This is a genomic window from Acinetobacter lactucae, from assembly GCF_001605885.1.
In the GTDB taxonomy this organism is placed as follows: Bacteria; Pseudomonadota; Gammaproteobacteria; order Pseudomonadales; family Moraxellaceae; genus Acinetobacter; species Acinetobacter lactucae.
This window is the reverse complement of the sequence record NZ_LRPE01000001.1, coordinates 1-115,343: the sequence shown is the minus strand read 5'-3', so window position 1 is coordinate 115,343 and position 115,343 is coordinate 1. Positions and strand designations below refer to the sequence as shown.

Here is a 115,343-nt window from a genome sequence, read left to right as displayed (position 1 = left end):
GAAACTTGGATAAGGCCGCAATCTGGCTCAATCGGTCAACATCTAGCTCTTCATCTAAATGTCGTTGAATATAATCGCAAACCAGTTGCAGCTTTTGTGTATATACAGCCATACATTTATGTCTGTTCATTCGATAGCACTACTTTTACATAGCGCTCATCTCTATTCTTGATCGAAATTGCGCTTTTTTAGTGTTATACAACTTGCTTAAAATAATCTTCTCTTAGCATATCGATAAGCTCAACGCACAATTGAATTACTTTATTAAAATCTGATTGTAGATATTTTTTGTTGCTGAGTGCCGCTAATAACTGCTCACCCATAAGTTGTTTTTGTTCGGCTGTTCTTCCTGACAAAATGTAGGCTTTTACATGAATATAGGCTTGATCAGCCCCTAAGCCAATGAGGAAAACCTCGTCTTTACGCGCACGGCTTTTAATATCTTCTGGGCTAAATAGCTCTGTTTCAATGAGCGTAGTATTAATTTCTTCAAGTAATTGTTTTGCGTTTAATCCAGTTAAATTTTCTGAATAATCAACTACAACGTGCGGCATAGCCACCTCAATTTATATAATAAGTCATTAAGCGAATTAAACTTTACTCAATAAATAATAAAGCTAATCGGACCTGATCATATCCCATTCGAGGGCTGGTTGCTTCAACAATTGGTCTTAGTTTGATCGAACCATCATCAGAAAAATGATCTGGATTTTGGCGCTTTTTCAGCTTCTTATAAATTTTACGAATTTCTTCGACCACTTCTTCACCCGGATGGGCAACCGAAATATCTAGCTTTTGCTCTTTATGCAGTCGAGCCAAGTGATTAATGATGGTTGCTGGTGTCAGACCACGTTCATGTGCGATGTCTTCAATTTCATACCCTTCTTCAAACAAGACACGTGTCTCATCTAGCGTTGCCGTAGCATAATTTTGCTTGCCACCTTTTGCGAGTTTCTTCTCATTACGAGAGATCTCGGTTTCATTCAAGGTACCGCCGCAATGACGAATAAACGCTTTATGCTGAGCCGTTAAATCTACATCTGCAAAGTTGTCTTCAGCTTCTTTAGACAGCTCTTGGAAACGGCGATCGGCTTTGACAGCTAAACTGTCTAATTCTAAAGCTTGCTCATTAATGCCTAATAGCTTTAACCCCGTTAAAGATTTCAAGCGCGAAAGTGCAACATAACCCTGACCTTTCTCAAAGGTATTCATGAGGTTAATTTCAGCGGCTTCTAAAGTCATCCCTTGGCTTTTATGAATAGTAATCGCCCACGCTAAACGAAGCGGAATTTGCTGAAAACTTGCAATCACTTTGCCTGCTTCATTTTCAACTGACCATGTTTCAGGAGCAACCAGCAAAGTCGTGCCATCAGTTAATTTGACCTTTGGCAGTAAGCCATTTTCGTCATCTTCTTCAAAGCCGATGACTTCACCCAAACTTCCGTTGATATAGCCCATATCAAAGTTATTTTTTACAAACATGACTTTTGCATGTTTTTTAAGTGTGAGTTCTTCTGGAGCACGAACCGAAGATTTTAAAGTTTCTAATAACTTTTCATTACCATCTAAAACAGCATTGAATTGATGCCCTTCATTATCAATTTCGTTTAAGTGCTGATAGTTGATATTGTCGACATCCATATTGTGCGTATAAAGACGAGTAAAGGTCTCACCAATATCATGGGCACGTGATTGACGCAGTGCTTGCAAATGATCGGCTTGAATATTTTGCGCGCGAATAGCGTTTAGAATCTGGTTCAGAATTTCGTCGTCTTGACGGTGTTGTTCCGTTAAATAACATACACGGAATTTAGCTTCGACCCATGAATCTGACATAAAGCAGAACTTGTCACGGTTGGCTTCACCATTACGACCTACAGGCGGCAACTGGAAGAAATCTCCAGCCACGATGACTTGAATACCACCAAAAGCTTCATCGCTTTCTTTAAAATATTTTAGAACTTGATTGACCAGATTAAGCTGCTTTGCATGCAGCATCGAAATTTCATCAATTACGAGAACTTGCGCATTTTCAAGATGTTCCTTGAGATATTTACGCTCTTTCATGCGTTTTAGATCATCGTCAGTTAACAGATCTTTAATACCAATGCCAGCCCATGTATGAATGGTCATACCGTTCATATGCGTTGCAGCAATACCTGTAGATGCCGTAATCGCCACAGGCACTTTACGTGCTTTTAGGTATTGGATGTACTGATTAAGTGTATAGGTTTTCCCTGCACCAGCCGAACCGGTTAAAAAGACATTTTCACCTGCTTTAAGCAGTTTAAGCGCAGTTTCCTGTTTCATAATCTCATATGTACATCTTCAACAGCCCATAGCTTAACGATTTTCCCGAAAAAATTAAATGAATGTGCCAAACTTTCTAAAAAGTGCTTATAAATCAAAAATTAAAAACAAAATAATATTTGGTAGGTTTTTGGTAGGTAGGAAAATAATCTTCACATCACAATACTAAGGCCATGGTGAGGCTCACCTGTAATAACAAACAATGGATTTATGGAAGAAGGAATCACTCCATGGCTTTTAAAAATATTGCAGATCAAACAAACGGTTTTTATATTCCTTGTGTATCACTCTTTGGACCAGGATGTGCTAAAGAAATTGGGACCAAGGCTCAAAACCTCGGCGCAAAAAAAGCATTAATTGTGACCGATGAAGGCTTATTTAAATTTGGTGTTGCAGACCTTATCGCAAACTATTTAACCGAAGCAGGCGTTGCAAGCCATATCTTCCCAGGCGCAGAACCCAACCCAACCGATATTAACGTTCATAACGGGGTAAATGCCTATAACGAAAATGGCTGTGACTTTATTGTCTCACTAGGTGGCGGTTCATCTCACGACTGTGCGAAAGGAATTGGTTTAGTCACTGCGGGTGGTGGTCATATTCGTGACTACGAAGGCATCGATAAAAGTAAAGTCCCGATGACGCCATTGATTGCAGTGAATACAACGGCTGGTACTGCATCTGAAATGACTCGTTTCTGTATTATCACCAATACCGATACTCACGTAAAAATGGCGATTGTTGACTGGCGTTGTACCCCACTTATTGCGATTGATGACCCGAAACTCATGATTGCAAAACCAGCTGGTTTAACCGCTGCAACAGGTATGGATGCATTAACCCATGCAGTTGAAGCATATGTTTCTACGGCAGCAAACCCAATTACCGATGCCTGTGCAGAAAAAGCGATTACAATGATTAGTCAGTGGTTACAACCTGCTGTTGCAAATGGTGAAAACATCGAAGCACGTGATGCGATGAGCTATGCACAATATTTGGCTGGCATGGCATTTAACAATGCATCTTTAGGTTATGTTCACGCAATGGCTCACCAGTTGGGCGGTTTTTATAATCTACCTCACGGCGTGTGTAATGCAATTTTATTACCACACGTATGCGAATTTAACTTAATTGCTTGCCCAGATCGTTATGCAAAAATCGCTGAGTTAATGGGTGTAAATACTCAAGGGCTGACCGTAACAGAAGCTGCGTATGCTGCAATTGATGCCATTCGCAAACTGTCTTCATCAATTGGTATTCCATCTGGTTTAACCGCGCTTGGTGTAAAAACTGAAGACCTTGCTGTCATGGCCGATAATGCTCAAAAAGATGCATGTATGCTCACCAACCCTCGCAAAGCAAATCATGCACAAGTTGTGGAGATTTTCAAAGCGGCACTGTAATACTGATTTAATGGCATATCCCTCTAGTAAGTCAAATCCCTCCGACCGTTGACTTACTTTTTTGGGGAATACTTAGCTCCAGCGGTATTCCCTTTTTTTAGAACCTTTACTCCAACCTTTTCCAAACCTGATTGACAATTCGCCCATTTCATTGAAGGATACTCTGCATGTCTTAATTACAATAGCTCGATAAAAATGAATACATCTTTAGCTAATCAAACTTATGTTCCAGATATTTTAGGCACGGGTTACGAACAGCTCACACTCAACTTTCCTAGTGATTATGAAGGTAAAGTTGTAGCCACTTTAGTGCGTAAAAAAGCCTCTCAACCGTCTCAAAAAGCCGTACTTTATATTCATGGTTTTTTAGATTATTTCTTTCAAACCGAAATGGCTGAGCAATTCAATGCTCATGGTTATGACTTCTATGCACTTGATTTAAGAAAATATGGGCGTTCAAAGCTGCCTCATCAAATTTTCTATAATGTGCTTGATTTGAATGAATACGATGCTGAAATTACTCAAGCATTAGAAATTATTGGCGCAGAGCAACACACTCAGGTTTTACTCGCAGGGCATTCAACTGGTGGTTTGACAGCAACGCTTTATGCTGCCCATCATCCAGATCATTCTCTTATTAAAGCGCTCTGGGCAAATAGTCCATTTTACGACTTTAATTTAAGTTTAGTTGAAAAGAAGTTTGGTATTCCAATGCTCAGTCGAGTAGGAAAATATCTACCAAAAGTTAAATTCCCAAGCCAATTAAACAAATGGTACACCACCAGTCTTCACAAGCAGCTCAAAGGTGAATGGGACTTTAATCTTGACTGGAAACCGACCTCTGCCCCTACAGTTCAACTCAGCTTTGTACATGCAATTCATACGGCACAAAAAGAGATTCACCGCGGGCTTAAACTGAACGTTCCTGCACTCATTATGCATTCTCATCAGACTAAAAACCCACGCAAATGGGGGCCAGATGCGACTCAAAGTGACGTGATTTTAGATGTTAAAGACATTGAGAAACATGGTAAGAAAATTAAAGGCGATGTCTCAGTTGTCTCTATTCACAATGGATTGCATGACTTAGTCCTTTCGGCCCAGCCAGTACGAGAACAAGTCTATCAACAATTGTTCCAGTGGCTGGATCAAAAAATTACTTAACTAAGCTTAGGTGAGTCAAGGTATTTCACCAGCAGTTGATGCGCAGGATGTTCACTTGGTAAGAGCTCCATAAGGCGTTCTACCGCATCAATTGCTTCAGGGAAATGAGCTAGATGCTTTAACAGTAAATCTGTTTCTTGGGTTTTAAAAATTGCATCGCTCAAGCGTGATTCAAGGCAGTCGCGCCATGCACATAAAAACGGACTTTCAGTTTTTGCCAGAAATACACCTGTGTAAAGCTGCAAAGCCGAGGCTGCATATCCCGCATCGAGCGCTTGTTCAGCTTGTAAAAAATCGGCCTCAACATGCACCAGCAAACGATATGGGCGTGAACCAAGTAAACCTCCCAAAATATCTCGTAGTTGAGACATTTCAGCTTTAAGCGTACCCATACTAACTTTACGTTCGCCATAGAGTGCCTGATAAAGATGCTCTAAAGTTAAACCATGTGGACATAAAGCCAATATGGTTAAAATTTCAATTTGACGCGGCGTTAATAACAAGCTTTTGCCATTAAATTTGACTTGCGGTGTCGAAAATGCACGAATATGTAACTGTTGACGCTGCTGCTCTAGCAAAGCGGATTGAATAATGGATGCACATCGTTCAGCAGCCAATATTCCTAAACTATTATGGTTCTTCCATGTGGTTGATAAATCAACAACGCCTAGCGTTTGTTTCGAGTATGGATCGATAATTGGTGCCGCATAACACACCCAATCATGAATCGATTCCATATAATGTTCATTTGAAAAAACACAGCTTGATTGTTGAGTTTTTAAAGATAAAGCCAAGGCATTGGTACCCACAAATTCTTCACGCCACTGTCCACCTTGTACAAAATGCACACGTTCAGCAGCACTTTGCATTTGAGCACTTGGTGCAGTCCAAATAATGGTACTGCCGATATCACCGACGGCAATCACCATTGAAGATTGCTCTGCAATATGACGCAAGTCATCGGCACATTGGCTTAAAGCCATATCTAAAGCATTCTGTGAAGCAGTATTTTTTTCGACTAATGGAGCCGCAAAACGCTCCTTAGGAATCGCAGCAGAGGCTGATCGTTCCCACGAGCTTGCAATACTTTGGCCGAGTTTGGCAGCATTCTGAGGAGAGAGACTATTTTGCGTGCGCAGTTGATCAATCAACGTCCGTTGCTGCAATAAATCCTTTTTTGTGAACATTTGTAAATTCCTTATATATCCACATTTCTATTCCAACCTTTCTCCAACCTTCTTCTTTATATCCTAATTATACAAAGTACGAAAGTACCTACTGACAGGGTTCTTGTTAGTCTTTAGTCCTAAAAAGCAAAGGAATATTTATATGCGCTATATCGATCCAAATCAACCAGGCTCAAAAGTTCAATTCAAATCACAATACGAAAATTTTATTGGCGGTGAATGGGTGGCACCTTTAAAGGGTGCATATTTTGACAATGTATCTCCTGTTGATGGAAAAGCTTTCACACGTATTCCACGCTCTAGTGCCGAAGATATCGAACTCGCTCTAGATGCAGCGCACAAAGCGAAAGCAACATGGAATAAAGCCTCTCCAACGGTACGCTCAAATATACTTTTAAAAATTGCTGATCGTTTAGAAGCAAATCTTGAAATGCTTGCTGTTGCAGAAACTTGGGATAATGGTAAAGCAGTCCGTGAAACTTTAGCAGCAGACCTTCCACTTGCGATTGACCATTTCCGTTATTTCGCTGGATGTATTCGTGCTCAAGAAGGTGGCATCTCTGAAATTGATGAAGATACCATCGCTTACCATTTCCATGAACCACTAGGTGTGGTTGGTCAAATCATTCCATGGAACTTCCCGATTTTGATGGCAGCATGGAAACTTGCACCTGCTTTAGCAGCTGGTAACTGTGTGGTAATTAAACCAGCTGAACAAACTCCAGTGGGTATTTTGCTGGTTGCTGAACTGATCCAAGACATTTTACCACCGGGTGTCCTTAATATCGTCAATGGTTTCGGTGCAGAAGTCGGCCGTCCATTAGCGACAAATCCACGTATTGCAAAAATCGCGTTCACAGGTTCAACTCAAACTGGACAAATGGTGATGCAATATGCGACCGAAAATATTATTCCAGTAACGTTAGAACTTGGCGGTAAGTCACCAAACCTTTTCTTTGAAGATATTTTGGATAAAGAAGATGACTTCTTGGAAAAAACGCTTGAAGGTTTTGCCATGTTTGCCTTAAACCAAGGTGAAGTATGTACTTGCCCTTCTCGTGCTTTAGTACAAGAAAGTATTGCTGATCAGTTCTTGGAGATGGCTGTCGAACGCGTAAAGCGTATTAAAACTGGTCACCCACTTGATACTGAAACCATGATTGGTGCTCAAGCATCTCTACAACAACAAGAGAAAATCTTACGTTGTATTAACACGGGTCGTGAAGAAGGTGCAGAACTCTTACTAGGCGGTAGTGGCCGTAAAGAAGTAGGCGATGGTTATTATGTTGATCCGACTATTTTTAAAGGTCACAATGGCATGCAAGTTTTCCAAGAAGAAATTTTTGGACCTGTACTTGCTGTGACAACATTTAAAGACTTTGATGATGCAATTAAAATTGCCAATGACACCATGTACGGCTTAGGTGCAGGTGTTTGGTCACGTTCAGCTCATATTTCTTACCGTGCTGGTCGTGCTATTGAAGCGGGCCGTGTTTGGACAAACTGCTACAACATCTACCCTGCACATGCTGCATTTGGTGGTTATAAGAAGTCAGGTATTGGGCGCGAAAACCATAAAATGATGCTAGATCATTATCAACAAACTAAAAACTTGTTGGTGAGTTATTCAACTAAACCAATGGGCTTCTTCTAAGTTTTGCACCAAGTTGATGCCACACTATCAACACTAGAAAGAAGTAAAATGACTAATTATATGAGAAGCCAGTAATTTAGATTGCTGGCTTCTTTATTTTATATTGTTAATTCTTAAGTTTTTACTATTTGGAATAAAAAAGTGCCATCTATTAACTAAAGTTTTTCATTTAGGCACTGCTTTTGCATTGATAAATACAAACCAACTCGCAGGAGTATTGTATGAATCAACCAGAAACAGCTTCCGTCATTTCTTCAGATACAGAAATCTCATCAGCAGAATATTTTGCTCAGCGTCAACTTAAACAAGGTACGGTTGGTTGGTTACTCCTGATTGGTTTAGGCGTAGCTTATGTAATATCGGGTGATTTTGCCGGTTGGAACTTTGGCATAGCTCAAGGTGGATGGGGCGGAATGTTTATTGCCACGGCACTCGCTGCGCTTATGTACCTATGTCTATGTCTTTCTATGTCAGAAATGTCCACCATGATGCCGACAGCAGGTGGCGGTTATAGTTTTGCACGTGCGGCCTTTGGTCCTTTTGGGGGCTATTTAACAGGCACAGCCATTTTAATTGAATACGCAATTGCACCTGCGGCAATTGCTGTATTTATTGGCGGTTATTGTGAATCTCTATTTGGCATTAATGGCTGGATGATTTATCTCGCCTGCTACGCCATTTTTATGGGCATACATCTTAAAGGTGCTGGAGAAGCCTTAAAAATTATGTTTGCGATTACACTTGTCGCAGCAGTTGCTCTGGTTGTGTTTATTGTCGCAATGATTCCACATTTTAATACGCAAAATTTGTTAGATATTCCTGTTGGAACAGCAGCTGGCGCAAGTCGTTTTCTACCTCATGGCTATTTAGGCATCTGGGCCGCTGTTCCTTTTGCAATCTGGTTTTTCCTCGCAGTTGAAGGTGTTCCATTAGCCGCCGAAGAAGCAAAAAATCCAGCCAAATCTCTCCCACGAGGTTTAATCGGAGCAATGCTTATATTAACGGCGTTTGCCATGCTCATTTTATTCTTAGGTGCGGGCGCAGCAGGTGCAAGTACTTTACAAAACTCAGGCGCTCCTCTCGTCGATGCTCTGGTTAAAGTTTATGGTACCAACACTTGGCTTGCGACTTTTGTTAACTTTGTCGGTTTAGCAGGTTTAATCGCAAGTTTCTTTTCAATTATCTATGCCTATTCACGTCAAATCTTTGCACTCTCTCGTGCTGGCTATTTACCAACTTCACTCTCTTTAACTAATAAAAATAAAGCGCCTTATTTGGCAATTATTATTCCGGGCATTATTGGGTTCTTACTTTCACTGACCAAAGAAGGCGATTCACTGATTTTAATTGCGGTTTTTGGTGCAACCATTTCTTATGTGTTGATTCTTTTATCCCACATCAAACTACGCCTATCTAAACCCGACATGCCTCGTCCTTATAAAACTCCCGGAGGAATTTTCACTTCAAGCATTGCACTGGTTTTAGCAGTCGCTGCTGTAGTTGCGGGCTTTGTTGTTAATCCTAAAGTTTGGTTTATTGCTGCCGCCATTTATATCGTATTTATTGCTTACTTTTTATTCTATAGCCGCTATCATTTAGTTAAAGGTACACCAGAAGAAGAGTTTGCAAATATTAAAGCCGCAGAACAAGAACTATAAATAAAAGGAAGCAACTATGAGTTATCGCAATATTATCGCCAATCAACAATATCACTTTGCTGACTTGAAGACCTTGATGGCAAAAGCAACACCGTTACGTTCAGGCGATGAATTAGCAGGTGTAGCGGCCAGCGATGCAACCGAACATGTTGCGGCACAAATGACTTTGGCCGATGTACCGCTTAAAACCTTTTTAAACGAAGTTGTGGTCGATTATGAAACCGATGAAATTACACGACTGATTATTGATGAACATGATCTGGCAGCCTTTGCCCCTATTTCACACTTTACAGTAGGTGATTTCCGAAATTGGTTACTGGGAGAAGAAGCCAATGCCCAAACCTTAAAAGCATTAGCATCAGGTTTAACTCCAGAAATGGTGGCTGCCGTCAGCAAAATTATGCGCAATCAGGATTTAATTTATGTCGCCAGTAAATGCGAAGTAATTACCCAATTTCGCAACACCATTGGTTTAAAAGGTCATCTTTCTACCCGTTTACAACCGAACCATCCTACCGACGATGTGCTTGGTATTTCTGCCAGTATTTTAGACGGTTTGATGTATGGCAACGGCGATGCCGTGATTGGCATTAACCCAGCGACGGATAACCTGCATAATTTGTCAGAGCTACTAAAATTACTTGATCATGTCATTCAGGAATATCAAATTCCAACGCAATCTTGTGTACTTACCCATATCAGCTCAGGCATTCAACTGGCTGAAAAAAACGTACCAATTGATTTAATGTTTCAATCAATCGCTGGCACCCAACTGGCTAATGAAGGCTTTGGAATTTCACTCGACTTACTACAAGAAGGATATGAAGCCACGCTCGCACTTAAGCGCGGAACTATTGGACAAAACGTCATGTATTTTGAAACGGGTCAAGGGAGTGCCCTATCAAGTAATGCTCATCACGGCGTGGACCAACAAACCTTAGAAACTCGTGCCTATGCAGTCGCCCGTAAATATAATCCGCTTTTGGTGAATACTGTCGTTGGTTTTATTGGCCCCGAATATCTCTTTAACGGTAAACAAATTATACGTGCAGGACTAGAAGATCACTTCTGCGGTAAGTTACTTGGCGTGCCAATGGGCTGCGATATTTGTTACACCAATCATGCCGATGCAGACCAGAATGATATGGATGTTCTCCTCACTTTATTTGGCGCCGCGGGCATTAACTTTATTATGGGAATTCCGGGTTCAGACGATGTCATGCTCAACTATCAAACGACTTCATTCCATGATGCTCTCTATTTAAGACAACTTTTAGGTTTAAAACCCGCTCCTGAGTTTTCTGCTTGGCTTGAACAACAAGGTATTTTCAAACAACAAAACTCTCAAATTTGCTGGGCAGACCACATGCCGGATCAATTCTCTCGTCTGCTGATGAATTAGGGAAAACACCATGAAACTTAATCGTGATATTCAATACCCATCAAGCACGCATCAAGATCAGTGGGAAAAACTCAAACAGTTTACAGATGCCCGTATTGCATTAGGTCGTGCTGGTTGTAGTATCCCAACACACGCTTTACTTGAGTTCCAGTTGTCGCATGCCCAAGCAAAAGATGCGGTTTATCAAACTCTGGATGTTTCCTATTTATCAGAGCAATTAGCACAACGGCAGCTGCAAAGTGTTCATGTTCAAAGCAATGCTCCTAATAAGGAAATTTACCTCAAACGTCCAGATTTGGGGCGCCAGCTTTCAACCCCATCAAAAGATGCCTTAAGTAAGAAATATGCAGAAAATCCGCAACAATATGACGTTTGTATTGTTGTAGGTGATGGTCTCTCTGCAAGAGCGATTGAAGCGAATGCTATCCCATTCATTACAGAGCTAAATGAACAAATTCAGCAAGAAAACTGGAACCTCGCACCAATTGTACTTGCCACAGGTAGCCGAGTTGCTTTGGGTGATGAAGTCGCAGAAATCTTTAAAGCATCTATGCTTGTTATGCTCATTGGTGAGCGCCCTGGTTTAAGCTCTCCGGATAGTATGGGAATTTACTACACATGGAATGCATATTCGGGTTGCCTCGATGCCAAGCGCAACTGTATTTCAAATGTTCGCTCAGCAGGTTTAAGTATTCCAGTTGCGGCACAACGTTTAATGGCATTAATGAAAAAATCAAAACAACTTGGTTTTTCAGGAGTTAATTTAAAAGATGAACATCAACTTTCAGATATAGGCTTTGAACCAACCCAAAAGCTATTATTTTAAGCAGTGGAATATGCAAAGAGATTTATTGAAAAATAGATAAACCTTTGCATAACAATATTATCTTAACGAAAAATATCAATTTTCAGGTATTGACGATTTATACAGATATTTTCTTCTTTATATTTATCGCTATACTCCAACTATTGATCTTCTATGAATCATTTGTATGAACACAACAAACGCCTTCCCTAAAACTATTTATGCCATTCAGCATCTTGCTTTCGAAGACTTAGGTTCATTAGAAGATGTGTTTTATCAACATGGATTTCGCGTGCGTTATTTTGAAGCAGGCGTAGATGATTTAACTCCTGCTTTCTCACACGATGGATTAACTATTATTTTAGGTGGCCCAATCGGGGTTTACGAAACTGAAGATTATCCATTTTTAAAAGATGAAATTGCTCTACTTAAACAACGTTTAGCAGCAGATAAACCTACACTTGGTATTTGTTTGGGTGCACAGCTTATTGCTCATGCGCTTGGTGCAAAAGTATATGCAGGACATCAAAAAGAAATTGGCTGGGGCCCACTAAGCTTAAGTTTACGTGCCAATCAGGTGTTATCTCCTTTGCTTAATAATGTACATGTTTTACATTGGCATGGCGATACTTTCGACCTTCCCGAAAATGCTGTGTTATTAGCTAGCTCAGAGATTTATACCAATCAAGCATTTGAAGTTGGAAATAATATTCTCGCATTGCAGTTTCATATTGAAACGACAGAAGAGAATTTTGAGAAATGGTTAATTGGCCATACATGCGAACTTCGTAATGCCAATATTTCAATTCCGAAACTTCGAGAACAAAACTTACAATATGCCCAAGCACTCGAACATGCTGCATTTGAGGTTATTCAAAAATTTTTAAAAAGAATTGGTTATAGTGGTTAAACTATAAAAATTCTAATGCGTGCAAATACTAAATTTTACCATTTGGTATTATTATTTGCTTATTTTTCAAACAAAGGGAATACGATATTCGGCTTTAACAAACATTTAATAAAATTTTCAGTGTATTATTAATTTGTAACACAAAATATACGTTGATTTACTATGGATATCTGGAAATTTATTAAAAGCTTTAATACGGTCAATACTTATTTATTGCTTTCATGTATTCTCCTTATAATCTTGGTTCTTTATTTTTATGTGATTAATCCAGCCTAAGCTAATTTGCCAAGGATATTAATCATAAAGAAAAAGAAATATGAGAAGACATCTAAATAAAAAAGCCCAACTGAGTTGGGCTTTTTTATTTCTGTTATTTACTCACAACATGTTGTTCGTCTTGCGAAAAAGTAAGAGATAATCAATCTCTTACTTTTTCTCAGGTTTAAAGCTGTCTTTTAAGTCAAGAATACGGTTGAAAACTGGTTTCTCTGGTGAATGATCATATTGATCAGCGACAAAATAGCCTTCGCGCTCAAATTGGAAACGATCTTCAGGAGTTGCTTGTGCTAAAGCTGGCTCAATGACAGCTTGTACGATTTTTAATGATTCAGGATTAAGATTTGCCAAGTAGTCATCACCAGTTTCAGGGTCAGCTTCTGTAAATAATCGATCATAAATACGTACTTCAGCAGGAATACCTTTAGTTGCAGATACCCAGTGAATCACACCTTTAACTTTACGACCTTCAGGATTCTTACCTAAAGTTTCAGGGTCAATTGAACATTTCAGCTCAATCACTTCACCATTTGCATCTTTAATGACTTCATCACATTTAATGACGTAAGCATGGCGTAAACGCACTTCACCGTCAGGAACTAAACGTTTAAAGCCTTTTGGCGGTACTTCTTCAAAGTCTTTACGGTCAATATAGATTTCCTTGGTTAAAGGAATCACACGATCACCCATATCTACATTAGGATGGCGAGCATGCGTCAGATCCATATCTTCTGGTAAATTAGTTAAAGTTACTTTAAGTGGGCTTAAAACAGCCATACCACGCGCAGCAGTATTTTCTAAAGATTGACGAATACAGAACTCAAGCATTGCAACATCTACAATACCATCAGTTTTTGACACGCCTACACGCTTACAGAAATCACGTAAACCTTCAGGAGTAAAACCACGACGGCGCATCCCTACCACAGTCGGCATACGTGGGTCATCCCAACCATTTACATAGCCACCTTCCACCAATTTACGTAATTTACGTTTTGATGTAATGGTGTAGTCCACGTTTAAACGTGAAGATTCATACTGATGCGGAACAGCTTTAGATTTTACTTTTTCTACAATCCAGTCATAAAACGGACGGTGATCTTGGAATTCTAATGTACAAAGCGAATGGGTAATCCCTTCAATGGCATCAGACAATGGATGAGCATAGTCATACATCGGGTAGATTTTCCATTTATCGCCAGTTTGGTGATGCTCTGAATGCAATACACGATATAAAATCGGATCACGCATATGTACATTTGTACTTGCCATATCAATCTTGGCACGTAAAACTGCTTCACCTTCTTTAAACTCACCACTACGCATTTTTTCAAAGCGAGTAAGATTCTCTTCAATAGATGCATCACGGTATGGAGAGTTTTTACCTGGCTCAACAAAACTACCGCGGTTTAACTTAATTTCTTCTGGAGATTGCAAATCTACATATGCATCACCTTGTTCAATAAGTTGAACTGCCCATGCATATAATTGATCAAAATAACCTGATGCATAGCGTGGTTCACCATTCCAGTTAAAACCAAGCCATTTCACATCATTCGCAATACCATCAACATACTCTTGTTCTTCAGCATCAGGATTTGTATCGTCAAAACGCAAATTACACAAACCATCAAACTCTTCAGCCACACCAAAGTTCAAGCAAATTGCTTTTACATGGCCAATATGTAAATAGCCATTTGGTTCTGGTGGAAAACGCGTTACGATCTGCTTTGCACGTCCTGTAGCCAAATCATCAGTAATGACTTGGCGAACAAAATCTAAGCCAGCCTGTTGTTCTTGCTGCGCAGAATCGACAGAGGCATGAGTATTCGGTGTCGGGTTATTTGGCAGGTTCGAGACAACATCATTAGGCTTCATAGTGTATCAATCACTTCTTTGTAGATAAATTTCGAAAAATTTAAACGCTATCTTCATTTTTCACAAAGATTTTAACGTTTTTTACTTGCCTTGTAGTTTACAGTTTGCTTATGCTTCTCTCAACCAAAAACCCATGGTCATAAGCCCATGTTTAGGAGATTAATGTAATGAGTTTTCCTCAAGTCGAATTAAACACCAATAAAGGTCGTATTGTTCTTGAACTAAATACTGAAAAAGCACCAAAAACAGTAGCAAACTTTTTAGAATATGTACGTGACGGTTTTTATGACGGCGTTATTTTCCACCGTGTCATTGATGGTTTCATGATCCAAGGTGGCGGGATGGACGAAAACTTCAAAGAAAAAGCGACTCGTGATTCTATCGAAAACGAAGCTGACAACGGTTTAAGCAATGATGTTGGTACGATTGCTATGGCACGTACTCAAGCACCTCACTCTGCTTCTGCACAGTTCTTCATTAACGTAAAAAACAACTCTTTCTTAAACCATACCTCTAAAACTGCTCAAGGTTGGGGTTATGCCGTATTTGGTAAAGTTGTTGAAGGTATGGATGTTGTTGATGCGATCAAAGGTGTTCGTACTGGCAACCGTGGTTACCACGCTGACGTTCCTTTAGAAAACGTTGTAATCGAATCTGCTAAAATTATTTCTGAATAATTTTAGGAATAAGCTGTGACTTATCTGTTTATTTCAGATCTACACTTGTCACCTGAACACCCTCGACTCGTTCGAGGGTTTTTAGATTTATTGGTTCATTATCAAGATAAACAAACACAGCTCTATATTTTAGGTGACTGGTTTAACGCTTGGATTGGTGATGATTACTCAGCACCATGGCTCGATGAAATTGTTGAAGCATTAAAAGACTTCAACCAAAAAGGAAATCGGGTTTACTTTCAAGTGGGCAACCGTGATTTTGCTTTGAATCAGGTTTTCCTCAATAAATTTAACGGTGTATTACTACCCGACATTTATTATCTCAACATTGCTGGACATCAGTACCGCCTAGAACACGGTGATGCCTTATGTACAGATGATATTTCTTATCAAAGATTTAAAAAAATTATTCGAAACCCGATCTTAGTTGCTCTTTTACGCCGTACACCACTGGGTTTTCGTACCAAACTGGTGAATGGTTTTCGTAAAAGAAGCTCCGCTGATAAACAGCAAAAAAGCTATGAAATTATGGATGTAAATGAACAAGCTGTACTCTCTGCTTTAACAGATGTAGACAAACTTATTCATGGGCATACTCATCGCCCTTCAATTCATCAATTACAACATAAACAGCGTATCGTCCTTGGCGATTGGCGAGAGCATCAAGCTCAGATTTTGGAAATTGATCCTACTGATAATGCACCGCAGCTAAAGTTAATTGAATGGAAATACTAATTTAGAATTATATATTTATAAAAAATATTATTTAATTGCGACATTACTGCTATAAATTTTTATCAAATCAAAGAGCAAATATCTTTGAATAAAATAGCGTATGATTCAAACTATTAAATTCTCTCAATTGCAATAAGATTGATATGGAGTACAGAATGGATTTATTAAATACAGTTAAAAGCCGCTACACAACAAAAGCCTATGATCCAGATAAGAAAATTCCTCAAGACAAACTTAATAAATTATTAGAAATTTTACGTTTTACTCCCTCTTCAGTAAATATTCAGCCTTGGCATTTCGTAGTTGCAGACAATCTTGCAGCTAAAGAACGAATCGCAAAAGCATTAACAGGGAAATATGCTTACAATGCACCCAAAGTGCTTGAGTCATCACATACAATTGTATTCTGCACAAAAACAGATATTTCCTCTGAATATTTAAATCAACTACTTGAACAAGATGATTTAAGTGGCCGTTTTAAAGATGAAAAAGCTAAACTAGGCCAAAAAGATACTCGCCATGGCTATGTTGAATTCTATCGAAATGAACAGAAAAATTTATATGGATGGATGGAAAACCAAACATTCATTGCTTTAGGACAGTTACTGTTTGCTGCCGGTTTAGAGGGTATTGATGCGACTCCGATGGGTGGCTTTGATGAAGAAGTTTTAAATGCCGAGCTCGGTTTAACAGAAAAAGGCTTACGAAGCTCTGTGATTGTTTCTCTAGGCTATCGCAGTGAAAATGACTTTAATGCTAAGCTTCCTAAATCACGCCTGCCAGATGAAGTGATTTTCACATATTTATAAAAATCTCTATCGTTCAAGAGACTCGCCTCTCTTGAACTATCAAGCCATTGCGCTACCTAAACAAACCACCCCACTTATTCCTAAAAGAATCCCCAAAATAGTAGGCCATTTTAATTTTTCTTTATATAAAATCACTCCGCTCACAATTCCCAATAACACCACAAGAATATTCATGCTTGCAAAAACAATTGCAGGTGAATCTTTTAAAAGAATATGAGCCTTTACATATAAAGCAATATTCAAAAAATTAAGTAAGCCTAATACTAACCCAGCTATCGTACTTTTAAACTGCCACTTTTGTGTCTTTTGTAGTAATAAATATGAAATCGACAATATAAAAGCAGTAATAAAAATAAGATTTAAAGTAAGAGTAAACTGAAGTCCTAAACTACTTGTATATTTTAAAAGAATGTCTACTGCTGCATAACCACACCATACACTTAACAGAGCAAAGATCGCTTTTCGAGATTGGTGATTTGAGAAAGAATTTATTTGTCCAAATAAGACAAGTAAGACTGCAAAAATTCCTAGACCTATTCCCCACAGTTTTAATGCATTAAATTGCTCATGAAAAAAGAAATATGCTGCAAGCAAAGAAAGAACAACCGAAAGTCTTTGGGCAAGTTCCGTCTTAACAATACCTGCATATTCCAATGATTTAGCAAGGCATAAAAAAATACTAGGTAAAATTACGCCCAATGCAATAATTAGCCACCAAGGTGTATGTTGTATTGAAACATGTTGAATATCAGGCTGAAACCATAAAAAACAAAGCAGACTTGCGCTTGCATAGTTCCATGCAATCATTTGTAGCGGTTGATAACCTTTTCTCTTTAAAGTTTTTAATAGGATAGACACCAAGACACTGCTTAAAGCAGCAGCTAATATCAATATCATTTGTTAAAGCCCTAATTATTTAAATATATTAGTCACCATGGTCAAATCATATCCACAGCCAATTAAATATTTAGAATTAACTTTTAAATACACATAAAAAAACCAGCCATTATCTGACTGGTTTCTTTTTGAGATTTCAATTAACGATTATTTTCGTCGTCTTGTCCATCTTCAAATTTAGTGTCGTTATCAAAACCACCTTGATGACCGCCGAAACCGCCTTGACCACCGAAGCCGCCTTGACCACCGAAGCCACCTTGACCACCGAAGCCGCCACCTTGACCACCGAAGCCGCCTTGACCACCGAAGCCGCCTTGAGCGCCACCGAAGCCGCCTTGAGCACCACCGAAGCCACCGCCTTGACCGCCGCCAAAGCCGCTACCTTGACCACCAAAACCGCCTTGAGTGCCGCCTTGTGCTGGGAAGCCTGTACCTTGAGCGCCTGCTGGACGTGGGTTACGTGCTGGAACAACAGTTGAAATTGCGTGTTTGTAAACCATTTGACTTACAGTATTTTTTAATAAAACAACATATTGGTCAAAAGATTCAATATGACCCTGTAATTTAATACCGTTCACAAGGAAAATAGAAACAGGGATACGTTCTTTACGGAGAGAATTTAAGAACGGATCTTGTAAAGTTTGACCTTTAGACATTTTTAACTCCAAAAAAAATTTTTAAATCAGCGCAAAAAAACTATCTTTATTTTTCAACTAAAAATTATAAAAAGACAGTGTGCAAATTTTGCTTTATCCATAAGAGTTTCGCAAGTCTTCTTTCGCCTGCTTTATCGTCAAGTAAGTTTTAAAATCGTGTATTTCTTGCAAAGAACGTAACCACGTATATTGACGTTTGGCAAGTTGTCGTGTTGCAAATAAAGCTTTATCCTCCATTTCACGTTTACTTTTGAGACTTAAGTCACTTTTTAATAGAAATTCTAGTGCTTGTCGATAACCCACCGAACGCATTGAGGGCAAATTTTCATCTAAATCGTATTTTTCAATTAGAGCTTCAACTTCACTCAAAAAACCGATATCCCACATTTTGCTTAATCTTTGCTCAATGCGTTGATGTAATTCTACCCGATCTGGAAGCAAAGCATAGTTATGAAATATGTATCGATATGGTACGTTTTTTGGTTGTTCTGCCTGTAATTTAGTAATTGGTTGGCCTGTAATTTTATAAACTTCTAAAGCCCGAATAATCCGTTGCTTATCAGTCACATTAAACTTTATAGCTGCGGCTGGGTCTACAGAAACCAACTCATCATAAACTGCTTGCCATCCTTCATTTAGGGCTTTTTCTTCAATTGCGGCCCGAACTTCAGCATCTGCACTTGGTAAATTACCAGACAGCCCTTCCAATAATGCTTTGAAATACAACATTGTTCCTCCTACTAAAATAGGAGTTTTCCCACGTGAATGCATCTCATCAATCAATTTACAAGCATCTTCAACAAACTGAGCAGCGGAATAGACTTCCAGAGGAGTAATAATATCAATGAGCTGATGGGGATAGAGCGCTTGCTCTTCACGCGTTGGTTTAGCAGTACCGATATCCATATCTTTATAGACAAGTGCAGAATCAACAGAAATTAGCTCAAAATTTCCACGCTCATATAATTCACATGCCAAAGCGGTTTTCCCGCTCGCAGTTGGTCCCATTAAATTGATGACGGGCAATTGATTTGACATGTAAAACTACTCTCCTCGAGCAAATAATTTATCTAATTGAGATAATGGGAATGCACGCCAAGTTGGACGCCCATGGTTACATTGGCTCGCGAATTCGGTTTGTTCCATTTGACGAAGTAAAGCATTCATTTCTGAAAGGCTGAGTTGCCGATGTGCACGCACTGCCCCATGACATGCCATTCCAGCGAGTAATTCATCTCTTTTTTGAAGTAATCCTTGTGCTTCATCATTTGGATCTAAATCATTTAAAAGCTCTGGAATGAGATTTTCAAAATCAGCTTTTTGTAAAATGGCTGGCACGCCGCGAACAATAACTTGCTCATCACCATATAAGTCAATTTCCAAACCTAAGCGCTCAAGCTGAGGTTTTAGCTCTTCGACCCTAACGGCTTGCATACGACTAATAGAGATGACTTTAGGTATAAGTAACTGCTGAGATGTCCAAAATTCCGGTTTATCCCAAGCATTTTTCATTTGCTGTAATAAAATACGTTCATGTGCTGCATGCATATCAACAATAATAAGCCCTTCGGTATTTTGGGCTAAAATATAAATTCCATGAAGTTGAGCTATTGCGATCCCTAATGGAAATTCATCTACTTTAGCAACTGGCTCAACATCTTCATTTACCGAGAAACTCGCAGGTTGGTCACGCAGAGGCGCTAAATAAGTTTTTAAAGCATTATTTAATTGAGCAGAACCATTATATTTGGGTGTTTGATCTGCATACTGAACTGCTTGCGGACGACTAGCGTTAAAATCAGTTAATAATTCTGTCGGTGCATGCTGAGTTTGTGCTTCACTGTTTGAATTTAAAGTTTCATTTGCGCGGTGCAACGAAAATTGTTCTTGATATTTGGGCTGAGGTTGTACTGAATAATCTGAGCTTTCATCCGCTTTCATCGCTTGAGCTAGATCAGCACTCGCTGTCTGAAATTGCGCTAGAGTTTCTTTTGCATAATGCCTTACAAACTCATGTACTTCTCTTTGATTTAAAAATCGAATCTCATGTTTGGTCGGATGAACATTGACATCGATATTTTCAGGATCAACTTCTAAAAAAAGTAAATAAGATGAATGTTGATGGCCATGCAAAATACCATCATAGGCCATGCGTAACGCATGTGAAATTGTTTTATCTTTGACAATACGGCCATTCACATAGACATATTGCATGTCGGCCTGTGCACGTGCATCTGAAGGATGACCAAGCCAACCTGATAAACGCATGCTAATACTTTCAGCATCCATCCAATATGCGTTTTGTACAAATTGCGAACCTAATAACTGCTGAACTCGCTGAAAACGCAGTTCTCCGCTATCTGCTATAGGTAAATTAATTCTAATATTATCATTATGTTCAAGCACAAAACGTATATCGAAATGTGTTAGGGCTAGACGGCGAACGATTTCTTCAATATGACCGAATTCAGTGGTTGGTTTTTTCAAGAATTTACGGCGAGCAGGAACATTAAAAAATAAGTCCTGAACTCGAATATGAGTACCTTTTTGCGCTGCAACAGCTTGTACCTCTTGATGATCAAATGCTGTACCGTTTACTTCAACCTGGTGGCCAATACCACTTTCATCTTGGCTACTGGTCAAAGTCAATCTTGAGACAGCAGCAATCGAAGCTAGAGCTTCCCCACGAAAACCCAAACTCACAATCGCATGTAAATCTTCAGCGGTTTTAATCTTACTTGTAGCATGACGCATGACAGCAAGTGCCAAATCATCCGGATGAATACCATGCCCGTTATCAATAATTTCTATTAGGGTCGAACCACCTTGAGCAATCCGCACAATCAGTTCAGTCGCACCGGCATCGATAGAGTTTTCTAATAATTCTTTGACCACAGAAGAAGGTCGCTCAATCACCTCACCCGCTGCAATCTGGTTCGCTAACGCTGCGTCTAATGTATGGATACGACGTTGTGTTAGCTTTTCATCAGTCATGAAGCTGTTCCTGCAAAGTCTGGTACAAATTTTCTGTTGGTAAAGTTAAAGTTACGAACCTGCTCAACTCATCGTCTGACTTTTGAATGTCAATGATGATATCCGCTTGTGGAATTTCATCGCCACCTTTAGACGGCCACTCAAATAAAAATAACGCATCTGTGATATCTAAATAGTCACGAATTCCCATTAATTCAAGTTCGTATGGATCATTCAGACGATATAAGTCAAAATGAAAAATTTCTTTATCATTAATTTTATATGGCTCAACGAGTGTATAAGTTGGACTTTTAACAGAGCCTTTGTGACCTAAAGCCTGTAAGAAATAGCGCGTAAGTGTTGTTTTACCCGCACCTAAGTCCCCAATTAAATAAATTACACCCGATTGAACATGCTGCGCCAAAGCTTGAGCTAAACGCTCAGTATCTTCTTCATGATTTAAGACCAATTTCAACGAATACGACATAGCATACATAACATGATTCGAAATAATCGATATGATAACATTGCCCTGCCTTAAAAGCCTACTTAAGCCCTAGAAGTTGGCTTTTTTTATATCAATTTTCTTAAATATTCATACTTTCTTATGTCTAGTCCGAACGAATTTCTTCCCCCCATGATTGATGGAGTAAGTGCGAGTCAAGTCTATCTGCCTCCGCAAAAAGATACTCAAACGATTTATGAGTATCTATGTGGTCACTTTGCACATATTAGAACAGATGAATGGAAACAAAGGTTTCAAGACGGGCTTATATATGCAGCAAATGGGGATAAATTAACTTTGACTAGTCCCTATGTAGGCAACACCCATATTTTTTATTATCGCTTTCTTGCATATGAACCGCATGTTCCTTTTGAGCATCAAATTTTATTTGAGAATGATGATTTACTGGTGGTCGATAAACCCCATTATCTAACGATTAGCCCGACTGGACAATATGTTCAAGAAACGCTTTTAGTCCGACTAAAAAAACAAACAGGCAATGAATTTTTAACTCCTATCCATCGCCTAGACCGTGAAACTGCTGGCGTGGTTTTATTTTGCAAGCGAGTTGAATCGCGAGGTATTTATCAACAATTATTTGCAGAGCGCCAAGTTAATAAAATTTATCACGCTGTGGCACCTTATAAAAAAGATTTAAATTTTCCTCAAACCTTACATTTGCATTTAGATAAAGGTCATCCTTTTTATACCATGCGGGTTATAGAAAATGCAAAAACAAATACCGAGACTTATATTGAGCTGATCGAGCATAACCAGAATTGGGCAAAATATCGCTTAACACCGACAACGGGCAAACAACACCAACTTCGGGTGCATCTTAATTACTTAGAAATTCCGATTAAAAATGATCCATTTTATCCAATAGTTCAACACAAGGCTGAAGATGATTTCTCGGAACCATTACAGTTGCTAGCTAAGTACATTTCATTTATAGATCCCCTTACAAAAGAGGGAATGTCTTTTAATTCTAAGTTTGAATTGACATTGTAATGTAACCGTAATGACAAAAAGATTATTTTTTATGCCAAAAAACATTGAAATTACATTGCGATGGTTTAAAATGAATTCCTAAAAATTAAAAATCATTTGGTTTTGTTATTCATGCGAAAAACAGAAGTTTATCAGGTTCGACTTGACTCCCAAGAAAAAAAGCAGGCTTTTGCTGTTTTTAAACAACTTGGAATTACCCCTGCTCAAGCAGTACGACTTTTTTTTAAACAGGTCGTACTCACTAAATCGATTCCTTTTGCGATCGAAAATCAGAATATTAATATGGAGCAATTATTAAAGCTGAGAAAAGCAAAAGCATCTTCATTGAACCAAAATTCATCAACTTTAGCTGAAGATGATGACCATGAAGATTTATTTGAAGAACTTAATGCACTTCTTGGCGAAAGCGACAAAACTTAACACTGTTGCATTTATAAACAAGTTTTAACGTCAAAAAGCTTTTTTTTTCGTTATTCTCTCTTTGTAAAAACATAATGATAAGTTACAAGGAGTGCCAAATGATCGTTAGACGAGCGACTTTTGAAGATTTAGAGCAACTCGCCGTTTTATTTGATGAATACCGCCAGTTTTATGGGGCCTCTTCTAATTTTAATGAATCACTTCACTTCCTTAAACAACGTTTTGAGAATAGAGAAAGTGTTTTCTTCATTCATATTAAAGATGATAAAATTACGGGTTTTATTTTACTCTATTTAGGTTTTTCTTCAGTTGCTTGTTCAACGTACTATATCCTAGATGATGTCTATGTTACGCCTGTTTTCCGTCGGCAAGGTTCGGCTAAACAACTAATCGACACAGCAATCTTATTTGCAAAACAAGAGAATGCTTTACGGATTAGTTTGGAAACTCAAAGTAACAACCATGAATCTCATCGTTTATATGAACAAATGGGATTTATTCGAGATAGTGAGTTCCAAACGTTCCATTGCTTTCTTAAATAATATTTTGAGCAAGCTGTTTTTGTTGCTCAGATAAATAAACCCATTCTCCATCTTCAAGTTCTGGTAAAACCAATTGCCCTACTTGATGGCGATGCAATGCTTCTACTTTGTTTCCTACAGCTGCAATCATTCTTTTTACTTGATGATAAACGCCTTGATGAATCGTCATAGTTAATTGATGAGTTTCTAATATCTCTACATCCGTTGCTGCAAAAACACCTTTTTCTTGATGTAAGCTCACACCCTGGCCCAGCATTTCAATTTGCTCAGATGTAACTGGATCTATAGTCGTAACATGATAAACCTTTGGAACATGTTTACGCGGATGAGTTAAAGCTTGAAGATATTTACCATCATCAGTCAGTAAAAGTAAGCCTGTGGTATCTTGATCTAGACGACCAATGGCTTGCACGCCACGTTGAATCAGGATTTCCGGTAAAAGACTAAATACGCTTTGATGATGGTGAGGCTGGTGGGAACATTCAAAACCTTTTGGTTTTCTTAAAGCAAGGTAAACTTTTTCTCGATATTGATAAGTTTCCCCAAAAAGGGAAAATTCTAAATTTTCTGAAGAGAATTGCTTTTTAAGATCACTTACAACCTCTCCATCAATACTTACAGATCCATTTTTTATTAACTGCTGACAATATTTACGTGAACCAAACCCTTGTGATTGTAAAATTTTTTCCAGCAGCATGAAGTTTTCTCATTAGAACTAAGCTGTTATTTTAACGTAATTTCCATTTTTTTCTAAATACTACTCGCCACTGTTTTCATCTACTTGAACTAGCTCACACCTTACTCTTCAATGACACGATAAATATTTTCGTTCTGTTCGCTTTCAAATAATAATTCGGTAGTAGGCAAAATAATTTCATTATCAACAATAATATGCTCAATACGTTGGCTCAGCTTTAAAGGCTCATTTTCATGTTCCACTAAATTTTTCTTTAGTTGTGCTTTTGCATCATGAATCTTATCAAACTGATCTTTGATCTTGATATCTATAATGTCCATAAAATATCCTGCTCTCATGAGTAATGACTATTTTTATATCACAATTTTAAAAAACTAAATTTTTTAACTTGTTAATTTATATAACATTGTTTCCAAGCGTAAATAGAAATTAAAAATCTTTATCATTTATAGATATACAATGATTTTTTATCAAAAATAAGATTTAAAATCAGCTATATCTTTTAAAGCGTTCACATCAACACTCTTAAATATTATACAATTCCACTTATTTACTTTCTCTGCACTCCCCATGCTTGCCCAATTTGATGTGAATTTAGTTGTTTTACTCGTCCTGCTGATTTGCGGCTTATTAAGTCAAAATGCAGCTGTAACGATTGCAGCAGGTGTGCTCATTGTCGTTAAAATTACGCCATTAAATGAGTTTTTTCCCTATATTCAAGCTCACGGTCTTAATTTAGGAATTCTTATTTTAACAATTGGTGTACTTACTCCAATTGCCAGTGACAAGCTCAGCGGCGAGAGTATTTTAAAATCATTTATTAGTGCTAAATCACTGGTGGCTATCGCAATTGGCTTATTAGTCGCTTGGTTAGGTGGTCGTGGCGTAAAACTAATGTCGAGCCAACCTGATGTGGTTGCAGGTTTACTCATTGGTACGGTCGCTGGTGTTGCTTTACTCCGAGGTGTACCAGTCGGTCCTTTGATTGCAGCAGGTTTACTCTCTTTATTCATTGGTAAATAAGAAGTCGAAATAAAAAGGTGCAATTAAGCACCTTTTTAAATACTTAGGCTAAATTAACTGTTTTAGCCGGAATAATAGGCGTTTCGTTTTAAAGAAAACTTTTCCAACTGCTTTAAAAAGCCTTCAAAATAACTTTTCTCTTTTTCTTCAGTTCGATAACCTGCATATAAAGTTCTTCTTAAACCTGTAGGAGAAACACAATCTAAACGACGACTTGTGACCCATCCCTTTTGTTCATATTCATTTACGACCCAATCTGGTAAAGCGGCAATACCTCGTCCACTTGCAACAAGTTGAATAAGCATTTGGGTTAAATCTGTAGTTCGTATTTGCTTAGGCTGAATATTCGCAGGAATGAAAAGTTTAGACATAATATCTAAACGGTGCTTATCAACAGGATAAGTAATTAAAACTTCTTCGGCCAGGTCTTGAACTGTAATATTTTCAGCCCGCACCAGAGGATGAGTATTTGATAGGACTAAACGTGATTCATATTCAAAAATTGGGAAATACTCAATTCCTTTTAAAGCAATTGGGTCAGCTGTAATCAATAAATCAAATTCTGCATTTTGTAAAAGTTCATGCGGATTAGCCTCAAAACCTGAGGCAAAATCTAAATCAACATCTGGATATTGCTGGCGGTACTGATTTAACAAAGGCATTAACCAGTCAAAACAACTATGACATTCCGATGAAAAAATAATTCTACCTGTCTGCCCATGCACAATACGTGTGATATCACTGTGAGTAATCTGAATTTGTGGCAAAACATCATCAGCTAACTTGAGTAACCGTTGTCCAACATTAGAAAAGCTAACAGGCCTGCTTCGACGATTAACCACCTCTACCCCATACCAATGATCTAATTCTTTTAATTGATGGGAAATTGCAGATGGTGTTAAACAAAGATCGTTAGCTGCCGAAACTAATGAACCATGCTCACGTAAAGCAACTAAAGTTTTAAGGTGACGAATTTCTAACATGGGCTAAGCCTGAACAATAGATTTATCTATGAATGTCTTAATCTGATCTTTGCCTTTCAACAAATAGGAAAGCTCTAGATAAATCTTCATTAATGAACAAGATTCATCTTAACATAAAATTAATTAGTTTTCCTCAACATAAAATGTTCTTCAAAATTATTCTGGCAAATGATTTTTTAATTTAGAGCGGTAGATACAATTATGTAGGCTTTAGAAAAGTTTGTAATTGTAATTCTCACTTAATTGAAGATGAAAAGAATCTTATAAAAACAAAAAATAGACCTGATCTAGGTCTATTTCTTATGAAAAGTAATAATTACTGTGCTAACACATTTAAGCTAATAATCGTATAGCTTTGATTTTTAGGTTTTACCTTTAAATTTAAAGGAGCTGTTACTTCTACAAGATACTCTCCAGCTTTTGGAAAGCTAAGCACAACCTGACCATTGCTTTCTGCTTTAAACTGCTGGACTTGTTTGTCAGTTGCGCCTTTTTCTCTTAAATTAACTTCAGCATAAGCTAAAGGTTGTCCTTTTTCAGTTATGGTTAATTTAACAGGTTGAGCAACTTTAATCTGGTTTGGATGCACAGAGAAATCAACTTTAATCGGTGTATTTGGAAGTTGAATATCTGAAACTTTCCCTTTAGAAAGATAGCTCTGCAATATCCACTCACGTGTTACTTGCTCTGTTTTTATTGTTTTTGTTTTAAGATCAGCTGGAATCAAATATTCACGTTCTGCTTTAGGTGGAGCTTTGTCAGCTGGCATATCAAAAAATAGATGCCATGCTTTTTGGTCATATACATATTTTAAAGGATAACTTGCTTGAGTTTGAACAATGTAGGTCCCTTCTTCAGGTAGAACTACATCAAACACAGTTACAGATTTATGCAATGCGTCTGAGTTGACGGTTTTAAGCTCTTTTTTTGGTGTGATTACAGTAAGTTTGGCATCCTTTAAAGCATATTCACTATTTAATGCTTCTTCCGCATAACCAGCAATTACAGGCACTTGAGTTTGTTCAGTTTTATAAGCCACAGGTGCCACATAAGGTTCATGAGCAAAAGCTGTTGTACATATCAATGCAAGTGACGTCATTAGAAATCTATTCATTATTACAAAATCCTGTTGTATGCAAAGTTAAAAAATTTCAGACAAAATATAAGCGCATACAGTATACACAAATAAAAATAATTCTTATTATCGTTAATGAATTTAATTTTTATAATAGAAAAAATACGTAATCATTTTCTCAATATTTTAGTTTTTTATTATTCTGTTCTCTTTTCCCTTATACTTCTCTTTTTTGTGTCTTCCCTTAACTTATTATGGCGTCCCCGCAATCTCCCCTATCTACCCCTCAACACTATTCTCTCTTTTTAGCAATTTTCTCACTCGCTGTAGGTGGTTTTTGTATTGGAACCACTGAATTTGTCGCAATGGGCCTGATTCAGGAAATTGCAAATAATTTAAGTATTACAGTACCTGAAGCTGGCCATTTTATTAGTGCCTATGCATTAGGTGTAGTTATTGGTGCTCCTATCATCGCTATTCTTGGAGCCAAAGTACCTAGAAAAACTTTATTGCTCGGTTTAATGCTTTTTTATGGAGTTGCGAATGCATGTACTGCTTTAGCTCATACTCCCGAAACTGTTTTAATTTCACGTTTCATTGCAGGTTTACCACACGGAGCATATTTTGGAGTAGGTGCCTTAGTTGCCGCTGAACTAGCAGGTCCCTCGCGAAGAGCCTCTGCCGTTGCTCAAATGATGATGGGACTTACTGTTGCAACTGTGATTGGTGTTCCTCTAGCAACTTGGTTAGGTCAAAACTTTGGTTGGAGAGCAGGTTTTGAGTTTTCAGCAACTATTGCTTTCGTCACTTTAATTGCTGTTGGCTTCTTTGTACCCAATATCCCAGTTCAAGCTACTGCCAGTATAAAAACTGAGTTAGCTGGCCTTAAAAATATCAATATGTGGTTAACACTAGCGGTAGGCGCCATCGGTTTTGGAGGCATGTTTTCAGTTTATAGCTATGTCTCACCAATTTTGACTGAATACACACAAGTTAACATCCAAATCGTTCCTATCGCCTTGGCTATTTGGGGTATTGGTATGGTTATTGGTGGTTTAGCAGCAGGATGGCTTGCAGATAAAAACCTTAACAAAACGATTGTAGGTGTATTAATTAGTTCAGCGATCGCTTTTGTGGTTGCTAGCTTCTTAATGAATAATATTTATACTGCTATTGCCTCTTTATTCTTAATTGGTCTCACAGTAATGGGTTTAGGCGGAGCATTACAAACTCGTCTAATGGATGTCGCTGGTAATGCACAAACATTAGCTGCCTCACTCAATCACTCTGCCTTTAATATGGCCAATGCATTAGGTGCATTTTTAGGAGGCTGGGTACTCAGTCACCAAATGGGTTGGATCGCACCAATCTGGGTAGGTTTTGTTTTAAGCCTCGGTGGTCTAATCATTTTACTTATTGCATTTGCAGTAGAAAAAGCTAGCAAAAAAGCTTAATCAAGAGTGACGCTAACTTATTACTTCTAATCAGTTAGCTTTCCACCACAATGCGGGCAATAACATTTTTTCTCTCGAGCTGATTCTTCTTCCTCTAATACTTTTTCACGCATAATTTGAATAATCAGGTTATGCGCCTGCTCTTTTGGCAATCCGACTTTTTGGCGTACCCGCTCTATTTCAATTTCATCATGTAGAATATCAATACCTCGTGCTTGAAGTAACTCACGAAACTCTTGCTCTAGTCTCTGATTACGTTGATTAAGCTCATTTGCAAGTCCTGACGCCAAAATACCAGCTGGCAATGCTGCAATACCCACACCCAAAATAGTAATAAGCGCCCCTAATAACTTTCCTAGGCTAGTTACCGGAGTGACATCGCCATAGCCTACTGTAGTTAAGGTAACCACTGCCCACCACATAGATTTAGGTATTGAACTAAAAGCTTCTGGCTGAGCCTTGTTTTCAACCACATAAATTCCGGAAGCAGTCATAATAATCATGATAATTAAAATAAAGATAACGGCTTGAAAAGATCCTTTCTCACGTTTAATCACGCATAACAGTATTTGTAGCGAGATAAAATAGCGTGTTAATTTTAATAAACGAAGTAAACGCAAAATCCGAAGCATACGAAGATCGATTCGTACAAAGAAATTCAGGTAAGCTGGCAAAATTGCCATCAAATCAATTATAGCTTCACCGCTTTTCATCCAATTCAAGCGGATTTTCCATGAGGGCTGTGTCGTATCCCGATCAGCAATACTCCACAATCTTAATAAATATTCGATACTAAAAATTGCGATTGAAATATTTTCAAAGTAGTCAAACCAAATACGATAACTTGTGTACAGATCATTTACTGTTTCCAATAAGACCGCAGCGACATTACCAATAATTAAAACAACTAAAAAATAGTTAATGCATTTACTTACCGTAGTTTCATAGTCATGGTTATGGAGATTATTATAAAAAAATTTACGCAATCCTTTCCAAGCTGAATTTTGCATATTGCTCTGACCACTTGATATTGAAGATATAGTAAGCTCATCGCCTCTATTCACCAATATAGTCTCTAACAATTTTGTTTTACTTATGCCAAAATTTAAGTCTTAAACTTTACTTCTTGCATCAATCCGCGGCTACACATCGGAATTCATTTTCTTCCCACCACATCACATCATAGATGCCGGGATGGGATTTTAAAATAATATTTATATAGTTTTGCAGCACCATAATATGATGAGTAATATCAAGTTTTCTAAATAGAAACTTTCTTAAAATCGGCGTATTTGGGGAAATAAAAATTGCGAATCCATTGCTATATTCTTCATAAACGCTGATTCCAAGATACATTGTTATTTCAGGTAGTGGAATCTCAATTTGCCATCCCCATTTCTCGCTATATAGCTCTACATTCAAATGATATCTATTCTTTAATATACTAAAAATATACTGCGCAATATCTTCAGTTTTTTGAACTAATATACCGCCTTCATCAGCATACGTTTTTTGACCATATAATTGATAATCATCAAATTTAAATTCAACAATTGTCTTTAGCATTCTTAAGTTCCCTATATAAAATACTCATATTTTTTTTAATTATTATTAAGTTCGTTCAATTATTTTAAAGCAAAAAACGCTTTAATATCTAGCGTAATATTTATTTTTACATTTTCATTAAATAAAATTTGATCTATTTATTATTTTTAAAACTAATTATCTATAAAGTCTCATTTAAATAAAAAAGGAGCTGAATAATCAGCTCCTTTTTTGTACTAAATCGAAATATTAAGTCAATTGAGCAGCTTGGATTTTCTTAGTATCAACTTGATCAGCTTCTTTAGTATATTCGCTCATCTTGTCGAAGTTTAAGTATTTGTAGATGTCAGCAGAAGCGCTGTCGATTTGCGACGCGTACTGTTGATATTCTTCTGGGCTTGGTAATTTACCAAGAACCGCAGCTACAGATGCAAGCTCAGCAGACGCTAAGTAAACGTTTGCACCTTGACCTAAACGGTTCGGGAAGTTACGAGTAGAAGTCGATACACATGTTGTGTTCGGCGCTACACGTGCTTGGTTACCCATACATAATGAACAACCAGGCATCTCTGTACGTGCACCAGCACGGCCATAGATGTTATACAAGCCTTCTTCCATTAATTGGTGCTCGTCCATACGAGTTGGTGGAGCCAACCATAAACGAGTAGACAATGAACCACCAGGTACTTTGTCAAGTAACTGACCAGCTGCACGGAAGTGACCGATGTTAGTCATACAAGAACCGATGAATACTTCATCAATCTTGTCGCCTTGAACGTCAGAAAGAAGTTTCGCGTCATCTGGATCGTTCGGGCAGCAAAGAATTGGTTCTTTGATGTCAGCTAGATCGATTTCGTAAACTTTTAAGTATTCAGCATCAGCATCAGCTTTTAACAAGCTTGGGTTATCTAACCACTTCTGCATGTTTTCAGCACGACGAGCAAGTGTACGTGCATCGCCATAACCTTCTGCAATCATCCACTTCAACATAGTGATGTTAGAACGTAGGTATTCAGCAACTTTCTCTTCAGAAAGTGTGATTGAACAGCCTGCAGCAGAACGTTCAGCTGACGCATCAGAAAGTTCGAATGCTTGTTCAACAGTCAAGTCATTTTCCATTTCTGATAAATCGATCTCAAGGATACGACCAGAGAAGATGTTTTTCTTACCTTTCTTCTCTACAGTTAAATCACCCGCTTGAATTGCATAGTAAGGAATTGCATGTACAAGGTCACGTAAAGTGATACCAGGTTGCATTTTACCTTTGAACTTAACAAGTACAGACTCAGGCATATCAAGTGGCATAACACCAGTTGCTGCTGCGAACGCAACAAGACCTGAACCCGCTGGGAATGAAATACCGATTGGGAAACGAGTATGTGAGTCACCACCAGTACCTACTGTATCTGGAAGTAACATACGGTTTAACCAAGAGTGGATAATACCGTCACCTGGACGTAAAGATACACCACCACGGTTCATGATGAAGTCAGGTAATGTATGGTGAGTTGTTACGTCAACTGGTTTTGGATACGCAGCAGTGTGACAGAAAGACTGCATCACTAAGTCAGCTGAGAAGCCCAAGCACGCTAAGTCTTTTAACTCGTCACGAGTCATTGGACCTGTTGTATCTTGAGAACCAACAGTTGTCATCTTAGGTTCACAGTAAGTTCCTGGACGGATACCTTGACCTTCCGGTAAACCACATGCGCGGCCAACCATTTTTTGAGCTTGTGTGAAGCCTTTGCCAGTGTCAGCAGGTTGTACTGGAGTACGGAACAATGTAGAAGGTTCAAGACCTAATTCTTCACGTGCTTTAGCAGTTAAACCACGACCAATGATCAAGTTAATACGACCACCAGCACGTACTTCGTCTAAAAGTACAGGAGTTTTAAGTTCTGCTTCAGAAATTTGTACGCCATCTTTAAAAGCAGTTACTTTTGCAGCAGCATGGTCAATTTTCAATACTACTTCGTCGCCCATGTTCATGTTTGCAACGTCGATTTCTACAGGTAATGCACCTGCATCTTCCATAGTGTTGAAGAAAATTGGAGCGATCTTAGAACCTAAGCACACACCACCGTCTTTTTTGTTTGGAATGTGTGGAAGTTCATCACCAAAGAACCAAAGAACAGAGTTAGTTGCAGACTTACGGCTTGAACCCGTACCAACAACGTCACCAACGTAAGCAACTTGATTGCCTTTCGCGATAAGTTCTTTAATTTGGCTTAATGGACCAACTTCACCTGGTTTTTCAGGGTTGATACCATCACGCTCGTTTTTCAACATTGCATTTGCGTGTAATGGAATGTCTGGACGGCTCCAAGCATCTTGAGCTGGAGACAAGTCATCAGTGTTTGTTTCACCAGTTACTTTGAACACAGTGATTTTGATTTCTTCTGGAACGTCAGGACGGCTAGTGAACCATTCTGCTTCAGCCCAAGATTTTAAAACAGCTTTAGCAGCTTCATTACCAGCTTTTGCTTTATCTGCTACGTCATGGAATGCATCAAATACAAGAAGAGTTTTCTTTAATGCTTCAGCAGCTAAGCCTGCAAGTTCAGCATTGTCAAGAAGCTCAACAAGTGGTGCTATGTTATAACCACCTAACATAGTACCAAGTAAGTAAACTGCACGCTCTTTAGAAACGAGTGGTGAAGTTGCTTCGCCTTTTGCAATCGCTGCCAAGAACGCTGCCTTTACGTAAGCTGCTTGGTCAACACCTGCAGGAACACGGTTTTCAAGCAAATCTACCAAGAACGCTTCTTCGCCTGCTGGTGGATTTTTTAATAGTTCAACAAGCTGAGCTGTTTGAGCGTCATCAAGTGGCTTCGGTGGGACTCCGAGTGCGGCACGTTCTTCAACGTGTTGGCGGTAAGCTTCTAGCACGGTGTTCATTCCTCTTTTTTTGAAAAATTACTTGCAAATTCCAGCTTTCTTAAAAGCTTCACAAGTAATGTGGACTACAAAAGTTTACTAGAGTTCAAGGTAAAAGTTAATGAGCGCGGGGTGTTTCTCCGTGATGCCCATTATTTTGTATCTAAATACCTGTGTCCAAATAATGAGCATATTGGGCTAAATTGAGTTTTTTTCGAACAAATTAAGCTTTATTGGATAGAAATTCGATAACTTCATCCACAATTAGAACGATTTATATTTTGGCATTTTGTCATGAGGGGTTGCCAAACATTCATCCATCATTTGCTTTCTAACTTTTTCTTGGATTGCTTGAGGATCTTTGGTCAATTCTTCTTTTGGAATTGCATAAACTTTTTCAATAACATTAAGAATGAATTTTTTAGTTATCTCATCTTCAATCTTATTTGCATGTTCAACTGCCTGCGTTTTTTCAATAGCTTGTTGACGATCAAAAACAATACTTCTTGCAGCATTTCCTACGCTAGTACAAAAGCCATGCCACTGTTCTTCTGGTGTTAATGGTTTCTTTTCTGAACAACCAACAAAGAATAAACTCATTGCAATCAATAAAATCTTTTTCATCATTTCACTACACTAATTATTGCTGTCCATATCATACGGAAAATCATCGTTTTTGCCAAAACTGCCATAAAAAAACCGAGACAACAAAATCTCGGTTTTTTATATGAAATATTAAAAATACCAGTTTAGTGATTTAAATTAATTAAAGAATTTGATATCCGTAGGTGTTGATATTTTTGCTGCATCGCCAGCTGATTTTAACGTGCCATTTTTTTCATCAAAACGGAATAAACTAATGTTATTACTGTAAACATTGGTTACATATAGATATTTACCAGATGCATCGAATGAGAAAGCACGTGGTTCAATACCATTCGCTTTATAAACAACTGGCTTAGCTAGCAATCCATTCTGTTGGATTTTAAATACTAAAAGTTTGTTGTCTGCACCTCGATTGGCAGCAATCACATATTTACCTTTTGGGCTAAGGATAATTCCACTCGCGCTCTTAAATTCAGGTGTTTTGTCCTCGTGTACCAGTTTTAGCTCAGCTACTTTTTTCAAATGACCATCTTGCACGTTAAATGTCACAATTTCACTGCGCATTTCTGCGGTAACATACGCATGTTTGCCATTTGGTGAAAAGACCATATGACGTGGACCAGAACCATGCGTAAAAGTCACATCTCTGCTGCTATCCGCCTCGAGTGGTTGAGGCTTGTTTGGGTTATAACGAAAGGCATAGACTTTGTCATTGCCAAGATCACTAGCATACAAATACTTACCGTCTGGGCTGAAAGTTGTCGAATGAGCATGACCACTATCTTGGCGGCCTTTGACATGGCCCGAACCTTCTTCAAAAACAATATTTTGTACTTTTTCGCCCAAATGACCGTTTGGCAAAATTGGTAAAACAGCCACACCACCACGACCTTTATCAAATGCCGAATAGTTCGATACAAACAGGAATTTACCATCTAAACTAATCGATGCGTGCGTTGGATGCCCGCCATGGCTATCCACTGTGTTCAATACTTCAACCTTTCCATTCTGAATTGATAAGGCAGTCACCGCTCCTTCATTTTCTTCATTCGTGGTATATGCAAAACGGCCATCTTTCGATTTCACAATCCAAGAAGGACTTTTCATTTTCAATACATTAACTGGTGTTAAAGTTCCATCGCTATTTACTTGAAGCTGGTATAAACCTTCACTAGCTTGTTTTGGTTTTTGCACAAGTGGTGCATTTGGAATCGATGTCCATGTTCCCACTAAAGCGATTTGTTGTTGTGCGGCATTTACGGTGGAGCCCCATCCAAATGACAAAAGCGTCAATGACAATGTTACTGTTAACTTTTGAATTAGCCCACGATATTTAATATTCGTATCGTTTTCCTTGCCATATTTAATTTCAACACAAGTATTTATTTTCACTGCTATATCCTTGAAAGAACCACCTTATTTGCACTTATCAACAAGGTCTTATCAATTTAATTTCATTTAATGCTTCTGAAAGCTAATTTATAAAAGAGCAATTTTCAAGTGAATTTTCTTTAATCAGAACCTACTCAGGGTTTGATTACTTTTAAGAAACTGATGTTTATTTAATAAATATCCAACTTTTTTAAATTTTGTGACGGTGTTAATAAATTAAAAGCCCACTTGGAGTGAGCTTTTTAATTCATTCATTATTGGTTTCAATCAACTAAAAGCGCCAGTTGTAGAAAAGGTCGATCGCTCTTTCTAAAGATTGACTTGCTTCAAGGTATAAACGGCGATTCATTTGATAACGTAGTGTGAGTTTATTTACAGGAGTAAACACCCCAACACCATAACGAATAAACAGATCCGGTGTGATATAACCCGTTAAACTCACTTGCGTATCATCACCTGTACCTTGTGCATCTAAAGCTAGGCCACTCAAACCAAACGTACGTCCAATCTGATTAGTTAAAGCTCGTGTACCACCCAAGCCCATACTAATACCAGCAGCAGCAATGGTGTTGTTTACATCAGATTTAAAACCTTCTGCATTACTCAAACCACTCGAACCTTCATTAATACGACCAGTAACAAGCGCATTTAATGCTTCTTGCTCAGATAGACCTGCATCGTTATAGACCTGAATGTTTGGCGATGTCGCAGTACCAGTAACACGTACCCCAACCATACTACCTTGAACATTTTTATTTGCATCAATGTCTAAAGTCGGGTTAGCGAGTGGTCCATTAAAACGGGCAATTGCTCGGTTCAAGTCTAGACTTTGTCCATAGGCTTCGATTTTCACTTTTTGACTAACACCAATTGCCCCATTAGCTCTCATTGCAGTCTCATAGCCACGTTGGCTTAAGTTTAGACGACCAACTAATGGAATATTACTGTTAAAACCTTGGAAGATAACTTGTTTTCCAATATTAACAGCAATGTCAGCTCGAATATCCCAAGGTTTAGCGGCCCGTAAAATTGCAAGTGGATCTTGGCCTTGGCGCACAATACGAACATCTGATGAGGTATTAATCACTGGAGCAGATGTTTCTGGCATTGAAATACGTGCGCGAGGAACATCTACAGATCCTTTTAAGCTTAAGCGCTTATCGAAAGGATACATATCAAGTGTCAAGTTCGGATTGGCAATTGCGGTAATTAATGGAGCTTGGCGCACTAATAAATTATCACCTTTAAGATTTAATTGAAGGCGTGGCGCATCTTTCCATTCAAAACTACCCTTAAGTAACCCTACACCTTGTCCACTATTAAATGCTCCATCAATGGTTGCCATATCTTGACGAATTGATGAATACACCTGAACGTTGGTTAAATTTACCGGTAGAGAAATCATACTGATGGCACCATTTTTCAGACGCATTTCACCAGTAAACTGAGGCTGGGTTAATGTACCGTTGATTTTACCTGCCAAGGCTAAAGTACCACTCATTGAACGAACATCTTGAATAAATGGTTTTAAGACTTTTAATTGAACATCATTAAAGGCCACCTCGCCATGCATTGGCATTGATGACTGGAATGGGTTGATAATAACGTTCGCATAACCCGTACCAATATCTGGTGTTTTAACATCAACACGGAATAGCAGACCCTCTGATACACTTTTTGCAATCACCCCTAACTCATCATAAGCCAAAGTCGTTGCAGGGTCTTGTGGATCTTCAGCAGCTAAACCGATTTCCCCTTTACGCGTAATTAAACGTGCGTCAATTTTTGGATTACTTCCATTTACCCATGATGCCTTAGCGTAACCATTTAATTGTCCAGTCATTGCTAAGCCTTCTGGCATAAATGCAGCGAAGTCGCTTAAGTCCATGTTCTGAGTTACAAAGGAAACATTACCTCGTGCTTTACTCACCCGTACAGGCTGATCAAAACAAAGCTGACTATTGGTGCTTTGCCAACAATGTTGACCTACATATAACTCAGATCGTGCAGAAGTAAAAATTATTGGCGCATTTTGATTTTGTGCCAAACGAATTCGTCGTGAATCAAAGCTTCCTTTTTGAATCTGTCCTAACCAGTCATTGTTTTGGTTAAACCCGCCTGCCAACTGAACATAGAACTTCGAAATTTTATTATTACCGAGTACTTTCAATAAATGTGCTTTTCTTGTACCCGTCAAATTCACTTCTGCAGACTGGATTTCTCTATTTCCGCTTCGTAAATTATCTAATTTTGCGGTTAATTGAGTCGGTGTTGTTTCTGATGTTGGAAGCTCACCCTGAATACTTAATCTCTTCACACTGACAAGTGTATTAAAAGCAAAATTATCTACTGCAATATTTGCTGTTGCTTTTAAACGTGGCTGTGATTGAACATTAAGATTACCATAAGCTCGACCACGTAACCCTGGATATAATTCGTAGAGTGCTGATGCATTGAGCTTAATTTTTAGATTTTGTGCATTACCTGTAGCTTGTAGCTGGTTCTGCCCATACACTAAAAATAAGTTATTTGCTTCAAACTGCTGAGGTAAAAAGCCATTTTGGTTGGAATCCATCAATAAAGATAAATTCCCCTTACCTCGAACAGGTTTATTATTCAAAAAGCCAGCAAGATTCAATTGTTGAATATTAATTCGCTTCAAGTGATCAGACCAAACCCCTTGGGTTTTCAGATTCCCTGAAATTTCACCTTTAACAGTTGAGGCAAAATATTGAGGTTTAAAGCGTACTAATGAGCTATTAATATCCCATGCAATACGGTCTTTTAAATTTACAGAACCTGTCGCATAGATTTTTCCTGCCACACCATCATGTTGTAATTGGCTAATTCGAATATAATCTGGTGTACCGGCTATAGCAAATTTCAACAAACCATTCGCCTGTTTTAAGGCTTTTAAAGACCCATCATAATTAACTGCAAAGCCTTTAAAGCCCCCACCAGCTTTTACATCATGAAATAAAAGGGCTGCTGTACTTTTTCCGCCTAAACTTACCGTTTCTTGACCAGCTTGAGCCAATCGACCCGTTAAATCAATTTTCTCAAATTGGATAATTTGCTGGTTTGGTTTAGCAAAACCATTTGCCTTAATCGAACCGTTTAATAGGTTTACTGGTGCTGCTGCATGAATACTTTGTGGATTAAAATCTTTCGCATTTAATAATGCATTCCAAGCCAGCTGACGTTTTTCAGTAGGTAATAAAACTTTAGCCTGTCCTGTTAAGCTGCCTTTTTCAGCAGCAAAACTAAAATTAGGAACATTTAAGATATTATCTTTAACATTCAGGTTGGCTAGATATTGTCCTGCTGGCAATAAAGTTTTTTCATGCTGATATACTTTTGTTGCAACTTTAATATCTTGTTGACCATCACGTAATGTTAAATCAACTTGACCATTGTCACTACTTAACCAGCCAATATAAGGCATTGCACGATCTATATTTGCCCAAGCCACATTCATGAGCATCGGCTGAGGTTTATTATTCTTTTCAGGTGCCTGATTAAGTTTGAGTTTCCAAGACTCATAACGATCAAAGTTAATATGAGCAAATACTTCTGTGCCTTTTTCTAATGAGCCAGTTGAGGCAACAGCTGCATCTAAACTTGGTGGCAAAAAGTCTTGAACCACCTGAGGAATCGCTTTGTCTTTAGGATTAATGTGATCTAAACGACCTTTGATATCCCAAGTGACATGATCTTTCCAACTTACCAAACCTTTAAGGTTAACAGCACCTTTCATAACTTGGCCATTAAAATCAGTGATATTCAACTGATTAACCAAATCAGTATTCATTAAAGCGTTGTATTGACCTTCAGGTAAATTCTCACCTTTTAAATCTGTATCAAGTGCTAAATTAAGTTGTTTAATATCACCTTGAAACTTGATCACACCATTTTTTGCAAAGAGTTTTTGTTCTTGTAATAAAGGCAAGTGGTAGTTTCTTAGCAATAATTCACCCTGCATCGGAACTTCATCGCGAACAGGATGTAAGATTACCCAACCCGTTAATAAATCTGGAGTTGTTGTAGCCACGCCAGCTTTTAAAGTATCTAAACTTCCGCGAGCTGCAACTTTAATATTCTGAATATTTAGACTTTTTAAAGACGGAATTCTTAAATCTGCTGTGGCATTTAATGGATATTTACCACTAAAGTCCATTTTACCTGTCGCGTTATGGACTGAAAGATACCCCATATCCATACTAGATTTTTCAAACTCTAGTTTGGTCTCTGACCAGAGCGCATCTTGTAAATGGACATTATAGAAACTTACATCTGAGCTCGACAATTTAAGTTCTAAATGGTCAACATCTCCCTCATCTACGCGTAAAACAAATGGCAATTTAATGGGTTTAAATTCAAACGGTTTACCAGAAGGCGGAGTTTTATTAATAATACGTAAGTTACGCACATCTGCATGGCTCAAATGCACTTCTTTTTCTAATAATAAAGAGCGCCATCCCAAGCCTACATCAGCTCGATCTAATGAAACATCAACGTCTTTTAATTGCACCAACACATTTTTAAGAATGATGCCCCGCAGTAAGTTGCCGCCTTCATATTCATATTTAATTATTTTCTGAGCTTCTAAAACCCGATCTAATAAAAAACGACTTCCGCGATCTGTTGACATCATAATGACCAACGAAGAAGCCAATAATAACAATATGATCAATATCGTCAGCAAGAAGCTACGCAAAATGCGACGCTTCTTCTTAGGAGAGCTAGGTGCCGAAGTGGGCTGCTGTTCTACTTCCGCCATAAAATAAACCTAATAAAATTTTATTTTTAAAGTTGTGGGCCTATAAAGAAATGTAAACGAATCGGATGGTTTTCATCTGAAATACCCGAAGCGACATCTAAACGGATTGGACCGATTGGAGACTTCCAGCGAATTCCGACCCCAACGCTATAAGCTGCTGGATTGCTGAAGTCTTTATCGTAAGCATTACCAAAGTCAGAGAAAATAGCTGCGCGCCATCCATCTTTGAACTGATAGTTATATTCTAAAGAACCTACAGCTAAAGCCTGGCCTCCAATTTTATATCCATCTACTTCTGGAGAAAGACTTTTATAGTCAAATCCGCGAATAGTTTGATCACCACCCGTAAAGAATCTAAGATTGTATGGCACTTTGTCAAAGTCATCGGTAAAAATGTAGCTAAGGTCAGATCTTCCAACGAATTGATGATCATCATTTTCACCTAGAGAATAAATAAATCTCCAACCCGCACTTGCAATTGCCATATTGGCATCAGATAGTAAACTTTCACTACCTAATTCTAATTTATAAGTTTGTTTAAAAGCTTTGGTTGGGTTTAAACGTGTATTACTTGAAGTTTTAGATGTTTCATAACTAAATAATAATGCTTCCTGCTCAGATGCCGCAGTTTTAAACGCATCCGGTAACTCAGAAATATCAACATCACCTTGTTGTGTAAGACGGTCTAAACGATAGCGGACACCAATTGTATGTTGCCAGTTTCCTAGTGGACGCTTGATTACCCGTTCACCACCAAAAACAGCCGATTCAGTTAATAAACTTACATCTGGACCAATATCATCACGTGTTTCACGTTCATATCCACCCACAATATTAAAATAGTCATTTAATGGGTGTTTATAAGGAATACTATATCGCCCATCAATAGATTGACGAATTTCTGAAACCTCTAAGTTAGAATCAAAAGAATGACCGTATTTATTTACAATAGCGCGGCGATACTGGGTACGTAAACGCGCACCTGTATCGGTTCCATAACCAATACCTGTTTCCAAACTATTTAGCTTATCTGCATTTAAAGTCACAATAACTGGAATTCTTTTTGTTTCTCTTGCTTGAGCTTGCAAACGGTCCTGTTCAGTTTCTTGTTCATTTTGTTGAACTGAGGCGCTTTTCAACATTGCAGTTTGAGGCTCTGCCTCTTTTGCACTTTGTGTCCCAGCAAACTGCTTTTCATCTACTACGTTTTGCGTAACTTCTTTATTAGAGGTCGCTAGTTGACGCGCTTTCGCAAGTTGTCGTTGTTCAGGTGAAAGTAAATCAGACTCATCAACATCAATGTTTTGCTCATCGACCAAAGCTTGTAAATCTGGTGGTAGCTCAAGTGGTTTTTCAATTGGATCTGGTTTAATGCTATCAACCAAAGTGTAATTAAAATAACGTGAGTTAGTTAGGTTATTTGCTAACACATTTACACGCCAGAAGGCATAGTCATCACCCTCTTTCCAAGGCGCCATACTTTCTAATATATTTTGATTTAATGGCAAAGGTTTCGATGGATCACTCATACGAAACTCAACTTTATCTAATTTATAACGCTCACCTGTTTCATAGCGTAAATTGATATCGGCCTTATTTTCCGGTTGACTCACTTTCACATCGTGCAGTCGCCAATAAGCATCAAAATAACCGTTATCAGATGCTGCATCCACAATACGGTCTTTGGTCGTTTCATATAAACCGTGGTTAAAGATATCACCCACATCTTGATCAGGGACTAAACGAATAACCTGAAATTGTGGCTGCTTTTCACCAGGACCTGTAAATTCAATATTTTGCTCATTAATCCGTACTGGCTCATTTGGTGTTACTCGGACACGTACCCGACTCGGACTTAATTTTTCAAATCGAAACTCAGCATTATAATAACCAACCGCTTGAGCAGCTTGATTACTCAATGTTCTAAGCTGAGGTAAAGCAGCATTGAAGTCTTCAAATGATTCTTGAGTAAATGTTGATAATTTACCTTTAATATTTTTAGCCAACTCATCTGAAGCGCCTTCTACCTCTGCGCTAATACGCGGCACTTGCTCCATCGGAATTGCACGCGGTGGACGTACTTTATTTAAAATACGCTTAAAGAAGCCAGCTTGCTCAGGTGGTTCTTCGACCTCTGGTGTTAATTCAGGCAGTGTTTTCCCAGTCTCATTGGCTTCGACAACAATCTTACTATCAGATTTAATCTCTTGCATGAGCTGATCAATATTCACAGGCGCCTGATTAATCTGATTCAACTCAGATTGAGTTGCATCGCTTACACTAACTTCAGACTGCTTCTGTGTCCCATTTTGAAAGTTCTGCGCTTCACTTTTAGCTTCTTCTGCTACCCTATAAATTTCATTTGCCATGCTTTGATCAACAGGCATCTCAGGTAAATCTTCAAGATTATCAAGAGCAATTGGCTTAAATTCATCAATTTGATTTGGAAATTGTTCTTGTTGTTGCAATATAGCCAAGCTATCTTGTTGTTGCTGAGCTTGAGTCACAAGTGTAGCCACATCTGTCACTGGAGCAGTGTATTGCTGATTAACTTGAGCTGATTGTTCAGTTGACTCATCAGATACAGTTTGATTTAAACTTGATGAATCAGCTACTGCAGAAGAAGTTTGAGCAAAACTTGGCGTTACACAAACACTTAACAACAAGCTGCTACAAATAAGTTTAGGAATCCCCTGCATTTTTAAAATTAAATGCATAGAATGAGAGAGAGTTGACTGTTTAAACTTAATTTTAGAAGGCATAGAAAACTCTAGACTTATTTTTTAATAAAACGCACCAATGTGAGTGTAAAACTCACTCAAAACCATTGATTTTTCATTTAATCAAGCGTTAAAAATATCATACATGGTTTTCGATGCAAATTAACACTCGGTCACATTTTTTTATAAAACACAATGAAGTTTGCACATGATGAAACAAGATGAGCACCTGATGACCTCACGTCGGTTTGTACCGATGTTTTTTACCCAGTTTTTTGGCGCATTAAATGATAACGTTTTTAAGCAAGCTTTATTATTGGTGATTACTTATGGATGGATTCAGCAACAATCTGCTCCGGTAAGCACGCTTAATAATTTGGCAGCCCTCTTGTTTATACTGCCATATTTCTTTTTTTCAGCCACAGCTGGACAAATCGCCGACAAATACGAACGATCTCAACTCGTCCGTGGTATTAAAATTTTAGAAATCATTATTATGCTCATCGGTACTGCGGGTTTACTGTTAGGAAACTTATGGCTACTTCTTCTTGCTTTATTTTTGATGGGTACACATTCGACGTTCTTCGGACCGATTAAATATGCAATTTTGCCTGAAATCTTAAAACCGAACGAGTTAATGTCGGGTAATGCGCTATTTCAATCCGGCACATCCATGGCGATCTTGTTCGGAATGATCTTAGGTGGTGCCGTTATTGCCTCATCAGATGGTAATTTATTGTGGATTAGTATCACCGTCGTGGCTATTGCTTGCATAGGCTATTTATTTAGTCGTTTCATTCTGCCACAAAAAGTTGCTGCACCTGACTTAAAAATTGACTGGAATTTTATCCGTACCAGTTTCCAAACCATTAAATATGCCAAAAGCTTACCGCTAGTATTCACAATTTTGCTAGGCAACTCATGGTACTGGTTTTATGGCGCGACTTATTTAACTCAAATTCCGCAGCTGACCCAACAAAATCTGCATGCATCAGAAAATGTGGTTAGTCTGTTACTGACTTTCTTTTCAGTCGGTATTGGTGTGGGTTCTCTTCTTTGCCGTAAAATTGGTGGTTCAGAAATTAATATTAAAATGGTGCCGATTGGTGCAGTTGGCCTTACTGTTTTTGCGCTCTACCTTGCTGCCAGTTTAGCTTTTGTACCCGAAAGAACTGGGGCATTACTTACCTTAAAAGATGTTTTTACTCAGGGCTGGGTTTACTACCATGTCATGATTGCTGTGACTTTACTGGGTATTAGTGGCGGTTTTTATATAGTTCCTTTGTATGCCATGATGCAGGCTTACTCACCACGCTCACATCGTGCTCGAGTTGTTGCAGCGAATAACATCTTAAATGCCGTTTTTATGGTTTCTTCTGCAATTTTTTCAATCTTAATCTTAAGTGTTTTAAAAATTGATATTAAAATACTATTTATTATTACAGCTGTACTTAGTGCAATCTTTAGTATCTGGCTTCTTGCCCGACTAAAACCAATGCTTGCCACAGCCCACCTTTCTTTAGAGGACTAATTTATGCGCCACTATACTGGAATTGATCAACTTATTAACTCATTTGATCAGGCATTGCGTAGTCTTGTTCCGGGTGCAACAGCAGCACAGCGTCAAAATCCAGCTGAAACAGTAGAAACAAAACTTGGCGTAGAAGATGCTCGCCATGTCGCAGGCTTAATGCGTGTTAATCATAGTGGTGAAGTGTGTGCTCAAGCACTTTACCATGGGCAAGCATTAACAGCGAAATTGCCAAATGTACGTCAGGAAATGCAACAAGCAGCGATTGAAGAACAAGATCATTTAGCTTGGTGCGAAGATCGTTTAAAAGAATTAAATAGTCATACAAGTTTGTTAAACCCAATCTGGTATGGGTTGTCATATGGCATGGGTGCTCTTGCAGGTATTGCTGGTGATAAATATAGCTTAGGTTTTGTTGCTGAAACTGAGCGTCAGGTTAGTCTGCATTTACAAGATCACTTAAACCAATTACCAGCTCAAGATGAGCGCTCTCGTAAAATTTTAGAGCAAATGAATGAGGATGAATTGCACCACCGTCATACTGCGCTTGAAGCAGGCGGTGTTGAGTTACCATATGCAGTAAAAATCACGATGACTGCGATTTCAAAGTTAATGACAAAAACTAGTTATTATCTTTAAAAAAACAAAGGATTGATCTCATTCCGATCAATCCTTTTTTAAAATATTATTTTAACCCGTGATCATATTTGAAACGTTCGATATCTCGAATTGAGTTCCAATAGTTTCTGTTAATGCGGTCACGATCAATTTGTAATTCTCTTAAAAGCTTACGATAACGTTCACGCTCTTCTGGCTTTAATTTTTCGTTGTAGGCATTATCAGAATATTGCTTAAACTTTTCGTCATAACGATCGTATTCAGCTTTTGCATTATAGTAATCGGAAGCTGCTTGATAATAAGGTCTTAAACGATTGCGCTGCTCAACTGGGCACACATTAATATTGCCATTGCCCTCTAAAGCGTTATAAAAAATATTTGCAGGCTGACAATAATATCCTAGCCCCTCTTTGTACCCGCGCTCATATGACTTTTGATCTGGAACAATATTGGCTTTTCCACACGCTTTATAATATTGATCTAAACGTGGCGAAGATCCCTTTGAACCATCTTTCTCACCCACTAATGACCAATTCGCAGTCTTACATTCTTCTACGCTCATTGCAGCACAACCTGAAAGGCTGATTGCTAAAATGGCTAAACCGATATTTTTCATATTAAGAAAACTCAAAAATAAAATTAAAAAACGCAAAAAATAAAATTCCAGTACATGTGCTATATAAGCCTTGCTCAATTCAAGATTTATAAATAAATGTTTAACTGGATAAGCATTTAAGTTTAAAGCAGTTTGACCATCTCACCAAATGAGAAGCTTAAATTTTTAGCTTTGTTTAATTTTAAAAAGAGAAATCAGTAGAATTTTATAATGCGCTGACTGCTCTTATACGCTAATTTTACTTTAAAAATTGATTATCAAATTAAGCATCAAAATATTGATTATTAAAATAAAAAAATCAAAATTATTTATAATTGAATCTTTCATCATTTTACTCTTTTTTTACGAGATTAACGTCAAAGGCTACGGTAGGATTTTAGCTAAATAACCACCAAGGTTTTTATAATGAGTACGCTTATTTATCCTAATTTAAACTTACAAAATCCTCTTTTTAAGGCATTTAAAATATCAGATGATTTTAATCCTCCAGTACAACCTAGCACTTTCAACTCAGAGCTTTTTCTGAAAGAAGTTGATGAATATTTAAATTTATATCCTCACACTCAGCACATTGATATTTGTTTGCATGACTTAAACGGGCACATTCGTGGTAAACGTATTGACGTCAAGAGTCTGAAAAATCTATCTAATGGATGTTATTTTCCACTTTCTGTTTACGCCATGAGCCTTGATGGAAAAGTGATTGAAGAGACAGGTCTAGGAAAATACATTGGTGAGCCAGATAGACTTTGTCTGCCCATTTTAGGCAGCTTGCAACCAAGTGCCTTATCCCCTGAATTCAATGCTCAACTTTTCCTCACAATGCAAGAAGAAGATGGTTCAGACTGTCATTATGAACCACGCAACATATTAAAAAAATTATTAAATCAGTTACATACTAATAATTATTTCCCTGTCATGGCTGCCGAGCTAGAGTTTTACCTTTTCTCACCTCAGCATCAGTCTGAGACATGTTCAGAAAACCAATGTTTTGATATAGATGCGCCAAATAACTACCAACAAGTTCTAGAAGAAGTTGAAAAAGCCGCTCTATTACAGTCTATTGAAATTACCGCTATTGTTGCAGAGTCATCCCCTGGACAATATGAATTAAATCTTCAACACAGTCATGATATTTTAAAGCTTTGCGATCAAATTAATGCCTTAAAAAGAATTGTAAAACAAGTCGCAAAAAAACATGACTTAACTGCTTGTTTCATGGCAAAGCCAAACTTGGCAAAAGCTGGTAGTGGTATGCATTTTCATATGAGCTTGCTCAATCAGTACCATGAAAATATATTTAGTTCAGAAGTAGAAAAAGATAAGCTTTCCATCAAATTACTCAGCGCAATTAGCGGACTTATTGAATTAATGCCTGCATCTATGGCTATTTTATCGCCTAATATTAATTCTTATAGACGTTTTAAAATTGGACATCATGTGCCATTAGAAGCCAATTGGGACACCAATAACCGTAACGTAGCAATCCGGATTCCATGCTCAGATGTACAAAATCAACGCTTAGAATATCGCGTTGCTGGAGCCGACTGTAATCCCTATCTCGTTACAGCAACAATTTTAGCGGGTGTATCTTATGGCTTATCTCATAAATTACCGCTACCAAAACCTGCACATCTTTTAAAGTTTCCAGACGAGCACATTTTATTAGCCAACAATCAACCGGAAGCCTTAAAAATATTTAAAGGAAGTCTTATTTTAAAAGGATATTTAGGAGCAGACTTTGTAGAGCATTGGTACACGGTTAAACAGGCTGAATATCAAAATATTTACAGTCAAATGACCGAAGCAGAACAACATTGGGATATATAACTCAAAAAACACTATGACATAAAAATAAAGAAACACTGTATTCAGCGAACCCTTAGGGAGAAATACCCTAAGGTTTTTTTATATCTATTAATGATTTTTCTGCTTAGCTAAAAAACGTAATCCAACACCTGGCTCAGTTGCAATATAACGTGGCTGAATCGCGTTATCCCCCAGTTTACTGCGTAGCTTGCCCACTAAAATACGTAAATAGTGCGTATCTTCCTGATGGGTTGGGCCCCACAGTTCTTTTAAGAGCTGAGGCTGTGTTAAAAGCTGCCCTTGATAGCGCATTAATAGCGTCAAAAGTTGAAACTCTTTTCGAGTTAAAGTAATTGGCTGTTGCTCGATCCAAACTAATCGTTGCATGACATCGACCTTGAGATAGCCATCGTCATACCCATGAGCTTCTTGCTGAATCGGTTGATTTCTTAGAATGACACGTATACGCGCCAAAAGCTCTTGCACACTAAAAGGCTTGGTCATGTAGTCATTTGCACCTGCATCTAGCAAGGCAACTTTTTCATATTCATCAGCACGGACAGATAACACAATAACGGGAACATTCGACCAGCTACGTAATTCTTGAAGCACTTCTTTTCCATCTAAATCGGGTAAGCCTAAGTCTAAAATAACCAAATCAGCCCCTTGGGTTGCCAATGCCTCTAGGCCTTTGTAACCCGTTTCACAGAGCGTGGTTTTGTATTTTTGAGTTCTTAAAGCAATGTCTAGAAATTTACGGATTTGAGGCTCATCATCAATAATCACAATACGTGTTTCTACAGGTGATGTTTCTGGACTTATCATGAATTTACAACTTATTCTTTTACTGGACGAATGGGTAATTTGATTTGAATTAAAGTACCTTTATTTTGGCGCCCTGAAAATGCTTCTATTGTACCCATATGAGCACCAATAATCGCTTTTACAATTGTTAGCCCTAAACCTGTACCGAATTTTCCACGGTCTCCACGCTCCATCGTATAAAACATATCGAAAATGCGGTGTCTTTCGTCTTCAGGGATTCCTGCACCTTTATCTTCAATTTCTATTTTTACTTCATCGTCTGACAAAAGATGAGTACGAATCATAACTGGTTCATCTGGAGGTGAAAAGTTTGCGGCATTTTCTAAAACATTAAAAATAGCTTGCTCTACTAGTGCTGGGTGGACATACAAACTAATAGTTTGTTCAGGCAACTGAACGATCACTTGAATATCAGGTTTGTAGCGCTTTAAACGGCGGGTTGCCGAACCAATTAATTCATCTATACCAATCCAATCCCTTTTTAAAGATAGGCCCTCATGTCCCAAACGGGTCATATCAAGTAGATTTTGAATATAACGATCTAAGCGCTCACCTTCTAAATGAATTGTTTCAAGCAGATCTTGCTGGTCTTGTTCTGACATATCAGCTTTAAAATTCGCAAGCGTGTCTGCCGCCCCAATAATAGAAGCAAGTGGCGAGCGTAAATCATGCGATACCGACGATAATAAAGCTGAACGTAAGCGCTCTGTTTCGCTGGTGACTTTTGCTTGTTCAAGCTCATTGACCAATTGGGTTCGAAGTACTGCCTGAGCAATATACTCGACCACACTTTCCGTTAGTTTCTTCTGCTCAAAATTTAAGGAAACTACATCATCCCTAAAGTAAATTCCCACAATACCTAGGCTATTTTTCTGTTCTAAAAGAGGTAAAAACCACCAGTTTGACTGACTGAGTGTATCTGTAAAACGCCCACACGGCTGCCTGTGTTTCAAACACCATTCTGCAGCTACTTTTTCTTTATCATTTAGCTCAACATCAGACGAAATTACCCTATCTTGAATAGAAATCCATACCTTTGTTTGAAGCTGTGTTTCTAAAGTCATTCGACCTGTTTGCATGACTTCTTCAAGGTTGACGGCACTAGAAAGCTTACGTGCCAAATCTTGCATTACCGTAGTGTAGGCATTTGCTGCTTTTAAAGACAAAACTTGCTGGCGTAACTGAGAGGCCAAACGTCCAGCGATTAACGCTGCTGCAAAAAAAGCAACAACAGTAACGACCCCTTGGTGTGCTGAAATCTGAAAAGTAAAACGTGGTGCGATAAAGAAAAAATTATAAGCTAAGAAGCAGATTAAGGCTGCCACTACGGCAGCAAGCATTCGGGTTTTAGTTGCAACAATTAAAACTGAAATAATGAAAATGACAGAGAAGTCTTCAATACCAAATAGAACTTCCGCGAAATGAGCTAGAAAAATGCTGCCACACGTCACAGCTAAAACAAAAATACTTTCTTTTAATGATAAAAATGAAGGCTTTTCAATTTGATTGATCTTTTTGGTACCCTGTTCTGGGTGCAAAATGGTTAAAGCAATTGAGTTTTCTTGATTTAATAATTGCTGAGCTAAATTTTTCTTAAATAACTTTAACCACCACGGCGAAATACTTTTGCCAATGACCAAATTTGAAATTCCTCGATCAACCGCGGCATCCATTAACGCTGAAGCAACTCGCGGCCCATATAAAACTTCTGTTCGACCACCTAATTGTCGAGCTAACTCAAACGCACGGTCAATCTCGATATATTCTTTTTTATAAGAAGTCCCTGAACTCTGCCCAAAGTCCAAGCTTTTAGCAACATTCACTACAGTCCATGTAGCGCCATTACGTTCTGCTAAACGGCAGCCTGCTCGCACTAAATACTCAGAAGAGCCTTGCCCATCTATCGCAATCATCAATTCATTTTGCAGCGAGATAGACTTCAAACCTTTAGAGGCATAGCTCTCTTTTAAGTCTGAATCGACATGCTCAGCAACGCATTGCATTGCCAGTTCACGTAATGCAGTTAAATTTGAAATGCTAAAAAAGCCTTGTAATGCCAGATTCGCTTGCTCTGGCACATAGACTTTTCCTTGATGGAGCCTTTCAATAAGCTCACTGACAGGTAAATCAATTAAGCGAATGTCTCGTATACGATCAAATACCCGATCTGGTACGGTTTCATTTACTCGAATGCCCGTAATTTGATAGACCACATCATTTAGGCTTTCTAAATGTTGAATATTTATGGTGGTGAATACATCAATACCTGCGTCTAGCAACTCATTAACATCTTGCCACCGTCGTTCATGACGACTATTTGGTACATTGCGATGAGCCAATTCATCAACCAAAACGATTTGCGGATGCCTAAGTAAAATAGCATCCAAGTCCATTTCTTCTAAAGTATGCCCCTGATATTGCATTTCCTTTCTAGCAATTTGAGGCAACCCTTCCAAAATTTTTAGAGTTTCTATTCTTCCATGGGTTTCAACAATACCAACAACAACATCTGTGCCCTGTTGAAATAATTCTTTGGCGCGGGCGAGCATGGCATAGGTTTTTCCTACACCAGGCGCCGCACCTAAAAAGACTGTTAGTCGACCAGCTTGATATCTGTTGACATGATTTAATAAGGCCTCAGCCTGATTTTCGCGATTGCTTTGCACTTGATATCATCCGGTAAACTAACAACTTTATTTTTAAGTTAATATGTAGATTGTAATTGATCTAAAGCAATATTGAGCTGTAATACATTAACACGAGCTTGCCCCAATACACCAAACTGCTTCGGTTCAACATACTTTTGCAAAAGCTCTTTCACAATCTTAGGGTCCAAATGACGAGCTTCAGCCACTCGGGCAACCTGTAACTGAGCAGATTCAGGACTAATATGCGGATCAATACCACTACCAGATTTAGTCACCAAATCACTTGGTATAGGTGTATTACTGGTGTGATCTTGTTTTTTCACAGCAAGAATCTGAGCATCAATTTGTTGCTGTAGCTCAGGATTAGTACGCGCTAAGTTTGTACCTGCCATAGCCATCGGGTCATAAGCAACCGCTGAAGGACGTGGATGAAAATAAGCCTCTCCAACAAATGGCTGAGCAACTAATTTTGCCCCTAAAACTTTATGATCTATTTCAATCAAACTACCATTCGCTTGATTGTTAAATAACACCTGTCCCGCACCTGTAGCGATAGCACTATAAGCAGCGCCACAGCCAACTAAGGTAAAAATTAATAATCCCAAAGAGGCTCTTAAGGTCTGACCCAAATTTGCTTCTGAATTTTGTACATAAGTTTTCATTTCAAACTCCAGATTACAAACCAAATAATTGAACAATCACTACATCAATCGCTTTAATGGCAAGGAATGGCAGAACCACACCGCCCACACCATAAATCAACATATTTCGACGTAATAACTGAGTTGCAGTTGAAGGTTTAAATTTGACGCCTCGAAGTGCGATTGGAATTAATAGCGGAATAATAATCGCGTTAAAAATTAATGCAGATAAAATCGCGCTGTTTGGGCTTGCTAAGTGCATCACATTCAACACTTGCATTTGTGGAATCGCAGCAGCGAACAATGCAGGCAAGATGGCAAAGTATTTAGAGACGTCGTTTGCTAACGAAAATGTTGTTAAAGCACCACGGGTAATCAGCTGTTGTTTCCCAATCTCAACCACAGCGAGTAGTTTGGTCGGGTCTGAGTCTAAATCGACCATATTGCCGGCTTCTTTTGCAGCTTGTGTACCCGAGTTCATGGCTAAACCAATATCAGCTTGCGCTAATGCTGGCGCGTCATTGGTTCCATCACCGACCATCGCAACTAAACGACCTTGTTGTTGTTCGGTGCGAATACAAGCCAATTTGTCTTCTGGTTTTGCTTCGGCAATATAATCATCTACACCGGCTTCAGCAGCAATCGCAGCAGCAGTTAATGGGTTATCGCCTGTGACCATGACAGTTTTAATACCCATTTCTCTTAAACGAGCAAAACGTTCTTTAATGCCGTGTTTAATCACATCTGAGAGTTCAATCACACCCAACACATGATGTTGATTAGCGACGACTAAAGGTGTTGCTCCTTTTTTGGCAACTTGTTCAACACGCGCTTTTAATTCTAAATCTTGAGAATAATCTTCATCTACAAATTTCAAGATTGCATCTAATGCACCTTTACGAATTTGCTCACCATTCGGTAAATTCACACCAGAAATTCGAGTCGAAGCACTAAAAGAGATAAATTCGGCTTGCTCAGGTTCTTGCTGTTTTAAGCCTTGCTCCTTTGCTAACTTAACAATCGATTTTCCTTCTGGTGTTGGGTCAGCAAGTGAACTTACCCAAGCAGCAGCTCTCAACTCAGACTCAGTTACCGAAGTTAAAGGATAGAAAGAGGTCGCTTGACGGTCACCATAAGTAATAGTTCCTGTTTTATCGAGTAAAAGCACATCAATGTCACCCGCAACTTCTACAGCTTTACCCGATTTTGCCAAAACATTGGCTTTGAGTGCACGGTTCATCCCCGCAATACCAATCGCAGGTAACAAGCCACCAATGGTTGTAGGAATCAAGCAGACCAATAACGCCACGAGCACAACTGGATCAAGTTCAATATGCAAATACTTGGCAATAAATGGCAAGCTAATCACGACAATTAAAAACGTGATTGTCATCACCATTAATAAGAAGCCAAGTGCAATCTCATTTGGTGTTTTTTGACGATTTGAGCCTTCAACCAAAGCAATCATACGGTCTAAGAAACTTTGACCAGATTCAGCAGTCACTTGCACAACAATACGATCTGTAAGAACTTTGGTTCCGCCAATAACACCTGAACGGTCTGTTCCAGCTTCACGTAGCACAGGTGCTGACTCACCTGTAACAGCCGATTCATTAATGGTGGCAAACCCTTCTACAATTTCACCGTCGGCTGGAACAAGCTCACCTGCATGTACTTCAATAAAATCATTTAAATGAAGTTCAGTAGCTGCAACTTGAGTCGCTTGACGGTCTGTCAAAGAGTTGAGTCTTCGAGCCGTTAAATTTTCTCTTGCTGCACGTAATGAAGATGCCTGACCACGACCTCTAGCCTCTGCAACAGCTTCGGCATAGTTAGCAAATAAAATCGTAATGAACAAGATAGCTGTGACCACAAAACCAAATAACAGCGTGGTATAACCCAAAACTGTACTAATTGCAGTAACCACTGTTCCCAGCCATACGATTGCCATTACTGGATTTTTAATTGCATGCTGCGGTAGCAGTTTCACAAATGCATTTTTCCAAACTTCAAAATTTGGTACTGCCATGGTTTTTTTATGGCTATTTACATGAGTTTGTGTATTCATTTTCACTCGCCTCCTTAGCCTTTAACCAACAAAAGTTGATCGGCAATTGGCCCAAGGACAAGAACTGGCATAAATTGTAATAAGGTAAGCAACACCACAATCGTAATTAGCGTTAAAGCAAAGGTTGGCGTTTCAACTTGAAGACTACCTGCTGTTTCGGGCGCTTTTCTTTTTGCTGCTAAACGTGTCGCAATCATTAATGGTAAAATTAAGGTTGGAAAACGTCCTAACAGTAGCGCAATACTACAAGTAACATTCCACCATACAGTGTTGTCTCCAAGACCTTCAAAACCTGAACCATTGTTGGCAAAGGCAGAAACATATTCATAGAACACTTGGCTAATGCCATGTGGTCCCGGATTACTAATTCCAGATATGCCTGAAATGCTGAGGCTTAATGCGGTAAATGCAAGAATAACGAGAGGTTGAATCAAGATAATAATCGCGAGTAACTTAATTTCTGCAGCTTCAATCTTGCGCCCAAACAATTCAGGGGTACGACCTGTCATTAAACCTGCAATAAATACTGCGAGTAACAGATAAATCATAAACTGTTGCAGACCACAGCCCACACCACCCCAAATCGCATTAATCAACATATTGATAAGTTCGACTAAACCAGTAAGCGGTGCAGAAGAATCATGCATCATATTGACCGAGCCGTTATTCACCTGTGTAGTAAGGGCTGCCCAAACTGCTGATGCTGCTGGTCCAAATCGTTGTTCTTTACCTTCCATTACAGCAAGCTGAGATGCTGTCGATGACATACTCTCAGACCAGACAGCCGCTGCACCTGAAATAATCGACATGAAAAGCATGCTACCAAAGACAAAGTAAGCAAACTTTTTACGCTGAGTGAAATGCCCGACCATAAAAATGACTGTGATTGGAATAAGTAATATCGCAATCATTTCTAGTAAATTAGAAAATGGTGTTGGATTTTCTAAAGGTACAGAACTATTTGGACCATACCAGCCGCCACCGTTACTACCCAATTGCTTGATCGCTACCATTGGCGCAACTGGCCCTAAAGGAATTTTTTGAGTTTCAACGCTATTGGCTTTATCAATAAGCTGTACTTCTGGTCCACCTTGGAAAGTTGCTGGTACGCCTTGGCTGTTAAGCAACAACGACCAGACAAAACACAGTGGAAGCAAAAAGCGTACTGTAGGGCGAATTACATCTGCCCAATAGTTACCAATTAAAATTTGGTCTGGTTGCTCGGCCACATCGGCTGCAATATGGCTTGGACGCTGATAAAAAAAAGCTCTTAAGGTCGCGACAACTAAAGCCAGCCCCATCATTGGAGTAATAACTTGCAACCCCACAATACCTGTCATTTGCGACAAATAAGATAATTGAGCTTGGCCAGAATAATGCTGTTGATTGGTATTAGTTAAAAATGAAATAACTGTGTGTAACGCTAAATCCCAACTCATATTTGGTGCATGGTTAGGATTTAATGGTAGCCATGCTTGCGTCATAAAAATAGCTAGAATAGCCACTGCAAGAAAAATACAGCTCACAACAAATGCTAGAGAATAGTGTTTCCAGTTCATTTGTTGCTGTGGAGATACACCTAATAAGCGGTAAACAGGATTTTCAATCCAACCAAATAATCCATCACCCAACATCGGCTGATTTGCCATCACTTTGGATAGATATTTACTGAGGCACCATGCTAGAAAAATAGCAATAAATAAAACAAGTATAAGTTCTAACATAGCTATTCTCCTCTATACCCCTTGGCTTGATTTGCCAAACTGGAAATGAGGAGAGATGGAGAAATATCATTTGTTTTAAGTCCGCATAAGACAATGCCAGACTGATGCAAGATGCGCATTTGAGAATTTATAAGCATCTTTATTGTCCTGAAATAACACTAATTTAGTGAATTTCAGTATCGATAAAATGCCCGTAAATTCTCTATTGAGGAAGTTAAAGCCCGCGTAAAGTTTGCGTAAAATTTAGTTTGAAGGGTATTAAACTTTAAAATTAACGACTGGATAAATCATGCTATCAGCCTTTAAGATTTCACAATGCCAAAGTTCATATAAAGGAATTTTTACATCGAGTGCTAAGGGCAATTTTTTAGAATTAAATTGCATATGGTCCAGATCACTTCCCCATGCAATCAAATCTACATCTAAAGAAATATGATGCGACGGACGAACGCGCCCCGAATCTGACTCAAGTTGCTTTAGAAAGGATTCAATTTGGTCACACGATAAAGTGCTTTTTAATAGACATGCCGAATTCCAATAATCATCTCCAATACCATCACGGCATGGAATTTGATAAACAGATGAAAACTGCACTTTCCCCAAAGTTGCTAATTGCGTATAAGCAAAAGTAAAGTGCTGATCTGCGTCTAAATTACTCGCTAGGGCGAGCGCAAAAATTGTTTCTGGTGCGTTCAAGACGAATTCCTACAGCATTTGCTTCTGCAATGATGGCTGGCTTACGGATGGTTATGGTAATTTTTTCAATTGTTGGAAAGGTTTCAAATAAACATTGCAAAACCAACTGCGCTGCATGTTCGATTAATTCAGGTTTGGCTTGCTGAATGGTTTGAGCCGATAACTCACAAATCTGGGCATAGTTGAGTGTGTCCTCAAGCCTGTCAGACTCTGCTGCTCGGCTCAAATCATTATGGATGGTTAAATCCAACATTAAAGGTTGAATAATTTGTCTTTCCCAGTTGAAACAGCCAATCACTGTCTCAACCTTCAAGCCTTCAATAATAATGGCATCCATAAATTTAAACTGACCTTAGTGCTTTAACAACGAAGCAGGTTCCATATTTTGAACCATTTTCAAACGTTGGTCTGCATAAATATCAGTATATGGTGCGAGTACGCGCATAAAACGATCGAAATAAAGCATTTGCTTAAATAATAAAGCAAAATCACGAGGGAATTTAATCCCGTGGCGTTCGCCTACACCCACCATATCCATCATGATGTCATTTAAATCGGCTGGATTTGAAGACAAGATCTGTTGCGGATCGGCCATTAATACGCCATTAAACAAACGCTCTAAATCTTGTGCCAATACATCAACATCGACCTTGTTATGGGTCATACCCATTTTTAGCATATTTTCAGCCATTGCCTGATACTCAGTCTTTTGTAAGGCATCCATAAACGCAATACATGCTGTCCAAACTTCTGGCTTTAACTGACCCACGATACCAAAATCGATAAAACCAATTCGGCCATCTTCAAGCAACATTAGGTTCCCAGCATGTAAGTCCGCATGGAAACTCTTACACAGCATAAGACTACCAAACCATGTATTCATGGCGGTAATCAGTACTTGTGATGGATCTTTAGCATATTGTTTTACGACACTAAAGTCAGTCAAAGACACACCGTATAGGCGTTGCATGGTCAAAACACGGCGTGTAGAAAACTGATGATAAACTTTAGGCGCTGTCGCTGCTTTATTTTGTGAAATATTAAGATACTCCACAAAATCATCTAAGTTTTGTGCTTCTTCAATGAAATCGACTTCACGAACCATACGGCTTTTAATTTCATCTACAATTTCAGAAAGAGCAGCAAATTTAATCTTTGGTACTGCACGCTCAAGCAGCTTAGCAGCCCAATGCACTACACTTAAGTCAGTATATAAAATGGTTTCAACACCAGGCTTTTGTACTTTAATAACCACATCTTCACCTGTGGTCAACTTAGCGGCATGAACCTGAGCAATTGATGCAGAAGCTAATGGCTTTTCATCGATATAGCTAAAAATCTGACTTAAATCGCGTCCTTCAAATTCAGACGCAAGCACACCTTGAATATAACTAAATGGGAGTGTTGGTGTCTGGTCTAGACAACCTTGAAATTCTTCTACGTATTCTCGTGGAAAAAGCGATGGAGTACTCGCAATAAACTGACCAAGCTTAATATAAGTTGAACCAAGCGACTCAAAAGTCTCTCGCATGAGTTTGGCATTACTTGGTTTTTCAGTTGCGTATTTAATTCCAGCTTTGGCGGCAACCACTGCTGTTTCACCAATACGGGCGACTGAACGTAGCCCATCAAACAAAATATTTTTTTTCATATTTCTTCAAAACCAAATCATTCAGGTTGAGTGTAGCAAATTTTGTTTCATTTACTGATTAGCTTGCCTGACAAAGTGGGCAATTTACATCTTTATCAAAACTAACAATACGTTGTGTCATATTTAAACCATCCCACAATAATAGTTTCTGCTTTAAAGGTACACGATTTAAACCTAAATACAGCAAAGTGTGATGTGCTTGTAATGACGCTATCATTACAGGAGTAGTTGCAAGTACCCCTGACTCTGCACAGCGCAGCCCTTCATTACTATGTTGTTCTTTCGGAAAAAGGCATTCATAGCAAGCTGAATCTCCTTCAACCATAAACATTTGTGCCTGAAAACCAATTGCTGAAGCACTAATTAGGGCGACCTGATGCTTCTTACAAGCTGCATTTACCAGATAGCGAGTTGTAAAATTATCACATCCATCTAAAACCACATCTTGGTGTTCAACAAGTCTATCAATGTTATGTTCGTCTAAACGTTCGTTATAGTATTCAACACAGATATAAGGGTTAATTTTCTGTAAACGTTTAGCTAGAATTTCTGCTTTATAACGTCCGATATCTTCATGACCAAATGCAATTTGACGCTGTAAATTACTTATCTCAATAGTATCTGCATCAATTAGTGTAATTTTACCAACCCCTGCTCTTGCAAGTAGCTCTGCACTGCTACAACCTATTCCACCAGCACCGATAATCAGCACATTAGCAAGTTTAAGTTTTTCCTGAGCTTCAATATCCCATCCATCAAGTAAAATCTGACGGCTATAGAGATGCATTTCTTCATCACTTAACTCTACAAAATCGATATCTTGAAGCTCGGTCACGCGTTAATCCTTTCACTTAGAAGCCCAGTGATTTTATGACTAAGTTTGTCATTATGAAAGCTATAAAATGGAAACTACTTTTTTATTCGGTTAATACCCTATCACATTACTTCTCTCATACTTTCTGCAACAATAAGGCTATCTGTTTTCTGTGTTACTTAGGCTAAATATGTCCCAATCATATATTGCACCTGTAGAGTTAGAAAAAGCTTATCGTTTGTTAAATCATGGCCCTACTGTCCTTGTTTCCGCGCAACATGGTGACGACCGTAATGTAATGGCTGCCGCATGGGCATGTGCCTTAGAATTCAAGCCAGCCAAAGTATCCGTTGTTCTCGACAAAAGCACTAAAACACGACAGCTCGTTGAGCAAAGTGGCTATTTCACTTTACAAGTCCCTTGCTATGCACAGCTCGATCTGACTCATCAACTTGGAACCATTAGTAAGTTGGATGATCCAGAAAAACTTGAACATTGCGGGGTTGAGTTATTCTATCAAGAAGAACTTCCTAGCCCACTTGTATCAGGTTGCGTCGCATGGCTGGTATGTAAACTTATTCCTGAACCGCATAATCAATCAGCTCATGATTTATTTATTGGTTCTGTTGTAGGTGCATGGGCAGATAGCCGCATTTTTAGAGATGGGCACTGGCATTTTCAAGATGCGCCGAAAGAACTTCGCAGCCTGCACTATATTGCAGGTGGAACTTTTTATTTGATTGGTGAGGAAGTCAAAGCTCAGATTTAATCATCAAAAAGCGAGTTTCATTTAATTGCAAAAAACCGCATAACAATTGCGGTTTTTTGCATTCAGTGACTATTTTTAAAATCTAATACTTAAACTTGAGTCACTTCACGAGCAATCACCAAGCGTTGAATATCAGAAGCACCTTCATAAATCTGGCTTACACGAACATCACGATAAATTCTCTCTACGGGGAAGTCACTCACATAGCCATAACCACCATGAATCTGAATCGCATCCGAACATACTCGCTCAGCCATAGTAGACGCAAATAGCTTTGCCATTGAAGCTTCTTTTAAACAAGGCAATCCTGCATCTTTTAAAGATGCAGCATGTAAAACGAGCTGATGTGCTGCTTCAATCTGGGTTGCCATATCGGCTAAACGGAAACTCACTGCCTGATGTTGAACTAATTCCACCCCAAATGCTTTACGTTCATTTGCATATTGCACCGCTGCATCAAAAGCAGCTCTTGCCATTCCAACAGATTGAGCAGCAATACCAATACGTCCAGCTGCTAAATTAGATAACGCAATTTTATAACCTTCACCTTCTTGCCCCACCAAATTTTCTAAGGGAATTCGACAGTTTTCGAGAGTAATGGTCGCTGTGTCGGAAGCATGTTGGCCCATTTTGTCTTCAATACGAGTAACCAAATAACCTTGAGTATTCGTCGGTACAAGAAAACACGAAATCCCTTTTTTACCCGCTTGTTTATCTGTAACCGCAAACACCAAAGCCACTCGGGCATTTTTACCGCTGGTAATAAATTGCTTTACGCCATTCAAAACCCAGTGATCGCCATCGCGCTCAGCTTTACATAAAATCGCACTTGCATCAGAACCTACATGTGGCTCAGTTAAACAAAAACACCCTAGCCATTCACCAGAAGCAAATTTTGGTAAATAGGTTTGTTTTTGCTGCTCCGAACCGTACGCCAGTGTAATACCGCAAATTAAGGAATTTTGTACACTGACAATAGTCGAAATAGCACCATCACCCGCAGCAATTTCTTCAATTGCAAGCACTAAAGATACATAGTCCATTCCCGCACCACCCCATTCATCGGGCACGGTCATACCCATAGCACCTAGTGCACCTAAATCTTTTAATTCCTGAGCAGGAAATTCATGGGTTTTATCGCGATGTGCGGCTGTTGGTTTTAACTGATTTTGCGCATAGTTACGCATCATCTCCTGAACCATACTTTGTTCAGCATTTAAGATCATTTCAGCATCCTTATTTTTATTATTTTGCTGCCATACGAATTGCACCATCTAGACGGATGACTTCACCATTTAAGTAAGAGTTTTCAGCAATATGTGCCACCAAACGGGCGAATTCTTCTGGTTTTCCTAAACGAGATGGATATGGCACCATTTGTCCCAAAGCATCCTGTACATTCTGTGGCATACCTTTAAGCATTGGGGTTTCCATAATTCCTGGGGCAATGGTCATAATACGAATGGCATGTCGCGCAAGCTCACGAGCAATTGGCAATGTCATCGCAACAATAGCGCCTTTTGATGCAGAATACGCAGCCTGACCAATTTGACCATCAAATGCCGCCACAGACGCAGTGTTTACAATCACACCACGATCTTCTTCACCTTCTTCAACCGTGTTTTTACTCATTGCATCTGCCGCAAAACGCAGCATGTTAAATGTACCTGTGACATTAATATTTAAAGTATTTGAAAATAGCGCCAAATCATGTACGCCTTCACGACCAACCACTTTTGCAGAAGGGCCAATACCGGCACAGTTCACCAAACCATGTAAATGACCATGTTTGACCAACACATCTTTAAAGAACTGTTCAGCAGCAACTTCATCGGTCACATCAAGTTTTACAAAGTCAGCTTTTGGCCCTAACTGTTTTGCTTGTTGCTCGCCTGCTTCTACATTCATGTCTACCAAGGTAACTGAAGCACCTTGCTGGATTAAATACTCAGCTGTAGCAGCACCCAAGCCAGAGCTACCACCAGTAATCACGAAATGTTTTCCTTGAATTTTCATTATGTAATGTCCTATAGAAATGTTCTTTAAACTTAGTAATGAGAGTAAAAGTTGTTGTTTTCCGATACAATTTCAAAAAGCCTCAAAATGTTTGCAGCTTTTGATCAATCCAAATTTTAAATATATGAAGAAAATATGAGTCTTTGACATGGTTGTCCAATCTTCTTTAAGTAAAGGCACAATTTCGATTGCACTAGTCCATGAAGCACTGAGTGCTGCTTATGCCAAAGGCCTAAATACGCAAATAATTCTAAATAAAGCAGGCATTCCCACTGAATTACTGATGTCTCCAAAGGCTCGTGTACCTGTTACAACGTATGCCCAACTGTGGATAGAGCTTGCTAATGCCATGAACGACGAGTTTTTTGGTATGGATAGTCATCCCATGCGTCGTGGCAGCTATAAGTTATTGACTAAACTTGTCAGTACGGCTGAAACTTTAGAAAAAGCACTCTACGATATTTTAAAATTTTTTAACTTCGTGCTTGATGATATGCACGGAGAACTCATTCGAGAACAAGACAAAGCTTATTTAGTGATTCATGATCGTGAACAACCTAAACGCATGTTTACCTATGCAACCTTTTTAATATTAGTACATGGGCTGATGTGTTGGTTAGTAGACCAACGAATTAGCTTAAATAATATTATGGTACGCTGCTCTAAACCTCAGGATATTCAGGACTATCTCGTACGTTTTGGTGAAGACATTCAATTTAATGCCGAGATAAATCGAGTTGAGTTCGATGCCCACTATTTAGATATTAGAATTAAGAAAGATAAAAAAGCGCTTTATGATTTTTTAGAGCAAACTCCGCAAAATCTTTTAGTTCGCTTTAAAAATGAAAATGCCTTGAGTGTACTTATTCGTCGCCATTTATTGAAACTCCACCCTGCACAATGGCCCGAACTCAAAGATGTGGCACAACAACTCAATATTTCAGAAGCAACAGTTCAGCGCCGACTGAAACATGAAGGTGTAAGCTACCAGCAAATTAAAAATGAAATCCGCTGTGATATTGCTGTTGAACGCTTAAGCAAAACGAATGACTCGATTCAAGATATTAGTGAAGATTTAAGCTTCCAAGATCCAAGCGCGTTTCACCGTGCCTTTAAAAAATGGACAGGTGTCAGCCCAGGTGCATATCGAGATAATTTAACTGCCCATAAGCAATAACATATATATCGAATAAAGCTTAAGGCATTAGAGCTTAAGCTTATGATATTTATGTCTTTTAAATTCAGTATTTCAGATAAACGCTTTATTTAAAACTTAATAATAGTCATAAAAACAGTGTTTTATAGTTTTATTCAAACTTTTATCTTTCAAACTGATTTATAAATCAAAATAACTAAGTTCATAAGCCTCTAAACACGTGAAAGGATGATCTCCTATTTCATTTCGGTTTTATTTTTATCATGTCTTTAAAATCAAAATTTTCTCTACCAAAGACTTTGTTGGCATCAACATTGGGGTTTGTATTTACTTCATCTGCTTTTGCAGCAATTCCGACTACGCTTAAGCTTGATTATGCTTACTATGCACCAACTAGTTTAGTCGTTAAAGATCAAAAACTTCTCGAAAAAGCACTGCCAAATACCCAAATTAAATGGGTTTTTAGTCAAGGCAGCAATCGCTCATTAGAATATCTCAACAGTAATAGTATCGATTTTGCTTCTACCGCTGGATTAGCGGCTGTATTAAGCCGAGCGAATGGTAGTCCAATTAAAACGGTTTATGTACAAAGCCAACCAGAGTGGACCGCACTTGTTGTCGCAAAAAATTCACCAATTAAAAACCTAAAAGATTTAAAAGGTAAGAAAATTGCAGCTACTAAAGGAACAGATCCTTTCTTATTTACACTACAAGCACTAGACACTGTCGGTTTGAGTAAACGTGATGTACAACTGGTTCATTTACAACATCCAGACGGCAAGACTGCATTAGAGCGTGGTCAAGTAGATGCTTGGGCTGGACTTGATCCATTAATGGCTTCTGCTCAAATTCAATCGGGTGCCAAATTGCTTTATCGTAATGTTGGATTTAATAGCTATAGCGTACTGAGCGTTAAAGAAGATTTTGCAAAGCAGAGTCCTGAAGCGGTTGAGGCTGTTATTAAAGCCTACGAACAAGCCCGAAAATGGGCAAAAGCCAATCCAGATAAAGTGGCAGCACTTTTAGCTCAAGAATCAAAACTTCCTCTACCTGTGGCTAAACTACAACTGAGCCGAACCAACTTCGATCAAAGCATTCCATCAGCAACTCAAGCACAAGCGCTAAAACGTTCTGGGAAAATTTTGACAGAAGAAGACTTGGTTAGAAAAGGTACTAACGTCAATCAAGTGGTTGATCAGTTGTTAGACCCACGTTTTGCTCAAAAAGTCGTGAAATAGTATATGAGTGATTCACTTAACAAAGCTGAGCTAAATCACTTCTTAACTCAGCAGGCTTTAAAATCTCAGAAAAAGCATCTAAACCACAAATTTACACGTTGGTTTAAAGCGCTACTCATTCCACTCATCTTTTTAGCGGCTTGTGAGTTTTTAGTCAGAAATGGCTATATCGATGCTTATCTACTCCCTGCACCGTCGAGTTTATGGCAATCTTTTTTAGATTTAGCTCATAGCGACCTATTTGCCCATATTTATATTAGTACATGGCGTGTTCTATTCGGCTTTATTATAGGAAGCGGTTTAGGTTTAATTTTTGCGATTTGGGTTGGCTTAAGTAAAGAGGCAGAAGCATATTTAGAACCAACTTTTTCAGCAATTAAGTCGATCCCAAGTCTTGCTTGGATTCCTCTGCTATTACTTTGGTTAGGAATTGACGAAGGTTCTAAAATTACATTGATTGCAATCGGAGCATTCTTTCCAACTTACACTAATACAGTTGCAGCAATTCATAATGTAGATAAAAAGCTCATTGAAGTTGGAAAAGTTTATCGGCTTAATGCTTTTCAGCGGATTATATCTATTATTTTACCGGCAGCCTCTCCGGGAATTTTAACGGGTTTACGCAACAGCTTAAGCTTATCTTGGATGTTTATGATTGCAGCTGAACTGATTGCAGCCACACAAGGGATTGGCTATTTACTTAGCGATGGCCGAGAAACGTCTCGACCTGATATTGTTATCATTGCAATTATTTTATTGGCGCTATTGGGTAAATTAACCGATACCTTAATGAAACTGATAGAAAACTGGTTGTTACGTTGGCGGGATACACTACAAAAGTAATTTTAAATCCAGCATGCCAAAGTGACTCGATCATTTTGGCCATAATCTTGAATGGTTCTTATCTCACTAAAACCATGCTCAGCAAATATAGTTCGAACAGCTTGCCCCTGATCATAACCATGTTCCAGAGCAATCCAGCCTTTTGGGTTTAACCAGCTCTTACCTTGAGCAATAATAATTTCAATATCAGCCAGTCCCTGATGATCTGCAACCAATGCACGGCGCGGTTCTGTTGCCAAAGCTTGCATGTGCTCATCTTCAGGGTCGATATACGGCGGATTAGAAACAATTAAATCAAATTGTTGTGGGTGCAGTGCCTCAAACCAAGCGCCGCAGGCAAATTTCACACGTTGTAAATCATGTGTTTGTGCGTTTTCTTTCGCAACTTCCAATGTAGGCGCATAGATATCAGTTGCTGTGACGAACCAATCTGGGCGTTCACTCGCTAATGCAAGCGCAATTGCACCTGTTCCCGTTCCCAAATCAACAATATTTGCAGTATTTGGTAAATTTAGATTTAAAACGGTTTCAACTAAAACTTCAGTATCAGGTCGTGGCACTAAAGTATCAGATGTTACTTTTAAATCGAGCGTCCAAAATGGCTGTGAACCCGTTACATAAGCTAAAGGTTCACCTTTTTGAATACGTTCAAGACCAGCTAGATAGTCTTGCTCTTGTTGGGCTGTTAATTCTTGCTCAAGTCTAAACTTTAATTCAAGCGAATTAATTTTTAGAAAATGCTCAAGTAACCAAGCATTTTCTTGTCGTTCATAACTATCAGGCTCACCACGAATTGCAAGCGCTTGAGCAATATTCATTAGCCGCCATTTTCCTGTGCAAGCATCGCCAACTGATCTGCCTGATATTCACGATGTAAGCTATCAAGCAATTCAGTTAAATCACCTTCCATAATCGCGTCTAACTTATATAAAGTTAGGTTAATACGATGGTCCGTCATACGACCTTGTGGGTAGTTATAAGTACGGATACGTTCAGAACGGTCACCAGAACCAACCAAATCACGGCGCATTTCAGAAGTTGCTGCATCTGCTGCTGCACGTTTAGCATTTTCTAAACGCGATACTAACAATGCCATCGCCTTAGCTTTGTTTTTATGCTGTGAACGCTCTTCTTGACACTCAACCACTGTACCTGTTGGGATGTGAGTAATACGCACTGCCGAGTCTGTTTTGTTAATGTGCTGACCACCCGCACCCGAAGCACGGTAAGTATCAATACGCAAATCTGCCGGATTAATTTCAACATTGGTATCGACATCAATTTCAGGCAAGATCGCAACTGTACATGCTGAAGTGTGAACGCGCCCTTGTGATTCAGTGGCTGGCACACGTTGCACTCGGTGAGCACCACTTTCAAATTTTAAGCGACCGTAAACACCATCACCATCTACGCGGCAAATGACTTCTTTAAAGCCACCATGCTCGCCTTCATTTTCAGAAAGAACTTCAATACGCCAGCCTTGTGTCTCGGCATATTTGCTATACATGCGAAATAAATCACCAGAGAAAATTGCAGCCTCATCACCACCTGTTCCAGCGCGAATTTCTAAATAAGCCGCATTAGAATCATTCGGATCTTTTGGAATCATCAAAATGTTGAGCTGGCTTTCTAATTCTTCAAGCAAGGTTTTATTGGCTTGAATTTCTTCTTCTGCCATATCTTTAAAGTCTGGGTCAGACTTCATCATCTCAGCGGTTTCAATATCTTCTTCTGCTTGACGGTATTTACTCCAAACTTCGGTAATTTCAGATAAATCACTATGTTCACGAGACAATTTACGGAAACGTTTGTTATCGGAGATCACTTCAGCATCTGCAAGCAATGCAGTAAGTTCTTCATGTCGATCACAGAGTTGATCAAGTCGTAAACGGAGTGACGCTTTCATAAGAGGAAATATCTCAAAAGTCCAAAAAGCTTATCGAACGCTATGTAAGTATAGAAGATAAGCAAAATCGTAAAAATAGCGCATAGTTTACAGATTATGGCGCTTAAATGACATATATAATCAGCCAATTCATCAACTTTCCCAATAAGTAGAGGTGTATAAATATAATGATTTCGAATAAGATTTATTTACTTACCTATAATTTGGCTTTTCTGTAGGAAATAATAAGTTATATTTCCTCTTTATATGACAAGAGAGACTTTATTTCTAAAGCCTCTCTATCACGGTTATCTTATTTTAATTTCCCTAACAAAGTTTTACCGACAAGAACAGCCGAGGCTGGATTTTGTCCTGTAATAAGCTCACGGTCGACCACCACATTTGGAGTCCACGCAGTTGTATTACTTTGATATTTACCTCCTATAGACTGTAGAGCCGTTTGCGGATAGAACTTCATTTCTCCACCTTTTAACAAAGCTTTTGCTAGCTCTTCTTCTTGATTACTAATCACCGTCATCCGATAATTTTTATAAATCCATTCGCCAGTTTTGACTGTTTTACCTTGTTCTAGTTGATCAACTACTTCCAAGGCATTAGGTAAAGTTGACATTAAAGCGATAGGACCATGGCAAACCAATGCAGTAGGTTTTCCAGCTTTATGAAAAGCCGTGAGAACTTTGCCAAGTTGTTTATCTTTTAATAAGTCTTGCATGGGCGCATGTCCACCCGGAATATAAATAGCATCAAACTTATCAAATCCAATTTGCTCAATACGAGATAGGCTCACAACCGGAGAATCTTGAGCAGATGTTAATTTTAGATCACGCAATAAACCTGCATATTTCTTTAATGCTTTTTCATCTTGATTAAAGTACATCGCACTGTTCGATGACTCATCTAAGGTTGGAGCTTTCCCTTTTGGAGTGGCAAATGTTACGGTATGCCCCGCATCTAACAGCATTTTGGTAGGCTGCATTAACTCATTTAAATAAAAGCCTGTTTTAAAAATCTGATTATTTTTTAGCTCTAACAGCCCTTCATCAGACAATACAACCAAAACATGAGCAGCATTTGCACTGAATGCTGCTGAAGCGGTAACTACTGCAAGCATTATTTTATTTAGAGATTTCATCATTAGACCTTCATTCCAACCATTTGCTGGATTTATATTTTGGATGGATATATTCTATTTTTGCCAATGAGGTAGATAAACAATCACCTTTGCAAATCTTTTTTGCGTTTGAGGACTAAATGTCACGTCAATTTGACCATCTTGCCGATATTGAAGTGTTTTTAATTGTGGCTGAGAAGCTTTCTATTAGTGCAACTGCAATTTATTTAGCAACCACTCCTTCAGTCATTAGTAGAACAATTACGCGGCTAGAGAAAAAACTTGGTATTCAGTTTTTTAGAAGAACAACTCGTCATTTGAGCCTGACTGAAGCTGGTCAACTTTATTATGAAAAGATGCAACATGCATTTCAGTTAATTGAACATGCAGAGCGTACTATTCAAGGTGAACAACTACAAATTTCTGGGAAAATTAAATTAAGTGTACCCACAACTTATGGGCATTATCGCCTTCCAGAATTACTACAAAAATTTCTTTTTCAATATCCGGACATTCAAATTGAAATCAGTATTTCTAATCGAAACGTCGATTTAATTGCTGAAGGATTTGATTTAGCTATTCGTCAAGGTCAGCTTCCCAATAGTACTCTCGTTGCCAGACCTTTGGAGCTTGCCCCTCTTCAACTTGTTGCCTCACCCGATTATTTAAAACGTATGGGTGTTCCTAAAACCGCGGAAGACTTAAACCATCACCAATGTATTGCCTTTGAATTACCAAGCACGGGTAAGGTCACGCCATGGTTTTTAAAAAATGGTGATAATGAAATTCAGTGGATACCAACAAATCGGATTTTAGTAAAAGAAGATATTTTAGGAGTCGTATCTCTTGCTGAAAATGGGTTAGGGATATGCCAGAGTTACGAATTTATTGTTAATGAAAAGATTCGGCAAGGAAAATTACAGCCTTTACTTGAGACTTATGCAGGTCACACCCGCCCTTTCTCTTTATTATATGCACAACATAAACATATGTCTTCTGCCACACGAGCCTTTATTGATTTCTTATGCTCAACTGACCATAAAGAAACTCACGAACATTAAGTGAGAATCAGTTCTTTCTATATGAGTATTAAATATTCTATTTTAATAGAAAGCATACAAATCAGACACTAAACTGCAATAATCAAAAGATGGTTCTCCATATTTGGAGAGAAGTGTTTTGTTACATTTGCCGTAACAAAAGATATAGGGTCCTGCGACTTGGGACACGGAGTCAAAATGAAATTAAATGCTTGGTTATGTAGCGCTGTTTTAGCAACTTCTATGGTTACTGTGGCACACGCTGACAATACAACACATGTTGCAGCTGCTTCTGCTTTAGGTAGTGTCGCTGGTACTGCAATTGGTAAAAGCATGGGCGGTACATCTGGTGCGACAATTGGCGCTGCTTTAGGGGGTGCTGGTGGTGCAGCTGTTGCAAGCGATCGTCGTCACCGTACTGAATCTGCTATTGGCGGTGCTTTAGGTGGTGGTGCTGGTTATACCGTTGGTAAAAGCATGGGTGGTACAAACGGTGGTTATGTAGGCGCTGCTTTAGGTGCTGCGGGTGGTTCGGCTTTAGGTAATAAAATTTCTAAAGACCGTTATACAGAAAAATCTTCTAAACACTGGAAGAAAAAACACCGTCGTCATCACTAATCAAATTTGACGCACAGATATTTAAGCACCTTCGGGTGCTTTTTTATTTTGATAAATCTACAAGCTATTATGTCGTATGCTCATGATTTATTCACATATTAATATAAACCATACAATCCGACACAAAACACTCGTATCTCCTTTTGGCTTCTCCATAATTATCACGAAATTTTTTATTACATTTACCTCAAGACAAAAATACCGTCCTTTCAGTAAAAAGGACATGGAGTTCCAAGATGAAAATGAATATTTGGTTGGCTGGTGCAGTACTTGCAACATCTTCTATGGTAACAGTTGCACATGCTGACAATGGTACACGTGTTGCTGCAACCTCTGCTTTAGGTAGTGTAGTGGGTACTGCAATTGGTAAAAGTATTGGTGGTACCTCAGGTGCAACAATCGGCGCTGCTCTAGGTGGAGCTGGTGGTGCAGCGGCAGCAAGTGATCGTCGTAATCGTACAGAAGCTGCAATTGGTGGTGCTTTAGGTGGTGGTGCTGGTTATACAGTCGGCAAAAATATGGGCGGTACCAACGGTGGTTACATCGGTGCAGCAGTAGGTGCAGCTGGTGGTTCAGCACTTGGTCGTAAAGTTGCTGAAGACCGTAACTACGATGATCGTTATGACCGTGGCCGTTATGATCGTGATGACCGTAGATATTACGATGGTGATCGTCGTTATTATAAAGGTGGTAGCCGTCGCCATGACAATGGCTTACACCGCGGTTGGTATAAAAACCGCTAATTTATATATGAATCAAAAGAGCACCTTCGGGTGCTTTTTTATTGATAGATAAAATTTAATATCGAAAAAAAACGATATACATCAAACTTTATATATCGTATTATTTCGATATACCCTTATTCGAGAATATCGCATGCGATCACTTCAAGATACCAAGTTCTCTATTTTGGAACTTGCTCCCATTCGTAATGATAAAACCATCGAATTCTCATTACGTCACGCATTAGAATTGGCACAACATGCAGAAAAGCTTGGTTATGAACGTTTCTGGCTTGCAGAACATCACAACATGGATGGTATCGCAAGTTCAGCTACGGCCGTCTTACTCGGTTTTATTGCAGCACATACACAGCATATTCGCTTAGGTTCAGGCGGAATTATGCTTCCTAACCATGCCCCTTTAGTTGTCGCAGAACAATTCGGGACGCTTGCTACTTTATATCCAAATCGTATTGAACTTGGTTTAGGTCGTGCTCCTGGTACAGATCAACTCACCATGCGAGCTTTACGTCGTGGTCATCAAGAAACAGAAGATCAGTTTCCTAGAGATGTTGTCGAAATCCTAAAATATTTCGATGTACCTCAAGCAGGGCAAAAGATTATTGCAACGCCAGGGCAAAGTACACATGTTCCTGTTTGGCTACTTGGATCTAGCCTATTTAGTGCACAACTTGCGGCAAAACTTGGACTCCCTTACTCATTTGCGTCACATTTCGCACCACGTATGTTAGGTCAAGCGATTCAACTCTATCGAGAGAACTTTGAACCTTCTGAATACCTAGATAAGCCGTATGTTTCAATGGGTGTTCCTGTTGTTGTAGCAGACACAGATGAAGAAGCACAATATTTAGCAACAAGTGCTTACCAACGTGTATTAGGCTTAATCCGCGGAGAAAGCTTAAAGCTTAAGCCTCCAGTTGAATCAATGCAGGGATTATGGAATACAGCAGAACAACTGTCTGTCGAAAACTTCTATGCAATGGCACAAATTGGTTCTGTCGATACAGTTCGCAATGGTTTACAAAAGCTTTTAGCAACATACGATGTTGATGAGTTTATTTTTACATGTGATGTATACGATACAGCTAAACGTTTAGAAAGCTTTACCCAGCTCATGAATGTAAAAACAGAACATTAAAACTCCGCTTCACCCTCCCATACTTGAATTGATTTTGAGTATGGGACGACCATCTATCTGAAAAGACTTTACCCCGACTTGCTGCTTGGTTATTTATATTAAAACGATAAAAACATCATGATTTAAAAACCAAAAGGACTTTTGGAAAATGAGTATTAATATTAAAAATAACACTTCAAAATCAGTAATTTTTCAGAATACTTCTCAAGATTTTGAAGGTTTTACTGGACAAGTGATTTCATCAAGTTCAATTAAAGAATTTGACTTTTCACATTCAACTGTCGCAATTATTGGAACTAATCAAGATAGCGTGACCCATCTTGAAAAAATCTGTCAACAAGCAAAATCTGTGACTGTATTTCAAATCGCCCCTCATTTTATTTTGCCCCTCAGTCAAATGGGCACAAATAAGTTAATTACCCATCCCCTCATTATCAAAAACCGGAGATTATTTAATAATCGAGTAAAAAGTCTTTTGGCCTTACGTTTTCTTGACACGCAAGTGAGTGAAACGTGGCTTAAACGCCTTTTAACCCCCAATATTGCAACCACCAAAAAAGTGTTTTTTAAATCTGATAGCTATTATGCTGCACTTCAAAAACCTAACTGTAAATTACAAACTTGGCCCATTGTTAAGATTACCCCTACTTCTATTCATAGTATGGACGGTATAGAACACCCTATTGACATCATTATTAGAACCACTGCATAAAAATAAAAAAGCATGGTTTTTAGACCATGCTTTTTTATTTATTCATATTTTTGCAAATTACCGTGATCATCGTAATGCAAAATGATGCGTTGTTTTTTTTGCAAATCATTTAGCATGTCGGAAGTAACTGAAAATTGGGCCGCTAACAACTCAACAGAACTATTAGGTGCCTTAGCTCTTCGGTCCTCACCACTAAACCTAATCCAGTTATAACTTGCCCATAAAATTAAAATGAGCGCGCTAATTCCGATCAATAACGCTAAATGTAATAAGGTCTTAACTTCTGATATATGGTCAACCCAGACGTAATCATAAATTAAGTGACCTTCAAAGACCCATAAAAACAGTGAGACTAATGGAAAAAGCAACCACATTAAGCAAAACCAACCGATGGTTTGTAATGTATAGTTTGCCGTTTTATTTTTGACATATTCCGGCTGATCAATATATTCAGGGATATCTAAGGTCTCTATATCCTTATTTTCCTCAGGTTTCATGGGTTATCTCCACGGAAGCCACGGTCTGGGCTTACCCAGCGAGCACGTTTTTTAGTGTTAAATAAAGTTTTTGGTACCGCCACAACACTTGTAAACAAAGTCAATAACCAGAAAAACAACGGATACCAAATCACCCAGAAGTAATTTCTAAAGAAACGCCCGCGGTCATAACGTTGGTCAATCCACAAACTTACTAAAAACTGGATCAAACATGTTCCGCCGAGTATTACACCGTACCACTGTGGCATAAGGGTTTTGATCTGCCATTGCTGAGGCAACTCAACAAATAATCCAACAAAAAATAGCGTGAAGATCATAATCATGACATAAGACCAGATAATACTGACTAGCGCCTCAATCATGACTGGCCACATTCTTCGAACACGCAGTTTGAACATTTGTGGAATATATTCTATAAGAACCTCTACCCCACCTTGCGCCCAGCGAAGACGCTGTTTCCACAGACCTTTAAATGTCTCAGGCATATAGATATAACAAAGCGCTTGTGGAATATACTGAATATCCCAATGGTCGAGCTGTAACTTCCATGAAATATCAATATCTTCGGTAATTTTATCGTCTGACCAAAAACCAACTCGAACGAGTGCTGTTTTACGAAATGCTGCAATCACACCAGATACTGTAAAAATACGGCCATATGTACGCTGTGCACGTTTAATCAAACCAATAATCGAAGAGAATTCACCTACCTGTAATTTTCCTAAAATACTAGATCGGTTTAAAATTCGTGGATTACCCGTTACCGCGCCAATTCTCGGAAAATTGATAAATGGCTGCATTAACCAAAGTACGGCATGCGGATGTAATAATGCATCTCCATCAATACAAACAAGATATTCATATTTACTCACCAATACGCCCGATCTTAAAGCTACGGCCTTACCCTGATTTTCTGCCAAGTGCACAACCCGAAGTCGTGAATATTGCGCTGACAATTCATCGAGAATTTCAGCTGTTCTGTCACTACTTCCATCATTAACGGCGATCACTTCAAAATTAGGATATTTGGTTTGTAGCGCATAACGAATTGTTTGGCGTACTTGCGCTTCTTCGTTAAAACACGGAATGATGATACTGCATCCTTCATCTGTAGGTTCAGGAAGTGCTTGTTCACGGTATTCTCTTTTAAAGAAGAACCAGAGTCCCCCTACCATCCATGTCCAAGCCATTAGTAAGGGATATAAAAAGGCAAAAGCAAATAGAATATCGAGTAATACTCTCATTACTTTTTCCCCTCTACCAATCCAGCAAAAGGCTGATACATCACAGGGCTATAATTCAAACTAATCGGATTATATAAATATTGATGAACATCTTTTGATTTTTCAAAATTATAGCCATCAACACCGAATTTCTGGATCCCTACCCGTTGAATCGAAAAGAGTGCTTTCTGAACTTCTTCCCATGCAGTTTTTTGCGAGTTTTCCGGTAATACTAAAGTCAGCATTATTCTTTGCTTATCATTTGCATCAAGTGTATTTAAAAGCATTAACAATTGATTAAATTGTTTTTTCTTGCCAATCACATCGAACTTCAAATTGACTAAATCATGTTGCACTAAAAGTGTTTTTATAAGCTCAGGTAGATTTTCGATATGATCTAAATCAGGTGTAAGCAATAAACTAAACTGTGCCTGATTACTCATATTTAAATAAGGTTTAACTGCTTTTTTAGTCAGCTGGGCAAGTTGTGCGAGCTGTTTTGATTGTTCAATGCAACTGCTTTCTTGCACGGTTATTTTTTGCATTGCGCAATTTAAAGATGATCCTGCATTAAGCTGAACACCACTTAAATTACTGTTAAAGCGTGCAATATCTTTAGCCAAATCTACTGCTAAAAATGGCTTATCTTTTTGAGGATAAGCTGGTAACTCTAATATTACTGCTTGACCCGCACGAGTTTGAGCCTGCCATAAACTACGATTTAAAATATCTTGTTGAACAGACATTTTACTTGTAGGGAAATAAGCAACATCATATTGCCCATCTCCATCTTTATCTTCCAAAGGTTTTAAGATTAAGGCATTATTTTTTAAGCTATATAGTTTTGATAACAACTGCCCTAATTTTTCATCTGTTTGGGTGTTTTGTGGCGCTGCTAACTTCTTTAAATCCATACTCACAAAATGACGTGGTTGCTTAAATAAATCTGACTCTTCGAAATTCAGAATATTTAACATGCCCTCTGTTAGTTGTTCGGCTGTAGGGTTATTAACAACTAAGCTACGCTTAAAAGTTGAGTCACTCACGCGATTCATACCATCACGCCCCAAACTAAACGAAAACTGAAAACCAGCCTGTTGTGCTAACTTTTCTAATTGCTCATTCACAGCGCCATAGGGCCAAATAATTGCTTTAGGATTAACCCCAACTTCTTTTTTCAAAACGGCATAAGATTTTTTTAAATCCTGCAAAATGCGCTGCTGATATTCCGCATCGGTTTCATAACGTGATTGCGATTTTAAATAGGCATAAGAAGTTGCAGCCGGTTGCTCATTACCTTGAGGATTGGCTAATATCCCATGATGCAAATCATCGCTATGGCTTGCAAACTCGGCTAACCCTGAGGCTTGCATTTCACGAACTTGCGCCCAGTTCACCAAGTTACCCTGCCCGTAAGCTTCAAAACCTGCCTGAGTATTGCCATTTAGCCAACTGGTTGGAAGAGCAAAAACTGCTGGAATCTGATATTGCTTAAGTAAAGGAAATACTCTGCTATAACTACTTAAAGCACCATCATCAAAGGTGAGTAGAATAGAGTTATGAGGTAATTCTTTACCTTGCTTACGCGCCTCTTCAATATCTTGTAAACGAATCGGTTTCCAGTCTGACTGACTAAGCCAGTCAAGAAACTGTGCCAGATTATTGGTATGAATCGCATAAACATCACGGTCACCTTCTTTGAGCACGTCATCCCGTACATCATGAAAAGTTAAAGAAACCGTATGATTTTTTGGTAGTTCAGTTTCAACGCGGGCATAGGTAAATTGTACGGGTAATAATGTTGAGGCAAACACGCAGCTCAACATTTTTGACATCATATTATTCATTAAAAACGCCCTTCAAATCCAAAAATACCATAGGTATGTTGTTCATCATGACCATCGTATGGATGGTATTGCCAACCAATTCCATAATTAAGTTGCCAAGTCCGTGAGAGCTGCCATTGATGTTGATATTGCAAAGAATATGTTGGTCGAGCTGAGTAATCTGCTTGTTTATAAAGCCCTACTCCAGCTTCGAAATGCTGTTTAAATGAGCGCTCGTATTCTCGCCAAGTGACCCAGTCATGGCTTAAATTCAACTCAGCACTGTAGTGATTGCTTGGGCTAAAGTAAGCTGTCTGATCTTGACTATTGCTGCCATAAAACCCACGAACGGTTCCGTAAGTAATATGATGAGGCGCATCAAATAACCGCTCGCGCCAGAAAGTCGAAAACTCTTGTTGTTTATTACCGTCACTTATATCGGTTAAGCCATAACTCGCCCCAATTTGGCGTGACTCATCTTTTTGCCATGTCAAAGCAGCACGGTAAGCTTGTCCATCCTCACCAGCATCAATTGCTTGTAATGGAATATTAGCCTGACTGTCATATTCCAATTGATATTGCCAGTGGTCGTTTAACCATTGCGACCAGTCAAGACGAACACCTGCTTGTCCACCATCTGTACTTTTCGACAAGATTGCCGACAATGCCTTACGGTTTGCTTGCCACTCAGCACCAACACCATAACGTTGATCATGCACATCACCAAAACGGTATTCACCATAACGATCTTGATGCCAAGCAAATAGACGATAGTTATCTTTAATCCACGGGCTATTAATACGAGTTTCCATTTCGCGGTCTTTTAAACCATTTTGCCCACTCACAGAATCACTATTCTCTGCTTTACTTTGGCCCCAAGTTGTTGAGTGTGAAATCGTTGCTCTATCACGATCATCCAACTCTTTTCGACTCTTAACCACGCCACTATCTTCAGGATAATATTGCAAAAGACTTTCTGTGCTTTTGCGCCACTCAGGAATATTCCCTAAAGCCTGAGCATTTTGCATTTGGTTAATTCGGGTATCTTTCGCAACGGGTGTTAAACCATTTAAACGATCAATTGTTTGCTTCGCCTGTAATGGCTTATCTCTCCAGCGCTCAACACGAGCAAGGTTATTAATTAAGCCTTCGTTAGCAGGTGCAAGATCTACTTGTTTCTGAAAATGCTTTTCTGATTGATCCAAATGATTTGCATAAGCTAAATGCATACCCTGTAAAGCGATATAATCATCACGATCAGGATGGCTTGATTTATCTACTCCTTTGGCTTGGCTATATTTATATGTAGGAATCAATCGATCCACTTCATTCAAAAGTTGTTCCGCTTGTTTATATTTTTCTTGTTCAATATAAGAATAATAAAGCCCCGTATATACCGTCATATCTGAGTAGTTTTTTTCGGTAAGTAAGGTTTTAAATGCAAGTTCAGCCTGCTGCGGTTGTCTTTCAGCTAAATAACTATCAGCAATCGCATGACGGACATAAGCCGGTAGTTTTTCTAAAGGTACATTTAATTTAGTAAATTCATCTAATACCGTACGGCTACGCCCACGAAAGTCCAAAGCATATAAATAGTCATAATGAAATCTTAAATAATTAGGGTCTGACGGTTGAATCAAAGGCTGTATTTGCTCACCTTGTTTCAACACAGCATCAAGCTCGGCAAAGCCTTCACTGTCCGACATGCCTTCCCGATTCAGATATTTATAGCGAGTAATTGCGTTATTTACACGTTGAGAAAACTCGCTGACTTGTAACCAGTGTTTTAACGATTCAGTTTGTACATTTTTATCGCTGGCAAGTAATAGCTGCTGAGCTTTTTTATAGGCACCTACAGCCGCTAAATCGTAAGTATATTCTTGCAAAACCGCAAAAGACTTTGGCTGCTGTTGATAAGCTTGCTCAATTGTAGATAAAGCATCTACAGGCGAATTAATGAGTCGATACGCATAAGCAATTTGAACAAGTTGATCAGCTGTAAGGTTTTTACTCTTAATATTTTTTAAGTGTATTTTTGCATTTACAGGATCTTGAGCCTCTGCATATAAAACTGCTAACAAAATCTGGCCATCAGGCGTTTTTTGAATATTAAATTTATTCGACCACTCAATCGCATTTTTAAAGTGTTTAAAATCACGAAAATTACGTAATAAAGGGAATTGCCCATATTCTGGAAAAGTCACATAATTAACATTTGCTAAATGCTGAGAAAAAGTCATTAGATCTTTTTTCTCACTAGACATTACAACTAAATAATCGGCTAGCAATTTTTGGTCATACGGGTATTTATTCAACAATTGTTCTAGTTGCGATATTGCTTGTTGAGTTTGTCCAGTTTTGTAAGTGTGAATAGCTTGCTCTCGCAATTCATCTACTTGAGCGGCATATAAATTAAGTGGCAAGATATATACCAATGAAAAAACACATTTTTTTAGCATTTTGATAATCGGATAGTCCCATATCGAGGTGGGAAAGTATAATTAAAATTAAAAATTAATCACATAACACTAAAAAAGTGTGATCTATTTAACATTTTATGAATTATGGATTTTTTATGAATGCTTTTCTAAAATATTTAGTAAAATTAAATAATTACTATTTTTTGTTGTAATAAAACACATACACTTCTTTTCAATAGTATTATTTAAATTTACAAATAAGTTTCAAAATAACTACGGGTTTATAACCAACAAAAACTATTTAATAATATCTGGTTTTATATATAAAACTTTTATTTTTCACTACGAAATATATTAAAAACCATTCAACTTATCTATAAATTAATATAAATAATTGAATGGTTAAAATAAGCACTTGATTAAATTAACCAATACGTCGTTTTAATCCTGTCATTTGTAAAATACGTGTTGAAATCTCTTCAATTGACATTTCAGTCACATTTAAATATTTAATGCCTTCAGAAATATAAATTCCTTCAATTGCTCTAAGCTCCATTTGGCATTGACTAAAACTCGCATAACGACTATTGGCTTTACGTTCACTACGAATCGCGACCAATCGCTCAGCATCAATCATTAAACCAAATAATTTATTACGATGAGCTCTTAATACTGCTGGTAAACGGTTATCATCTAAATCTTCTTCAGTTAATGGATAGTTTGCAACCCGAATACCGAATTGAAGAGATAAGTAAATAGAAGTCGGTGTTTTACCTGAACGGGAAACTCCAATTAAAATTAAATCTGCTTTATCATAATGACGCGTACGAGCTCCATCATCATTATCAAGTGCAAAATGAACGGCATCAATACGGGCTTTATAGTATTCAGAATCGGTTACCGCATGGGTCTGCCCGACCAATGTTGTTGGTGGTGTTCCAAGCTCTTGCTCAAGTTTGCTAATTAAACCTTCAAACACATCTAGGTTAACCGCTTTAGCTGTATTAATAATCTCTCGCACATGCGGATCAACTAAAGTATCAAATACTAAAGGTAGGCAACCGTCTTTGGTTTGGCATCGATTAATCTCAACTACCACATCCATTGCCGCCTCTTCAGTTGTAATATACGGCATGATGTGAATATCAAAATCTACATTGGGAAATTGTGCTAATAACGAATGTCCAAGAGTCTCGGCAGTAATTGCAGTTCCATCAGAAATAAAAAAAACACTCCGCTTAAATTGTTTACTTTCTGACATTAAAATTCTCCTTAAACATTTGTCTTAGTGCTATATAATCTTTATAGTAAACTGATCTTACATGACTGTCGCTTAGTATAATTCTCAACTAAGCACTTTATTTTTATAATTTCATGCCAAGATAGACATTAATACTGCAAAAGTGGAGTGAAAACTTTGGAAGCGCGCGTAATCGGTCTAGAAAAATTAGGGAAACACGATGTCGAACTCGTAGGTGGGAAAAACTCATCTTTGGGTGAAATGATCAGCCATTTATCAAATGCTGGTGTATCGGTACCTGGTGGCTTTGCAACTACTGCTGCTGCCTATCGTGAGTTCTTAGACCAAAGTGGTCTTAACGCTCGAATTCAAGCAGAACTTGCTCAACTCAACGTCGATGACGTAAATGCTCTTGCAGAAACAGGCGCTAAAATTCGTCAATGGATTGTAGAGACTCCACTCACTGCAACCTTAGAACAAGAAATTCGCGCCGCTTTTACAGCACTTTCTAACGGCAACCCTGATATCGCGGTTGCCGTTCGTTCATCTGCTACTGCTGAAGATTTACCAGATGCTTCTTTCGCGGGTCAACAAGAAACTTTCTTGAATATTCGCGGTATTGATAACGTACTTATTGCGATCAAAGAAGTATTTGCTTCTTTATATAATGACCGTGCAATTTCTTATCGTGTACACCAAGGCTTTGATCATGACGTTGTGGCATTATCTGCGGGTGTTCAGCGTATGGTTCGTTCTGAAACTGGCGCTGCGGGTGTAATGTTTACACTTGATACAGAATCTGGTTTCCGTGATGTTGTATTTATCACTGCATCTTACGGTTTAGGTGAAATGGTTGTACAAGGTGCCGTTAACCCTGATGAATTCTACCTATCTAAACCATTATTAAATGCTGGTAGACATTCTGTTTTACGCCGTAACCTTGGTTCTAAACACCAAAAAATGATTTATGGTGAAGAAGGTTCTGCGGGTAAATCTGTTGTTGTTGTTGACGTTGAAAAACAAGAGCGCCAACAATTTGCTTTAAATGACCATGAGTTACAAGAGCTTGCGAAACAAGCTCTTATCATCGAACAACATTATGGTGCTCCAATGGACATCGAATGGGCAAAAGATGGTGATGATGGTCAAATTTATATTGTTCAAGCTCGTCCTGAAACTGTAAAAAGTCGCCAAAATGTAGGCACTATGGAACGCTACCTTCTAAAACAAAGAGGTACTGTTCTTTGTGAAGGTCGTTCAATTGGTCAACGTATTGGTTCTGGTAAAGTCCGTATCGTTAACTCAATTAAAGAAATGGACAAAGTTCAAGAAGGCGACGTTCTTGTATCAGATATGACCGATCCTGACTGGGAACCGGTAATGAAACGTGCTGCTGCAATTATCACTAACCGTGGTGGTCGTACATGTCACGCAGCAATTATTGCACGTGAACTTGGTGTACCGGCTATTGTTGGTTGCGGTAACGCAACGGAAGTATTAACTGACGGACAAGAAGTAACTGTTTCTTGTGCTGAAGGTGATACAGGTTTCATTTATGAAGGTGCTTTAGATTTCGAAGTTCAACGTAACTCAATTGAATCTATGCCTAAACTTTCGTTCAAAATTATGATGAACGTAGGTAACCCTGACCGTGCATTTGACTTTGCTCAAATTCCAAACGAAGGTATTGGTCTTGCTCGTCTTGAGTTCATCATTAACCGTATGATCGGTGTGCATCCTAAAGCCCTACTCAACATTGACAGTCTACCTCGTGAAACTCGTGCTGCGGTTTTAACTCGTACCGCGGGTTATGCATCACCTGTAGACTTCTATGTTGAAAAATTGGTTGAAGGTATTGCGACTCTTGCTGCTGCATTTGGTGACAAGCCAGTGATCGTTCGTATGTCTGACTTCAAGTCAAACGAATATGCAAACTTAATTGGCGGTAAGTTATACGAGCCTGAAGAAGAAAATCCGATGCTCGGTTTCCGTGGTGCAAGCCGTTATGTATCTGATAACTTCCGTGATTGTTTCGAATTAGAATGCCGCGCACTTAAAAAAGTTCGTGATGAAATGGGTCTTACCAACATTCAAATCATGATTCCTTTTGTACGCACAGTATCTGAAGCGAAACGCGTTATTGAATTACTTGCACAAAATGGTTTAAAACGTGGTGAGAATGGCTTAAAAGTAATCATGATGTGCGAATTACCAACTAACGCTTTGTTAGCTGAACAGTTCCTAGAGCACTTCGATGGTTTCTCAATTGGTTCAAATGACTTAACTCAGTTAACGTTAGGTCTTGACCGTGACTCAGGTATTGTTTCACACTTATTTGATGAACGTGATGCAGCTGTTAAAGCACTTCTTTCAATGGCAATCCATGCCTGCCGCAAAGCAGGTAAATATGTAGGTATCTGTGGTCAGGGTCCTTCAGACCATCCAGATCTTGCAAAATGGTTAATGGAACAAGGTATTGAATCTGTCTCTCTTAACCCAGACTCAGTTTTAGATACATGGTTCTTCCTTGCTGAAGAAAAAATCAAGCAAATCTAATATGTTATAAAAAAAGGCCCATCCATGGGTCTTTTTTCATCTTTAGAATAGAGAATTTTTATTTATGCAAATTTACTTGGCACGTAATAATCAACAAGCTGGGCCTTACACTTTAGAACAAGTAAATCAAATGTTGGCGAGCCAACAAATTTTGTTAACTGATTTAGCTTGGCATGAAGGCATGACAGAATGGAAAGCTTTAGGAGAATTAACCCAAGGTAAACTTGTATATCAACCTATCGGTTATTCTGTACCTACAATAAACACGAATACATCAACTAATGAAACTATTCGTCAAATTCGTGTAGAACCTAAAGTTCATGAACTTGCGTCTATTCCAGCTCGGGCTTTAGCAAAAATTATTGATTTATTGCTTTGGTTACCAATCGCTGCAATTCCTTCCTTTTTCTTTAATGAAGCTCAATATAAGCAATTATTCGAGCTGCAAAAACAGATGCAATCCGCCGAAGTCGCATCGACTAAAGCGGCAGAGTTACAACAGCAACTTTTTACCTTAATTCCGATAGAAGCTTGGCACTCAATGCTTCTTTACGTCGTAATTATGCTTGCTATTCAAGCCATTCTTTTAACGAAGTTTGGGCAGAGCATAGGTAAAAAAATCGTTGGAATTAAAATTGTAGATGCTGAGGATAATAGCAAGGTTAATTTAACCCGTATCTTCTTATTAAGAAGTATTGTTTTTATCATATTAAACTTACTGTTTATGCCGATCAGTACAATTATTGACTACGCTTTTGCATTAGGACAAAAGCGACAAGCTTTACATGACAAAATTGCAAGAACAAAAGTGATCAAATGATAGTGAATGACTCATTCATTTAATGTCTAAAAAAAGAGGAGGCACCCCGCCTCCTTTTTTCTATAGAGAGTTGATATTTAAATAAAAGCTCTATTGAAATTAAATACCCTACAAAAAAAATCGGGTTTTAAAACAATTATTTCAGCCTACTTTATGTATAGCTTAGTTTGTCGATATGAGGCATAATGCCCTACAACGTAGCGGTGTCATATAATTGAGAAGTCTAAATTTTAGGATTAGCGTTCTCAATCATGCGACACTTTAATCGCTATCCCATATTTAATTAGGGAATGGGACTCTTCACCGAGGTTGTAAAATGAGACAAACGATTTTAGCTGTATTGTCTTTATCAACGCTTGCCGCACTTTTGACTGGGTGTGGTGGTGATATGGTACTTCTAAACTCTAAAGGTCCAGTTGGTCAAGGTCAAAGTGACCTTATGATGACTGCGATCTATTTAATGTTACTTGTGGTGATTCCTTCAATCATCATGGCATTATGGTTTGGTTGGAAATATCGCGCGTCAAATAAAGATGCAGACTATAAACCTACATGGGCACACTCAACTGCAATTGAAGTTGTAGTATGGGGTATCCCTGTCATTATTATTGGTATTTTAGCTTGGTTAACTTGGTGGGGTTCCCACAAGTATGACCCATACCGTCCTTTAGAATCAGATAAAGCACCTTTAACTATTCAAGTTATTGCTGAACAGTTCAAATGGATCTTTATTTATCCTGAACAAAACATTGCAACAGTTAACGAAGTACGTTTCCCTGAAAAAACTCCGTTAAGCTTTAAAATCACTTCTAACTTTACAATGAACTCATTCTTCATTCCACAGTTAGGCGGCCAGATTTATGCAATGGCAGGTATGCAAACTCACCTTCATTTGTTAGCAAATGAAACTGGTGTATATCGTGGTTTCTCTTCTAACTACTCAGGTTACGGTTTCTCTCAAATGCGTTTCAAGGCGCATAGTGTTACAGAGCAACAATTCAACGAATGGGTAGCAGCGGTTAAAGCAGGTAATGGTTCAACCATTAACCCAGAAGCAGTTCAAAAAACTACGCTTGACCAAGCTGAATTGGCAACCTTACGTGATGGTAACCGTTCTAAGCATCAGATCGAGCATTTAGTAAATCGTGCTAAAGCTGCTGGTGATGAAAAAGCAGTTGCTGAAGCTGAAGCTATGAAACCGTTCCCGACTAAGCCACACCCTGTGACTTATTACTCTACAGTTGAACCAAAATTGTTTGAAACAATTATCAACCACTATATGAGTAACTATCATGGTGTTGACCACTCTGCTGCACACGCAACAGCTGACACTCATGCTGCAGCTGAACACGCTGCTCAAGGGGAATAAGACATGGATATGATTTTTGGTAAACTGGGTTGGGATTCTATCCCGACAGAGCCAATCGTACTTGTCACCATGGTCCTTATGGCAATTGGTGCAATTGCAGTGCTTGGCGGTATCACCTATTTCAAAAAATGGGGATATTTGTGGAAAGAGTGGTTTATTACGGTAGACCATAAAAAGATTGGTATCATGTATATCATCGTATCCGTTATCATGCTTCTGCGTGGTTTCGCCGATGCGATCATGATGCGTTTACAACTTTTCCTCGCTAAAGGCGGTGGTGAAGGTTATCTACATCCTGACCATTACGACCAGATCTTCACCGCACATGGTGTAATCATGATCTTCTTCGTAGCAATGGGTCTCGTTGTAGGTATGATGAACATCTCTGTACCTTTACAGATTGGTGCTCGTGACGTTGCTTTCCCATTATTGAACTCTTTAAGCTTCTGGTTATTCGCTGGTGCTGCTGGTTTGATGATGCTTTCACTTGTATTAGGTGAATTTGCTGCGACTGGTTGGATGGCTTACCCTCCTCTATCTGGTATTCAATATTCTCCTGGTGTAGGTGTTGACTACTATATCTGGGCACTTCAGGTTTCTGGTCTAGGTACGCTTTTATCTGGTGTTAACTTCTTCGTTACCATCATCAAAATGCGTGCACCTGGCATGAAATTAATGGACATGCCTATTTTCACGTGGACTTCACTTTGTACGGCTGTATTAATCATTGCATCATTCCCTGTATTAACAGGTACTCTTGCAATGCTTACTCTTGACCGTTACTTCGGCTTCCATTTCTTCACAAATGAGCTTGGCGGTAGCCCAATGCTTTATGTGAACTTGATCTGGACATGGGGTCACCCTGAAGTATATATCTTGGTATTACCAGCATTTGGTTTATACTCAGAAATCGTTGCAACCTTCTCTCGTAAAGCGTTGTTTGGTTACAAGTCTATGGTGTATGCAACTATCGCGATTACTGTTCTTGCGTTTGTTGTATGGCTTCACCACTTCTTCACCATGGGTGCTGGTGCGAACGTTAACGCGTTCTTCGGTATCATGACCATGGTTATTGCGATTCCTACTGGTGTGAAAATCTTCTCTTGGTTATTCACCATGTATAAAGGTCGCATCACCTTTACTACTCCAATGTTATGGACGCTTGGCTTCCTTGTAACATTCGGTATCGGTGGTTTAACTGGTGTACTTATGGCGGTTCCACCTGCGGACTTCTTGGTACACAACTCATTATTCTTGATCGCTCACTTCCATAACGTAATTATCGGTGGTGTGGTGTTTGGTATGTTTGCCGGCATCATTTACTACTGGCCAAAAATGTTTGGTTGGAAGCTCAACGAAGCATGGGGTAAAGCTGCGTTCTGGTTCTGGTTCTTCGGTTTCTATTTTGCATTCATGCCACTTTATATCCTTGGTTTCATGGGTATGACTCGTCGTTTGAATACATATGACAACCCTGAATGGGATCCGTACCTTGCGATTGCATTATTTGGTGCTGTTCTTGTTGCGATTGGTATTGCATGTTTCTTAATGCAAATCATCGTTGGTTTCTTACAACGTAAAGACAACATGGACCTTACTGGCGATCCATGGGATGCTCGTACGCTTGAATGGGCGACCTCTTCCCCTGCTCCGTTCTACAACTTTGCGCATGAACCAGATGCAAGCGGTATCGACCGTTTCTGGACTGACAAAGAAAATGGTGTAGCATACGCACGTAACACTAAATATGAAGACATCCACATGCCGACTGATCGTGCAGCTGGTTTTGTCATTGCAATGTTCATTACTCTTCTTGGCTTTGCACTCATCTGGCATATTTGGTGGCTCGTTGTTGTTTCATTCGTTGCAGCTGTTGTTAGCTTGATCGTAAGCTCATTCACTAAGAATGTTGATTACTACGTTCCTGCTGCTGAAGTTGAGCGTATTGAAAACGAACGCTATGCTTTACTTGAAAAACACTTGAAGAAGGACTAAGGAAATGGCTGAAGTACTTCATCACGACAACCACGGCCATGACGGTCATCATGAACATGATGATACTGATTTAACGGTCTTTGGTTTTTGGACATACTTGATGAGTGACTTGATTCTTTTCGGATCACTCTTCATTGCGTTCGCTGTATTAAGCAGTCATATCCCACCAGGAACTCCAAGTGCATATGACCTATTCCATGACTCACTAGGCTACGTGTTAACTGAAACATTCGCCTTATTGATTTCATCGGTAACTTTTGGTTTTGCTGTACTTGCATCTTATAAAAAGAATGTGAATCAAGTCATCACTTGGTTATTTATCACATTCCTTTTTGGTGCAACGTTCATTGGGATGGAAATCTACGAATTCCATCACCTTGTACATGAAGGTCATGGTCCAACTCATAGTGCATTCTTATCATCGTTCTTTACTTTGGTTGGTACACACGGTATCCACGTAACCTCTGGTCTCGTATGGATGCTTGTATTAATGTATCAAATCAAGACTAAAGGTTTGACTTTACCGAATACACGTCGTCTTGCTTGCTTAAGCTTGTTCTGGCACTTCCTTGACATCGTTTGGATCTGTGTATTCAGCGTCGTTTACTTAATGGGAGTTCTCTAATGAGTAGTCATGAGCATAATGCTGCTGGTGCGTCACACGGTAACTTTAAGCAATACACTGTTGGATTTATCCTTTCTGTTATCCTCACCATCATCCCGTTTGGGATGGTGATGGCGGGTGGTTTCAGTCGTGGTCTTTTAGTTACAGTGATTGCAATCACTGCGGTTGCTCAGGTCCTTGTACAACTTGTGTATTTCTTACACATGAATACATCATCTGAACAACGTTGGAATATGATTGCATTCATCTACACAATCCTTTGTATCGCTGTACTTTTAATCGGTTCTGTGTGGATTATGAATTACCTTCACTACAATATGATGATCTAAACTGATTGTCATGTTGAAAAAATATCTATTCCTGACTAAACCAGGAATTCTCTTCGGTAATTTCATTACCACCTTGGGCGGCTTTTTCTTAGCCGCCCAAGGCTCTATAGACATCTTATTATTACTTCTAACCCTACTCGGAACAACTTTAGTTGTAGCCTCTGGTTGCGTTGTTAATAATGTTATAGATCAAGATATTGATACAAAGATGCAGCGCACGCAAAACCGCGCACTTGTTAAAAAAACAATTTCTCCTACTATTGCGATGATATATGCATTCGTACTTGGGGTAATTGGTTTTAGCATTCTGTGGTTCGGTGTAAATGGCTACGCATTTTTGTTTGCAATGATTGGTTTTATTGTCTACGTCGGTTTTTATAGTTTGTGGACTAAACGTACCTCAATCCATCAAACCGTCATTGGTAGTATCTCCGGGGCGAGCCCTCCTGTTATTGGTTATACAGCAGTAACTCATCAATTTGATGTGGCAACCTTGCTTTTGTTTTTAGCATACGCTTTATGGCAAATGCCTCATTCTTGGGCAATTGCAATTTATCGTTTTGATGATTACAAAAATGCGGGAATTCCAATTTTACCTGTAGCACGTTCTATTTATCGTACGAAAATTGAATGTGTAATCTATATCCTGTTATTTGCAGCTGTTTTGAATGGGCTATATTGTTTTGGCTATACCAATATATTCTTTTTAATTACCTTTAATGCTTTGACTGCATATTGGTTATATTTATCAGTTGTTGGATTTAAAGCCGAAAATGATCAATTGTGGGCTAAACGTTTTTTTCTCTACTCGGTCATATTAATTACCTTGTTAAGTTTGAGCTTTAGCTTTACCTATCAATCCCCTGCTCCAAATCTTCCTCTCTTTTAAACAAGAGAGGATTTCCTCTTTATAGTAAAGAAGTTTTACTTTTCTGATCAAAAGATTTGTTTTTAGTCGAACTTTTACCTATAATTCAGCCTTCGCAAATTTTGCGACATAACTTATTAAGTTATGACTCCTTGCTTCTAATTTTTTTATTAGGGGCTGTTTAAACCGTAAGGAGCTGACAATGCGTCATTACGAAATCGTACTTTTGGTACACCCAGACCAAAGCGATCAAGTTGTAGGTATGGTTGAACGCTATATCTCTCAGATCAAAGAAGCTGAAGGTCAAATTCACCGTTTAGAAGATTGGGGCCGTCGTCAATTGGCTTACCCAATTAACAAAATTCACAAAGCGCACTACATTCTTATGAATGTTGAATGTGGTCAAACTACGCTTGATGAGTTAGAAGAATTATTCCGTTATAACGACGCGATCATTCGTAACCTTATCATCCGTCGTGAACACGCAATCACTGAAGAGTCATTGCTTGCTAAGAGTGCTGAAGAAAAGCGTGCGCGTAAAGCTCAACGCGAAGAAGCACAGCAAGTTGCTCAAGAAGCTGAATAAGGAGAACATCAATGGCACGTTTTTACCGTCGTCGCAAGTTCTGCCGCTTTACAGCTGAGAATGTTGCGTACATCGACTACAAAGATATCGACACTTTAAAACAGTACATCACTGAAAACGGCAAGATTGTTCCTAGCCGTATCACTGGTACTAAAGCTCGTTATCAACGTCAATTAGCACTTGCTATCAAACAAGCTCGCTATTTGTCTTTGATTCCGTACACTGACAACCATAAGTGAGGTGATCTGTGGACGTTATCTTATTACAACGCATTAAGAACCTTGGTAAATTAGGCGATAAAGTATCAGTTAAAGCTGGTTACGGCCGTAACTTCCTTATCCCTCAAGGTAAAGCAGTTGCAGCTACTGAAGCTAACACTGCTGCTTTTGAAGCTCGTCGTGCTGAACTTGAGAAGCAAGAAGCTGAAGTTTTAGCTGCTGCTCAAGCACGTGCTGAACAATTGAATGAAGTTAACATCGTTATCACTGCTAAAGCTGGTGACGAAGGTAAACTCTTCGGTTCTATCGGTACTCGTGACATCGCTGACGCATTAACGAATGCTGGTCTTACAGTTGACCGTGCAGAAGTTCGTTTACCAAATGGCGCGCTTCGTCACACTGGTGAATTCAACATCGCAATCCAATTGCACCATGATGTTGTTGCAGAAGTTCTCGTTACTATCGTATCTGAGTAATTTCTCATCAAAAAAAGAGCATGCTTTTGCATGCTCTTTTTTTATATTTAGAATTTTAAAATAAGATATATTAATTCCTGATCAGTTCTTTAGTTTAATTGGTTTTTTAATTAGGTAGTTTATTTAATTTTGTTTTAAGATAGTTCTCGGCTTTACAGCCTCTTTGTGTACACCTTCTTTATCATCAGGTCTAATTATGTCTCAGGCGAATGCCACTTCTTTAGCGCTTTCATCTCCAACAGAAAATAAAACGAGTGAATCAGGCCAACTTAAAGAGTTTCGCACTCCCCCACACAATTTAGCCATTGAACAAGCCGTTCTTGCTGCTCTCATGACAGTTGCCGAATCTTTTGAGCAAGTCAACGATGTACTCAAAGAAAATGATTTTTACGCAACTCGTCATAAATATATTTTTCGCGCAATTGAGAAATTAGCGCAGGAAAATTCACCCTATGATGCTGTCTTGGTAAGTGACTGGCTTCTAAAACAAAATTTACTTGATGCTATTGGTGGCGAAGAATATTTAATGCAGCTCATGGCTGATTCACCATCAAGTTTCTACAACTTAGAAACCTATGCCACTAAAATTAAAGAATTTTCTACCCTACGCAGTATGATTAAAGTTAGTACTGAAATCTTACAAAATGCTTATGACACAAAAGGTCGTGGTGTTAGTGAAATTTTAGACTTAGCTGAAACGAGTATTTTCTCTTTAGCAGAACAACACAATAATAATAAAAAAGATGCAGGCCCTAAATCTATTAGTTCTGTTACCGCAGACGTAATTAGTAAATTGGATGAGCTTTCAAAATTAGATGGCAATATTACAGGTTTGACGACTGGCTTCTTAGAACTTGATAATAAAACATCTGGTATGCAGCCGGGTGACCTAATTATTGTTGCTGCACGTCCCTCAATGGGTAAAACTACTTTTGCCATGAACTTGGTTGAGAGCGTTTTGCAATATAACAAGTTACCTGCCCTGGTCTTTTCAATGGAGATGCCAGCAGACTCGATTGCAATGCGTCTTATTTCTGCAATGGGTAAAGTCCATCAAGGACATTTACGTTCGGGTAACTTAGATGCAGATGAATGGACCAAGGTGACGGGCACAATTTTGCAGCTTCAACAAATGCATTTGTATATTGATGACTCTTCTGCCTTACCTCCAACCGAACTGCGTGCCCGTGCGCGTCGTGTTGCCAAAATGCATGATGGTAAAATCGGTTGTATCATGGTCGATTACTTGCAGCTCATGAAAGTTCCTGGCATGGGTGATAACCGTGTAGGTGAGATTTCAGAAATTTCGCGTAGCTTAAAAGCGTTAGCGAAAGAAATGCAATGTCCTGTTATCGCACTTTCCCAGCTTAACCGAAGTCTCGAAAACCGTCCAAATAAACGCCCTGTAATGTCTGACTTACGTGAATCCGGTGCGATCGAGCAGGATGCCGACTTAATTATGTTTATTTATCGTGATGAGGTTTATAACAAAGAGTCAAAAGAAGCCGGCACCGCAGAGATCATTATTGGTAAGCAGCGTAACGGTCCAATTGGTTCAGTTCGTCTTGCTTTTGAAGGTCAATATACTCGATTTAGTAATCTCTCTCCTGAGTATTACAGCCAATATGATGATGAAGAATAAACTCTATCTCTAGCCCAAAGGAGTAAATAAGGGTGCGCCAAGCAACAGTTTATATTGACCGCAATGCACTTCAATATAATTTAAACCGTGTCAAACAACTCGCAAAAAATTCAAAAATTGTAAGTATGGTGAAAGCTAATGCTTATGGACATGGAATCAAAGACTGTTTAGCAGCCTTAAATGCATCAGATGCCTTTGGTGTCGCCTGCCTACAAGAAGGTTTGGAAATTCGTGAACTCGGATTTCAACAACCTGTCACTTTAATTGAAGGGGTATTTTCTGAAGATGAAATGCCGACTGCAATTGAACAACAATTTGAATGTGTGATTCACCATCAACAACAATTTGAATGGTTAATTAAACACAAACAAGCTTACATCGCCCAAGGTTTAAAAGTCTGGGTTAAACTCAACAGCGGCATGAACCGTTTAGGTTTTAAAAATCCAGAAATTATTGAAGTTATTAAGACTTTAAAATCTGAAGGATATACTTGTGTACTTGCAATGCATTTCGCAAATGCAGATGTAGACCACCCGCTTAACGAACAGCAAAAACAACAATTCTTACAAGTTAAACAAGCGTGTGATCCAGTTTTAGCATCTTGCTGTAACTCTGCTGCTATTTATAAGTGGCCAGAATTACATTTTGATTATGTTCGTCCCGGTATCATGCTTTATGGTGCCTCACCTTTTGCCGATAAAACGGTTCACGAACTTGACCTAAAACCAGTAATGACTTTCTCAGCAGAAGTAATTGCACTAAATCACATTCAAACGAATGAACATGTCGGTTATGGCTCTACTTTCTGTGCTAAGCAAGCAATGGATATCGCGATTGTTTCTATAGGTTATGGTGACGGTTATCCACGGGCTTATATTAAACAGAACTATGTGGCTATTGATAAACAGCTCTGTGCGGTTGTAGGACGAGTGAGTATGGATATGCTAGCAATCGATGTGACAGGTATGCAAGTAAAATTAGGCACCCAAGTCGAGCTCTGGGGCCAACATCGTTTAGTTGATGATGTCGCGGACGCAAATGGAACCATAGGATATGAATTACTCTGTCGCTTAAGTAATCGTCCTACTCGTAAAAGCAGTTAAATAATAAAATATAAAAAAATCCAAGCATGCTTGGATTTTTTTATTTAAATATTCAAAATTTTATCGCCAATAATCATCAGTAGGTTTTGGCATTTCCTGTAATCCACGACGTAAAGTATCCGACCATTGTTTACTAATCTGTGAAAAATAAGGATCATCTTCGGTAATTCGTTTTCCCATTGGAATCACAAAACTATCTTTGATGTACACCAATGCATCAAGTGGCAAGCCAACAGAAACATTTGAGCGTAAAGTCGAATCAAAAGAAATCAGGCTACAACGCAATGCATCATCTAGTGGCATTGCATAATATAAAGCTCGATCCAGAATAGGCTTTCCGTATTTACTTTCACCTATTTGAAAATAAGGTGTATCTGTCGTTGCACAAATAAAATTGCCCTGAGGATAGACATTATAAAGTTGCATGTCACCACCTTTAATCTGCCCCCCCACCAAAATACTACAGGCATAATTCATTTGTTCTTGAGTGTCTGAGCTAATATCTTCTAAAACAGTTTTTAAGGTTTTGCCAATCAGTTCAGCCGCCTCAAACATCGTATTAACACTATATAAATTAGGTTCTTGCTGCAAAGTTAGCGCATTTTGCAAATGACCAATAACGGCTTGAGTTGTTGCTAAGTTACCTGCGGTTTGCAAAGCAATAAAACGTTCTCCGGTAACGCCAAAAGTATGCAGCTTTCGGAACACAGAAATATGGTCAACTCCTGCATTGGTCCTCGTGTCACTAATAAACACTAAACCTTGTTCCAATCTTAGCGCACAACAATAGGTCATTTCATTCTCTTTACATTCAACATGCCAATACTTGAACCACAGACATCATGCTCTCAACTCCACCTTGCTCTCTTACACCACGAATAGGTGCTACATCGAGATAGTCACGACCCACAGCAAGGTAGATGTGATGTTTGGGTGTAAACAACTGATTGCTTACATCAAAACAATACCACTGATTTTCTAAAAATACCTCCGCCCAAGCGTGACTGGCAAGGTGCGGATAGTTTTGATCAAATAGATAACCAGAGACATAACGTGCAGGTAATTGTAACGCACGACACATCGCAATTAAAATGTGCGCATGATCTTGACATACACCTTGACCTGCATGAAATGCTTCAATGGCAGTTGTTTGAACCGATGTACTTTCAGGCTGATAAAGTATTTTTTGCAAAATATATTCGCTTAATAACGCTATATGCTGTCGATCTTTGACCACTACAATATTTTTGGCAAAGTCCAACATTTCCGAATCACATCGAGTTGCACCTGTCATCTGCAAAAACAAATTAGTTGGTGTAGAGAGATTTACATAACCCAGCTCTACATCTTGAAGCTCAATAATTCCTTGGGCCATAAAAGTAAGATGTTGGTATGAATAACGTTGACTAGCCGTCATCCATACATTGTTAAATATATCTCGTTTTATCGTTTTATCGCCTGGCACGCTAATTGCCCAATTCATAACATATTGATGAGGCGATGTTTGAGGCATCATTTTAATATACTGAATACTGTTCCGAGCAGTTTCAGTATAGCTATAATGCGTTTGATGATTAACCATCAATTTCATAATCAGCCCTCAAACATATTTTCCAACTGCTGTGTGAAAGTATAATAAGCGTCCCACGTAAGTTGCTGCTTCAGTACTTGCCAATTCTCATCTATATTTTCCCAATTCAAATTAGCAAGCTGTTGCACCAAAATATCTAACTCTAATAAGAGAAAAGATAAATCTTGTCCAAAACGTAGTTCTATATCAAATTGCTCTATTTTTTGGCCTAAATGCAAAAATAAACGAACATCTTCATGTTCCGCTTCTAATATTTGAGTGCATTGTTTGACAGCTTTATTCAATGCATTAGGTTCAGGTTGAAGCGTGTTGATCACATTGTTTAATTCCGCATAAGCGTGTGATGACAAAATACCTCTTAGTTCCTGAATATTATCTTTAGCAATAATGAGTTGGTTCAGTAATGAAAATGTTTGCTTCTTGTCTAACATATAGTGATTTAGTAATTCAGCATTTTCTATGACCAAACCAAATGCTGCTGCAAATTTTGTTGCTTTCTCATCTTGTGTAAAAGGTAAATGAGAGGCTGCAAATTTAACTCGCATCAAATATCGACCCAACCAATATATTTGATGCGCACTCGAATTGAGTAAAACCATAAAGTTCCTCTTTAACCCACAATCAGGAATGTAATGTTTCGACAACCCATGTATCTTTTATACCGCCACCTTGTGACGAATTTACAACTAAAGAACCAGGCTTCATGGCCACGCGTGTTAAGCCACCAGGTACAATCTCTGTACGATATGGTGAACTTAGTACAAATGGACGTAGGTCAATATGGCGCTCAGCCACCCCGCCTGTCGTTAAAGTTGGGGCAACAGATAAAGCTAGAGTTGGTTGTGCAATGTACATATGAGGCATCGCAATCAATTTTTTTCTAAACTCATCAATTTCACACGAGCTTGCTTTAGGCCCAATCAACATGCCATATCCACCCGAACCTTGTGCTTCCTTCACGACTAATTGATCAAGATTAGAAAGCACGTAATCTAAATGTTCGTCTTTACGACACTGATAAGTAGGTACATTTTTTAGAATTGGTGTTTCATCCAAATAATATTGGATCATTTGGTCTACATAAGGATAAATAGATTTATCATCAGCCACACCTGTTCCCGGTGCATTTGCAATCACCACATTTTTTTGCAAATAAGCAGACATAAGACCTGCTACACCCAACGCACTGTCTGGTCGAAATGCTAAAGGATCTAGAAAATCGTCATCTAAACGGCGATAAATTACATCTACTTTTTGACGCCCACGAATAGTTTTGACAAATACTTGATCATTTTCTACAAATAAATCTCGATTTGTAACCAGTGGCACATCCATTTCACGTGCTAGGAAAGCGTGCTCATAATAAGCACTATTAAAACGCCCTGGTGTTAGCACCACAATAAAAGGTTGATCTGCAGAAGAATTTTCTTGCAATATTTCTTTTAAAAGTTTTGGATAATGCTCAATCCCTTGTAAATTATTGGCTGTACATAGCTCAGGCATTAATTTCTGGCTAATATTTCGGCTCTCAATCATATAAGACACCCCAGAAGGTGTTCTCAAATTATCTTCTAATACAAAAAACTCCCCTTCACCATCCCGGATAATATCGATCCCGCTAATTTGTGAATAGATTTTTCCTTTTAAAGAATGTTTAAGCATATGGGGCTGGAAAGCATCATTTCCCATAATTTGTTCTTCGGGAATGATTTGTTCTTTTAAAATATGTTGTCCATGATAAATATCATCTAGGAAATAATTTAATGCTTTAACACGCTGTGCACAGCCTGAGGCAATTTTTTCCCATTGTTTTTTCTCGATTACTCTTGGAATTAAATCAAAAGGAATAGTGCGCTCCGTTCCTTCTTTATCGCCATAAACATTAAAAGTAATCCCATGATAAAGAAAATGCTGTTTTGCTTGGGTATTTAACTCCTTTAACTCATCTAAAGTACGGATGCTTAACCATTGTTCAATTTTTTTAGAAGCTGCACCATTCGATGTGACATCATCAAGCATCTCATTAAAGAACTGTGATTTAAGTTGCTCAAAGAGATTGGTTTGCACAGAAATATGTTCTAAAAAAGAGGTTGGGTTAATGAGTGCTGTTGTTGTCTGCTCTTGTATAAAAAAATCATTATCTAGATGTAATTCATGCTCTTGTTCTGACATAACCACCTCGTCTTATCATTTATCTATATTTCATTTTTAAATAAGCAATTTCAGTGCCACTTATATATCTCTAATACTTGTTCGGCATCATTGTTATAACTTTCTTCTAAATCTTATCATCGTTTGCCCAATGGGCTATAAACTGAATCTGACAAACTTGCTAAATCTGTAAAGATTTTTTATTGTGTTGACACCAAAGCAATTGGATATAGATGTATTACGCTTATGTCTGTAATAGAAAAAGAAACTTCGAATAGTTTATATCGCCAATGGCAGATCTTGTCTCGCCTACCGACCGGTAAATGGATCGGGACTCGAGAATTACAAGAAATGCTTGAGCGAGAAGGTATTGAAATCAGTTTAAGGACTATTCAGCGTGACTTAAATCAAATTGCTCAGCGTTTTCCGATAGAGAGCAACAAAGCCGTACCTCAAGGCTGGCGGTGGCAATCAGACGCCCCTATCCAGAGCTTACCCCATATGACAAGCTCTCAAGCAGTGACATTTATGATGGTTGAGGAGCATCTTAAGCACTTACTTCCTCCAAGCCTGCTTGATGAGATGGGACCATGGTTTGATTTAGCCAAACGCAGCCTCTCTACTCAAAATAATGTGAGACAGTGGATTAACCGTGTACGTATTGTTCCTGCAAGCCAACCTCTTATTCCGCCTGTAGTTGATCGAAATGCTCAACAAGCAATTTATGAAGGCTTGCTTCAAGACAAGCAAATTGAATGTATTTATAAAGCACGGGTAAATCAGGGAGAAGACAGAACCTATGTTTTAAACCCATTGGCTTTGGTACAAAAAGGTGCAGTCATTTATTTAATTTGCACACGACATGACAAAACCGAAGTACAAACATTTGCCTTGCACCGTTTTAAATCAGCAAAAGTATTAGATAGTCGAGCACTGCATCCAGTCAATTTTGATATTGATCATTATATTGACTCAGGGGCTTTAGGCTTTAGAGTGGACTATAACCAACCAACTGAATCAATTCAGCTCACCTTAACCATGACCGAGCAAACTGCGAAAACTTTTTATGAAAGTCAGTTGAGTAAAGATCAAACCATTACCCCAATTGAAGAAAATATTGTCGAAGTTACGGCGACCGTACCATTTACATCCCAACTGGTGTGGTGGTTACGGAGTTTCGGTAAAAAACTGCTCCATATTGAACCAGTTCAAGTACACAATGCTGTACGAGAGATTGAAACTGATAGTAAGTAGATATAAAAAAAGAGAACCATAAGGTTCTCTTTAGATTTTGAATTATAATTTTCTTAATTTTATATTCTTCTTATATTTTTACTTGTGTTCAGATCAAGATGTTCTCCCCCACCAAAATTGATCTGCTCTTTCTTTTGCGCTATTTTGAACATGAACATTGGCATGCCATTTCATATCCATTGTAGCGAATTGATTTCATTGTCATGATTAAAGCCCTCTTGTTTGAACGTGAATTCAATATAACTGGCGGCTTAAAATATGTGAAATAAGAAAAAAAGGAAGCAAAATCTCTTTTCCTCCTTAGGAAGTTTCCATATATTTTTTGAACAGAAAATAAAAAGGCCCAGTCTTAACTGGGCTAGAAAATTACGCTAAAAGATCAAACACGAATAAAACCAATATGATCACTCTTAAGAACTGATTCACTAGTTTCAATTGAAGAGGATAATAACTTAATAACCAAATAATTAATAAAGCAGCAAAACTGAGTATACCAATCCAATAACATATACCAATAGACCCTCCCCAATGATAAATTGAAAGAGCCAATGCGATTACTAAAATGCTATAACCAGTGATCAAATACCAAATATTGTATTTTGCTTGCAAAACTTTTTGAAACACTTGTTGTTGATGACGAGACATAGAAAAACAAATGTGTAAAAAACCAAGCAGACACAAAAAATAAATAAGGAAAAAATCAATCATTGACCTTCTCCTCTCGCAACAACACTTTCAAGGTTTATATTTTTTTTAGTTTTGTGGATACCAGCTACTTTGTGTTTTTTTACTTTATAAAAAATAAACAACAAAATCATTCCAAGAGCCAAACTCATCAAATCAAAAGTTGCTACTACCCATTGAGCCTCTGCAATACTGCTCCAGATTACTCGCCCACCTGTTAAAGCATTTAAGAGAGGAATAGCACAAAATAAAATAGCACCGAACAAAAGTTGCTCTAACCAAGCATTTCGATGTGGGCGTAAAGCCGCATGTAGCAGAGTTAACAGCCATACAATAAAGAATATTTTAATTTCTAAAAAACTACGATTTTCAGTGGCAACTGGAATTAAACGGTTTGCGTAAAAATAACCAGCTGTCGCAATTAATAAACCAGAAATTGATGCAATATTTAAAACCTCAACCAAACGATAGCCAAAATTTTTATAGCCCTGCTTTTGTTGCTGAGGTGCACGTTTGATACACCAGAGAACTAATCCTGATGCAACCATTACTGTTCCTAAAATACCCGAAAAGAATAATAGCCAACGTAGTCCCAAATCAACACCACGGGCTTCGTGTAATACAGTAACGGTATTATAAATACCGATAGGAACACTAATTTTGAGCTGTTGAGGCTGAGAGATTAACTCACCTGTAACACCATTAAAAATTAGTGTTGGAACAATCGCTCGATTTAAAATACTTTCTGAGTATGTAGCACGGATTTCTACCTCACTGTTTTGACGGTTTGGTGAAATGATATTGAAGGACGCAACTGGATTATCGCCCCATAAATTTTGTGCTTGAGCTAACATTGGTGTTAAATCAGCAAGAGGTGCCTTTTCAACCTCCAAACGACTTCTTTCTTTATTTAATCGACCCTTTTCCCCTTCACCATGTCCATTGCGTTTACTGCTATCAAGTTTTTGTGAACTAGAAGCGAGTTCAGCAGATCGGATAGTTTCTCCATTCAGCTGCGCGCGCTGTGCTTGTAAAAAATGCAGCCTTCCCTCCGGAAATAAAGCAGAAACACCGTAAGGCATTAATGAGTACATCAATAATAGTAAGCCACTAAACGTAATCATAATATGAAATGGCAAAGCTAGTACTGCTGTTGCATTATGGCCATCCAACCAAGAACGCTGCCCTTTGCCCGAACGAAATGTAAAGAAATCCTTAAAAATTTTTTTATGTGTAATCACACCACTGATAATCGCGACAAACATAAGTACTGTCGCGATACCTACAATCCAACGTGCCCAGCCACGAGGCAGGCCATAAAGCTCAAAATGAAAACGGTAAAGAAAACCACCTCCACGAGTTTCACGTGGCTGAAGTTTTTCACCAGTGACTGAATCCAATATGACACGTTCACCACCTCGACGTGCTCTTGGATCTTCGTTTTCACCACGAATCGTAATATCAGTCGTGGTACTGCGTGCATTTGGTAAATTGATATTCCATGCCGAAGCATTTGGAGCATTTTGCTGTAAATAAGCGATAGCTGATTGTAATTGCTGAGACTGATCTTTACGATTTATGGACTGATGTAGTTCAGGCTTCATCCAAATGGAAATCTCATTTTGAAAAAAGCTTAATGTTCCCGTCACAAAAATTGCATATAGCAACCAACCTAGAACTAAACTCGCCCATGTATGTAACCATGACATCGACTGACGCGGGCTTTCTGCATTTCCATCAATACGCATTATATTATTCCTTTCAGTCCCCAATAGAATATAAATAAAAGTACCGATGGAATCACAACTCCCCATGTTGCTCTTTGAGTACTATGATTTATAAAAACCCATATAAATACAGAAACATAAATAATAAAGGCTAACATTGTTGCAGATAAAACAGCATCTACAGGATGAGCTTTGAATAAATAACTCAATACAACACAGGCTAAAGCAGAAAGAATATATCCACCGATACCAGCTAAAATAAATCGATAAAAAATCATCCATCTATATTTTGCAGGAACTACTTTATGTTTTACTTTTCTTTTAATCGAACGTTCTTCTGCAATTAAATTGCATGGTTCAGTCGTTAACATATGAGACACCGAGATAACTTTAATTTAAAACTATTGCTTATATAAAGTCAGTTCTAGACCTATAATATCCGGAGGTAAATCTTCAAGTATTTTTTCAAGTTTCTTATTAATATTTTCATCATGAAATAAAACAGATAAGCCTGTTTTTGAATCAAAAATATTAATACCTACTCGTTGATCTGCAGATTTATAAATACTTTTGTTTTTACCATAGAATATTCGCTTGATTAAGCCATGATTTTCTAGGTCGACTAAAATACGATAAATAGAACCTATACTGATCTTTTCTTTTCCAGCAAGCAGCACATAAATATCTTCGGCTGTTAAACCTTGTGGATTTTCTATAAGCAAATGGAAAAGTACAACACGGGTACGTGTAGCAGCTAATCCATTTGATCTTAGTTTTGAGGCAATATTCATTTTGCAATTTGATATAAAAAGCTAGCTAGAACATATAGCTAGCTTTTATAAGTTTAGAATGAATACTTCAAGGATGCATAATAAGCACGCCCTGGTTCATTATAAGTTTGATTTATAGACGTATCGCGCAACTTCTGCTCATCAAACAAGTTGCTTATACCAAGACGACCGCTTAGATTTTGATTAAATTTATAACCAAAATTAATACCAGCAATACTGTAACTTTTAATTGTTTCACGGTTCAGCGAAGCATTACGAGTTTCTTCATATTGCATTGGTTTTTGACGGCCGTATTGGGTATATACGAAATTGACATCCAAAGCATCGGTAATGTCATAGTTAAGAATAGAATTAATGGTATAGCTCGGTACAATCGATAATGGATTCCCGGTTTCTTTGTTAATTGAGTCTTTCATCCAAGTAAAGTTGTTTGTCCAACGAATATTCCCCCAATCTAGGCCAATACTTCCTTCAAGACCTTGCACCAACGCTTTAGGAATATTTGTCCATTGTAGAAGTCGATATGTTGAACTTCCAACTTCAACAGAATCTAATACAGTTGTACCAGAGGTAATCTTATCTTTATAGTCATTACGGAACCATGCCAAGCTAGCATTAACAATATCTTTCTCAAACTGGATTCCCAGCTCTTTATTAATAGATGTTTCAGGTTTTAGATCAGGATTACCTAATAAATAGCAACTGCCACTATCTACAGATACGGGGCAACCATTTCCTCGGGTAAATAATAAATATCCTTCAGCTGTTTGATATAAATTTGGAGTTTTGTATGCCTTTGCAATACCACCTTTTAAAGTGAAATACTCACCCAGCTTTTGAGTAAGGTTTAAGCTAGGGCTCCAGTTACTGCCAGACTTACTATGGTCATCAAAACGTACCGCTAATACCGCATTGGTACTATCAGTCAGCTGTACATTATCTTCAACATATGCCGAAGCAATCCGCGAATTCATCTTTGTACGATCTGCTGGCAAATTAATAATGCCAGATGCATCGGTTTGTGTAGTATTAGCCGAATCGGTAAAATCGTCTTCAACCCACTCAGCACCGACAGTTAGATTTTGTGGGCGCCAAACTTCAAAAGGAATATTTGCCTCAGCATTAAAACGCAATGTTTCCAGCAGTGAAGTTGAGCGATCAGTACTGTTAATACGCCCTTCCGGTCCGCCCGCAAGCCCCTCTGTCAAACGTTTGTTTTTCGTTTGATCATACGAAGCTACAAACTTGCTCTTACCCCAAGTCCAATCCCCTTCATGCGTTAATGCATAACTATCACGATACATCGTGTTGGTTTCGGTACCTAATAGTGAATTTAATAAAGCATTCGCTTCTGGATCTGTTGCATCAACATTACTATTTTGAGTATCACCAGTATACTCATTACCTTGGCGACTTGATGCGACATCTAATAAAACAGTTTGCTGATCTGTCATCTGCCACGCTAAACGTGCATTAATATCTTTATTTTCTACCCCTTCACGCGCCCCTGCTCGAGTACCACTCTCAGTTATAGGATTAATATCTGGGTCGTCCGAATCAGTTTTATTGAAATTACCATATACGCGATAGGACAAAACATCTTTAATAATTGGGCCACTCAGCGTTGCACTCACACGGCTACTACTACCTTCTTTGCTGTCTTCAGGTTGATTGGTATATACCTCGACTGAGCCATGGGTTTCATTAGTAACTTTTTTGGTAATAATATTAACCACACCGCCCATTGCACCGTTCCCATAACGGGCAGCAGCAGGACCACGTAAAACTTCTATCGACTCAATCGCATCGGCAGGCACCCAATTAGAATCACCACGAGTATCACGCTCTCCACGCCAACCGTAACGTACTGAATTACGTGAAGTCGCTGGTTTGCCATCAATTAAAATGAGTGTGTTTTCTGGCCCCATTCCCCGAATATCAATTTGACGATTATTGCCACGTTGGCCTGTAGAACTGTTTCCAGTGAGATTAACACCAGGCATGCGGCGTAAAATCTCAGAGATATCATTTACAACAGGTGTTTTTTCTAAATCTTCAGATGTGACTACCGATACGCCTAGAGATTGCTTCACCTGCTCTTCAGCAGTCACAACAATTGTATTCAACTTGACAGTTTCCGTTTCTACCTCCTTATCCGTTGCCTCTGCCGACTCAGCCATGGAGCACATACTAAATAAAATTGAAGCAGCCAAAACAGAACGTGGAATATTGAACGCGGACATACTATGCCTCCCCTCAGAGATTAATGATGAGTTGCAACTGCAAATAATGAGTTAACGCATAGTAACAAATAAAAATATAAATACAAATAAAATAGATAATCGTTCTCATTTATTTTATTTAAATATTAAAATTCAACAACTTAATTTATAAAACTTATATTTTTAAAATCAAAACAAAAATAGCAAGCTTAATAATTTATAAGCCCGCTTCTTTTATCATTATTTCTGCTCTTAAATAAGAAAAAGAAAATCAGATATATTATTTAGGATTGTTGTTAATAACAGTTTCAGTAAAATTAAACTTCACACTAATAGCACGTTTAACACATGCTCCTTTTACTGTGTAAGTCTAATAGTCCTTACTGTTATGTTAATCACAATACTCGCAATGTTGATTACCCCTTCCACATATATTGAAAGCTCAACCCGCATCTTTGTCGCCCTTCATAGATGATTCATTCTCAATCATTCCAAATGTCTATCAATTTTGTCGCATACATTTTACTCATCTATAAGCATGAAAAAATGGATAAAAAATGAAGAAAATAATAATCATTACCAAATAATTAAAAATAATATTAATTTTCAAATATTTAAAAATAACAAATTTTTAACATTAATTATAAAAACTTAAAAATTTCATATTAAATTATAATTCTGTCTTAATGATTTACATACTTTTACAATACAAATCACTTATTTTTATAAATTTTGACTCATAAAAAAGCCCAGTCTTAACTGGGCTTTTTCTACATTCAAATGATTAAGCTGTTTTCTTAATCATATTGTTCTTACGAATTGTGATCATTACAAGCTGAACAGCTGCTGGCGTAACACCAGGAATACGGCTTGCTTGAGCTAATGTTTCCGGAAGAACTGTTTTTAATTTCTGGGTAATTTCGCGAGATAAACCAGACACGACATCATAGTCAAAATCGGCAGGAATTTTGGTTTCTTCAAGACGTTTTAATTGAGCTACATCTTCATGCTGACGGTTAATATAACCTTCATATTTCACAGCAATTTCGATTTGCTCGCCCACTTGCTCTGAAACTTCAGAACCAGTAAGTTCTGCAATTTGACCAAAGTTGATGTTAGGACGCTTAAGCAAATCAATTGCGCTGCATTCTTTACTCAAATCAGCACCCGTCATTTCAACGAATTTTTTACCCATAGGGTTATTTGGTGCTGCCCATAAATGTTGTAAACGAGAGGTTTCACGCTCAACTGCTTCCATTTTTTCACAATAAGCAGCCCAACGTATATCATCAACCAAACCAAGTTCACGACCAATAGACGTCAAGCGCTGATCCGCATTATCTTCACGCAACATCAAACGATATTCAGCACGTGAGGTAAACATACGATACGGTTCTTTAGTACCCAACGTAATCAGGTCATCAACTAGCACACCCATATAAGCTTGGTCGCGTTTAGGTGTCCACTCTTCTTGCTCCCACGCACGGCGTGCAGCATTTAAACCTGCCAGTAAACCTTGTGCACCAGCTTCTTCGTAACCTGTTGTACCATTAATTTGACCAGCGAAATACAAGCCATTAATCGCTTTAGTTTCGAGGGTAAATTTCAACGCTTGCGGATTGAAATAATCATATTCAATTGCATAGCCCGGACGTAAGATATGAGCGTTTTCCATACCACGAATTGAGCGTACAAGCTCAAACTGAACATCGAACGGTAAAGAAGTCGAAATACCATTAGGATAAAGCTCATGTGTATCTAGACCTTCTGGCTCCAAGAATACTTGATGTGAATCTTTATCAGCGAAACGGTGAATCTTATCTTCGATTGATGGACAGTAACGTGGTCCAACACCTTCAATAACACCTGTATACATTGGTGAACGATCTAAACCACCGCGAATAATATCGTGAGTTTTTTCGTTTGTATGAGTGATATAACAGTTTACTTGTTCAGGGTGCATAGAAGCATCACCCATGAAGGACATCACTGGAGACGGGAAATCACCCGGCTGCGGAATCATGACTGAAAAATCAACTGAACGTGCATCAATACGTGGTGGAGTCCCAGTTTTTAAACGACCAACAGGTAGTTTTAATTCACGTAAACGCTGAGCAAGAGCGATAGAAGGAGGATCCCCCGCGCGACCGCCACTTGATTTTTCTAAACCAACGTGGATCACACCACCCAAGAATGTACCTGTAGTCAACACAACCGTTTTCGTATCAAAACGGATACCCATTTGAGTCACAACACCTTTAACGGTATCGCCTTCAACAATTAGGTCATCAGCTGCTTGCTGGAAAATATCAAGATTCGCTTGATTTTCCAAAGTCTCACGGATGGCAGCTTTATAACGCACACGGTCTGCTTGAGCACGTGTTGCACGCACAGCTGCACCTTTACGTGAATTTAAAATACGGAACTGAATACCACCTTTATCGGCAGCTAAAGCCATTGCACCACCAAGTGCATCAATTTCACGTACTAAGTGAGACTTACCAATACCACCGATTGCTGGGTTACAACTCATTTGGCCCAAAGTCTCAATGTTATGGGTCAAAAGCAAAGTCTGTCGTCCCATACGCGCAGCAGCAAGGGCCGCTTCCGTACCTGCGTGACCGCCACCGATAACGATAACATCATAAACTTTAGGATAGTGCATGAGTACAAAAACACCAGAAAAAAAAGACGGAACATTATAGCAAAATTATCTGGTTATTGATGTACATAATTACAAAATTGTCTTCACATAATTTACGGTACGCCACATGATTTGACATTTTGTTTCATGAATTCAATACAAAGTGAATGTTTTTAAAATTAATTCATCTTAGAATAAAAAATGTACAGCACTTCTATGACTTTAAAATTAACGCAACGAGAAGGAATACAAAATGAAAACGACCATGTTAAAAATCTTAACTGCATCTCTAATTTGTTTTTCAGGCGTAACTTTTACCCATGCTGCTGACACGAGCAAAGCCGAAATGCAAAAACAAATTCGAGTCTGTGCAAAAAAACAGCAAGGTGAATGGGTTTCTTACAATCACAATGGTGTGATCTTTAACGGTACTTGCCAACCAAATGAAAATGGCAAGTTACAATTTAAAGCCCCTGCTCCTTAATTTGTTTTGACCCAAGGTATAGAAGAGATTACTTATTTTCTGCTATATCTCATCAATATTTTCAAAGGCGGTCCATTAAAGATGGGCCGCTTTCTTTTTTAAAATGGTCTAGTCCGCTACAATACGCCTTTAAATAAAATTTTTAGGTCCTTTTCGTGAAGTGGTTACAAATACACATTACCGTTGATCAAGAACAAGTTGAGTTCACAGAAACACTTTTAATGTCTCTAGGTGCGGTAAGCGTAACGCTGGATGATGCTGAAGATCAGGCTTTACTTGAACCATTACCAGGTGAAACACCTTTATGGAACAAAGTGATTGTGACAGGCATCTATCAACAAGACGAACAAGACCCAATTGATGTCGACACTTTAGAAGCTTTCTTAAAAGCTCAACTTCCAGATGTTCCTATGCGCCATGAAGAACTTGAAGATCAAGTGTGGGAACGTGCATGGATGGATTATTATGAACCAATTCAGATTGGGGAAAAGTTCTGGATCGTACCTGAATGGTTAGAACCACCAGAAGCAGACGCAACTAATATTAAGTTAGATCCAGGTCTTGCGTTTGGTACAGGTAATCACGCAAGTACTTTCCTATGCTTACAATGGCTGGGTAAAACTGACGTTAAAGATAAAATCGTGATTGATTATGGCTGTGGTTCAGGCATTTTGGGCGTAGCAGCTTTATTATTAGGTGCTAAAAAAGTATACGCTACTGATATCGACCCTCAAGCTGTTTTAGCCACAAAGCAAAATGCAGAACTCAACGGTGTATTAGATCGCCTATATGTAGGTCTTCCAGAAGAATTTGATCAAGAATTCAAACCTCAACAGGCTGATGTTTTAGTTGCAAATATTTTAGCGGGTCCATTGATGGCACTTGCGCCTGAATTTGCAAATTTAATTAAATCTGAGGGCGAGTTCGCACTTGCCGGTGTAATCGAAGAGCAAGTTGCTGATGTCTCACGTGTTTATTCTGAATTTTTTGATATATTAGATGTCGAAAAGCGCGAAGAAAACTGGTGTCGCATTTCAGGAAAACGTAAAAAAATAAATTGAGATTTTTAACTCATGAATGAAAAACAAACCCGCTGCCCTAAGTGTTTAACAGTCTATAAAGTATCTCTTACTCAATTGACTGTTGCTCAGGGTATGGTTTGTTGCCCTAAATGTGATTTGAGCTTTAATGCATTAACCAATCTGATTAATATTGAACAGCCAGTCATGGTCAATTCAACAGCGTTAACCAATGGTTCAATGCAAACTAGGTATATGACACATTCTCACGTGTTAGATATCTTTGATCAAAAAGTTGAGAACTCTAATATTGATCTATTAACTTATCTCAATAACTTAAATTATTTTCACAACGAACCTATTAATGCTCTACCCAACCTTAATTTAGCTGAGCAAGCATCCCCACAAGAGCAAGACAATAATAAAAAGCATAGCTGGCTGTACTATACACTTTGGAGCTCTGCCAACCTTATTTTGATTTTAGTTTTTACTTTCCAGATTCTTTGGTTTAATCCTAAACTCATGCATGCAAGCCCAACAGTGAGCCATGCATTTAATTATGTTTGCCAAATACTACATTGCAACAAATCAGCAGAACTCTATCAACTTATCTATATAGAAAAGTTAAAAGTTCGCAAAATTGACGCAAGCCATACTCAGTTCTCAGGCATATTGCTCAATCAGAATAATAAAAGTATTGAGCTTCCTAACCTAAAGTTGATTTTTGCAACAGAACCAGACAAAACAGAGGAAATCATATTAACTCCTCAACAATATCTAGTTGAAAATTTACGGGGCATTCAACGCATTCCATCAAACACTCCTTTCCGATTCCAATTTGAGCTAAACAAAAGCAAAAAAAGGCTAGTAAATTATCGATTAGAAATTGTCCACCCCTAAAATGTAAAAAAAGTGAAAAAAAAATAAAAAAAAATGCAGTTAATTTGCTCACTTTTTCCTAGACAATGGTATGATACGCGCCACGAAAGCTTTGACTCATATACTCCTCGCTCTCAATCCAAAAAAAATACTGTTAAGCATGTGTGCTTTTCTACTTTAAGCGCATAGCCTAACTTTTTTTGTTTTTGAGGGGGCTGTAACAAATATTTAATTATTGTTACGCTTATTTTTTATTCAATACGAAGAAATATGGCAAGCTAATTGTTCTTATGTTTTAGAGTCACTGTTTTAGGATCTAAAACAGGACTCCGTATTTTTAGACCACATTTATATACTACTTTACCCAAGTTAGTATTTGATTTTCGGATTAACTCGCATGAATAGCAAATCTCCTATTTTTACTGCACAATCTGATGTTGCTCTTCGCATCCACGTGGATCGCGCAGTTCGCCATTATTTTGCACAATTGCAAGGTGAGCAACCATCTCAGGTATATGACATGGTGCTAGCAGAAATGGAGAAACCTCTTTTATCTGTAGTTCTTGAATATACGCGTGGTAATCAAACACGTGCTGCAGAGATTCTTGGACTCAACCGTGGCACTTTACGTAAAAAGTTAAAAGCTCACGGTTTAATGAGTGAATAAATGATAAAATGCTCACGACGTCGTGGGCATTTTTTTATGCTTATTGGTTTTAATCCGTAGACTTGAAATTGTTGAATTAAACATCATGACTATTAAACGTGCTTTGATTTCTGTATCTGATAAGACAGGAATTGTCGAATTTGCTCAAAACCTTGCAGCTCTAGGGGTAGAACTATTATCTACAGGCGGCACATACAAGTTGCTTAAAGATAATAATATCGCGGTTGTAGAAGTATCTGAACATACTGGTTTCCCTGAAATGATGGATGGTCGTGTTAAGACATTACATCCAAAAATTCATGGCGGTATTCTTGCTCGTCGCGGTTTAGATGAAGCAGTTATGCAAGAGCACAACATCGATCCGATTGATCTTGTTGTTGTAAACCTTTATCCATTTGCTGCAACTGTTGCAAAACCAGATTGTACTCTCCCTGATGCTATCGAAAATATCGACATCGGTGGTCCTACAATGGTTCGTGCGGCTGCTAAAAACCATGCTTCAGTAGGTATCGTTGTAAATGCTTCTGATTACGACACTGTAATTAATGAATTAAAAACTGCTGGTTCACTTTCTTATGAAACGCGTTTCGATTTAGCAGTTAAAGCATTTGAACATACAGCTCAATACGACGGCATGATCGCTTCTTACTTAGGCGCTCGCGTTGGTAAGACCGAAGGTGAAGCTGACTTATTCCCTCGTACGTTCAATACTCAATTGAACAAAGCACAAGATTTACGTTACGGTGAAAACCCACATCAATCAGCTGCTTTTTATGTTGAAGCTAACGCAAAAGAGGCATCAGTTTCTACTGCAAAACAGTTACAAGGCAAAGAATTGTCTTATAACAACATTGCAGATACAGATGCAGCACTTGAATGTGTTAAATCATTCGCAAAACCTGCTTGTGTTATCGTAAAACATGCTAACCCTTGTGGTGTTGCTGTTTCTTTAGACGGCATTAAAGCTGCTTACGATTTAGCTTATGCGACTGATCCAGAATCTGCTTTCGGCGGCATTATTGCATTCAACCGTGAATTAGATGTTGCAACTGCTCATGCAATTGTAGAGCGTCAATTCGTTGAAGTGATTATTGCTCCAAGTATTGCTGATGGCGTACTTGAAGTAACTGGCGCTAAGAAAAACGTTCGTGTTTTAGTATGTGGCGAGTTACCTGCAATTGATGCACGCGCGCCGCAACTTGACTACAAACGTGTTAATGGCGGCTTACTTGTTCAAGATCAAGACTTAGATATGATTACTAAAGATGATCTTAAAGTAGTTACTAAGCGTGCGCCAACTGAGCAAGAAATTGATGATCTTATCTTTGCTTGGAAAGTTGCAAAATACGTAAAATCAAACGCAATTGTTTATGCTAAAAACCGCCAAACTATTGGTGTAGGTGCAGGTCAAATGAGCCGTGTTAACTCAGCTCGTATTGCTGCCATTAAAGCTGAACATGCGGGGTTAGTTGTTGAAGGTGCTGTAATGGCTTCTGACGCATTCTTCCCATTCCGTGACGGCATTGATAATGCGGCTAAAGCTGGCATTAAATGTATCATTCAACCAGGTGGTTCTATGCGTGATGAAGAAGTAATCGCAGCAGCAGATGAAGCTGGTATTGCAATGGTCTTCACTGGTATGCGCCATTTCCGCCACTAATTTAAATTTAGTCCTCCCTAACCCTCCTTTTATTCAGGAGGGTTTTCCACAATAATGGAGCTAAACTCCACCTTGAGGGATAGAGGGGGATGAAAAGGATTAAAGTTAAGGAACAAATTAAAAATGAATATTTTAGTTTTAGGTAGTGGTGGTCGTGAACATGCTTTAGCATGGAAAATCGCGCAAGATACCAAAGTTACTCAAGTTTTCGTTGCACCTGGTAATGCTGGTACAGCAACAGAAGACAAATGTGTAAATGTTCAACTTGATATTTTAGACAACCCTGCAATTATTGCTTTTGCTAAAGAAAATAATGTTGAGCTGGTTATTGTTGGCCCAGAAGCACCTTTAGTGAATGGTGTAGTAGATGCTGCACGTGAAGCAGGTCTAAAAATTTGGGGACCAACTCAATATGCTGCTCAGCTTGAAGGCTCAAAAGCATTTGCTAAACATTTTTTAAAGCGTCATAACATTCCAACTGCTTTTTACGAAGTATTTACGGAAGTTGATGCAGCTAAAGCTTATGTTGAAAAAAATGGTGCACCGATTGTAATTAAGGCCGATGGTCTTGCTGCTGGTAAAGGTGTAATCGTTGCAATGACCAACGAAGAAGCTTTTGCAGCAATTGATGACATGCTTGCTGGCAACAAATTCGGTGATGCTGGTTCACGTGTGGTAATTGAACAGTTCCTTGCAGGCGAAGAAGCTTCTTTCATTTGTATGATTGATGGTAAAAATATTTTACCAATGGCAACTTCACAAGATCACAAGCGTATTTTTGAAGGTGACCAAGGTCCTAATACGGGTGGTATGGGTGCCTACTCTCCTGCCCCAGTGGTAACTTCTGAGATTTTCGAACGCGTTATGACTGAAATCATGCGTCCGACTGTTGAAGGTATGGCTGCTGACGGACATGTCTACACTGGTTTCTTATATGCTGGCTTAATGATTGATGAACAAGGTCAACCACGTGTAATCGAGTTTAACTGTCGTTTTGGTGATCCTGAAACTCAACCCATCATGATGCGCTTAAAGTCATCTCTTGTTGAATTGGTAGAAGCTGGTATTGCTGGCAATTTACCAAAAGAAGCTGAATGGGATGAACGTAAGTCAATCGGTATCGTACTTGCATCCGAAGGCTATCCTGATAGCGTACGCAAAGGCGATGTAATTTCAGGTATTGGACAATCACCTGAAGATACTAAAATTTTCCACGCAGGTACTGCAACTCGTGAAGATGGTCACATCGTGACTTCTGGTGGTCGAGTTCTTTGTGTAACTGCGTTGGGTGACAGCGTTCTTGAAGCACAGATTAATGCGCTTGAAGTATGTGGACAAGTTACATTCACAGGTATGCAATATCGTAGTGACATTGGTTACCGCGCAATTGCACGTGAAAAAGCTGAGTAAAAACTCAATTTATAGAAAGTCCTCTATGAAAGAGGACTTTCTATTTTATTTTCACTTATCAAAAGATTTCATATAAATCCCAATTTTTATTCACTTCCAATCAATCAGATCGAAACATGTCCACTATATTGAATATGTTTTTATTGATATGATTAGTCAAAGCGTTGGAACTTTTCACAAAGTTATTGTGCCTTTAAATATTAGGGCTCATCATCTAATTCTGTTAGGGATAATAGTTATTTTTAACATTGAATACTTTTAGAGATCGTTTAAGACTGATAACACAAAATAAAACTGTTGTGAAAATAGTTTTATTTAGCTCAGCTTATGACGGCAAATCAAGTATCTGAAGAATTAGAAAAGAGTTATAAGTGATAACTTTTAGTATTGAAAACTTTGTGATGTTGCAACAAAACTTATTTCTTTTCTAGTTGAGAGCCAACTCGAATAGTTGATTTCTCACTTAATCAGGACTTTTTTTACATGAAAAAGCTGATCAGTCTTTTTTTAAGCGTGTCTGTGCTATTACTTGCAGCCTGCGGTAAACAACAAAGTGAACCACAAGCTGGAAAGAGTGGTGATTCATCACAACTTCAAACTGTGGTTATTGCCTCAACTGGTTCTGACGCTGATATCTGGCGTTATATTTCGACTCTACCAGAAACTAAAGCTGCTGGTATTAAGCTTGAAGTGAAAAACTTCACTGATTATGTTGCAATGAATACAGCTGTAGCAAATAAAGAAGTTGACCTAAATGCATTCCAATCTTATGCATATTTGGTTGCTTTCAATGCATCAAACAAAGATAAAATTGCTCCAGTTGCTACAACTTATCTTGAACCAATGGGTATCTACTCAAGTAAACATAAAAAAGTAGAAGAATTCCCTCAAGGTGCAAGCATTGCAATTCCTAATGATGCAGCGAATGAAGCTCGCGCGTTATTGTTATTACAAAGTGCTGGCTTAATCAAACTTAAAGCTGACTTCGATCCTGCTAAAGGTACACCAAGTGATATTATCGATAACAGCAAAAAAATTGATATTAAACCAATTCAAATGGCGACAGCTGTACGCGTAAAAGATGAAGTTGATGCGATCGTTTTAGGTAATACGTTAGCGTTAGAAGGTGGTCTGAACGTACTTAAAGATTCTATCTACTACGAGCCTGTTGACCAGAGTACTAAACTGAATGTAAACATTCTTGCAACAGCTGAATCTCGTAAAGATGACCCAATTCTTCAGAAGGTTGGTCAGCTATACCACACTGAAGCTGTTAAAAAATACGTTGAACAACACTTTGGTGGTACAAAAGTTGACGTGAATCAGCCAATCAGCTACCTCACGGAAGCTAAATAGTAATATAATAGCTGCAACGCGAAACAGGCAAAGACTCTTTGCCTGTTTTTTCTTTTTAGCATAGTTTTTGACGACATGATTCAATTTAAAAACATTTCAAAGCACTATCAGCTTAAAGGCCAAACCATACGAGCTCTGGACCAAATTAATTTGGAAATTCCAGAAGGAAGTATTTTTGGGATTATTGGCTATAGTGGTGCAGGTAAAAGTACTTTAATCCGCCTGATTAACTTACTTGAACGACCAAATGAAGGTCAGGTTATCATTAATCAAAAGGACTTCACTGCTTTGGATGCGCGTTCATTACGTCAGGAACGTGCAAATATTGGTATGATTTTTCAGCACTTCAATTTGCTACAAACCAAGACGGTTGCTGAAAATATCGAAATGCCAATGCGTCTGCTGAATTACAATAAGGCAGAACGTGAAAAGCGCTTAAATGAGTTATTGGAGTTCATTGATCTTAAGCATAAAAAAGATGCTTATCCTGATGAACTTTCTGGCGGCCAAAAGCAACGTGTCGGTATTGCTCGTGCTTTGGCAAATCATCCAAAAATTCTTTTGTGTGATGAAGCAACCTCTGCCCTGGACCCGCAAACAACCAAGTCTGTTTTAGAGTTACTCAAGAAAATCAATCAAGAGCAAAAAATCACAATTGTTATGGTGACCCATGAAATGGATGTCATTGAAACCGTTTGTGATCATGTAGCTGTGATGGAAGCAGGTAAAGTCATTGAACAAGGTTCAACGATTGATATCTTTAGTAATCCTCAACATCCGACGACTAAAAACTTTATTCAGACTGTTTTACATCAACAGTTACCTGTGAATATTTTAAATCAACTCGAAAATCAGCATCACCACAGCATCTACTGTTTACAGTTCTTAGGCCGCTCAGCTCAAGAGCCTGTAATTCAGTCATTGATTAAACAATTTGATATTAGCTTAAATATCTTGTTCGCTAACATGACTGAAATTAATGGTACTGTAATTGGTCAAATGTTTGTACAGCTTCTAGGTGAGCCTGAGTTGATTCAGCAGGCTATCGAGTTTTTAGAACAAAATGAAGTGAGTGTAGTTCAATCAGGAGATCAAGTATGAGAGATTTAATCGTACAGTGGTTAACTGAACTTACTCAGCCGTTCTGGCACAGCTCCCTTTCAATTGACCAGTTTGTAACAGCATTGCAAGAAACATTTCACATGGTGTTCTTTGCGCTTTTATTTGGTGGTATTTGGGGATTCATTCAAGGGATTATCCTGCTTGTAACTCGTCCAGAAGGTATTTTGCCGAATAGATTCATTTATCATTTACTCAACCCGATTGTAAATGCGTTACGCTCTCTGCCATTTATTATTTTACTTATTGCAGTGATTCCTCTTACCAAGTTATTGGTAGGCACTTCAATTGGTACATGGGCAGCGATCGTTCCTTTAACTATTTACGTTGGGCCCTATATGGGACGTCTGATTGAGACTTCCTTGCTTGAAGTAAATGAAGGAATTATTGAATCTGCTCAAGCAATGGGTGCTACACCTTGGCAAATTATCTCTCGCTTTGTTTTGCCAGAAGCACGCAGTTCACTCATTTTAAACCTAACCACAGCAACCATCAGTTTGATTGGCGCAACAGCAATGGCTGGTGCAGTTGGTGCAGGTGGTATTGGTGATTTAGCTATTTCGTATGGTTACCAACGTTTTGATACAAGCGTTGTAATTTTAACAGTGATTGTTCTATTGCTCTTAGTACAGATTGTACAGACACTAGGCAACTGGCTCGCAAAGATACGTTAAATTATCGATTATAAAAAGCTCCCTTCAGGGGGCTTTTTTTGTTTGATATGAATCTTTTTTATCAAACAGTTGAGTGCGTGAGTTAATACCATTTTCTGTTATGATCAAAATCAGTGATTATTTATTTACTTTTTGGATTTGGTTTTAGGATAAAACAATGCGTTATAGAATTCATTTTATTGATGTGCAGAATGCCCTCCAAAACTATATCTGGATTTTAGAAGATACTGAAACCCAACAAGCCGTTGCAGTTGATCCAACAGAAGCAGAACTTGTTACTCAATTTTGTCAAAATCATCAACTCACTTTAAAACAGATCTGGCTCACCCATTGGCACAAAGACCATATTGGAGGTGTGGCTGATCTTACTGCTGCTCAAAATATTACAGTGTATGGTCCACGTGATGAGCTTACAAAAATTCCGGGAATCACCCACCCCTTACAACATAATGATCATCTAAAGTTTAATGATTTAAAAGTAGAGATTATTGCGACCCCTGGCCACACTTTAGGACATATTGTTTATTTTATTGAAGAATTAGAAGCTGTATTCTGCGGCGACACTTTGTTTGCAATGGGATGTGGTCGATTATTTGAAGGTACGGCTGAACAAATGTATCACTCACTGAGCCGTCTAGCAGCATTACCTACACAAACCAAAGTTTATTGTACGCATGAATACACACTTTCAAATGCTGAATTTGCCTTAACGGTAGAGCCTCATAACCATGCTTTATCTGAACGAGCAGAAGAAGTCCGTGAGCGACGTAAACAAGGATCAATCACCCTGCCGAGTACGATTGAACTTGAATTAGCAACCAATCCTTTTCTTCGTGCAGAAAGTGTTGAAGACTTTGCTCACCTACGCGCCCTTAAAGATAATTTCTAAAATTAATTTTCAATAAAAGATACAGTTTCATTTTAAAAACTGTATCTTTTTGCATAAGGCTTTTTGATCGTAATTATTTTTTACATTTACTTTATTCTTATTTATTCAAATTTTTTGAAAATTTCGCCAAATTTATACTTTTTTTAAAACATGCCAAGAAATAATATTTTAAATAAAAAAGTTTTATTTTTTAGTTACATAACATCCTCACAATTTTATAAAAAACAAAAATTTCCTTTCTCTATCTTACTTTTTTTACAACTTGCAAAATAAAACAAAGTTTTCCCCCTTTAAAAAATCTAATTAAAACCCTATTAATAAATAAGATGTAATGCCACGGATAGAAGGAGTTCTCACGTGAAAAAGGTTGTTAA

The 115,343-nt window shown here is 38.4% G+C and carries 101 protein-coding genes (1 of these 101 running past the window's edge); 50 read left to right on the top strand and 51 right to left on the bottom strand.

Annotation, left to right across the window (positions count from 1 at the left end; all coding sequences use genetic code 11):
* The 3 genes from AWW73_RS00505 to AWW73_RS00495 form a co-directional block, all read right to left on the bottom strand.
* Positions 1–112: the beginning of an AraC family transcriptional regulator gene (locus AWW73_RS00505; protein ID WP_062848412.1), read on the bottom strand. Its footprint begins 740 nt before the window's first position; 112 of the gene's 852 nt are visible here — the first part of the coding sequence; the start codon lies at positions 110–112; its stop codon lies beyond the left edge, outside the window.
* An 82-nt stretch (positions 113–194) separates the two neighbouring features.
* Positions 195–554, bottom strand: a complete 360-nt coding sequence (locus AWW73_RS00500; RefSeq protein ID WP_062848411.1) for a 5-carboxymethyl-2-hydroxymuconate Delta-isomerase — start codon at positions 552–554, stop codon at positions 195–197.
* Between the two features lie 43 nt (positions 555–597).
* Positions 598–2,310, bottom strand: coding sequence for an AAA family ATPase (locus tag AWW73_RS00495; protein ID WP_062848410.1), 1,713 nt, complete (start codon positions 2,308–2,310; stop codon positions 598–600).
* A gap of 230 nt (positions 2,311–2,540) precedes the next feature.
* Here AWW73_RS00495 and mdh point away from each other — a divergent pair, with 230 nt between their 5' ends.
* Together mdh and AWW73_RS00485 are read left to right on the top strand one after the other, a co-directional pair.
* Positions 2,541–3,713: an iron-dependent methanol dehydrogenase gene (mdh, locus tag AWW73_RS00490; protein ID WP_062848409.1), complete on the top strand. Its 1,173-nt coding sequence runs from the start codon at positions 2,541–2,543 to the stop codon at positions 3,711–3,713.
* 195 nt (positions 3,714–3,908) lie between these two features.
* Positions 3,909–4,877: an alpha/beta hydrolase gene (locus tag AWW73_RS00485; protein WP_062848408.1), complete on the top strand. Its 969-nt coding sequence runs from the start codon at positions 3,909–3,911 to the stop codon at positions 4,875–4,877.
* On the opposite strand, the gene AWW73_RS00480 is transcribed toward AWW73_RS00485, so the two are convergent.
* Positions 4,874–6,064 carry a helix-turn-helix domain-containing protein gene (locus AWW73_RS00480; RefSeq protein WP_062848407.1) on the bottom strand — a complete coding sequence of 397 codons (1,191 nt, stop codon included), beginning with the start codon at positions 6,062–6,064 and terminating at the stop codon, positions 4,874–4,876. The genes AWW73_RS00485 and AWW73_RS00480 overlap by 4 nt on opposite strands.
* A 142-nt stretch (positions 6,065–6,206) precedes the next feature.
* Between AWW73_RS00480 and exaC the strand changes: the two genes are divergently transcribed.
* The 5 genes from exaC (at position 6,207) to AWW73_RS00455 (ending at position 12,493) form a co-directional block, all read left to right on the top strand.
* Complete coding sequence (exaC, locus tag AWW73_RS00475) at positions 6,207–7,718, top strand: acetaldehyde dehydrogenase ExaC (RefSeq protein ID WP_062848406.1); 1,512 nt, start codon at positions 6,207–6,209, stop codon at positions 7,716–7,718.
* A 221-nt stretch (positions 7,719–7,939) separates the two neighbouring features.
* Positions 7,940–9,376, top strand: a complete 1,437-nt coding sequence (gene eat, locus AWW73_RS00470) for an ethanolamine permease (protein ID WP_062848405.1) — start codon at positions 7,940–7,942, stop codon at positions 9,374–9,376.
* A gap of 16 nt (positions 9,377–9,392) precedes the next feature.
* Positions 9,393–10,778: an ethanolamine ammonia-lyase subunit EutB gene (locus AWW73_RS00465; RefSeq protein ID WP_062848404.1), complete on the top strand. Its 1,386-nt coding sequence runs from the start codon at positions 9,393–9,395 to the stop codon at positions 10,776–10,778.
* 10 nt (positions 10,779–10,788) lie between these two features.
* Complete coding sequence (gene eutC / locus AWW73_RS00460) at positions 10,789–11,604, top strand: ethanolamine ammonia-lyase subunit EutC (RefSeq protein WP_057106356.1); 816 nt, start codon at positions 10,789–10,791, stop codon at positions 11,602–11,604.
* A gap of 166 nt (positions 11,605–11,770) precedes the next feature.
* A complete protein-coding gene (locus AWW73_RS00455) occupies positions 11,771–12,493 on the top strand; it encodes a glutamine amidotransferase (RefSeq protein WP_057106355.1) in 723 nt (240 codons plus the stop codon).
* 426 nt (positions 12,494–12,919) lie between these two features.
* Here the strand turns inward: AWW73_RS00455 and AWW73_RS00450 are convergent, their stop codons facing one another.
* Complete coding sequence (locus tag AWW73_RS00450) at positions 12,920–14,647, bottom strand: glutamine--tRNA ligase/YqeY domain fusion protein (protein ID WP_062848403.1); 1,728 nt, start codon at positions 14,645–14,647, stop codon at positions 12,920–12,922.
* Between the two features lie 167 nt (positions 14,648–14,814).
* On the opposite strand from AWW73_RS00450, the gene AWW73_RS00445 reads away from it, so the two are divergent.
* The 3 genes from AWW73_RS00445 (at position 14,815) to nfsB (ending at position 16,868) form a co-directional block, all read left to right on the top strand.
* On the top strand, positions 14,815–15,324 hold the full coding sequence (locus tag AWW73_RS00445; RefSeq protein WP_016145770.1) for a peptidylprolyl isomerase: 510 nt from the start codon (positions 14,815–14,817) through the stop codon (positions 15,322–15,324).
* A gap of 15 nt (positions 15,325–15,339) precedes the next feature.
* Entirely contained in the window at positions 15,340–16,059 is a 720-nt protein-coding gene (locus AWW73_RS00440) for a UDP-2,3-diacylglucosamine diphosphatase (protein ID WP_062848402.1), read from the top strand.
* A 155-nt stretch (positions 16,060–16,214) separates the two neighbouring features.
* Positions 16,215–16,868, top strand: coding sequence for an oxygen-insensitive NAD(P)H nitroreductase (gene nfsB, locus AWW73_RS00435; protein WP_057106844.1), 654 nt, complete (start codon positions 16,215–16,217; stop codon positions 16,866–16,868).
* A gap of 39 nt (positions 16,869–16,907) precedes the next feature.
* Here the strand turns inward: nfsB and AWW73_RS00430 are convergent, their stop codons facing one another.
* The 5 genes from AWW73_RS00430 to tsaE form a co-directional block, all read right to left on the bottom strand.
* Complete coding sequence (locus AWW73_RS00430) at positions 16,908–17,765, bottom strand: DMT family transporter (protein ID WP_062848401.1); 858 nt, start codon at positions 17,763–17,765, stop codon at positions 16,908–16,910.
* Positions 17,766–17,905: 140 nt separating this feature from the next.
* Entirely contained in the window at positions 17,906–18,421 is a 516-nt protein-coding gene (gene hfq / locus AWW73_RS00425) for an RNA chaperone Hfq (protein WP_016145774.1), read from the bottom strand.
* Between the two features lie 93 nt (positions 18,422–18,514).
* A complete protein-coding gene (gene miaA / locus AWW73_RS00420) occupies positions 18,515–19,459 on the bottom strand; it encodes a tRNA (adenosine(37)-N6)-dimethylallyltransferase MiaA (RefSeq protein ID WP_061874565.1) in 945 nt (314 codons plus the stop codon).
* A gap of 6 nt (positions 19,460–19,465) precedes the next feature.
* Positions 19,466–21,415, bottom strand: coding sequence for a DNA mismatch repair endonuclease MutL (gene mutL / locus AWW73_RS00415; RefSeq protein ID WP_062848400.1), 1,950 nt, complete (start codon positions 21,413–21,415; stop codon positions 19,466–19,468).
* Positions 21,408–21,881: a tRNA (adenosine(37)-N6)-threonylcarbamoyltransferase complex ATPase subunit type 1 TsaE gene (gene tsaE / locus AWW73_RS00410; RefSeq protein WP_031945487.1), complete on the bottom strand. Its 474-nt coding sequence runs from the start codon at positions 21,879–21,881 to the stop codon at positions 21,408–21,410. Before tsaE ends, mutL begins: the two co-directional genes overlap by 8 nt.
* A gap of 120 nt (positions 21,882–22,001) precedes the next feature.
* On the opposite strand from tsaE, the gene AWW73_RS00405 reads away from it, so the two are divergent.
* From AWW73_RS00405 to AWW73_RS00395, 3 genes are all read left to right on the top strand, one after another.
* Positions 22,002–22,910, top strand: a complete 909-nt coding sequence (locus AWW73_RS00405) for a pseudouridine synthase (RefSeq protein WP_062848399.1) — start codon at positions 22,002–22,004, stop codon at positions 22,908–22,910.
* A 111-nt stretch (positions 22,911–23,021) separates the two neighbouring features.
* Positions 23,022–23,330 carry a type II toxin-antitoxin system RelB/DinJ family antitoxin gene (locus AWW73_RS00400; RefSeq protein ID WP_002122138.1) on the top strand — a complete coding sequence of 103 codons (309 nt, stop codon included), beginning with the start codon at positions 23,022–23,024 and terminating at the stop codon, positions 23,328–23,330.
* A gap of 98 nt (positions 23,331–23,428) precedes the next feature.
* Complete coding sequence (locus tag AWW73_RS00395; RefSeq protein WP_002122286.1) at positions 23,429–23,872, top strand: GNAT family N-acetyltransferase; 444 nt, start codon at positions 23,429–23,431, stop codon at positions 23,870–23,872.
* Here AWW73_RS00395 and AWW73_RS00390 read toward each other — a convergent pair.
* Both AWW73_RS00390 and AWW73_RS00385 read right to left on the bottom strand, forming a co-directional pair.
* Positions 23,865–24,569: a pseudouridine synthase gene (locus AWW73_RS00390; RefSeq protein WP_062848398.1), complete on the bottom strand. Its 705-nt coding sequence runs from the start codon at positions 24,567–24,569 to the stop codon at positions 23,865–23,867. The genes AWW73_RS00395 and AWW73_RS00390 overlap by 8 nt on opposite strands.
* A gap of 101 nt (positions 24,570–24,670) precedes the next feature.
* On the bottom strand, positions 24,671–24,889 hold the full coding sequence (locus AWW73_RS00385) for a hypothetical protein (RefSeq protein ID WP_016145779.1): 219 nt from the start codon (positions 24,887–24,889) through the stop codon (positions 24,671–24,673).
* Positions 24,890–25,139: 250 nt separating this feature from the next.
* Here AWW73_RS00385 and AWW73_RS00380 point away from each other — a divergent pair, with 250 nt between their 5' ends.
* Positions 25,140–25,592: a DUF441 domain-containing protein gene (locus tag AWW73_RS00380; protein WP_062848397.1), complete on the top strand. Its 453-nt coding sequence runs from the start codon at positions 25,140–25,142 to the stop codon at positions 25,590–25,592.
* 62 nt (positions 25,593–25,654) lie between these two features.
* On the opposite strand, the gene AWW73_RS00375 is transcribed toward AWW73_RS00380, so the two are convergent.
* Positions 25,655–26,575 carry a LysR family transcriptional regulator gene (locus AWW73_RS00375; RefSeq protein WP_062848396.1) on the bottom strand — a complete coding sequence of 307 codons (921 nt, stop codon included), beginning with the start codon at positions 26,573–26,575 and terminating at the stop codon, positions 25,655–25,657.
* Between the two features lie 316 nt (positions 26,576–26,891).
* Positions 26,892–27,689, bottom strand: a complete 798-nt coding sequence (locus AWW73_RS00370; RefSeq protein WP_062848395.1) for a DUF4198 domain-containing protein — start codon at positions 27,687–27,689, stop codon at positions 26,892–26,894.
* 215 nt (positions 27,690–27,904) lie between these two features.
* Here AWW73_RS00370 and AWW73_RS00365 point away from each other — a divergent pair, with 215 nt between their 5' ends.
* On the top strand, positions 27,905–29,104 hold the full coding sequence (locus AWW73_RS00365; RefSeq protein ID WP_061874570.1) for an MFS transporter: 1,200 nt from the start codon (positions 27,905–27,907) through the stop codon (positions 29,102–29,104).
* Between the two features lie 26 nt (positions 29,105–29,130).
* On the opposite strand, the gene AWW73_RS00360 is transcribed toward AWW73_RS00365, so the two are convergent.
* The 7 genes from AWW73_RS00360 to AWW73_RS00330 all read right to left on the bottom strand — a co-directional run bounded on the left by AWW73_RS00360 (position 29,131) and on the right by AWW73_RS00330 (position 43,066).
* Entirely contained in the window at positions 29,131–30,114 is a 984-nt protein-coding gene (locus tag AWW73_RS00360) for an ion transporter (RefSeq protein ID WP_062848394.1), read from the bottom strand.
* A 121-nt stretch (positions 30,115–30,235) separates the two neighbouring features.
* Positions 30,236–30,670, bottom strand: coding sequence for a hypothetical protein (locus tag AWW73_RS00355; protein ID WP_031948783.1), 435 nt, complete (start codon positions 30,668–30,670; stop codon positions 30,236–30,238).
* Between the two features lie 228 nt (positions 30,671–30,898).
* On the bottom strand, positions 30,899–33,538 hold the full coding sequence (locus AWW73_RS00350; protein ID WP_062848393.1) for a bifunctional aconitate hydratase 2/2-methylisocitrate dehydratase: 2,640 nt from the start codon (positions 33,536–33,538) through the stop codon (positions 30,899–30,901).
* 252 nt (positions 33,539–33,790) lie between these two features.
* Positions 33,791–34,153, bottom strand: a complete 363-nt coding sequence (locus AWW73_RS00345; protein ID WP_079748444.1) for a hypothetical protein — start codon at positions 34,151–34,153, stop codon at positions 33,791–33,793.
* 135 nt (positions 34,154–34,288) lie between these two features.
* Positions 34,289–35,524: a lactonase family protein gene (locus tag AWW73_RS00340; protein ID WP_062848392.1), complete on the bottom strand. Its 1,236-nt coding sequence runs from the start codon at positions 35,522–35,524 to the stop codon at positions 34,289–34,291.
* A gap of 271 nt (positions 35,525–35,795) precedes the next feature.
* A complete protein-coding gene (locus AWW73_RS00335; RefSeq protein ID WP_062848391.1) occupies positions 35,796–40,304 on the bottom strand; it encodes a translocation/assembly module TamB domain-containing protein in 4,509 nt (1,502 codons plus the stop codon).
* Positions 40,305–40,330: 26 nt separating this feature from the next.
* Positions 40,331–43,066: an autotransporter assembly complex protein TamA gene (locus AWW73_RS00330; RefSeq protein WP_062848390.1), complete on the bottom strand. Its 2,736-nt coding sequence runs from the start codon at positions 43,064–43,066 to the stop codon at positions 40,331–40,333.
* Between the two features lie 166 nt (positions 43,067–43,232).
* Between AWW73_RS00330 and AWW73_RS00325 the strand changes: the two genes are divergently transcribed.
* The gene (locus AWW73_RS00325) at positions 43,233–44,555 is read left to right on the top strand and encodes an MFS transporter (protein WP_081409426.1); all 1,323 of its coding nucleotides are present in this window, start codon (positions 43,233–43,235) and stop codon (positions 44,553–44,555) included.
* Between the two features lie 3 nt (positions 44,556–44,558).
* Positions 44,559–45,194 (top strand): 2-polyprenyl-3-methyl-6-methoxy-1,4-benzoquinone monooxygenase, encoded by a 636-nt coding sequence (gene coq7 / locus AWW73_RS00320; protein ID WP_002119684.1) that lies wholly within the window; start codon positions 44,559–44,561, stop codon positions 45,192–45,194.
* A 46-nt stretch (positions 45,195–45,240) separates the two neighbouring features.
* On the opposite strand, the gene AWW73_RS00315 is transcribed toward coq7, so the two are convergent.
* Positions 45,241–45,789 carry a DUF2799 domain-containing protein gene (locus AWW73_RS00315; protein ID WP_016145790.1) on the bottom strand — a complete coding sequence of 183 codons (549 nt, stop codon included), beginning with the start codon at positions 45,787–45,789 and terminating at the stop codon, positions 45,241–45,243.
* 405 nt (positions 45,790–46,194) lie between these two features.
* Here AWW73_RS00315 and AWW73_RS00310 point away from each other — a divergent pair, with 405 nt between their 5' ends.
* Positions 46,195–47,619, top strand: coding sequence for a glutamine synthetase family protein (locus AWW73_RS00310; protein ID WP_062848389.1), 1,425 nt, complete (start codon positions 46,195–46,197; stop codon positions 47,617–47,619).
* Between the two features lie 87 nt (positions 47,620–47,706).
* Here AWW73_RS00310 and AWW73_RS00305 read toward each other — a convergent pair whose 3' ends face one another.
* The 9 genes from AWW73_RS00305 to AWW73_RS00265 form a co-directional block, all read right to left on the bottom strand.
* The gene (locus AWW73_RS00305) at positions 47,707–48,423 is read right to left on the bottom strand and encodes a response regulator (RefSeq protein WP_062848388.1); all 717 of its coding nucleotides are present in this window, start codon (positions 48,421–48,423) and stop codon (positions 47,707–47,709) included.
* Positions 48,424–48,434: 11 nt separating this feature from the next.
* Complete coding sequence (locus AWW73_RS00300) at positions 48,435–51,089, bottom strand: sensor histidine kinase (protein ID WP_062848387.1); 2,655 nt, start codon at positions 51,087–51,089, stop codon at positions 48,435–48,437.
* A 38-nt stretch (positions 51,090–51,127) separates the two neighbouring features.
* The gene (gene kdpC, locus AWW73_RS00295; RefSeq protein ID WP_062848386.1) at positions 51,128–51,733 is read right to left on the bottom strand and encodes a potassium-transporting ATPase subunit KdpC; all 606 of its coding nucleotides are present in this window, start codon (positions 51,731–51,733) and stop codon (positions 51,128–51,130) included.
* Between the two features lie 13 nt (positions 51,734–51,746).
* A complete protein-coding gene (gene kdpB, locus AWW73_RS00290; RefSeq protein ID WP_081409425.1) occupies positions 51,747–53,786 on the bottom strand; it encodes a potassium-transporting ATPase subunit KdpB in 2,040 nt (679 codons plus the stop codon).
* Positions 53,787–53,794: 8 nt separating this feature from the next.
* Positions 53,795–55,504: a potassium-transporting ATPase subunit KdpA gene (gene kdpA / locus AWW73_RS00285; RefSeq protein ID WP_062848384.1), complete on the bottom strand. Its 1,710-nt coding sequence runs from the start codon at positions 55,502–55,504 to the stop codon at positions 53,795–53,797.
* Between the two features lie 258 nt (positions 55,505–55,762).
* Positions 55,763–56,200: a 2-amino-4-hydroxy-6-hydroxymethyldihydropteridine diphosphokinase gene (locus tag AWW73_RS00280; protein ID WP_062848383.1), complete on the bottom strand. Its 438-nt coding sequence runs from the start codon at positions 56,198–56,200 to the stop codon at positions 55,763–55,765.
* Positions 56,157–56,537, bottom strand: coding sequence for a dihydroneopterin aldolase (folB, locus tag AWW73_RS00275; protein WP_062848382.1), 381 nt, complete (start codon positions 56,535–56,537; stop codon positions 56,157–56,159). Before folB ends, AWW73_RS00280 begins: the two co-directional genes overlap by 44 nt.
* A 15-nt stretch (positions 56,538–56,552) precedes the next feature.
* Entirely contained in the window at positions 56,553–57,851 is a 1,299-nt protein-coding gene (locus AWW73_RS00270) for an ABC1 kinase family protein (RefSeq protein WP_062848381.1), read from the bottom strand.
* 58 nt (positions 57,852–57,909) lie between these two features.
* Positions 57,910–58,686, bottom strand: coding sequence for a HesA/MoeB/ThiF family protein (locus AWW73_RS00265; RefSeq protein ID WP_062848380.1), 777 nt, complete (start codon positions 58,684–58,686; stop codon positions 57,910–57,912).
* Positions 58,687–58,855: 169 nt separating this feature from the next.
* Between AWW73_RS00265 and AWW73_RS00260 the strand changes: the two genes are divergently transcribed.
* On the top strand, positions 58,856–59,434 hold the full coding sequence (locus AWW73_RS00260) for a flavin reductase family protein (RefSeq protein ID WP_016145800.1): 579 nt from the start codon (positions 58,856–58,858) through the stop codon (positions 59,432–59,434).
* A gap of 89 nt (positions 59,435–59,523) precedes the next feature.
* Here AWW73_RS00260 and AWW73_RS00255 read toward each other — a convergent pair whose 3' ends face one another.
* On the bottom strand, positions 59,524–60,660 hold the full coding sequence (locus AWW73_RS00255; RefSeq protein ID WP_062848419.1) for an acyl-CoA dehydrogenase family protein: 1,137 nt from the start codon (positions 60,658–60,660) through the stop codon (positions 59,524–59,526).
* Positions 60,661–60,679: 19 nt separating this feature from the next.
* Entirely contained in the window at positions 60,680–61,450 is a 771-nt protein-coding gene (locus AWW73_RS00250) for a 3-hydroxyacyl-CoA dehydrogenase (protein WP_062848379.1), read from the bottom strand.
* A 148-nt stretch (positions 61,451–61,598) separates the two neighbouring features.
* Between AWW73_RS00250 and AWW73_RS00245 the strand changes: the two genes are divergently transcribed.
* The 3 genes from AWW73_RS00245 to AWW73_RS00235 all read left to right on the top strand — a co-directional run bounded on the left by AWW73_RS00245 (position 61,599) and on the right by AWW73_RS00235 (position 64,687).
* A complete protein-coding gene (locus AWW73_RS00245) occupies positions 61,599–62,627 on the top strand; it encodes an AraC family transcriptional regulator (RefSeq protein WP_062848378.1) in 1,029 nt (342 codons plus the stop codon).
* Positions 62,628–62,869: 242 nt separating this feature from the next.
* Positions 62,870–63,844, top strand: coding sequence for an aliphatic sulfonate ABC transporter substrate-binding protein (locus tag AWW73_RS00240; protein WP_062848377.1), 975 nt, complete (start codon positions 62,870–62,872; stop codon positions 63,842–63,844).
* A gap of 3 nt (positions 63,845–63,847) precedes the next feature.
* Positions 63,848–64,687, top strand: a complete 840-nt coding sequence (locus AWW73_RS00235; protein ID WP_062848376.1) for an ABC transporter permease — start codon at positions 63,848–63,850, stop codon at positions 64,685–64,687.
* A gap of 2 nt (positions 64,688–64,689) precedes the next feature.
* Here AWW73_RS00235 and prmC read toward each other — a convergent pair whose 3' ends face one another.
* From prmC to AWW73_RS00220, 3 genes are all read right to left on the bottom strand, one after another.
* Positions 64,690–65,505, bottom strand: a complete 816-nt coding sequence (prmC, locus tag AWW73_RS00230; RefSeq protein ID WP_062848375.1) for a peptide chain release factor N(5)-glutamine methyltransferase — start codon at positions 65,503–65,505, stop codon at positions 64,690–64,692.
* Positions 65,505–66,593, bottom strand: a complete 1,089-nt coding sequence (gene prfA / locus AWW73_RS00225; RefSeq protein WP_062848374.1) for a peptide chain release factor 1 — start codon at positions 66,591–66,593, stop codon at positions 65,505–65,507. The genes prmC and prfA overlap by 1 nt, the downstream gene beginning before the upstream one ends.
* 292 nt (positions 66,594–66,885) lie before the next feature.
* On the bottom strand, positions 66,886–67,725 hold the full coding sequence (locus AWW73_RS00220; RefSeq protein WP_062848418.1) for a type 1 glutamine amidotransferase domain-containing protein: 840 nt from the start codon (positions 67,723–67,725) through the stop codon (positions 66,886–66,888).
* Positions 67,726–67,844: 119 nt separating this feature from the next.
* Between AWW73_RS00220 and AWW73_RS00215 the strand changes: the two genes are divergently transcribed.
* The 5 genes from AWW73_RS00215 to AWW73_RS00195 all read left to right on the top strand — a co-directional run bounded on the left by AWW73_RS00215 (position 67,845) and on the right by AWW73_RS00195 (position 71,955).
* Positions 67,845–68,765 carry a LysR family transcriptional regulator gene (locus tag AWW73_RS00215; protein WP_062848373.1) on the top strand — a complete coding sequence of 307 codons (921 nt, stop codon included), beginning with the start codon at positions 67,845–67,847 and terminating at the stop codon, positions 68,763–68,765.
* A 177-nt stretch (positions 68,766–68,942) separates the two neighbouring features.
* Positions 68,943–69,362 carry a glycine zipper domain-containing protein gene (locus AWW73_RS00210; protein WP_005073603.1) on the top strand — a complete coding sequence of 140 codons (420 nt, stop codon included), beginning with the start codon at positions 68,943–68,945 and terminating at the stop codon, positions 69,360–69,362.
* A 236-nt stretch (positions 69,363–69,598) separates the two neighbouring features.
* A complete protein-coding gene (locus AWW73_RS00205) occupies positions 69,599–70,105 on the top strand; it encodes a hypothetical protein (RefSeq protein ID WP_016145807.1) in 507 nt (168 codons plus the stop codon).
* 133 nt (positions 70,106–70,238) lie between these two features.
* Entirely contained in the window at positions 70,239–71,243 is a 1,005-nt protein-coding gene (locus AWW73_RS00200; protein ID WP_062848372.1) for an LLM class flavin-dependent oxidoreductase, read from the top strand.
* Positions 71,244–71,391: 148 nt separating this feature from the next.
* The gene (locus AWW73_RS00195) at positions 71,392–71,955 is read left to right on the top strand and encodes an NAD(P)/FAD-dependent oxidoreductase (protein WP_062848371.1); all 564 of its coding nucleotides are present in this window, start codon (positions 71,392–71,394) and stop codon (positions 71,953–71,955) included.
* Between the two features lie 38 nt (positions 71,956–71,993).
* On the opposite strand, the gene pgaD is transcribed toward AWW73_RS00195, so the two are convergent.
* The 5 genes from pgaD to ppsR all read right to left on the bottom strand — a co-directional run bounded on the left by pgaD (position 71,994) and on the right by ppsR (position 79,182).
* Positions 71,994–72,452, bottom strand: a complete 459-nt coding sequence (gene pgaD, locus AWW73_RS00190; RefSeq protein ID WP_016145810.1) for a poly-beta-1,6-N-acetyl-D-glucosamine biosynthesis protein PgaD — start codon at positions 72,450–72,452, stop codon at positions 71,994–71,996.
* A complete protein-coding gene (pgaC, locus tag AWW73_RS00185; RefSeq protein WP_062848370.1) occupies positions 72,449–73,696 on the bottom strand; it encodes a poly-beta-1,6-N-acetyl-D-glucosamine synthase in 1,248 nt (415 codons plus the stop codon). Before pgaC ends, pgaD begins: the two co-directional genes overlap by 4 nt.
* On the bottom strand, positions 73,696–75,522 hold the full coding sequence (gene pgaB / locus AWW73_RS00180) for a poly-beta-1,6-N-acetyl-D-glucosamine N-deacetylase PgaB (RefSeq protein WP_062848369.1): 1,827 nt from the start codon (positions 75,520–75,522) through the stop codon (positions 73,696–73,698). The genes pgaC and pgaB overlap by 1 nt, the downstream gene beginning before the upstream one ends.
* Entirely contained in the window at positions 75,522–77,960 is a 2,439-nt protein-coding gene (gene pgaA / locus AWW73_RS00175) for a poly-beta-1,6 N-acetyl-D-glucosamine export porin PgaA (RefSeq protein WP_062848368.1), read from the bottom strand. The genes pgaB and pgaA overlap by 1 nt, the downstream gene beginning before the upstream one ends.
* A 385-nt stretch (positions 77,961–78,345) precedes the next feature.
* Complete coding sequence (ppsR, locus tag AWW73_RS00170; protein WP_016145814.1) at positions 78,346–79,182, bottom strand: posphoenolpyruvate synthetase regulatory kinase/phosphorylase PpsR; 837 nt, start codon at positions 79,180–79,182, stop codon at positions 78,346–78,348.
* 147 nt (positions 79,183–79,329) lie between these two features.
* Between ppsR and ppsA the strand changes: the two genes are divergently transcribed.
* From ppsA to alr, 12 genes are all read left to right on the top strand, one after another.
* Positions 79,330–81,717, top strand: coding sequence for a phosphoenolpyruvate synthase (gene ppsA, locus AWW73_RS00165; RefSeq protein WP_171068076.1), 2,388 nt, complete (start codon positions 79,330–79,332; stop codon positions 81,715–81,717).
* 64 nt (positions 81,718–81,781) lie between these two features.
* Positions 81,782–82,537 (top strand): RDD family protein, encoded by a 756-nt coding sequence (locus AWW73_RS00160; protein ID WP_031948816.1) that lies wholly within the window; start codon positions 81,782–81,784, stop codon positions 82,535–82,537.
* Between the two features lie 316 nt (positions 82,538–82,853).
* Positions 82,854–83,906: a ubiquinol oxidase subunit II gene (gene cyoA / locus AWW73_RS00155; RefSeq protein ID WP_016145817.1), complete on the top strand. Its 1,053-nt coding sequence runs from the start codon at positions 82,854–82,856 to the stop codon at positions 83,904–83,906.
* Positions 83,907–83,909: 3 nt separating this feature from the next.
* Positions 83,910–85,901, top strand: coding sequence for a cytochrome o ubiquinol oxidase subunit I (cyoB, locus tag AWW73_RS00150; protein WP_016145818.1), 1,992 nt, complete (start codon positions 83,910–83,912; stop codon positions 85,899–85,901).
* Positions 85,902–85,905: 4 nt separating this feature from the next.
* The gene (gene cyoC, locus AWW73_RS00145) at positions 85,906–86,526 is read left to right on the top strand and encodes a cytochrome o ubiquinol oxidase subunit III (protein WP_016145819.1); all 621 of its coding nucleotides are present in this window, start codon (positions 85,906–85,908) and stop codon (positions 86,524–86,526) included.
* On the top strand, positions 86,526–86,855 hold the full coding sequence (locus AWW73_RS00140; RefSeq protein WP_000094534.1) for a cytochrome o ubiquinol oxidase subunit IV: 330 nt from the start codon (positions 86,526–86,528) through the stop codon (positions 86,853–86,855). Before cyoC ends, AWW73_RS00140 begins: the two co-directional genes overlap by 1 nt.
* Before the next feature lie 10 nt (positions 86,856–86,865).
* Complete coding sequence (cyoE, locus tag AWW73_RS00135; RefSeq protein WP_062848367.1) at positions 86,866–87,744, top strand: heme o synthase; 879 nt, start codon at positions 86,866–86,868, stop codon at positions 87,742–87,744.
* Positions 87,745–87,925: 181 nt separating this feature from the next.
* A complete protein-coding gene (rpsF, locus tag AWW73_RS00130; protein WP_002119610.1) occupies positions 87,926–88,309 on the top strand; it encodes a 30S ribosomal protein S6 in 384 nt (127 codons plus the stop codon).
* 11 nt (positions 88,310–88,320) lie between these two features.
* Positions 88,321–88,548, top strand: a complete 228-nt coding sequence (gene rpsR, locus AWW73_RS00125) for a 30S ribosomal protein S18 (protein WP_000090661.1) — start codon at positions 88,321–88,323, stop codon at positions 88,546–88,548.
* Positions 88,549–88,556: 8 nt separating this feature from the next.
* Positions 88,557–89,003, top strand: a complete 447-nt coding sequence (gene rplI / locus AWW73_RS00120; protein WP_000382591.1) for a 50S ribosomal protein L9 — start codon at positions 88,557–88,559, stop codon at positions 89,001–89,003.
* A 196-nt stretch (positions 89,004–89,199) separates the two neighbouring features.
* Positions 89,200–90,645, top strand: a complete 1,446-nt coding sequence (dnaB, locus tag AWW73_RS00115; protein ID WP_002119718.1) for a replicative DNA helicase — start codon at positions 89,200–89,202, stop codon at positions 90,643–90,645.
* Between the two features lie 32 nt (positions 90,646–90,677).
* The gene (gene alr / locus AWW73_RS00110; RefSeq protein ID WP_062848366.1) at positions 90,678–91,748 is read left to right on the top strand and encodes an alanine racemase; all 1,071 of its coding nucleotides are present in this window, start codon (positions 90,678–90,680) and stop codon (positions 91,746–91,748) included.
* Between the two features lie 60 nt (positions 91,749–91,808).
* Here alr and AWW73_RS00105 read toward each other — a convergent pair whose 3' ends face one another.
* The 4 genes from AWW73_RS00105 to AWW73_RS00090 are packed head-to-tail and all read right to left on the bottom strand — an operon-like array spanning position 91,809 to position 95,511.
* Positions 91,809–92,543: a proteasome-type protease gene (locus AWW73_RS00105; protein WP_002119721.1), complete on the bottom strand. Its 735-nt coding sequence runs from the start codon at positions 92,541–92,543 to the stop codon at positions 91,809–91,811.
* A 16-nt stretch (positions 92,544–92,559) separates the two neighbouring features.
* Complete coding sequence (locus AWW73_RS00100) at positions 92,560–93,339, bottom strand: transglutaminase family protein (protein ID WP_061874596.1); 780 nt, start codon at positions 93,337–93,339, stop codon at positions 92,560–92,562.
* Positions 93,340–93,341: 2 nt separating this feature from the next.
* Positions 93,342–93,938 (bottom strand): alpha-E domain-containing protein, encoded by a 597-nt coding sequence (locus AWW73_RS00095; RefSeq protein WP_062848365.1) that lies wholly within the window; start codon positions 93,936–93,938, stop codon positions 93,342–93,344.
* Positions 93,939–93,960: 22 nt separating this feature from the next.
* On the bottom strand, positions 93,961–95,511 hold the full coding sequence (locus tag AWW73_RS00090) for a circularly permuted type 2 ATP-grasp protein (protein ID WP_062848364.1): 1,551 nt from the start codon (positions 95,509–95,511) through the stop codon (positions 93,961–93,963).
* Positions 95,512–95,736: 225 nt separating this feature from the next.
* On the opposite strand from AWW73_RS00090, the gene AWW73_RS19045 reads away from it, so the two are divergent.
* Positions 95,737–96,744, top strand: coding sequence for a helix-turn-helix transcriptional regulator (locus tag AWW73_RS19045; RefSeq protein ID WP_057105704.1), 1,008 nt, complete (start codon positions 95,737–95,739; stop codon positions 96,742–96,744).
* Positions 96,745–97,110: 366 nt separating this feature from the next.
* Here the strand turns inward: AWW73_RS19045 and AWW73_RS00080 are convergent, their stop codons facing one another.
* The 6 genes from AWW73_RS00080 to mnmG form a co-directional block, all read right to left on the bottom strand.
* Complete coding sequence (locus AWW73_RS00080) at positions 97,111–97,452, bottom strand: DUF3325 domain-containing protein (protein WP_062848363.1); 342 nt, start codon at positions 97,450–97,452, stop codon at positions 97,111–97,113.
* Positions 97,449–99,176, bottom strand: coding sequence for a PepSY-associated TM helix domain-containing protein (locus AWW73_RS00075; RefSeq protein ID WP_016145827.1), 1,728 nt, complete (start codon positions 99,174–99,176; stop codon positions 97,449–97,451). Before AWW73_RS00075 ends, AWW73_RS00080 begins: the two co-directional genes overlap by 4 nt.
* On the bottom strand, positions 99,176–99,526 hold the full coding sequence (locus tag AWW73_RS00070) for a hypothetical protein (RefSeq protein WP_065129196.1): 351 nt from the start codon (positions 99,524–99,526) through the stop codon (positions 99,176–99,178). Before AWW73_RS00070 ends, AWW73_RS00075 begins: the two co-directional genes overlap by 1 nt.
* 30 nt (positions 99,527–99,556) lie before the next feature.
* Positions 99,557–99,946, bottom strand: a complete 390-nt coding sequence (locus AWW73_RS18230) for a Fur family transcriptional regulator (protein WP_016145829.1) — start codon at positions 99,944–99,946, stop codon at positions 99,557–99,559.
* A gap of 53 nt (positions 99,947–99,999) precedes the next feature.
* Positions 100,000–102,189, bottom strand: a complete 2,190-nt coding sequence (locus AWW73_RS00060; protein ID WP_062848362.1) for a TonB-dependent siderophore receptor — start codon at positions 102,187–102,189, stop codon at positions 100,000–100,002.
* 763 nt (positions 102,190–102,952) lie between these two features.
* Positions 102,953–104,833: a tRNA uridine-5-carboxymethylaminomethyl(34) synthesis enzyme MnmG gene (gene mnmG / locus AWW73_RS00055; RefSeq protein WP_057105493.1), complete on the bottom strand. Its 1,881-nt coding sequence runs from the start codon at positions 104,831–104,833 to the stop codon at positions 102,953–102,955.
* Positions 104,834–105,065: 232 nt separating this feature from the next.
* Between mnmG and AWW73_RS00050 the strand changes: the two genes are divergently transcribed.
* From AWW73_RS00050 to gloB, 10 genes are all read left to right on the top strand, one after another.
* Complete coding sequence (locus tag AWW73_RS00050; protein WP_016145832.1) at positions 105,066–105,296, top strand: hypothetical protein; 231 nt, start codon at positions 105,066–105,068, stop codon at positions 105,294–105,296.
* Positions 105,297–105,451: 155 nt separating this feature from the next.
* Positions 105,452–106,357 (top strand): 50S ribosomal protein L11 methyltransferase, encoded by a 906-nt coding sequence (gene prmA, locus AWW73_RS00045; RefSeq protein ID WP_016145833.1) that lies wholly within the window; start codon positions 105,452–105,454, stop codon positions 106,355–106,357.
* 12 nt (positions 106,358–106,369) lie between these two features.
* Complete coding sequence (locus AWW73_RS00040) at positions 106,370–107,215, top strand: zinc-ribbon and DUF3426 domain-containing protein (RefSeq protein ID WP_062848361.1); 846 nt, start codon at positions 106,370–106,372, stop codon at positions 107,213–107,215.
* Positions 107,216–107,591: 376 nt separating this feature from the next.
* The gene (fis, locus tag AWW73_RS00035) at positions 107,592–107,861 is read left to right on the top strand and encodes a DNA-binding transcriptional regulator Fis (RefSeq protein ID WP_001086304.1); all 270 of its coding nucleotides are present in this window, start codon (positions 107,592–107,594) and stop codon (positions 107,859–107,861) included.
* A gap of 85 nt (positions 107,862–107,946) precedes the next feature.
* On the top strand, positions 107,947–109,521 hold the full coding sequence (gene purH / locus AWW73_RS00030; protein ID WP_062848417.1) for a bifunctional phosphoribosylaminoimidazolecarboxamide formyltransferase/IMP cyclohydrolase: 1,575 nt from the start codon (positions 107,947–107,949) through the stop codon (positions 109,519–109,521).
* 123 nt (positions 109,522–109,644) lie between these two features.
* The gene (purD, locus tag AWW73_RS00025; protein WP_062848360.1) at positions 109,645–110,931 is read left to right on the top strand and encodes a phosphoribosylamine--glycine ligase; all 1,287 of its coding nucleotides are present in this window, start codon (positions 109,645–109,647) and stop codon (positions 110,929–110,931) included.
* A gap of 483 nt (positions 110,932–111,414) precedes the next feature.
* The gene (locus AWW73_RS00020; RefSeq protein ID WP_057105496.1) at positions 111,415–112,287 is read left to right on the top strand and encodes a MetQ/NlpA family ABC transporter substrate-binding protein; all 873 of its coding nucleotides are present in this window, start codon (positions 111,415–111,417) and stop codon (positions 112,285–112,287) included.
* A 75-nt stretch (positions 112,288–112,362) separates the two neighbouring features.
* On the top strand, positions 112,363–113,388 hold the full coding sequence (locus AWW73_RS00015) for a methionine ABC transporter ATP-binding protein (RefSeq protein WP_016145838.1): 1,026 nt from the start codon (positions 112,363–112,365) through the stop codon (positions 113,386–113,388).
* On the top strand, positions 113,385–114,080 hold the full coding sequence (locus AWW73_RS00010; protein ID WP_016145839.1) for a methionine ABC transporter permease: 696 nt from the start codon (positions 113,385–113,387) through the stop codon (positions 114,078–114,080). The genes AWW73_RS00015 and AWW73_RS00010 overlap by 4 nt, the downstream gene beginning before the upstream one ends.
* A 157-nt stretch (positions 114,081–114,237) precedes the next feature.
* Positions 114,238–114,969 carry a hydroxyacylglutathione hydrolase gene (gene gloB / locus AWW73_RS00005; RefSeq protein WP_061874604.1) on the top strand — a complete coding sequence of 244 codons (732 nt, stop codon included), beginning with the start codon at positions 114,238–114,240 and terminating at the stop codon, positions 114,967–114,969.
* The last annotated feature ends 374 nt before the right edge of the window (positions 114,970–115,343 follow it).

Coding starts and splice junctions, on each gene's coding strand:
- AWW73_RS00355 (WP_031948783.1), bottom strand. CDS start 30,670: ATGCTAAAGACAATTGTTGAATTTAAATTTGATGATTATCAATTATAT.
- pgaB (WP_062848369.1), bottom strand. CDS start 75,522: ATGAATAATATGATGTCAAAAATGTTGAGCTGCGTGTTTGCCTCAACA.
- eat (WP_062848405.1), top strand. CDS start 7,940: ATGAATCAACCAGAAACAGCTTCCGTCATTTCTTCAGATACAGAAATC.
- AWW73_RS00430 (WP_062848401.1), bottom strand. CDS start 17,765: ATGATATTGATATTAGCTGCTGCTTTAAGCAGTGTCTTGGTGTCTATC.
- AWW73_RS00495 (WP_062848410.1), bottom strand. CDS start 2,310: ATGAAACAGGAAACTGCGCTTAAACTGCTTAAAGCAGGTGAAAATGTC.
- AWW73_RS00385 (WP_016145779.1), bottom strand. CDS start 24,889: ATGGACATTATAGATATCAAGATCAAAGATCAGTTTGATAAGATTCAT.
- mutL (WP_062848400.1), bottom strand. CDS start 21,415: ATGACTGATGAAAAGCTAACACAACGTCGTATCCATACATTAGACGCA.
- pgaC (WP_062848370.1), bottom strand. CDS start 73,696: ATGAGAGTATTACTCGATATTCTATTTGCTTTTGCCTTTTTATATCCC.
- AWW73_RS00010 (WP_016145839.1), top strand. CDS start 113,385: ATGAGAGATTTAATCGTACAGTGGTTAACTGAACTTACTCAGCCGTTC.
- hfq (WP_016145774.1), bottom strand. CDS start 18,421: ATGTCTAAAGGTCAAACTTTACAAGATCCGTTCTTAAATTCTCTCCGT.
- AWW73_RS18230 (WP_016145829.1), bottom strand. CDS start 99,946: ATGAATATTGCCTCAAAACTAAGATCAAATGGATTAGCTGCTACACGT.
- AWW73_RS00100 (WP_061874596.1), bottom strand. CDS start 93,339: ATGAAATTGATGGTTAATCATCAAACGCATTATAGCTATACTGAAACT.
- AWW73_RS00080 (WP_062848363.1), bottom strand. CDS start 97,452: ATGATTGATTTTTTCCTTATTTATTTTTTGTGTCTGCTTGGTTTTTTA.
- AWW73_RS00445 (WP_016145770.1), top strand. CDS start 14,815: ATGAGTTTTCCTCAAGTCGAATTAAACACCAATAAAGGTCGTATTGTT.
- cyoB (WP_016145818.1), top strand. CDS start 83,910: ATGGATATGATTTTTGGTAAACTGGGTTGGGATTCTATCCCGACAGAG.
- AWW73_RS00020 (WP_057105496.1), top strand. CDS start 111,415: ATGAAAAAGCTGATCAGTCTTTTTTTAAGCGTGTCTGTGCTATTACTT.
- AWW73_RS00040 (WP_062848361.1), top strand. CDS start 106,370: ATGAATGAAAAACAAACCCGCTGCCCTAAGTGTTTAACAGTCTATAAA.
- kdpA (WP_062848384.1), bottom strand. CDS start 55,504: ATGTTAGAACTTATACTTGTTTTATTTATTGCTATTTTTCTAGCATGG.
- AWW73_RS00075 (WP_016145827.1), bottom strand. CDS start 99,176: ATGCGTATTGATGGAAATGCAGAAAGCCCGCGTCAGTCGATGTCATGG.
- AWW73_RS00315 (WP_016145790.1), bottom strand. CDS start 45,789: ATGAAAAATATCGGTTTAGCCATTTTAGCAATCAGCCTTTCAGGTTGT.
- AWW73_RS00220 (WP_062848418.1), bottom strand. CDS start 67,725: ATGAAATCTCTAAATAAAATAATGCTTGCAGTAGTTACCGCTTCAGCA.
- AWW73_RS00245 (WP_062848378.1), top strand. CDS start 61,599: ATGGTTGTCCAATCTTCTTTAAGTAAAGGCACAATTTCGATTGCACTA.
- AWW73_RS00015 (WP_016145838.1), top strand. CDS start 112,363: ATGATTCAATTTAAAAACATTTCAAAGCACTATCAGCTTAAAGGCCAA.
- AWW73_RS00345 (WP_079748444.1), bottom strand. CDS start 34,153: ATGATGAAAAAGATTTTATTGATTGCAATGAGTTTATTCTTTGTTGGT.
- rpsR (WP_000090661.1), top strand. CDS start 88,321: ATGGCACGTTTTTACCGTCGTCGCAAGTTCTGCCGCTTTACAGCTGAG.
- AWW73_RS00260 (WP_016145800.1), top strand. CDS start 58,856: ATGTCCCAATCATATATTGCACCTGTAGAGTTAGAAAAAGCTTATCGT.
- AWW73_RS00485 (WP_062848408.1), top strand. CDS start 3,909: ATGAATACATCTTTAGCTAATCAAACTTATGTTCCAGATATTTTAGGC.
- AWW73_RS00480 (WP_062848407.1), bottom strand. CDS start 6,064: ATGTTCACAAAAAAGGATTTATTGCAGCAACGGACGTTGATTGATCAA.
- AWW73_RS00335 (WP_062848391.1), bottom strand. CDS start 40,304: ATGGCGGAAGTAGAACAGCAGCCCACTTCGGCACCTAGCTCTCCTAAG.
- AWW73_RS00195 (WP_062848371.1), top strand. CDS start 71,392: ATGAGTATTAATATTAAAAATAACACTTCAAAATCAGTAATTTTTCAG.
- AWW73_RS00090 (WP_062848364.1), bottom strand. CDS start 95,511: ATGTCAGAACAAGAGCATGAATTACATCTAGATAATGATTTTTTTATA.
- AWW73_RS00200 (WP_062848372.1), top strand. CDS start 70,239: ATGCGATCACTTCAAGATACCAAGTTCTCTATTTTGGAACTTGCTCCC.
- AWW73_RS00095 (WP_062848365.1), bottom strand. CDS start 93,938: ATGGTTTTACTCAATTCGAGTGCGCATCAAATATATTGGTTGGGTCGA.
- AWW73_RS00465 (WP_062848404.1), top strand. CDS start 9,393: ATGAGTTATCGCAATATTATCGCCAATCAACAATATCACTTTGCTGAC.
- AWW73_RS00405 (WP_062848399.1), top strand. CDS start 22,002: ATGTCTAGTCCGAACGAATTTCTTCCCCCCATGATTGATGGAGTAAGT.
- AWW73_RS00400 (WP_002122138.1), top strand. CDS start 23,022: ATGCGAAAAACAGAAGTTTATCAGGTTCGACTTGACTCCCAAGAAAAA.
- AWW73_RS00060 (WP_062848362.1), bottom strand. CDS start 102,189: ATGTCCGCGTTCAATATTCCACGTTCTGTTTTGGCTGCTTCAATTTTA.
- AWW73_RS00255 (WP_062848419.1), bottom strand. CDS start 60,660: ATGATCTTAAATGCTGAACAAAGTATGGTTCAGGAGATGATGCGTAAC.
- AWW73_RS00215 (WP_062848373.1), top strand. CDS start 67,845: ATGTCACGTCAATTTGACCATCTTGCCGATATTGAAGTGTTTTTAATT.
- cyoA (WP_016145817.1), top strand. CDS start 82,854: ATGAGACAAACGATTTTAGCTGTATTGTCTTTATCAACGCTTGCCGCA.
- AWW73_RS00210 (WP_005073603.1), top strand. CDS start 68,943: ATGAAATTAAATGCTTGGTTATGTAGCGCTGTTTTAGCAACTTCTATG.
- AWW73_RS00380 (WP_062848397.1), top strand. CDS start 25,140: ATGCTTGCCCAATTTGATGTGAATTTAGTTGTTTTACTCGTCCTGCTG.
- mnmG (WP_057105493.1), bottom strand. CDS start 104,833: ATGCACTATCCTAAAGTTTATGATGTTATCGTTATCGGTGGCGGTCAC.
- eutC (WP_057106356.1), top strand. CDS start 10,789: ATGAAACTTAATCGTGATATTCAATACCCATCAAGCACGCATCAAGAT.
- purH (WP_062848417.1), top strand. CDS start 107,947: ATGACTATTAAACGTGCTTTGATTTCTGTATCTGATAAGACAGGAATT.
- purD (WP_062848360.1), top strand. CDS start 109,645: ATGAATATTTTAGTTTTAGGTAGTGGTGGTCGTGAACATGCTTTAGCA.
- AWW73_RS00240 (WP_062848377.1), top strand. CDS start 62,870: ATGTCTTTAAAATCAAAATTTTCTCTACCAAAGACTTTGTTGGCATCA.
- cyoE (WP_062848367.1), top strand. CDS start 86,866: ATGTTGAAAAAATATCTATTCCTGACTAAACCAGGAATTCTCTTCGGT.
- pgaA (WP_062848368.1), bottom strand. CDS start 77,960: ATGCTAAAAAAATGTGTTTTTTCATTGGTATATATCTTGCCACTTAAT.
- AWW73_RS19045 (WP_057105704.1), top strand. CDS start 95,737: ATGTCTGTAATAGAAAAAGAAACTTCGAATAGTTTATATCGCCAATGG.
- AWW73_RS00235 (WP_062848376.1), top strand. CDS start 63,848: ATGAGTGATTCACTTAACAAAGCTGAGCTAAATCACTTCTTAACTCAG.
- ppsR (WP_016145814.1), bottom strand. CDS start 79,182: ATGTCAGAAAGTAAACAATTTAAGCGGAGTGTTTTTTTTATTTCTGAT.
- kdpC (WP_062848386.1), bottom strand. CDS start 51,733: ATGAAAACTTATGTACAAAATTCAGAAGCAAATTTGGGTCAGACCTTA.
- pgaD (WP_016145810.1), bottom strand. CDS start 72,452: ATGAAACCTGAGGAAAATAAGGATATAGAGACCTTAGATATCCCTGAA.
- AWW73_RS00160 (WP_031948816.1), top strand. CDS start 81,782: ATGCAAATTTACTTGGCACGTAATAATCAACAAGCTGGGCCTTACACT.
- AWW73_RS00395 (WP_002122286.1), top strand. CDS start 23,429: ATGATCGTTAGACGAGCGACTTTTGAAGATTTAGAGCAACTCGCCGTT.
- AWW73_RS00500 (WP_062848411.1), bottom strand. CDS start 554: ATGCCGCACGTTGTAGTTGATTATTCAGAAAATTTAACTGGATTAAAC.
- AWW73_RS00305 (WP_062848388.1), bottom strand. CDS start 48,423: ATGATAAGTCCAGAAACATCACCTGTAGAAACACGTATTGTGATTATT.
- AWW73_RS00455 (WP_057106355.1), top strand. CDS start 11,771: ATGAACACAACAAACGCCTTCCCTAAAACTATTTATGCCATTCAGCAT.
- AWW73_RS00140 (WP_000094534.1), top strand. CDS start 86,526: ATGAGTAGTCATGAGCATAATGCTGCTGGTGCGTCACACGGTAACTTT.
- fis (WP_001086304.1), top strand. CDS start 107,592: ATGAATAGCAAATCTCCTATTTTTACTGCACAATCTGATGTTGCTCTT.
- AWW73_RS00310 (WP_062848389.1), top strand. CDS start 46,195: ATGAGTACGCTTATTTATCCTAATTTAAACTTACAAAATCCTCTTTTT.
- AWW73_RS00450 (WP_062848403.1), bottom strand. CDS start 14,647: ATGAAGCCTAATGATGTTGTCTCGAACCTGCCAAATAACCCGACACCG.
- AWW73_RS00270 (WP_062848381.1), bottom strand. CDS start 57,851: ATGAAAAAAAATATTTTGTTTGATGGGCTACGTTCAGTCGCCCGTATT.
- AWW73_RS00325 (WP_081409426.1), top strand. CDS start 43,233: ATGATGAAACAAGATGAGCACCTGATGACCTCACGTCGGTTTGTACCG.
- AWW73_RS00205 (WP_016145807.1), top strand. CDS start 69,599: ATGAAAATGAATATTTGGTTGGCTGGTGCAGTACTTGCAACATCTTCT.
- AWW73_RS00365 (WP_061874570.1), top strand. CDS start 27,905: ATGGCGTCCCCGCAATCTCCCCTATCTACCCCTCAACACTATTCTCTC.
- rpsF (WP_002119610.1), top strand. CDS start 87,926: ATGCGTCATTACGAAATCGTACTTTTGGTACACCCAGACCAAAGCGAT.
- coq7 (WP_002119684.1), top strand. CDS start 44,559: ATGCGCCACTATACTGGAATTGATCAACTTATTAACTCATTTGATCAG.
- exaC (WP_062848406.1), top strand. CDS start 6,207: ATGCGCTATATCGATCCAAATCAACCAGGCTCAAAAGTTCAATTCAAA.
- AWW73_RS00105 (WP_002119721.1), bottom strand. CDS start 92,543: ATGACCTATTGTTGTGCGCTAAGATTGGAACAAGGTTTAGTGTTTATT.
- mdh (WP_062848409.1), top strand. CDS start 2,541: ATGGCTTTTAAAAATATTGCAGATCAAACAAACGGTTTTTATATTCCT.
- AWW73_RS00390 (WP_062848398.1), bottom strand. CDS start 24,569: ATGCTGCTGGAAAAAATTTTACAATCACAAGGGTTTGGTTCACGTAAA.
- miaA (WP_061874565.1), bottom strand. CDS start 19,459: ATGTCAAATCAATTGCCCGTCATCAATTTAATGGGACCAACTGCGAGC.
- AWW73_RS00375 (WP_062848396.1), bottom strand. CDS start 26,575: ATGTTAGAAATTCGTCACCTTAAAACTTTAGTTGCTTTACGTGAGCAT.
- tsaE (WP_031945487.1), bottom strand. CDS start 21,881: ATGTCGTATTCGTTGAAATTGGTCTTAAATCATGAAGAAGATACTGAG.
- AWW73_RS00370 (WP_062848395.1), bottom strand. CDS start 27,689: ATGAATAGATTTCTAATGACGTCACTTGCATTGATATGTACAACAGCT.
- gloB (WP_061874604.1), top strand. CDS start 114,238: ATGCGTTATAGAATTCATTTTATTGATGTGCAGAATGCCCTCCAAAAC.
- AWW73_RS00070 (WP_065129196.1), bottom strand. CDS start 99,526: ATGTTAACGACTGAACCATGCAATTTAATTGCAGAAGAACGTTCGATT.
- nfsB (WP_057106844.1), top strand. CDS start 16,215: ATGGATTTATTAAATACAGTTAAAAGCCGCTACACAACAAAAGCCTAT.
- folB (WP_062848382.1), bottom strand. CDS start 56,537: ATGGATGCCATTATTATTGAAGGCTTGAAGGTTGAGACAGTGATTGGC.
- cyoC (WP_016145819.1), top strand. CDS start 85,906: ATGGCTGAAGTACTTCATCACGACAACCACGGCCATGACGGTCATCAT.
- prfA (WP_062848374.1), bottom strand. CDS start 66,593: ATGAAAGCGTCACTCCGTTTACGACTTGATCAACTCTGTGATCGACAT.
- AWW73_RS00250 (WP_062848379.1), bottom strand. CDS start 61,450: ATGAAAATTCAAGGAAAACATTTCGTGATTACTGGTGGTAGCTCTGGC.
- dnaB (WP_002119718.1), top strand. CDS start 89,200: ATGTCTCAGGCGAATGCCACTTCTTTAGCGCTTTCATCTCCAACAGAA.
- prmC (WP_062848375.1), bottom strand. CDS start 65,505: ATGAATATTGCTCAAGCGCTTGCAATTCGTGGTGAGCCTGATAGTTAT.
- AWW73_RS00360 (WP_062848394.1), bottom strand. CDS start 30,114: ATGCAAAATTCAGCTTGGAAAGGATTGCGTAAATTTTTTTATAATAAT.
- AWW73_RS00330 (WP_062848390.1), bottom strand. CDS start 43,066: ATGCCTTCTAAAATTAAGTTTAAACAGTCAACTCTCTCTCATTCTATG.
- AWW73_RS00050 (WP_016145832.1), top strand. CDS start 105,066: ATGAAAACGACCATGTTAAAAATCTTAACTGCATCTCTAATTTGTTTT.